The organism is Alphaproteobacteria bacterium (assembly GCA_030739735.1).
In the GTDB taxonomy this organism is placed as follows: Bacteria; Pseudomonadota; Alphaproteobacteria; order UBA7887; family UBA7887; genus UBA7887.
The window spans coordinates 1-100,705 of sequence record JASLYQ010000008.1 but is presented as its reverse complement, the minus strand read 5'-3'; the positions used below and the strand labels follow the sequence as shown (position 1 = coordinate 100,705).

The 100,705-nt window shown below is 62.0% G+C and carries 94 protein-coding genes, 1 tRNA gene, 1 other RNA gene and 2 pseudogenes; 32 read left to right on the top strand and 66 right to left on the bottom strand.

Annotated features, from left to right (window positions below; translation table 11 throughout):
• Positions 1-127: 127 nt before the first annotated feature.
• The 3 genes from QF629_06075 to QF629_06065 form a co-directional block, all read right to left on the bottom strand.
• Positions 128-823, bottom strand: coding sequence for an IS6 family transposase (locus QF629_06075; GenBank protein ID MDP6013097.1), 696 nt, complete (start codon positions 821-823; stop codon positions 128-130).
• A gap of 116 nt (positions 824-939) precedes the next feature.
• The gene (locus QF629_06070) at positions 940-1,227 is read right to left on the bottom strand and encodes a hypothetical protein (protein ID MDP6013096.1); all 288 of its coding nucleotides are present in this window, start codon (positions 1,225-1,227) and stop codon (positions 940-942) included.
• A 293-nt stretch (positions 1,228-1,520) separates the two neighbouring features.
• The gene (locus QF629_06065) at positions 1,521-1,865 is read right to left on the bottom strand and encodes a GcrA family cell cycle regulator (protein ID MDP6013095.1); all 345 of its coding nucleotides are present in this window, start codon (positions 1,863-1,865) and stop codon (positions 1,521-1,523) included.
• A 234-nt stretch (positions 1,866-2,099) separates the two neighbouring features.
• Here QF629_06065 and QF629_06060 point away from each other — a divergent pair, with 234 nt between their 5' ends.
• The 5 genes from QF629_06060 to aspS all read left to right on the top strand — a co-directional run bounded on the left by QF629_06060 (position 2,100) and on the right by aspS (position 9,206).
• Entirely contained in the window at positions 2,100-3,233 is a 1,134-nt protein-coding gene (locus tag QF629_06060) for a DSD1 family PLP-dependent enzyme (protein MDP6013094.1), read from the top strand.
• A complete protein-coding gene (locus QF629_06055) occupies positions 3,230-5,548 on the top strand; it encodes a xanthine dehydrogenase family protein molybdopterin-binding subunit (GenBank protein ID MDP6013093.1) in 2,319 nt (772 codons plus the stop codon). Before QF629_06060 ends, QF629_06055 begins: the two co-directional genes overlap by 4 nt.
• Complete coding sequence (locus QF629_06050; protein MDP6013092.1) at positions 5,545-6,258, top strand: haloacid dehalogenase type II; 714 nt, start codon at positions 5,545-5,547, stop codon at positions 6,256-6,258. The genes QF629_06055 and QF629_06050 overlap by 4 nt, the downstream gene beginning before the upstream one ends.
• Positions 6,259-6,261: 3 nt before the next feature.
• Positions 6,262-7,149 (top strand): MBL fold metallo-hydrolase, encoded by an 888-nt coding sequence (locus tag QF629_06045; protein ID MDP6013091.1) that lies wholly within the window; start codon positions 6,262-6,264, stop codon positions 7,147-7,149.
• 263 nt (positions 7,150-7,412) lie between these two features.
• Positions 7,413-9,206, top strand: coding sequence for an aspartate--tRNA ligase (gene aspS, locus QF629_06040; protein MDP6013090.1), 1,794 nt, complete (start codon positions 7,413-7,415; stop codon positions 9,204-9,206).
• On the opposite strand, the gene QF629_06035 is transcribed toward aspS, so the two are convergent.
• Together QF629_06035 and QF629_06030 are read right to left on the bottom strand one after the other, a co-directional pair.
• Positions 9,203-9,769, bottom strand: a complete 567-nt coding sequence (locus tag QF629_06035; GenBank protein MDP6013089.1) for a gamma-glutamylcyclotransferase family protein — start codon at positions 9,767-9,769, stop codon at positions 9,203-9,205. The two genes, aspS and QF629_06035, sit on opposite strands and share 4 nt — an antisense overlap.
• Positions 9,766-11,094, bottom strand: coding sequence for an amidase (locus tag QF629_06030; GenBank protein MDP6013088.1), 1,329 nt, complete (start codon positions 11,092-11,094; stop codon positions 9,766-9,768). Before QF629_06030 ends, QF629_06035 begins: the two co-directional genes overlap by 4 nt.
• A 39-nt stretch (positions 11,095-11,133) precedes the next feature.
• Here QF629_06030 and QF629_06025 point away from each other — a divergent pair, with 39 nt between their 5' ends.
• The gene (locus QF629_06025) at positions 11,134-12,315 is read left to right on the top strand and encodes an amidohydrolase family protein (protein ID MDP6013087.1); all 1,182 of its coding nucleotides are present in this window, start codon (positions 11,134-11,136) and stop codon (positions 12,313-12,315) included.
• Here QF629_06025 and QF629_06020 read toward each other — a convergent pair.
• Together QF629_06020 and QF629_06015 are read right to left on the bottom strand one after the other, a co-directional pair.
• Entirely contained in the window at positions 12,309-12,671 is a 363-nt protein-coding gene (locus QF629_06020; GenBank protein MDP6013086.1) for a hypothetical protein, read from the bottom strand. The genes QF629_06025 and QF629_06020 overlap by 7 nt on opposite strands.
• A gap of 81 nt (positions 12,672-12,752) precedes the next feature.
• Entirely contained in the window at positions 12,753-13,340 is a 588-nt protein-coding gene (locus QF629_06015) for an SCO family protein (GenBank protein ID MDP6013085.1), read from the bottom strand.
• A gap of 216 nt (positions 13,341-13,556) precedes the next feature.
• Here QF629_06015 and QF629_06010 point away from each other — a divergent pair, with 216 nt between their 5' ends.
• The 3 genes from QF629_06010 to QF629_06000 all read left to right on the top strand — a co-directional run bounded on the left by QF629_06010 (position 13,557) and on the right by QF629_06000 (position 18,760).
• A complete protein-coding gene (locus QF629_06010) occupies positions 13,557-15,581 on the top strand; it encodes a 4Fe-4S binding protein (GenBank protein MDP6013084.1) in 2,025 nt (674 codons plus the stop codon).
• Between the two features lie 59 nt (positions 15,582-15,640).
• Positions 15,641-17,581 (top strand): 4Fe-4S binding protein, encoded by a 1,941-nt coding sequence (locus tag QF629_06005; protein MDP6013083.1) that lies wholly within the window; start codon positions 15,641-15,643, stop codon positions 17,579-17,581.
• A 384-nt stretch (positions 17,582-17,965) separates the two neighbouring features.
• Positions 17,966-18,760 carry an enoyl-CoA hydratase-related protein gene (locus QF629_06000; GenBank protein MDP6013082.1) on the top strand — a complete coding sequence of 265 codons (795 nt, stop codon included), beginning with the start codon at positions 17,966-17,968 and terminating at the stop codon, positions 18,758-18,760.
• 188 nt (positions 18,761-18,948) lie between these two features.
• Here the strand turns inward: QF629_06000 and QF629_05995 are convergent, their stop codons facing one another.
• The 7 genes from QF629_05995 to QF629_05965 form a co-directional block, all read right to left on the bottom strand.
• On the bottom strand, positions 18,949-19,467 hold the full coding sequence (locus tag QF629_05995; GenBank protein MDP6013081.1) for a DUF4167 domain-containing protein: 519 nt from the start codon (positions 19,465-19,467) through the stop codon (positions 18,949-18,951).
• Positions 19,468-19,689: 222 nt separating this feature from the next.
• Entirely contained in the window at positions 19,690-20,529 is an 840-nt protein-coding gene (gene prmC, locus QF629_05990) for a peptide chain release factor N(5)-glutamine methyltransferase (protein MDP6013080.1), read from the bottom strand.
• Positions 20,526-21,599 carry a peptide chain release factor 1 gene (prfA, locus tag QF629_05985; GenBank protein ID MDP6013079.1) on the bottom strand — a complete coding sequence of 358 codons (1,074 nt, stop codon included), beginning with the start codon at positions 21,597-21,599 and terminating at the stop codon, positions 20,526-20,528. Before prfA ends, prmC begins: the two co-directional genes overlap by 4 nt.
• A gap of 6 nt (positions 21,600-21,605) precedes the next feature.
• Positions 21,606-22,733, bottom strand: a complete 1,128-nt coding sequence (ispG, locus tag QF629_05980) for a flavodoxin-dependent (E)-4-hydroxy-3-methylbut-2-enyl-diphosphate synthase (GenBank protein MDP6013078.1) — start codon at positions 22,731-22,733, stop codon at positions 21,606-21,608.
• A gap of 65 nt (positions 22,734-22,798) precedes the next feature.
• The gene (locus QF629_05975) at positions 22,799-23,941 is read right to left on the bottom strand and encodes a DUF4115 domain-containing protein (GenBank protein MDP6013077.1); all 1,143 of its coding nucleotides are present in this window, start codon (positions 23,939-23,941) and stop codon (positions 22,799-22,801) included.
• 1,006 nt (positions 23,942-24,947) lie between these two features.
• Entirely contained in the window at positions 24,948-25,997 is a 1,050-nt protein-coding gene (locus QF629_05970) for a nitronate monooxygenase (GenBank protein MDP6013076.1), read from the bottom strand.
• Entirely contained in the window at positions 25,969-27,189 is a 1,221-nt protein-coding gene (locus tag QF629_05965) for an aspartate kinase (protein ID MDP6013075.1), read from the bottom strand. Before QF629_05965 ends, QF629_05970 begins: the two co-directional genes overlap by 29 nt.
• Positions 27,190-27,296: 107 nt before the next feature.
• Here QF629_05965 and ubiG point away from each other — a divergent pair, with 107 nt between their 5' ends.
• On the top strand, positions 27,297-28,034 hold the full coding sequence (ubiG, locus tag QF629_05960) for a bifunctional 2-polyprenyl-6-hydroxyphenol methylase/3-demethylubiquinol 3-O-methyltransferase UbiG (GenBank protein ID MDP6013074.1): 738 nt from the start codon (positions 27,297-27,299) through the stop codon (positions 28,032-28,034).
• A gap of 146 nt (positions 28,035-28,180) precedes the next feature.
• Here ubiG and QF629_05955 read toward each other — a convergent pair whose 3' ends face one another.
• Positions 28,181-28,597 carry a DUF1178 family protein gene (locus QF629_05955; protein ID MDP6013073.1) on the bottom strand — a complete coding sequence of 139 codons (417 nt, stop codon included), beginning with the start codon at positions 28,595-28,597 and terminating at the stop codon, positions 28,181-28,183.
• A 52-nt stretch (positions 28,598-28,649) separates the two neighbouring features.
• Here QF629_05955 and QF629_05950 point away from each other — a divergent pair, with 52 nt between their 5' ends.
• Both QF629_05950 and QF629_05945 read left to right on the top strand, forming a co-directional pair.
• Positions 28,650-29,168, top strand: coding sequence for a class I SAM-dependent methyltransferase (locus QF629_05950; GenBank protein MDP6013072.1), 519 nt, complete (start codon positions 28,650-28,652; stop codon positions 29,166-29,168).
• A gap of 30 nt (positions 29,169-29,198) precedes the next feature.
• Complete coding sequence (locus QF629_05945) at positions 29,199-30,794, top strand: NAD(P)/FAD-dependent oxidoreductase (GenBank protein ID MDP6013071.1); 1,596 nt, start codon at positions 29,199-29,201, stop codon at positions 30,792-30,794.
• 4 nt (positions 30,795-30,798) lie between these two features.
• On the opposite strand, the gene QF629_05940 is transcribed toward QF629_05945, so the two are convergent.
• Both QF629_05940 and QF629_05935 read right to left on the bottom strand, forming a co-directional pair.
• Positions 30,799-31,629: a methyltransferase gene (locus tag QF629_05940; protein ID MDP6013070.1), complete on the bottom strand. Its 831-nt coding sequence runs from the start codon at positions 31,627-31,629 to the stop codon at positions 30,799-30,801.
• Entirely contained in the window at positions 31,614-32,003 is a 390-nt protein-coding gene (locus tag QF629_05935; GenBank protein MDP6013069.1) for a hypothetical protein, read from the bottom strand. Before QF629_05935 ends, QF629_05940 begins: the two co-directional genes overlap by 16 nt.
• A gap of 70 nt (positions 32,004-32,073) precedes the next feature.
• On the opposite strand from QF629_05935, the gene QF629_05930 reads away from it, so the two are divergent.
• Together QF629_05930 and QF629_05925 are read left to right on the top strand one after the other, a co-directional pair.
• Positions 32,074-32,379 (top strand): hypothetical protein, encoded by a 306-nt coding sequence (locus tag QF629_05930; GenBank protein MDP6013068.1) that lies wholly within the window; start codon positions 32,074-32,076, stop codon positions 32,377-32,379.
• Positions 32,376-32,570: a hypothetical protein gene (locus tag QF629_05925; GenBank protein ID MDP6013067.1), complete on the top strand. Its 195-nt coding sequence runs from the start codon at positions 32,376-32,378 to the stop codon at positions 32,568-32,570. The genes QF629_05930 and QF629_05925 overlap by 4 nt, the downstream gene beginning before the upstream one ends.
• A gap of 10 nt (positions 32,571-32,580) precedes the next feature.
• Here the strand turns inward: QF629_05925 and QF629_05920 are convergent, their stop codons facing one another.
• Genes QF629_05920 through QF629_05900 form a run of 5 tightly spaced genes read right to left on the bottom strand, consistent with a single transcriptional unit; the run spans position 32,581 to position 36,598 of the window.
• Positions 32,581-32,733, bottom strand: a complete 153-nt coding sequence (locus QF629_05920) for a hypothetical protein (GenBank protein ID MDP6013066.1) — start codon at positions 32,731-32,733, stop codon at positions 32,581-32,583.
• Positions 32,730-33,491 (bottom strand): glutaredoxin domain-containing protein, encoded by a 762-nt coding sequence (locus QF629_05915; GenBank protein ID MDP6013065.1) that lies wholly within the window; start codon positions 33,489-33,491, stop codon positions 32,730-32,732. The genes QF629_05920 and QF629_05915 overlap by 4 nt, the downstream gene beginning before the upstream one ends.
• 3 nt (positions 33,492-33,494) lie before the next feature.
• Entirely contained in the window at positions 33,495-34,280 is a 786-nt protein-coding gene (locus QF629_05910) for an SDR family oxidoreductase (protein MDP6013064.1), read from the bottom strand.
• 14 nt (positions 34,281-34,294) lie between these two features.
• A complete protein-coding gene (locus QF629_05905) occupies positions 34,295-35,392 on the bottom strand; it encodes an acyl-CoA dehydrogenase family protein (GenBank protein ID MDP6013063.1) in 1,098 nt (365 codons plus the stop codon).
• A gap of 9 nt (positions 35,393-35,401) precedes the next feature.
• Positions 35,402-36,598, bottom strand: coding sequence for an acyl-CoA dehydrogenase family protein (locus tag QF629_05900; protein ID MDP6013062.1), 1,197 nt, complete (start codon positions 36,596-36,598; stop codon positions 35,402-35,404).
• 129 nt (positions 36,599-36,727) lie between these two features.
• On the opposite strand from QF629_05900, the gene QF629_05895 reads away from it, so the two are divergent.
• Both QF629_05895 and QF629_05890 read left to right on the top strand, forming a co-directional pair.
• The gene (locus tag QF629_05895; protein MDP6013061.1) at positions 36,728-37,894 is read left to right on the top strand and encodes a methionine synthase; all 1,167 of its coding nucleotides are present in this window, start codon (positions 36,728-36,730) and stop codon (positions 37,892-37,894) included.
• Positions 37,891-38,574, top strand: coding sequence for a methyltransferase domain-containing protein (locus QF629_05890; GenBank protein MDP6013060.1), 684 nt, complete (start codon positions 37,891-37,893; stop codon positions 38,572-38,574). The genes QF629_05895 and QF629_05890 overlap by 4 nt, the downstream gene beginning before the upstream one ends.
• Before the next feature lie 5 nt (positions 38,575-38,579).
• Here the strand turns inward: QF629_05890 and QF629_05885 are convergent, their stop codons facing one another.
• Positions 38,580-39,041 carry a hypothetical protein gene (locus tag QF629_05885; protein ID MDP6013059.1) on the bottom strand — a complete coding sequence of 154 codons (462 nt, stop codon included), beginning with the start codon at positions 39,039-39,041 and terminating at the stop codon, positions 38,580-38,582.
• Between the two features lie 81 nt (positions 39,042-39,122).
• Between QF629_05885 and QF629_05880 the strand changes: the two genes are divergently transcribed.
• Both QF629_05880 and QF629_05875 read left to right on the top strand, forming a co-directional pair.
• Positions 39,123-40,301, top strand: coding sequence for an aldo/keto reductase (locus tag QF629_05880; protein ID MDP6013058.1), 1,179 nt, complete (start codon positions 39,123-39,125; stop codon positions 40,299-40,301).
• The gene (locus QF629_05875; protein MDP6013057.1) at positions 40,298-40,675 is read left to right on the top strand and encodes a hypothetical protein; all 378 of its coding nucleotides are present in this window, start codon (positions 40,298-40,300) and stop codon (positions 40,673-40,675) included. Before QF629_05880 ends, QF629_05875 begins: the two co-directional genes overlap by 4 nt.
• 296 nt (positions 40,676-40,971) lie before the next feature.
• Here QF629_05875 and cysC read toward each other — a convergent pair whose 3' ends face one another.
• From cysC to QF629_05840, 7 genes are all read right to left on the bottom strand, one after another.
• Positions 40,972-42,816: an adenylyl-sulfate kinase gene (cysC, locus tag QF629_05870; protein ID MDP6013056.1), complete on the bottom strand. Its 1,845-nt coding sequence runs from the start codon at positions 42,814-42,816 to the stop codon at positions 40,972-40,974.
• 1 nt (position 42,817) lies between these two features.
• Positions 42,818-43,615, bottom strand: a complete 798-nt coding sequence (cysD, locus tag QF629_05865; protein MDP6013055.1) for a sulfate adenylyltransferase subunit CysD — start codon at positions 43,613-43,615, stop codon at positions 42,818-42,820.
• A complete protein-coding gene (locus tag QF629_05860) occupies positions 43,612-44,775 on the bottom strand; it encodes a phosphoadenylyl-sulfate reductase (GenBank protein ID MDP6013054.1) in 1,164 nt (387 codons plus the stop codon). The genes cysD and QF629_05860 overlap by 4 nt, the downstream gene beginning before the upstream one ends.
• Positions 44,762-46,399, bottom strand: a complete 1,638-nt coding sequence (locus QF629_05855; GenBank protein ID MDP6013053.1) for a nitrite/sulfite reductase — start codon at positions 46,397-46,399, stop codon at positions 44,762-44,764. Before QF629_05855 ends, QF629_05860 begins: the two co-directional genes overlap by 14 nt.
• A gap of 4 nt (positions 46,400-46,403) precedes the next feature.
• On the bottom strand, positions 46,404-46,709 hold the full coding sequence (locus QF629_05850; GenBank protein ID MDP6013052.1) for a DUF2849 domain-containing protein: 306 nt from the start codon (positions 46,707-46,709) through the stop codon (positions 46,404-46,406).
• A 212-nt stretch (positions 46,710-46,921) separates the two neighbouring features.
• On the bottom strand, positions 46,922-47,878 hold the full coding sequence (gene cysK, locus QF629_05845; protein ID MDP6013051.1) for a cysteine synthase A: 957 nt from the start codon (positions 47,876-47,878) through the stop codon (positions 46,922-46,924).
• Positions 47,875-48,297: an Rrf2 family transcriptional regulator gene (locus QF629_05840; GenBank protein MDP6013050.1), complete on the bottom strand. Its 423-nt coding sequence runs from the start codon at positions 48,295-48,297 to the stop codon at positions 47,875-47,877. Before QF629_05840 ends, cysK begins: the two co-directional genes overlap by 4 nt.
• Positions 48,298-48,463: 166 nt before the next feature.
• Between QF629_05840 and QF629_05835 the strand changes: the two genes are divergently transcribed.
• Entirely contained in the window at positions 48,464-48,622 is a 159-nt protein-coding gene (locus QF629_05835) for a hypothetical protein (protein MDP6013049.1), read from the top strand.
• Position 48,623: 1 nt separating this feature from the next.
• Here the strand turns inward: QF629_05835 and QF629_05830 are convergent.
• A tRNA-Ala gene (locus tag QF629_05830) sits at positions 48,624-48,699 on the bottom strand.
• 102 nt (positions 48,700-48,801) lie between these two features.
• Here QF629_05830 and QF629_05825 point away from each other — a divergent pair.
• Both QF629_05825 and QF629_05820 read left to right on the top strand, forming a co-directional pair.
• Positions 48,802-49,089: a YggT family protein gene (locus QF629_05825; GenBank protein MDP6013048.1), complete on the top strand. Its 288-nt coding sequence runs from the start codon at positions 48,802-48,804 to the stop codon at positions 49,087-49,089.
• Positions 49,055-49,405 carry a DUF167 family protein gene (locus tag QF629_05820; GenBank protein ID MDP6013047.1) on the top strand — a complete coding sequence of 117 codons (351 nt, stop codon included), beginning with the start codon at positions 49,055-49,057 and terminating at the stop codon, positions 49,403-49,405. The genes QF629_05825 and QF629_05820 overlap by 35 nt, the downstream gene beginning before the upstream one ends.
• Here QF629_05820 and QF629_05815 read toward each other — a convergent pair.
• The 5 genes from QF629_05815 to QF629_05795 form a co-directional block, all read right to left on the bottom strand.
• Positions 49,370-50,578 carry an argininosuccinate synthase gene (locus tag QF629_05815; protein MDP6013046.1) on the bottom strand — a complete coding sequence of 403 codons (1,209 nt, stop codon included), beginning with the start codon at positions 50,576-50,578 and terminating at the stop codon, positions 49,370-49,372. The genes QF629_05820 and QF629_05815 overlap by 36 nt on opposite strands.
• 97 nt (positions 50,579-50,675) lie before the next feature.
• Complete coding sequence (locus tag QF629_05810) at positions 50,676-51,020, bottom strand: hypothetical protein (GenBank protein MDP6013045.1); 345 nt, start codon at positions 51,018-51,020, stop codon at positions 50,676-50,678.
• Positions 51,017-52,099: a 23S rRNA (adenine(2503)-C(2))-methyltransferase RlmN gene (rlmN, locus tag QF629_05805; GenBank protein MDP6013044.1), complete on the bottom strand. Its 1,083-nt coding sequence runs from the start codon at positions 52,097-52,099 to the stop codon at positions 51,017-51,019. The genes QF629_05810 and rlmN overlap by 4 nt, the downstream gene beginning before the upstream one ends.
• A complete protein-coding gene (locus QF629_05800) occupies positions 52,096-52,608 on the bottom strand; it encodes an invasion associated locus B family protein (GenBank protein ID MDP6013043.1) in 513 nt (170 codons plus the stop codon). Before QF629_05800 ends, rlmN begins: the two co-directional genes overlap by 4 nt.
• Positions 52,601-53,152, bottom strand: a complete 552-nt coding sequence (locus tag QF629_05795; protein MDP6013042.1) for an RNA methyltransferase — start codon at positions 53,150-53,152, stop codon at positions 52,601-52,603. Before QF629_05795 ends, QF629_05800 begins: the two co-directional genes overlap by 8 nt.
• Before the next feature lie 61 nt (positions 53,153-53,213).
• On the opposite strand from QF629_05795, the gene QF629_05790 reads away from it, so the two are divergent.
• The 4 genes from QF629_05790 (at position 53,214) to QF629_05775 (ending at position 56,767) form a co-directional block, all read left to right on the top strand.
• A complete protein-coding gene (locus QF629_05790) occupies positions 53,214-54,188 on the top strand; it encodes an NADPH:quinone oxidoreductase family protein (protein MDP6013041.1) in 975 nt (324 codons plus the stop codon).
• 3 nt (positions 54,189-54,191) lie between these two features.
• On the top strand, positions 54,192-55,421 hold the full coding sequence (locus QF629_05785) for a class I SAM-dependent methyltransferase (protein MDP6013040.1): 1,230 nt from the start codon (positions 54,192-54,194) through the stop codon (positions 55,419-55,421).
• Positions 55,422-55,700: 279 nt separating this feature from the next.
• Positions 55,701-56,600, top strand: a complete 900-nt coding sequence (locus QF629_05780; GenBank protein MDP6013039.1) for a DMT family transporter — start codon at positions 55,701-55,703, stop codon at positions 56,598-56,600.
• Positions 56,597-56,767: a hypothetical protein gene (locus QF629_05775; GenBank protein ID MDP6013038.1), complete on the top strand. Its 171-nt coding sequence runs from the start codon at positions 56,597-56,599 to the stop codon at positions 56,765-56,767. Before QF629_05780 ends, QF629_05775 begins: the two co-directional genes overlap by 4 nt.
• 101 nt (positions 56,768-56,868) lie before the next feature.
• On the opposite strand, the gene QF629_05770 is transcribed toward QF629_05775, so the two are convergent.
• The gene (locus tag QF629_05770) at positions 56,869-58,074 is read right to left on the bottom strand and encodes a pyridoxal phosphate-dependent aminotransferase (protein ID MDP6013037.1); all 1,206 of its coding nucleotides are present in this window, start codon (positions 58,072-58,074) and stop codon (positions 56,869-56,871) included.
• 131 nt (positions 58,075-58,205) lie between these two features.
• On the opposite strand from QF629_05770, the gene QF629_05765 reads away from it, so the two are divergent.
• The 3 genes from QF629_05765 to msrP all read left to right on the top strand — a co-directional run bounded on the left by QF629_05765 (position 58,206) and on the right by msrP (position 62,526).
• Positions 58,206-59,408: a pyridoxal phosphate-dependent aminotransferase gene (locus QF629_05765; GenBank protein ID MDP6013036.1), complete on the top strand. Its 1,203-nt coding sequence runs from the start codon at positions 58,206-58,208 to the stop codon at positions 59,406-59,408.
• A gap of 12 nt (positions 59,409-59,420) precedes the next feature.
• Positions 59,421-61,478 carry a molybdopterin oxidoreductase family protein gene (locus tag QF629_05760; protein ID MDP6013035.1) on the top strand — a complete coding sequence of 686 codons (2,058 nt, stop codon included), beginning with the start codon at positions 59,421-59,423 and terminating at the stop codon, positions 61,476-61,478.
• 85 nt (positions 61,479-61,563) lie between these two features.
• Positions 61,564-62,526 (top strand): protein-methionine-sulfoxide reductase catalytic subunit MsrP, encoded by a 963-nt coding sequence (msrP, locus tag QF629_05755; GenBank protein ID MDP6013034.1) that lies wholly within the window; start codon positions 61,564-61,566, stop codon positions 62,524-62,526.
• A gap of 323 nt (positions 62,527-62,849) precedes the next feature.
• On the opposite strand, the gene QF629_05750 is transcribed toward msrP, so the two are convergent.
• From QF629_05750 to QF629_05630, 25 genes and pseudogenes are all read right to left on the bottom strand, one after another.
• Positions 62,850-63,740, bottom strand: a complete 891-nt coding sequence (locus tag QF629_05750) for a LysR family transcriptional regulator (protein ID MDP6013033.1) — start codon at positions 63,738-63,740, stop codon at positions 62,850-62,852.
• A 15-nt stretch (positions 63,741-63,755) separates the two neighbouring features.
• On the bottom strand, positions 63,756-64,718 hold the full coding sequence (gene trxB, locus QF629_05745) for a thioredoxin-disulfide reductase (protein MDP6013032.1): 963 nt from the start codon (positions 64,716-64,718) through the stop codon (positions 63,756-63,758).
• A 32-nt stretch (positions 64,719-64,750) separates the two neighbouring features.
• A complete protein-coding gene (locus QF629_05740) occupies positions 64,751-65,713 on the bottom strand; it encodes a mitochondrial fission ELM1 family protein (GenBank protein MDP6013031.1) in 963 nt (320 codons plus the stop codon).
• Positions 65,710-66,183, bottom strand: a complete 474-nt coding sequence (gene greA, locus QF629_05735) for a transcription elongation factor GreA (GenBank protein ID MDP6013030.1) — start codon at positions 66,181-66,183, stop codon at positions 65,710-65,712. The genes QF629_05740 and greA overlap by 4 nt, the downstream gene beginning before the upstream one ends.
• A 57-nt stretch (positions 66,184-66,240) precedes the next feature.
• On the bottom strand, positions 66,241-69,486 hold the full coding sequence (carB, locus tag QF629_05730; GenBank protein ID MDP6013029.1) for a carbamoyl-phosphate synthase large subunit: 3,246 nt from the start codon (positions 69,484-69,486) through the stop codon (positions 66,241-66,243).
• Between the two features lie 12 nt (positions 69,487-69,498).
• A complete protein-coding gene (locus QF629_05725; GenBank protein ID MDP6013028.1) occupies positions 69,499-70,479 on the bottom strand; it encodes an NAD-dependent epimerase/dehydratase family protein in 981 nt (326 codons plus the stop codon).
• The gene (locus QF629_05720) at positions 70,476-71,645 is read right to left on the bottom strand and encodes a hypothetical protein (protein MDP6013027.1); all 1,170 of its coding nucleotides are present in this window, start codon (positions 71,643-71,645) and stop codon (positions 70,476-70,478) included. The genes QF629_05725 and QF629_05720 overlap by 4 nt, the downstream gene beginning before the upstream one ends.
• Before the next feature lie 204 nt (positions 71,646-71,849).
• On the bottom strand, positions 71,850-72,782 hold the full coding sequence (lpxC, locus tag QF629_05715) for a UDP-3-O-acyl-N-acetylglucosamine deacetylase (protein ID MDP6013026.1): 933 nt from the start codon (positions 72,780-72,782) through the stop codon (positions 71,850-71,852).
• A gap of 110 nt (positions 72,783-72,892) precedes the next feature.
• Positions 72,893-73,509, bottom strand: a pseudogene (locus QF629_05710) (IS1595 family transposase).
• A 105-nt stretch (positions 73,510-73,614) separates the two neighbouring features.
• On the bottom strand, positions 73,615-75,132 hold the full coding sequence (gene ftsZ / locus QF629_05705; protein MDP6013025.1) for a cell division protein FtsZ: 1,518 nt from the start codon (positions 75,130-75,132) through the stop codon (positions 73,615-73,617).
• A gap of 57 nt (positions 75,133-75,189) precedes the next feature.
• Complete coding sequence (ftsA, locus tag QF629_05700) at positions 75,190-76,467, bottom strand: cell division protein FtsA (GenBank protein ID MDP6013024.1); 1,278 nt, start codon at positions 76,465-76,467, stop codon at positions 75,190-75,192.
• A complete protein-coding gene (locus QF629_05695) occupies positions 76,464-77,342 on the bottom strand; it encodes an FtsQ-type POTRA domain-containing protein (protein ID MDP6013023.1) in 879 nt (292 codons plus the stop codon). The genes ftsA and QF629_05695 overlap by 4 nt, the downstream gene beginning before the upstream one ends.
• 20 nt (positions 77,343-77,362) lie before the next feature.
• Positions 77,363-78,280 carry a D-alanine--D-alanine ligase gene (locus QF629_05690; protein ID MDP6013022.1) on the bottom strand — a complete coding sequence of 306 codons (918 nt, stop codon included), beginning with the start codon at positions 78,278-78,280 and terminating at the stop codon, positions 77,363-77,365.
• Positions 78,277-79,206 (bottom strand): UDP-N-acetylmuramate dehydrogenase, encoded by a 930-nt coding sequence (murB, locus tag QF629_05685; protein ID MDP6013021.1) that lies wholly within the window; start codon positions 79,204-79,206, stop codon positions 78,277-78,279. The genes QF629_05690 and murB overlap by 4 nt, the downstream gene beginning before the upstream one ends.
• Positions 79,203-80,639: a UDP-N-acetylmuramate--L-alanine ligase gene (gene murC / locus QF629_05680; protein ID MDP6013020.1), complete on the bottom strand. Its 1,437-nt coding sequence runs from the start codon at positions 80,637-80,639 to the stop codon at positions 79,203-79,205. Before murC ends, murB begins: the two co-directional genes overlap by 4 nt.
• Complete coding sequence (murG, locus tag QF629_05675) at positions 80,636-81,730, bottom strand: undecaprenyldiphospho-muramoylpentapeptide beta-N-acetylglucosaminyltransferase (protein ID MDP6013019.1); 1,095 nt, start codon at positions 81,728-81,730, stop codon at positions 80,636-80,638. Before murG ends, murC begins: the two co-directional genes overlap by 4 nt.
• Positions 81,727-82,851, bottom strand: coding sequence for a putative lipid II flippase FtsW (gene ftsW / locus QF629_05670; GenBank protein MDP6013018.1), 1,125 nt, complete (start codon positions 82,849-82,851; stop codon positions 81,727-81,729). The genes murG and ftsW overlap by 4 nt, the downstream gene beginning before the upstream one ends.
• Positions 82,848-84,209, bottom strand: a complete 1,362-nt coding sequence (murD, locus tag QF629_05665; protein MDP6013017.1) for a UDP-N-acetylmuramoyl-L-alanine--D-glutamate ligase — start codon at positions 84,207-84,209, stop codon at positions 82,848-82,850. The genes ftsW and murD overlap by 4 nt, the downstream gene beginning before the upstream one ends.
• A 4-nt stretch (positions 84,210-84,213) precedes the next feature.
• Positions 84,214-85,302, bottom strand: a complete 1,089-nt coding sequence (mraY, locus tag QF629_05660) for a phospho-N-acetylmuramoyl-pentapeptide-transferase (GenBank protein MDP6013016.1) — start codon at positions 85,300-85,302, stop codon at positions 84,214-84,216.
• A 17-nt stretch (positions 85,303-85,319) separates the two neighbouring features.
• Complete coding sequence (gene murF, locus QF629_05655) at positions 85,320-86,747, bottom strand: UDP-N-acetylmuramoyl-tripeptide--D-alanyl-D-alanine ligase (GenBank protein ID MDP6013015.1); 1,428 nt, start codon at positions 86,745-86,747, stop codon at positions 85,320-85,322.
• Entirely contained in the window at positions 86,744-88,183 is a 1,440-nt protein-coding gene (locus QF629_05650; GenBank protein MDP6013014.1) for a UDP-N-acetylmuramoyl-L-alanyl-D-glutamate--2,6-diaminopimelate ligase, read from the bottom strand. The genes murF and QF629_05650 overlap by 4 nt, the downstream gene beginning before the upstream one ends.
• A gap of 19 nt (positions 88,184-88,202) precedes the next feature.
• On the bottom strand, positions 88,203-89,891 hold the full coding sequence (locus tag QF629_05645) for a penicillin-binding protein 2 (protein MDP6013013.1): 1,689 nt from the start codon (positions 89,889-89,891) through the stop codon (positions 88,203-88,205).
• A complete protein-coding gene (locus tag QF629_05640; protein ID MDP6013012.1) occupies positions 89,891-90,202 on the bottom strand; it encodes a hypothetical protein in 312 nt (103 codons plus the stop codon). The genes QF629_05645 and QF629_05640 overlap by 1 nt, the downstream gene beginning before the upstream one ends.
• Positions 90,199-91,173 (bottom strand): 16S rRNA (cytosine(1402)-N(4))-methyltransferase RsmH, encoded by a 975-nt coding sequence (gene rsmH / locus QF629_05635; GenBank protein MDP6013011.1) that lies wholly within the window; start codon positions 91,171-91,173, stop codon positions 90,199-90,201. Before rsmH ends, QF629_05640 begins: the two co-directional genes overlap by 4 nt.
• A gap of 5 nt (positions 91,174-91,178) precedes the next feature.
• Positions 91,179-91,655, bottom strand: a complete 477-nt coding sequence (locus QF629_05630) for a hypothetical protein (protein MDP6013010.1) — start codon at positions 91,653-91,655, stop codon at positions 91,179-91,181.
• Between the two features lie 471 nt (positions 91,656-92,126).
• Here QF629_05630 and QF629_05625 point away from each other — a divergent pair, with 471 nt between their 5' ends.
• Positions 92,127-93,206, top strand: coding sequence for a TRAP transporter substrate-binding protein (locus QF629_05625; GenBank protein MDP6013009.1), 1,080 nt, complete (start codon positions 92,127-92,129; stop codon positions 93,204-93,206).
• An 82-nt stretch (positions 93,207-93,288) separates the two neighbouring features.
• On the top strand, positions 93,289-94,386 hold the full coding sequence (locus QF629_05620; protein ID MDP6013008.1) for a TRAP transporter substrate-binding protein: 1,098 nt from the start codon (positions 93,289-93,291) through the stop codon (positions 94,384-94,386).
• A 239-nt stretch (positions 94,387-94,625) separates the two neighbouring features.
• On the opposite strand, the gene rnpB is transcribed toward QF629_05620, so the two are convergent.
• The 4 genes from rnpB to QF629_05600 all read right to left on the bottom strand — a co-directional run bounded on the left by rnpB (position 94,626) and on the right by QF629_05600 (position 98,906).
• Positions 94,626-95,011, bottom strand: an RNA gene (gene rnpB / locus QF629_05615) — RNase P RNA component class A.
• Between the two features lie 34 nt (positions 95,012-95,045).
• Entirely contained in the window at positions 95,046-96,833 is a 1,788-nt protein-coding gene (locus QF629_05610) for an ATP-binding cassette domain-containing protein (GenBank protein MDP6013007.1), read from the bottom strand.
• A gap of 79 nt (positions 96,834-96,912) precedes the next feature.
• Positions 96,913-98,556 carry a chaperonin GroEL gene (gene groL / locus QF629_05605; GenBank protein ID MDP6013006.1) on the bottom strand — a complete coding sequence of 548 codons (1,644 nt, stop codon included), beginning with the start codon at positions 98,554-98,556 and terminating at the stop codon, positions 96,913-96,915.
• Between the two features lie 23 nt (positions 98,557-98,579).
• Positions 98,580-98,906, bottom strand: coding sequence for a co-chaperone GroES (locus tag QF629_05600; protein MDP6013005.1), 327 nt, complete (start codon positions 98,904-98,906; stop codon positions 98,580-98,582).
• Between the two features lie 236 nt (positions 98,907-99,142).
• Between QF629_05600 and QF629_05595 the strand changes: the two are divergent.
• Together QF629_05595 and QF629_05590 are read left to right on the top strand one after the other, a co-directional pair.
• Positions 99,143-99,373, top strand: a pseudogene (locus QF629_05595) (hypothetical protein).
• A gap of 38 nt (positions 99,374-99,411) precedes the next feature.
• Positions 99,412-100,239 carry a mechanosensitive ion channel gene (locus QF629_05590; protein MDP6013004.1) on the top strand — a complete coding sequence of 276 codons (828 nt, stop codon included), beginning with the start codon at positions 99,412-99,414 and terminating at the stop codon, positions 100,237-100,239.
• The last annotated feature ends 466 nt before the right edge of the window (positions 100,240-100,705 follow it).

Genomic DNA, 100,705 nt, shown 5'->3' with positions numbered 1-100,705 from the left:
CTGTCTCAGGCAGAAAATATCTACCAACAAATACTGCAGAACGACCCAAACCAATCCGTCGCTTTGCACCTGCTAGGGCATTGACACGTTAACTGCCACGGTCTCCAGAATTCGATCGTGATCCAAATCAGACCGCAAGCCAACTTTGATTCCAGACAGAGAACGTCTCGGCTCGAAACTGTTTAAAGAATCGGCGGTGCAGAAGATGGCGTTGGACGTAAAAGGCGTTGTAGACGGCGGCGTGGATCGACAGGAACCGTTGGGCGGATCCCGGCGACTTAAACCGCTGCTGTTTTCGTTCGCGTCGTCGAACCGGCTGGTGCGAGTTTTCAGCGCGATTGTTTGCCCGCAATCCCTGATCATGGACCACGGACAGCCGCTCTTTACGGATGGCGACGACATAGGATTTGAGCTTGTCCGTGATGATCCGCTTCGGCGCAAAGCCCTGCTTCTTCAACAGCTTTCGCAACAGTCTCTGGGCCGATCGAGCGCAGCGCCGTGGCTGGACTAGGAAGTCAAGCACCTCGCCCTCGTCATCGACCGCCCGCCACAGCCAATGTTTCCGGCCACGGATCTTGATAACCATCTCGTCGAGGTGCCAGCGCGCACTGGCGCGCGGACGGCCGCGGCGAAGATTGACGGCGACCAATCGGCCGAATTTCAGGAACCAGCGTCTTACGGTCTCGTTAGATACATCAATGCCACGTTCGGCCAGCAGGTCCTCGACATCACGAAACGACAGGGTGAACCGAGCGTAAAGCCAGACCGCGTGCTGGATAATCTCCGGCGAAAACCGATGTCGCTTGAAGGATATTTGGATCATCCAGAGACCGTAGCGGCCCCTGACCGCTTCGGCCACCGACTTAACGTGTCAATGCCGTCCTGAGCGGCTGACCGATGGCGATGCCCGGACAGGTTCGTGACACGTGTCATCATGCATTATGCCTCGACGAAACCAGCGACGTGTGCCCTTTGCTCGGCCCGCGGCTTGAGGATCAAGCTGAGGCCGACGAAGACAACGAGATTGGCCAGGAAGGCGAGCATGCCGGGATTGATGTCGAGAGGGCGTGCATCGGTGCCGAATTGAAGGAAAGCGTTGATCGCTGCACCGGTGAGTAGCCCGGCAATGGCGCCTTCGCGCGAGGCGCGACGCCAATAGAGCGCGCCATAGACCGGCGGCGCCAACTGGATGATGTAGCCATAGGCGCCGAGCAGGAGTTGGATCAACCCCTCGCCACCGAAGATGGCGAGGTAGTAAGCGGCACCGCCGACCGGTGCTAGGTGCTGGTCGTTCGGTGCGGCGGCAAGAACGTGCGCCGTGTGTCCTGACGGCCGTGGCTATCATGGCGCTGGCCGTGCGTCAGCTGGGACCGTTGTGATGCTGTCGAGTTGGTGTGGTGCCCAGCATTGCCGAGTAGGCAGGCGTCTTAGCCAATGGCGAGACCGCCGGGGCGCTCGTCGCCAACCTGTTCTCCGCCCTAGTGGTTGCCGCTGTGGTGCTTAAGGCTGACGTTGAGACGTTAGGCCGCTGCGACGACCTTGCCGCGATAGGCGAGAGCGCAGTGGTCAAGGCAATAGGGCCGGCCGGGAATATGCTGGGCGCCGCAGAAACGGAAGTCGTTGTCACCCGGGTGACCGATCGGCCAACGGCACATTTTCTCGTTTAGGTCGAGCGTGCCCATCGTCCGCGGCTTCGCTTCAGGCTTGAGCTTGGTGGTCTTGGCACGATGGGCCAGGCCGAGACGATTGGCCTTGCCGATGACGGCGTTACGGGTGGCTCCGATGCGTTCGCCGATCTCGCGTGCACTGGCTCCTGCGACCCACATGGTGCGTAACGTCTCGACCGTCTGGTCTGTCCAAGCCATGCTTCCTCGGTTCCCTTATTATGATTACTTTGAGCCACAGATTTAGTCGAAATTCCGGCAGTGATCCACTACATTTCGTGGTTATCCACAGAATTTACAAGTTTTACACAGTTTATCCACCGCGCCATCAACATTGGCGCCGGCTGCGCGGTCCCGCGGTCGCCTTGCAGCACCGTCCGCAGACTGCTAACCACATAGGCTCTGTTATCCCGGATCGCAAGAGTGAGGCCTGTGGTGTCGCCCAATACCCCTTTGCTCGGAGTTTCCGGTAGCCGCTGGCGGCTCAGCACGCCGTCGTTAGTGCTCGACCTTGATGCCATGGAATCCAATCTGGAGTTGATGGCGACCCATTGCCGCGCTACCGGTCAGGCGCTCCGGCCTCATGCCAAAAGCCATAAATGCACATCCATTGCCAGGGCGCAGATTGCTGCGGGCGCTGTCGGCGTTTGCTGTGCCACGATCCGCGAAGCCGAGGTGATGGTAGCCGCCGGCGTGCCAGTGCTAATTACCTCGCCGCCGACGGGCGAGGCCAAGGTGGCGCGGCTGATGGTGCTGCACGGCACGACAGAGACTCTCAAGGTCGCCACCGATACGCTCGCCCACGTTGCGGCGCTGTCGGCGGCGACCGCGGCCGCCGGCATTGATCGGCCGCTCGCCGTGGTGATAGATTTCGACGTCGGTACGCACCGCACAGGTGCGGCCACGGCGACCGATGTGGTGGTGCTCGCACAAGCTATCGAAGGCGCGCCCGGGCTTAAATTTGCTGGTGTCCAGGCCTATTACGGCCACCTGCAGCACATTAAGGACTATGTCGAGCGCACTGTGGCCGTGGCGGCTGAGAACATGCGTCTCGGTGAGACAATAGACGCGCTCAGGGCGGCAGGCTTCGCCGTGCCCTTGGTCACGGGCGGTGGCACCGGGAGCTACGACATGGACTATCGCCACGGCTTGTTCAACGAGCTGCAGGCGGGCTCCTACATTTTTACCGACGTGCAATACAACGCTGTGGCCTTGCGCGAGGACGAGGCGCGGCCTTTTGCTCCATCGCTTTTTGTGCAGGCCAGCGTGGTCAACGATGTGCACGACAGCCACGCTATCATCGACGCCGGCCTGAAGAGCTTTGCCACCGACGGTCCCGAGCCCGAGTTCGCCGTGCGCACACCGCTCGGCGCGAGCTATAAGTTCTTCGGCGACGAGCACGGTGCGGTGGTCTATGGCGAGGCCAACGAGCGCCTGGAGGTTGGCGCCCAGCTGGCTTGCCTGGTGCCGCATTGCGATCCCACCGTGAACCTCTACGATACCTATCATTGTGTACGCGGCGATACCCTCGTCGATATCTGGCCGATCGAGGCGCGCGGCAACCCATGAAACAGGCCGGCGCCACGGTGAAGTTCGGCATTGGCCAACCGCTCAGGCGCAAGGAGGATCCGCGGCTTCTGACTGGTCGCGGTCGCTTTATCGCGGACTGTCATGAGACTGGTGAGGCGCATGCCTGGTTTGTCCGCTCGGTGCACGGCCACGGGCATATTCGCGCCATCAAGGCGGCGGCAGCGGCTGCTATGCCAGGGGTACTCGCGGTGGTCACAGCGGCCGACGTCGCGGAGGCGCTTGGGCCCATGACGATCGCGTTTACCCCGCCGTCCCGCCCCGGCGCTGAGACGCGCCTGCCTGATGCGCCTGTGCTGGCCAGCGACAAGGTTCGTTTCGTCGGCGACAACTTGGCCATGGTGGTCGCGGAGACGGCCGCGGCGGCGCGCGACGCGGCGGAAGCCGTCACTGTCGAAATCGAGCCCCTGCCCGCGGTGATCACACCTGCCGCCGCCTTGGCTGCGGGAGCGCCACAGCTGTGGCCGGAGATTCCCGGTAATCTAGCCTTCGACTGGGAGTTGGGCGATGCCGTTGGGGTCGAGGCGGCCTTTGCCGGTGCCCACCATCGCGTCAGCATCGAGGCAGTCAATAATCGCGTGGTCATCGGTGCCATGGAGACGCGCGGCGCGTTTGCGCGCTACGACGCCGCGAGCGGGCGCTTCGAGATCACCATGCCGTCGCAGATGCCGCATTCCCTACGCGACGAACTGGCTCAGATGTTCGCCCTGCCCGAAAACCGCTTCCGCGTGCTGATCAATGATGTTGGCGGCGGCTTCGGTGTCAAGAACTCGCTCTACCCCGAATATCCGTTGCTGCTGTGGGCGGCGCGCGAGCTCGGCCGTTCCATCTCCTGGGTCGGCGAGCGGGAGGATGCCTTCCTTACTGACTTCCAGGGCCGTGGCCGCGTCACGCGGGCCGAGCTCGCGCTCGGCGAGGATCTCGACTTTCTTGCCCTGCGCGTCGACGTGTTGGCCGATCTCGGCGCTCACGCCTCGGGGCGCGGCACCATGCCGCCAGTGGTCAATATGTCGGCGCTCAACGGCGTCTATCGTACCCCTGCCATTTGCGCCCGGGTGCGCGGTGCCTTTACCAATACCGTGCCGACAGAGGTCTATCGCGGCGCCGGCCGGCCGGAGGTCCTGCATCTGGTTGAGCGCCTAGTCGACGTTGCGGCTTTCGACCTTGGCGTCGACCGCATCGACCTCAGGCGTCGCAACACCCTGCGACCGGACGAGCTGCCCTTCGCGACCCCGCTCGGCCTCAACTATGATGCCGGGCGCTACGAAGAGACCCTCGATGCCTGTCTCGCGCGCGCCGACTGGGCGGGCTACGAGGCACGTTGCGCGGCATCAGCCGAGCGGGGGCTGCTGCGCGGCTTCGGCATCGCTAACTATGTTGAACGTTGTGGCCACGGCGTTTCGGAAAGCACGGAGTTGCGCATTGAGAGGGATGGTAGTGCCACGGTGCTCAGCGGCAGCCAGTCCAACGGCCAGGGGCACGAGACGGCCTTCGCCCAGTTCGCCGGCGACATGCTCGGCATTGATCCGATGCGCGTGCGCGTCATCCAGGGCGATACCGACCAGGTCAGGGAAGGTAAGGGCACGGGCGGCTCATGGTCTATTCCGCTCGGGGCTGCCTGCCTGACCTTTGCCAGTCGCGACATGGTGAACCTGGCCATGCCGCTCGCAGCGGACGCGCTGGAGGTGGTGGCGAGCGATCTCGAGTTTGCCGGCGGCCGCTTCGTCATTGCCGGTACCGACAGGGCACTCGACTGGGAGGGCGTGGCCGAGGTTGCCGCGGCACGATCTGTCACACTCATGACCATCGGTCGTTTCACGCCGGAAAATCACACCTATCCTAACGGCTGTCATTGTTGTGAGGTCGAGGTAGATCCGGAAACGGGACTGCTCGAGATCGTCGCCTATACCGTCGCTCATGATTTCGGACGCACGCTGAACCCGCTCATGCTGGCAGGCCAGGTGCATGGCGGCGTTGTCCAGGGGCTTGGCCAAGCCGGATTCGAGCATGTAGTCTACGATGAGACCGGCCAGTTTCTCTCTGGCTCTCTGCTCGATTATTGCCTGCCACGGGCAGACCAGCTGCCACTCATCGACTTCTTATCGCTGGAAACCCCGTCACCGTCGAATCCGGCCGGCTTCAAGGGCTGTGGCGAGGCCGGGGCTGCCGGTAGTCCGCCAGCGCTTGCCAATGCTGTGATGGATGCGTTCAGACCGCTCGGCGTGCGCCATATCGATATGCCCTACACCCCTCAGAGGGTCTGGCGGGCCATTCAGAATGCGAGGAATTCACAATGACCATCGAAGGAGTGGAAGCCCTGTGCTTCGATGTGTTTGGAACTGTCGTCGATTGGCGCTCGAGCGTTATCCGCGAAGGCCGCGCGCTCGGCGCGGAGAAGGGCATCGATATCGACTGGGTGGCTTTCGCTGACGCCTGGCGGGCGGGCTACCAGCCGGCCATGGAAGAAGTTAGGAGCGGCGGCCAGGGCTGGGTCATCCTCGACGAGTTGCATCGCAACATCCTCGACCGTCTGATAGATAAATTCGGGATAGAAGACCTTGGTGAGGACGAAAAAGTCCATCTCAATAAGGTGTGGCACCGACTCGATCCCTGGCCCGATTCTGTGGCCGGTCTGACGCGGCTGCGCACACACTATACGTTGGCGACGCTGTCGAACGGCAATGTGGCGCTGCTGGTGAATATGGCAAAGCGTGCCGGCTTGCCTTGGGACGCAGTGCTCGGCGCTGAGGTGGCGCGGGCCTACAAGCCCGTGCCCGACTCCTATAAGACCACCGTTGCCATGCTCGGCCTCGCGCCCGAACAGGCGATGATGGTGGCGGCGCATAATGATGATCTTGAGTTTGCTGCGAAGACCGGTATGCGCACGGCTTTCGTGAGCCGACCTACGGAGTACGGGTCCAATCAGATGATCGATTTTGAAGCGGAAGGCGACTGGGATGTCGTGGCGGTGAACTTCATCGATCTTGCCACGAAGCTGGGAGTTTGATCGATGCCGCCGCGTTTCAACAAGGAACTCGATTTCGAGTATGGCGCCGTTGCCGAGGTCAGCCCGCTGCTTCGCCGTGTTGTCGCGCCTAACCCGAGCGCCTTCACCTTCCACGGTACAGGCACGTATATTGTCGGGCGCGGCAGCGTTGCGGTGATCGACCCTGGCCCGGCCGATGAGAGCCATGTCGAGGCGTTGAAGACGGCGTTGGCAGACGAGGTGGTGAGCCATATCGTCGTCACCCACACCCATATCGACCACTCGCCGGCGGCTGCCGCGCTGAAGGTCCATACGGGTGCTGCCACATGGGGGTACGGCCCGCATGGTTCCGGCAGCAACATCGTGGTTGAAGCTGGCGGTGACATAGATTTTGTGCCCGACAACGGAGTGGTAGACGGCCAGGTCATTGCCGGCGAGGGTTGGACGCTGGAGGCGGTGTACACGCCGGGCCACACCTCCAACCATCTTTGCTTCGCCTTGAATGAGGAGGAAGCGCTGTTCTCAGGCGACCACGTGATGGGTTGGTCGACGACGGTGGTCTCGCCGCCGGACGGTGATATGGCCGCCTATATCGCTTCGCTGCGCAAGGTTGCCGCCCGGCCCGAGCAGCGCTACTACCCGACCCACGGTGCGCCGGTCGAAAATGCTTCGTCTTTCGTCGGCAAGCTCGTCGCTCACCGCCAGCAGCGCGAGCGCCAGATTGCAACCTGTCTGGAAGAGGGTGTGACGCGTATTCCCCATATGGTCTCGCGCCTCTATGCCAATATCGATTCGCGCCTGCACGGCGCTGCTGGTCGCTCGGTGCTCGCTCACCTAGTACATATGGTGGCGACGGGTCGCGCCGCCTGCGATGGTGCGCCGGACATCGATACGGAGTACCGGAGCGCCTGACGAAGGGTGCATTGCCCGAGGCCACCCTCGTTGCGATAGTCTGGGTGTTGTTGCCGGTTGCGGTGCTAGCTACGGCGCTCACAGTCCGGTCGGGGAGGTCCGTCATTGCCTGCACGCTGTGGCTGACAGGCTTCGACAACATGCCCACCTTTTTGTAGAGGCAAACCTTCGCGATTTGCCTCTGGCCGCATGTGCTCTATGATCCGCGCCCGCCGCCGCTTACCCGTGGCGACACTTGTTTTTCCCCAGATTTCGGCCCGGCTATGCATGCCTATCGTACCCATACCTGCGGCGAGTTGACACTTGTTGACGTCAGCACCCAAGTTCGTGTTTCCGGCTGGGTGCACAGCAAGCGCGACCACGGCAATCTGCTGTTCCTCGATTTGCGTGACCATTACGGCATCACCCAATGCGTGGTTGACCAGAGCAGCGAGCACTTTCCGGTCGTCGAAGCGACCCGCCCAGAAAGCGTGATCACGGTCAGTGGCTCGGTGCTGGCGCGGAGCACCGAAACGGTGAACCCCAAGCTCGCTACCGGTGAGGTCGAGGTACGCATCGAGAGCTTCGAGGTCCAGTCCCACGCTGAGGTGCTGCCCATGCAGGTGGCGGGCGAGCAGGAGTTTTCCGAGGAGATGCGCTTGCGTTACCGCTTCCTCGACCTGCGCCGTGAAGCGATGCAGCGAAATATTGCCTTGCGCGGTGCTATCGTTGCCAGCATCCGCAAGCGCATGATCGCCTCGGGTTTCAGCGAATACCAGACGCCGATCCTGACCTCCTCGTCGCCCGAGGGCGCGCGTGACTTCCTGGTGCCGAGCCGTCTGCATCCGGGCAAGTTTTACGCACTGCCCCAGGCGCCGCAGCAGTTCAAGCAGTTGCTCATGGTCGCCGGCTTCGACCGCTATTTCCAGATCGCACCGTGCTTTCGCGATGAGGACGCTCGCGCCGACCGCAGCCCTGGCGAGTTCTACCAGCTTGATATGGAGATGGCCTTCGTCACCCAAGAGGACGTCTTCAATGCCATCGAGCCGGTTCTCCACGGCGTCTTCGAGCAGTTCACCGACCGGGAGGTGACACCCTTGCCCTTTCCACGCATCTCTTTCGCACAAGCAATGTTGGAATACGGCACCGACAAGCCTGACCTGCGCAATCCCTTGCGCATCGCAGACGTGACCGACGCCTTCGCCATGGAGGGTGTGACCTTCAAGGCCTTCCAGGGCGCCATCGAAAAGGGCGCTGTAGTGCGCGCCATTCCGGCGCCCCGTGCCGCGGCGCGTCCGCGCAGCTTCTTCGATAAGCTCAACGACTGGGCCCGTGGTGAAGGTACTCCGGGCCTCGGTTACATCACCTTCGGTGAGGAGGGCGAGGGCAAGGGCCCGATTGCCAAGTTTGTGCCCGAAAATGCCCAGGCGGCGATCTGCGAGACGGCGGGCGTCGGTGCTGGCGATGCGGTCTTCTTTGTCTGCATGAAGCCGAATGAGGCGGCGCTCTTCGCCGGGCGCGTGCGCATGCGGCTCGGCGAGCAGCTCGACCTCGTCGAGAAGGATGTCTTTCGTTTCTGCTGGACCGTCGACTTTCCGATGTTCGAGCGCGATGAGGCGAGCGGCAGGATCGAGTTCAGCCACAATCCGTTCTCCATGCCCCAGGGTGGCATGGAAGCGCTGGAGAACGAGGACCCGCTCGATATTCTCGCTTGGCAGTATGACATTGTATGTAACGGTGTTGAGCTAAGCTCCGGCGCCATCCGCAACCATCGCCCCGATGTCATGATCAAGGCCTTCGGCATGGCTGGCTATCCGCCCGAGGAAGTCGAAGCACGCTTCGGTGGGATGCTGCGCGCCTTCCGCTTCGGCGCCCCACCCCATGGCGGTATCGCGCCTGGCATCGACCGCATCGTTATGCTGCTGGCTGACGAGCCCAATATCCGCGAGGTCATCGTCTTTCCCATGAACGGCCAGGCCGAAGATCTGCTGATGGGCGCGCCGGGTGAGGTTGACGACAAGCACCTCAAGGAGTTGCACATCCGACTGCAGCTACCGCCTAAGCCGGAGAAAGGCTAGGCTGTCTGCAAAGGCCGGATGGGGACAGTGGGCGCTTCCGTGGTAGCATGATACTCGGTCAGAAATTCTTTGCCGTGGCTGGCGAATGCGTCGGTGACGATGGTGTGGTAATGGGCATTGACCACGGCTTTGCCGGTGGCCGCGCCTTGTGCGAACCATGCCTCCGCTAACGCCTTGCCGCGATAGGTCCAGATGCGCCCTGGCAGTCCCGGCGCGACGGCACCATCGACCCGGATGCGGTCGTAATTTGCCTCACGGATGTCCAATAGCGCGAGCTGCGCCCCGGTCACGGGAAAAACCACGCCATTGACAGTGCTGCCCTGTGCCGGGCGGATGTTCACTGCAGTAACGAAGATGTCGAGGCGCTCGCCATCGTCGTCCACGAAATATGGTCGTCCAGGTAGGTCGTGGCTGTTGTCGCGGGCGATGTTCCAGAGCCTGCGATGGTCATGCAGGTGGCAGGGATAGGCTTCGCTCGCCGCGAAAGGTGGCCGCGAGAGAAATTGTGCAAGCGCCCCAAGGCCGACCAGCGAGCCGAAGCCGAACACATGTTCGTTGCTCACCCGCGCAGGATCTCCTCGATCCAGCGCGCCCAGGCGATCAGCCGGCCGTCGTCGCCGCCGCGTGCGACGAGCTGCACGCCGAGTGGCATTCCTGTGGGGCCGTTGCCAGCGGGCAAAGTCAGGCAGGGCACGTGCAGGGCCGTCCAGGCGCGGTTGAACATGGGATCACCGGTGGAGTCCTGCGAGGGTGCCTCGCCAGGCGCCGCAGGTGTCAGCAGCAAGTCGTAATCGCCGAACAGATGGTGCGCTTCGATGTGACAGCGGGTGAAGATGCCCATCGCGGCATCAAGACTTTCGAGGGGCATGTTGGCACCCTCGTCAAGCATCTTCGCCAATCCCGGGCTCAGCTGGTCGCGATCACTGCTGTGCTCGCGCCTGAGCATCACGGCGGCCTGCGCCTTCATGATGATATTCTGCGCTTCCGCGAGCTCCGCGAATGCGCCTTCCATGACCACCTCGCCTGCCGGTGCGCCAGCCGCGCTAAGGCGGGCCACGAGTTCCTCCAGCAGCGCTGTGGTCGAAGACTCCACTTTGTCCCAGTCAGGGGTCCGACAAAGCGCCACCGTGGGCGGTGGCAGGAAGCCTGTTGGCGTTTGACCGAGGGCCCCATGTGCATCGGCGATGGTCCGCGCCACAAGGGCCGCATCGGCAACGCTGCGCGCGAACGTGCCGAGCGTATCGAGATCCCGCGACAGGGGCTTAACGCCGTCCAAATTGATGGCACCGAAGCTTGGCTTGAAGCCAACCGTGCCACAGAATGCGGCCGGGCGGATCACTGAGCCCGCGGTCTGGCTGCCGAGCGTGGCGCCGACCATGCTCAAGGCGACGGCAACGGCGGAGCCCGATGACGAGCCGCCCGGCGTTCTCTCCACATTGTGCGGGTTGCGCGTCACCGGTGGCTTGAAAGTAGCAAACTCCGTGGTCACGGTCTTGCCGAGAATGACCGCGCCCGCGGCGCGTAGGCGCGCGACACAAGTTGCGTCCGCGTTCGGCCTGTTGCCGTCATAGATCGGTGAGCCGTAGCCGGTTGGCATGTCAGCAGTGTCGATAAGATCCTTGATGCCGATAGGCACCCCGTGCAGTGAGCCTGCCGGCCTCTCTGCCCCATCGCAGGCCTCTGCCTGCGCCAGTGCCGCCTCCACATCGAGATGGCGCCAAGCGTGCACCCTGGGCTCGTGCTCGGCGATGTGCGCCAAACACGAATCCACCAATGCCCGCGATGTCAGCTCGCCAGTGGCGATGCGTCGCGCCGCATCTTCAACACCTAGCTGCCACAACGCCTCGTTTATGCCACACCTCAAGCGTTTAGTTGTAATCAGCTTCACATGTCACCGACCCGCTTGCGGGTGTCAAGGGCGGGCTTTATGACGTGGGTCTATCGGGTCGCCGAAGGGAGGGTGACCATGCGCTACGAGGTGATATCGGCAGATTGCCACATCGACCTGATCTGGCTGCCGCCAGATCTGTTCACGGCCAATGCCAGTGCTGCCCTGCGCGATCGCATGCCCTACGTTACCGATGGGCTCGGTGGCCCGAAATGGGTGAGCCGTGGCGGCGCTGAATTCGGCTTGCAGAACGGCATGGGCTCGGCCGGGCGCAAATATGTCCCAGGACAGATCCATCGCTCCGACCGTATGGCTGAGACCGGCCTTTATGATGACGGGGTCAAGGGTATCCGGCGCCTGACGGATCCCGATCTCCGCCTTGCGGACCAGGACCGCGATGGCGTGCAGGGCGAGGTACTCTACGGTATTCTCGGTGCTGCACAGCGCCTCGGCGACGCCGAGGCGGCACGTGAGATGATGCGCATCTACAACGAATGGCTGGCCGGGTTCTGCCGCAGCCATCCTGACCGCTATGCGGGCGTTGCCACAATTCCCGGCGATGATATGGCGGCGGCACTGGCCGAGATCGCACGCGTAGTTGAGCGCGGTGGTGTGCGCGGGTTGGAAGTGGCGCTCACTTTCGACATGATCCCCCTGTTCGACCCCCATTGGGTGCCCTTATGGAAGGCGGCCAGCGAATCGGATCTGCCCATGCATTTCCACACTATCGGCAGTCAACCGCCGGATTTCACCGCCATGCCACCGCTACAGGCACGCCAAGCCTTCGCCGTGTTTATCACCGGTTTCCAGATGGGTATGTCGAAGGTGCTCATGGAGCTCGTCTTCGGCGGTGTGCTCGAGGACAATCCAAATCTCAAGGTGGTGATCGCTGAAAGCGGTATCGGCTGGATTCCCTATGTACTCGATCATATGGACCTTGAGTGGGAGGACCAGTTCAAGGATCTTACCCTGACCATGAAACCGTCGAACTATTGGCGGCGACAATGCTTTGCTACCTATCAGACCGATAGGGTCGGCGTGCTATTGCTCGACGAGTTGGGCGAGGACAACATTATGTGGGGCTCGGATTTCCCCCACCCAGACGGTGTCTGGCCAGATTCCCGGGATTTTATTCAACGGGAACTCGGCCAACTGTCGCAGGCCGCCCGCCACAAGGTGATCTGCGACAACGCTGCCCGGCTGTATGGTTTCGGTTACTGAACCGCAGAATCGTCCTCCGGCTCCTCGACTACGATGACACCGACCATCAGCGGGTGCACGCCGCAGACGTAGGGGATCGCTATCTCCTCATTGAAGCGATGCACTGCGCTGTTGTTGGGCATTAGAACGCCGGTATTGAACTCGCGCTCCATGCCTATGGCGGAATGCTCGATATGATGGATATTGGTAAAACGGACGCAGTCGCCGGGTGCGAGGTAGATATCGCCGGGCACGAACTCAAAGGTGATATTGACTTGGTGAATCGCGTTGCAGTCCACGGCTTGGGCCGCGGAGGCGCTAACAAAGATGGCCATCAGAGCCAATAACGGCAAGCGGGCAGCGTATTTTAGGGTCATCGCAATAGTGCCTTTCGTGGGGTGGGGACGCAAATCTGTATCGGTTGAGTTACAGCCGGCAACTACCTTCCTTAAAACGGATTAGCGTGCCGTAGGCAACACTTCGGCAATAACTGTGATCATTTCGGCGACTGTGGCACCATGGTGAAACAGCCGCAAGGCACCGCCATTGGGGCCAACCAGATAAGTGGCGGCAGTGTGATCGACGAAATAGGTCTCATCATCTTCGGGGGGCTCGCCGTCCTCGTCGAACGGCGGCGGGTAGTAGCGCCTGTGCCGCACGCTGTAGCTTTCTGACATCGCGGCGATCTGTTCGGACGTGCCGGTCAAGCCGATGAAGCGGGAATGGAAGGCAGGCAGATAAGCCGCCAGCACTTCGGGCGTGTCACGTTCGGGATCGAGTGTCACGAAGAGGGGTTGCACCACTGCGGCTCGGTCACCGAGTGCGTCCAGCGCACCGGCCATTATTGCGAGATCGGTCGGACAGACGTCGGGACAATGGCTGTAGCCGAAGAAGACCAGCAAGAAGGAGCCCAGAAAATCCTCGTCTGTCACCGCCTTTCCGGTGTGGTCGGTCAGCGCGAACGGCGCCCGGTCCACGGCGTGCGCCGCCGGCAATGACAGCAGAAGAGCGAGGCAAAGCGATGATAACGCTATGGTAAGGCGCATTCGCGCGCTCCCGGTCGGGAAATGACAAAGTCGGACGAACGTCGTTCTGGCGCCCGGTTGAGTCAAGTCCTGACGCATGCGTTTGGGGCTTTCGCGACACCTCGCAGCTGAAGTAGGGTGACATTTTCCTCCGGCGGATGATCGCCCGTGCCCATGCGCTTTTCTGCCCTCCTTGTCTCGCTTTCTCTGTTTTGGCTACCGGCGGCGTTTGCTGATATGAACGAGCCTCTGGCGACGCGGCTCGTGCCCGAGGTCGTTGAGATATTGTTTCCGACGGCGGACGTTCTCGGCCCGGTCGAGGGCACGCCGCCCCTGGCGACCGTTTTTCGTGGCGGCGAGACGCTGGGCTACCTGTTCTCGACCCACGAAATGGTCAATCCCGCTGGTTATGCGGGTCTCTCCTTCGACATCATCGTCGCGCTTGACGTTGATGGCATCATCCGTGGCCATCTGGTGCTGGAGGAACATGAGCCGCTGATTGACGAAGGTATGGTCAGCATCGAGGAACTCAACGGCTTTCTCACGGGCAATCACGGCATCGACATTCGTACCCGCCATCGCTTGGTGCCGACCGGTGCCGACGGTGTTTCGGGCGCCACCATCAGTGCTGCCGCCATGTCGAATGCAATCATGGATTCGGCCATCTTTGCCGGCTACCGTGCTGCGATCCTGGACGATAGCGGCACCGGCCTCTCACTCGACCGCTTTGCCTATGAGCCGCATAACTGGGCAGAGTTGATCGCAGACGGCTCGATCACCCGCCTCACCTTGAGCCGCCGTGAGGTGCGCTCCATCCTGGGCGAGGTTGTGCCGCCGGGCGGCGATGACGAGATATTTCTCACGCTTTATGTGGCGCTCGCCACCGCACCCGGGATCGGCCGAAATTTGTTCGGGTTGCGCATCTTTCGCTCGGTGGTGAAGACGAGCCAGGCAGGCGATCATCAGCTGCTGGTAGCCTCGGTCGGTCCCTACCGCTGGATTCCGCGCAACCCCTACATGGTTGCTATATTCGACCGCATACGCGTGCGTCAGGGCGAGACCGTGGTACCGCTGTTGCCGGAGAACTTTTACCGCACGCGCGGGCTCAAGATCGAGGGGCATCCTCAGTTCGATTATGCCGCGCGCTTTCATCTGCCCGCAGCCCTCGGATTTGATGCCACCGCGCCCTGGACGTTAGAACTCGACGTTCGGGGCGAGGGCGACGACGCGGCAAGCGCCAACTTCCCGCTGCCGTATCGCATTCCCTTGCGCCACGTGGTTGGCGCAAAGGCAGCCTTGGAGGATGCCGGCTTTCTGATTCCCCGCTATGTTGCTTTCGGCCTCTGGCGGGAAAGCACCTTGCGGCCCTGGCAACGCGCCTGGCTCGACAAGGACGATATACTCGTCGGCATTCTGACGCTGTTGCTGATCGTGACAGGCGTGATGCTCTTCCAGCATCGACTGGTGCGCTCACGCCGTGCGCATCGCTGGCTGCGAACCACCATTCTCCTGGCGGCCTTGGTTTGGCTGGGCTGGATGACGGGCACCCAACTCACTGTCATCACGGTGCTGACTTGGCTGCGCATGGCCTTTGAGAGGCTCGATTTGAGCCCCGTCCTGATGGATCCGCCGATGCTGCTGCTCAGCGTATTTGTGCTGTTGACGCTGGTTCTATGGGGGCGCGGGGTGTTCTGCGGCTGGCTTTGTCCCTTCGGCGCTTTGCAGGAACTGTCCAACAAGGCCGCCCGCGCCATCGGCCTGCGCCAGATTACATTGCCCGAGCGACTGCATGCGCAGCTTTGGCGCGTCAAATATGTTTTCGCCCTGGGACTCCTCGCAGCCGCGGCGATCTCGCTGCAAGCGGCCGACACGGCGGCAGAAGTGGAACCGTTCAAGACCGCGATAAGCCTGCATTTCCAACGTTCCTGGCCGTTCCTGGCCTATGCCTTGGCGATACTGGCTGTGGGTTTGGTGATCGAGCGCGCCTTCTGCCGCTACCTCTGCCCCCTCGGCGGGTTGCTGGTTCTGGCTGGCCGTCTGCATGTCTTCACCTGGCTCAAGCGCCGTCCCGAATGCGGCTCACCCTGTCAGCTCTGTACCGTTAGCTGTCCAATCGACGCCATCGACAAGACCGGCAACATCAAAATGAGCGAGTGCCTGCAATGCCTGGACTGTCAGGTCGAATATTACGACGAGTATCGCTGCCCCCCGTTGGTCGCCCAGCGAAAGCAGCGCGAAGATCTCGCCATCGCTGCCGAGTAGGCGCGCTTCTCGTCTTTGCGCTGGCATCGACGACGGCGCTTGCCGAGGGTGAGGCACCTTTGCAGGAGCGCCTGACTTCGGCACTGGTGGCCGAACTCTTCCCCGCTGCCGACGGCATAGGCATGGTGGCTGGCGACCCGCCCGTGGCGACTGTTCTGGCAAAGGGTGAGGTGGCAGGCTATCTGTTTTCTACCCTGGAGACCGTCCGGCCGGCCGGCTACGCCGGCAATCCCTTCGATATTGTTGTGGCACTCGGTGCCGGCGGTATCATCCGCGGTCACCATGTGCTGGCCCAAAAGGAGCCGCTGCTGCAACGCGGCGTCATCGAGCCGCCCGGTTTTCGCGCCTTCCTCAGCGAGCTGCACGGCAGCGACGTGCGTACGGCCCGCCGCTTCGTGCCGAGTTCGATAGACTCGGTTTCCGGCGCAACGATCAGCGGTATTGCCATGGCCAATGCCATGCTCGATTCAGCGCTGCGTGTGGGTATGATTGTGGGTCTGCGCGAGGTTGGCGGCGACGGGTTGTCGCTCAATCGTTTTGATTTTGAGCCCATGACCTGGCCGGATCTGGTCAGGAACGCATCGGTTCAAGAACTCCACGTTGACACCGGCGGCGGCAGCTCTGCCACGCTCTATGCTGCGCTGGCCACGCCGCCTGCGGTGGGCCGCAACCTGTTCGGCGAGCGCGCCTACCGGTCCATGCGCGACGCCGCGGGTCCGGACGATAATCAGATCCTTGTGGCCTCGGTCGGCGCCATCGGCTGGATCCCGGAAAACCCCTGGCTCGTGCCACTATTCGAGCGTTTGCGTCTGGTCCAAGAAGGCAAGGCATTCGTCTTGCGGCCCGAGAGATTCTATCGCGCCTGGCGCCTTGCAATGACCGATCATCCGGCTTTCGATGAGGCTGGGCGGTTCCACATCACTGCCGACAGCGGCTTCGATCCACTGGCGCCGTGGAGCTTGGAATTGACCATGCCCGATGCGATCGTCGCCCTGCCCTATCGAATTCCGGTGCAGCATGTGCTGGGTGATGACGCGGCGCTGGAGGATGCCGGTTTTAAGACACCCACTTACGTTGCTTTTGGGCTTTGGCGTGAAAGCACCCTGGCACCCTGGCAACGCGCCTGGCTCGATAAGGATCGGGTTCTTGCCGGTGTTGTCGTGCTGCTGCTGGTCGTGACCGGGGTGATGCTTCTCCAGCACCGCCTGACACACTCGCGGCGCCACCACCAGCTGCTGCGGCTTGGCGTTCTCGGCGTGACTTTGGTGGGACTGGGCTGGTTCGCCGGGGCTCAGCTTACTATTCTAACGGTGCTGAGTTGGCTACAGGTTGCCTTCGGCGGACTCGACTGGCGCGGCATGTTGATGGATGCACCACTAGTGTTGCTGAGCGTCTATGTATTAGTCACGCTGGTGCTTTGGGGGCGCGGTGTCTTCTGCGGCTGGCTCTGCCCTTTCGGTGCCCTGCAGGAGCTGTCCAACCGCATCGCACGATTTCTGCACGTACCGCAACTCGCTTTGCCAGAGCACTTGCAGGCGCGCCTTTGGCGAGTCAAATATGGGGTGTTGTTCGTAGTATTGGCGACCGCCCTGGTTTCGCGTGAAGCGGCCAATACGGCGGCCGAGGTGGAGCCTTTCAAAACCGCTATCAGCCTCCAGTTCCAACGCACCTGGCCCTATGTGGCCTATGCCGTGGGATTGCTCGCTGTGGGCTTGGTCTATGAGCGCGCTTTCTGCCGCTTTTTCTGTCCGCTCGGTGCGCTGCTGGCCCTGGCCGGGCGCTGGCACGTTTTTAACTGGCTCAAGCGCCGGCCCGAATGTGGCTCGCCCTGCCAGATCTGCAGCAGTTCCTGTCCCGTTGCCGCCATCCCCGACAGCGGCAAAATCAATATGAGCGAATGCCTGCAATATCTCGACTGTCAGGTCGAATATTATGACGATCGCCGCTGCCCGCCGCTGGTGGCCGAACGCAAGCGAAAGGATGCCTTTGAGGTGTCATGACCGATCACAAGGCCTTGCAAGATGACCTAGTTGCCTGCGCCTCCTCCGCGCCATTCCCAGCGACCGAGAGAACATCGGCGGGCGCGCCGAGGACGGTGGTCCGGGCCGTGGCATCCAGTACCCCTTCGGACCGCGTTGCGCGAGGGTGAATATCACGCGCCCTGGGACAAAGCGGCACTGGATCAGTGGAAGATGATGATCTGCACCCTGATGCGCTATCATGCCGCTGATCCTGGGGCCAGGCTCTGGCAGATCCCGACCGAGTTTATTCGAAACCTCGACTATGGCGAAGGCTGCCAATACTCTGCTCTTCGAGCAAGGTGTTGCCTGCGTCAAGTGGATGCGGGCGACCTGGGATGAAATTGGCGACGACGCAGGTGTATGATGAGCTTTTCCGGATACAAGACACTTAAATTCGCCCGCGACGGCCGCGTGCTGCGTGTGACCATCGATGGTAACGGTCCCCTGAACCCGGTCGACGACGCCCTGCACAGTGAGTTGGCGCGGGTCTTCACCGAGATACAGGGTGATGCCGAGAGCGACGTGGTGGTGCTAACTGGCGCCGGGCGCGCCTTTTGCGCTGGTGGTGACATGGACTGGTTCCAGGCGATGATCGATGAGCCGGCAAAGTTTTGCGGTATCGTGCCCGACGCAAAGCGCATCATCTTCGGCATGCTAGAGCTGGAAAAACCTATCGTTTGCCGCCTCAATGGTGCGGCGGCGGGGCTAGGCGCTAGCGTCGCGCTGCTCTGCGATATCATCGTCGCCGATGAGACGGCAAAGATCGGTGATCCGCACGTTGCCATGGGGTTGGTTGCGGGCGATGGCGGCGCCATCATCTGGCCGCAGCTCGTCGGCTATGCACGCGCCAAGGAAATGCTTCTAACCGGCGAGATGATGAGCGCGCGCGATGCCGCTGCCTGGGGTCTGATTAACTACGCCGTGCCTGCGGCCGAGCTCGATGCCAAGACCGACAATATCATTGCTAAGCTCGTCAATGGCGCGACCTGGGCAGTGCGCTGGACTAAGACAGCGATCAATATTCCCCTGCGCACGCTTGCAGCCAACATCACCGATGCGGCGGTAGCCTACGAGATTCTGTCACAGGCGCATCCCGACCACCAGGAGGCTGTCGCCGCGTTCCGCGATAAGCGGCGCCCCAATTTTGCCGAGGGTTGAGTCGTAAAAATCACCGATGTCAGCGCTGACAGCGCGCCACCGGGATGTCGCCATCAATCTCGCGCAAGCGCCTAATCCGTCCCATCAGCACTGTGCCCAGGAACAGCTGCCGGGAGCGCGAGGTTCTCCAGCCATCAAATGGGGTTTTTCTCTAAGCCTTTGTATTGAGTCTGCGGGCGCCGTATTGCTCAGACGGCGGCCGACTCGGGCGGGCTTGAATCCCCGTCGTCGCGGGGCTGTGCACTAGCGGTACCGCGGCTACGACCGCGACGACGGCCGCTACGCTCGGGCTTAGCTTCGCTGGTGGCGTTACTTTTGTCATCTCCTGCTGACGCACCCACAACAGCCTCGTCAGACGCCGTCTCTGCGAGCGGCGTTTCGGCAGGCGCTTCCGTCTCCGTCCGATTGCCGTCACGATGATTGTCGCGCCCGCGGGCCTTGGCAGCATTGGCTTCGGCCTGCGCCGCCACCTGAGCATTGCTTATGCGTTGGTAGTGCTCGGCATGCTGAAGATAGCCTTCCGCCGCCACACGGTCACCGCTGACCACGGCTTCGCGAGCCAGGCCTTCGTACCGTTCCTGCACATGGGCAGCACTGCCCTTGATTTTCACATCCGGACCGTTGCTTTCATAGTTAGAGGCGAGGCCATGGGATCGCCGTCCGTTCGAACGGCCACGATGGCGTTTGGAATGGGAACCTTGTCTCATGCGCTCCAAATTTCACGTGATGTTAGAAGACCTTGACCAGCACACGGTTGCGTACATCAGCTACAGACGGTCAAATCCATTAAGACTTGATCGACGTTTTCACCATACAGGCTACTGAGTTCATTTTCTCGTTGACGGCCCATCAGCCATGTCAACGCTTACCGTTGCTTGAAGTGACACTAGCGCGACAGATCGAACTTTCCAAGTTTTTTCGAGAATACTCTAGCCTTTCTCAAACCGCAGGCAACGCTCAATTCCGGTAAGGTCGTAGTGCCGCTCCCGACAATACAGGCCAGCCTGCGCCGCAATCGCCACCACGGGCTCCGCCTGATCGGCTCCGATCTCGAGAAGTGCCTGGCCGCCAGCGTTTAGCAGCCGCGGCAGGCGGGGGATCAGCGCCCGATACGCCGCCAGCCCGTCGATACCGCCGTCTAGTGCCGTCCTCGGCTCGAACTTAGCAACCTCGGGCTCCAGTCTGTCGATAGCGCCGCGCGCTACATAGGGCGGATTGCTGACCACCAGATCGAAGCGGTCTGCCACCCCGTCTCCCCAGTTGCTGGCGACAAATTGCGCGCGTTCGACAAGACCCGCGCGCGCCGCGTTGCGGGTGGCGACCCGCAACGCGGCAGAGCTGGCATCAACGCCGAGTCCCGTAGCACCCACAAAACAGTCGAGTAGCGCCAGCAGCAAACAACCGCTGCCCGTGCCGAGGTCGAGCAGGACCCGCGGAGGCGGTACACCGGCGAGTGCGGCCTCGATAAGCGTTTCGCTGTCGGGTCGCGGAATCAGCGTGTCTCCTGTCACCTCCAGGTCAAGGTTCCAGAACTCACGCCGGCCGAGTATGCGCGCTATTGGCTCGCGGCCGGCGCGGCGGTGCACCAGAGCAGCATAACAAATGTGCTCCGGCCGGCCGACTTCGTATGAAGGGTTGGCGAACAAGTGCTCGGCCGTAAGCCCGGTAGCATGCCCCAACAAGAGTCGTGCCTCGCGTCTGGCATCGCTCTGTGGCACGTGCGACAGCGCTGCAGCGCCCCAGGCGAGTGCCGTGTTTACATTGCTCATGCTAATTCCGCCAGCTGCGCCGCCTGGTGATCGGCAATCAGGGCGTCGATGAATTCGTCGAGCGAGGCGCCATCCATCATCACCTCGATATCGAACACGCTCTTATTGATGCGGTGGTCGGTGACGCGGCCTTGCGGAAAATTGTAGGTGCGGATGCGCTCGGAGCGATCGCCGCTGCCGACTTGGGCGCGGCGGTCGGCGGCGCGGTCGGCCTCGCGCACCGCTCGCTCCTGCTCATATAGTCGGGCGCGCAGGATGCGCAGTGCTTTGGCCTTGTTCTTGTGCTGAGACTTCTCGTCCTGTTGCGAAACGACGATTCCGCTCGGCATATGGGTAATGCGCACGGCGCTGTCGGTCGTGTTGACCGACTGTCCACCTGGACCGGAGGCACGGAAGACGTCGATACGTAGATCCTTCTCGTCGATGGCGATATCGACCTCTTCGGCTTCCGGGAGCACGGCGACGGTCGCGGCCGAGGTGTGAATGCGCCCCGAGGTCTCCGTCTTTGGCACGCGCTGTACTCGGTGGACACCCGATTCGTATTTTAGCCGAGCAAAAGCGCCGCGTCCTTTGATGACCGCTACCGCCTCCTTGACGCCTCCGATTCCGGTTTCGGACAGCGCCATCATCTCCAGCTTCCAGCCGGCCCGCTCACCATAGCGCTGGTACATACGCACCAGATCGGCGGCGAACAGCGCCGCCTCTTCGCCGCCGGTGCCTGCGCGCACCTCGAGAATGGCACCCTTAGCATCGGCTTCGTCGCGCGGCAGCAACGCGAGCTTGAGACGGTTCTCCAGGGCCGGTATGCGCTCCAGATAGGTCTCGCGCTCGCTGCGGGCAAGCTCACGCATCTCCGCATCCGTCTCCGCGTCGGCCAACATCTCGTTGAGTTCGTCGACCTCCTCGCGCAGCTTACGCAGCGCCACCGCCTGCTCGACCACGCGAGAGAGTTCGGCATATTCCTTAGCCAATGCCACGCGTTCGGCGTTGGAGAGACTGGGCGTGGACATCAACTCGCCAATCTCCGTATGGCGAGCTTCGATGCTTTCGAGCTTGTTGGCAAAGGACATGGTGCGTCAGCTGACGAGAGCCCTCTCGGGCCGCGTCTCTTGCACCTCGATCTCGGCGGCCTTGGCCTCGATCAGTTCCACCAGATGGTCGAGCATTCCGTCAGTGGCGATGCGATGGTCGGTGACGCCACTGATGTAGACCTGGTGTATATCGCGACCGCCGCCGGTAAAGCCGATATCGGTCTCACGCGCTTCGCCGGGGCCGTTCACTACACAGCCGATGATCGACACCGTTATCGGCGCGGTGATATGCGCCAACCGCTCCTCCAGCATAGCCACGGTCTCGATCACCGGGAACTGCTGGCGAGCGCAGGAGGGGCAGGAGACGATGGCGACGCCGCGGTGGCGCAGGCCGAGTGATTTGAGCAGTTCGAAGCCGACCTTGATCTCTTCCACCGGATCGGCTGACAGTGAGACGCGCAAGGTGTCGCCGATACCAGCCCAGAGCAGCATGCCGAGGCCGATTGACGACTTGACCGTACCACCGACCGTGCCGCCGGCTTCGGTAACGCCGATATGCAGGGGGTAGTCGCAGGCATCAGCCAGGCCCTGATAGGCGGCGACGGCGAGAAAGACATCGGATGCTTTGACGCTGATCTTGAACTCGCGGAAGTCGTTGTCCTCGAGAATGGCGGCGTGGGCAAGGGCGCTTTCTACCATCGCCTCGGGGCAGGGCTCGCCGTATTTCTCCAGAAGATTGCGCTCCAATGAGCCGGCGTTGACGCCGATGCGCATTGAACAGCCATGGTCACGCGCCGCTTTCACCACCTCGCGCACCCTTTGCGCCGAGCCGATATTGCCGGGATTGATGCGCAGGCACGCAGCACCTGCCTTGGCCGCCTCAATGGCGCGGCGATAGTGGAAATGGATATCGGCGACGACCGGAACCTCACTCTGGCGCACGATCTCCGCCAGGGCCGCGGTCGACTCTTCGTCAGGACAGGAGACGCGCACGATATCGGCACCCGCCGCCGTCAAGGCGTGCACCTGAGCCACCGTTGCCGCCACATCAGTGGTGGGCGTGTTGGTCATCGACTGCACGCTGATCGGCGCGTTGCCGCCGACGAGCATATCGCCGACGTGGATCTGGCGGCTAGCGCGCCGCATAATATCACGATAGGGACGGACGCTCATGGACCGACTCTCATAGGAACTTAGCTTTTGCGTGGACTATAGCCGAGACGAGGTTGCAAAACAGGTCAGTCGGCTGAGGTGAGCAAGGCTTCGACACTGATCGGCACATTACGCCGTACCGCACCCGAGTCACCAAGCGACGGCATCAGCTCACCATCGAGTAGGATTTGCAGACCACCGGCATTGCCCGTGGTCAGTCGGGCTTGGGCACCGTTCGGAACCAGATAGGTGTCGCCCGCTTTGAGAATGCGCGAGAGCAGAAGGTCGTTGCCGTCGCCTTGTACCTGCACCCAAGTATCTGCAGCGGCGCGCAGCACGACCCGCGCACCAGCGTTACCCTGGCCATAAACCTTTGCCGTAGTCTCAGTGACGGGCGCCGCAGGAGGAGGCGGTGTCAAGATCAGGGTCGGCGCATCCGGTACATCGGCCAGAGCACCGGTGATGGGCTGGGCAGTGCCCGGCTCCTCAATCGCATCGGCTGCATCCCGGCCATCGTTGACGGCCTCCGATGCTGGCGTGACCTCAGTCTCCGTGCCTACGGTCGCGGCGGTGATGGCTTCCGTCTCGATCAACGCGGCGTCTTCTTCTGCCAAGGGACCGGAGGGCACTTCCTCGGCCGGCGCTGATGCGAGATCAGCAATGGCTGTGGCCGTGGTTGCCTGCTCGGTGGCCACCGAATCGCTCGGTAGCGCGACACTGGGGTCGACCATTTCCGGCTCTTCTGCACCTTCCACGGTAGCGAATTTGTCGGGCACTTCCGGAACAGTCTTGAGGGACAAGTCATCCAGCGATTGCCAGTAGTACCAACCTCCATAAACCACCACTGCCAATAGCAACGCCACACTGAACAGCCCCAGTTGTGGGCGCCAGCTTTGCGGCGGGACCGCAGGAAATCTCAGTTCCGTGCTAGGGCTGATATCTGTGGTCTCGTCGCGAAAACGATCAACTACAGGTTCTGAGTCAAGCCCCAAATACTCGCTATATGCGCGTAGAAAGCCAACAGCATAGACCCGCCCAGGTAATTGGTTGAACTCGCCGGTCTCAATCGCCTCCAGATAAGGGCGGCGGATCCGCAAGGCCGTCGCAACATCCGCCAGCTCCGTTCCACGGTCCAAGCGTGCATCCCGCAGTTCGGAGCCAATGCCCGCATACGCACCCCCGTCCGGATCGCGGTACCGTGCCAGTTCGATCGGCTCATTTTGCGTCAACGGCTCGCCCTTTCGAACGCTGCTCTTGCAGCCACACCATGCGCAAGTCGTCGGTCAACTTGCCTAGCTCCCCGCATCACCCTTTCTAAAACAAATTTGATCTACCTTCAATTAGGCAAGTGTGATTTGCACGATTTTTTGAACGTTGAGCAGTGAAAACTAGTCATACAATATCGTTAACACTAATGAATTAACCGATCCTGGTATCATGATTCTTGGCAAAGGCCGAGAGGTTGTCGCATAGGTTTACCTTGGCACGCTCGCAGAGCGTGCCAAGACGGTCGGCCGAGGGCGCCACGGCGCCATCGACAAATTGCGGTTTTCAGAGCCGATTAGCGCCATGGCGTCAAGCGGCTGTCCGGCATCCTCGCCGCAAACTGTAAGGGGTACTTCGGCCTCGTGCCAGGCTTGCCATAGATTTCCTATCGAATTAAGTGCCGGTCACGTTAAAATTTCGTAACCCCTTAAGGGTCTAGTGTTTTCATGGCTGTTGGCAAAAAGAAATTACACTAAATTACTAGTTTTAGCAGAAAGTATATCAACTTTAGATTGTAGATTTGGCAGTTGCCAGAGCAAAGCGAATACCTCCAACATAGCGCCTATATGCAAGTCCCGAGGCCGTATCTCGCCCACTCTCAGGGCTATCTCGCGCCCGTGCCGTAGCATGTCGCGAGCGTGGCAAAACTGTCCACGGGTCAAGACCATGAGGTGCCTGGGTATCGTTGAGGCTCAAACAAAGAGCGGCCGCTGGCGGCAACGTGGCCGACTAGGCCTTCGTTGACCTGCAGGCGTGTGTTGTGCACCGCGTTCGGGTTGAGGCCTTGGTTGGCGAACAGCTCCAGGACCTATCCAGTGCGCAAGAGGTAGCAGGAGCAGACTTCAGCCACCATGTTCGCGGTGGATCAGCCGCATCACCGCGTCGAGCTGTGCCTGGACGCCGCCACGGCCGGCCATTACGTGGCGTAGCTGCCGCCGCCGGGGACCGCTGAGCGACGCGCGTATCGGCTCAGGTCGCCGGGTTGCGCCGGGCCAAGGCGCGAGCCGCCTGAGCCACGAGCTCCGCGATGACCTTGGCCAGGGGTTGCTCGCTGCGTACCATGCCGACACTCTGGCCAACCATCACCGAGCCGTTATCCACGTCCCCGTCGATTATCGCCCGGCGCAACGCCCCAACCCAGAAATGCTCAATTTCGAGCTGTGCCGCTTTCTGATCCAACTCACCTGCCTCGACCTTGGCGATGACCGTGCGCTGGACGTCAAGAAAGCGGTCACTTGCCGCGTTGGCCAGGGCGCGCACCGGAACGACCGGAAAGCGTGGGTCGAGCTGGCTCGAGACCTGAGCGTCGCGCGCCTGCGCCCGTAGAAGGCGTTTCTTGAAATCAGGATGGGCAATCGATTCCTCAGCACAAACGAAGCGCGTGCCGAGTTGACAGCCGCTGGCGCCCATCTCGAGATAGGCGGCAACCGCTTCACCATGGCCGATACCGCCGGCCACGAAGACCGGCACGTCGTCGATCTCGGGCAGAATCTCCTGGGCTAGGACGCTGGTCGAGACCGGGCCTATATGGCCGCCCGCCTCCATGCCTTCTATGATCAGGGCATCGGCGCCGGAGCGCATCAGCTTGTGCGCAAACGTAAGGGTCGGCGCGAAACACAGCACCTTTGCACCACCAGCCTTGATGCGGGCGATCTGGGTGGTGCGCGGTAGGCCGCCGGCAAGCACCACATGACCCACGGTTTTGGCCAGACAGACATCGATCAGCGCGTCGAGATCGGGATGCATGGTGATCAGATTGACGCCGAAAGGCTTGTCGGTTAGCGCCGCCGTTGCGGCGATTTCAGTGCACAGCATGTCAGGATCCATGGAGCCGCAGGCGATGATTCCGAAACCGCCCGCATTGGAAATGGCCGACACCAGATTGCGTTCCGAGACCCACGACATAGCGCCACCGAGAATGGCGGTCGGCGTGCCGAGAAAGTCGCAACCGCGTGCCCAAAGACGCTGCAGCGTTTCTTCCCCGGCGGGATCAGTCGGCGTCGAGTCCATAGGCGGCATGCAGAGATCTGAGAGCCAATTCGGTATATTCCTCGGCGATCAGCACGCTGATTTTGATCTCCGAGGTGGAAATCACCTGGATGTTGATGCCTTTTTCCGACAGCGTCTCGAACATGGTCCGTGCGACGCCGGCATGGGTGCGCATGCCGACCCCGATCACCGATACCTTGACTACGTCTGAGTCTGACAGCAGCTCGTTGAAGCCCAGGGCCCCGCGCTCCTCGCCGAGAATTGCCAGCGCCCGTTCCAGGTCGGCTGTGCCGACCGTGAATGTGATATCGGCGCTCTCGCCGTCGTGCGATGCGCTTTGTACGATCATATCGACATTGACACCAGCGCCTGCAAGCGGGCCGAAAACCATGGCCGCCAGACCGGGTCGGTCGGCAATTTCGGTCAGGGTCACCTTAGACTCGTTGCGACTGTATGCGATGCCGCTGATGATGTCCTTTTCCACTATCTGATCCTCGTCCACCAGCAGGGTGCCCGGCAGGTCCTCGGAGCTCGACAGCACCTGCAGCGTAACGCGGTGGCGCATAGCGAGCTCGACGGCTCTCGTCTGCAGCACCTTGGCGCCCAGCGAGGCCATCTCGAGCATCTCCTCATAGGCGATATTATCAAGTTTACGGGCCTTCGTAACGATGCGCGGGTCGCTAGTATACACCCCGTCGACATCGGTGAAGATGTCGCAACGCTCAGCTCCGAGTGCCGCCGCAAGGGCGACGGCAGAGGCGTCCGAGCCGCCGCGACCAAGCGTTGTCAGGCGGTTGCTCGGACCCAGGCCCTGGAAGCCCGCCACCACAGCCACCTCGCCAGAATCGATGTGCGCGCCGATCTCTTCGGTATCGATCTCCTCGATGCGCGCCTTGCCGTGCACGTCGTCAGTGCGGATCGGAATCTGCCAGGCAAGCCAGGAGCGCGCAGGTACGCCGAGCTCCTGCAAGGCCAGCGCCATGAGACCGCAGGTCACCTGCTCGCCGCTGGAAACCACGACATCGTATTCGCGAGCGTCGTGCAACGGTGCCACGTTGGCGCACAGCTCGACTAGCCGATTGGTCTTTCCGGCCATGGCCGAGACGATCACGGCGATACGCTCGCCGCGTTCATAGGCGGTTTTGATACGCGTCGCGGCGTTGCGGATGCGCTCGACATTGCCGACCGACGTGCCGCCGAATTTTTGTACGACTCGTGTCATGATAGCTATTGTCATCTGTGGAATTGCGCCACACTTTGCCTGCGTAGTCGTGTGCAAGCGGCTCTTCATACGTTCCCCCAAGGAACCTAGCAAGCTGGGAAATACGGATGCCGGAGACGACTACCACGCTTGATGCCGACGAGGTCAGCCGCTTTGCCGCCTTGGCCGATAGCTGGTGGGAAGAAGGCGGGCCGATGGCGCTTCTGCACGTGCTCAATCCGCTGCGCATTGCCTTCGTCCGTGATGCCCTGGCAAGCGAGGCTGGGAGACGCCCGCTTGACGGCCTGCGCGTGCTCGATGTGGGCTGTGGCGGAGGGCTGCTCTGCGAGCCCCTGACGCGCCTTGGGGCGGAGGTCACGGGCCTTGATGCAGCTGAGCAAAGCATTGTGGTGGCACGCGCGCATGCCGCCGATGTTGGTCTCGACATTACTTACCGCCATGGAGACGTGACGGATCTTGCGTGCGAGACCTACGACGCTGTGCTAGCCATGGAAGTCATTGAGCATGTCGCCGATCTGCCCGCTTTCGTGGCGGCCGCGGCCGGCTGCGTAGCGCCAGGTGGAGTGCTTGTCCTGGCGACCCTGAATCGCACTCTCAAGGCGCTAGCGCTGGCTGTGGTGGGGGCGGAATATGTGCTCGGGTGGGTGCCCCGCGGCACCCACGACTGGCGCAAGTTCGTCCGCCCATCAGAACTGATCAGCCTGGCCTTGAGCGCCGGTCTGCAGATAGACCGGGTTACCGGGGTCGCCTATAATCCGCTCAGTGGCTCCTGGCGGCTGTCGGGCGACCTCAGCGTCAATTACATGCTAGCGGCTAGGCGCCCGACATCCGCCGCGGCGGCGTAGATCGAGAAGCTCGCCCGCACGGCGGCCATGGCACCCGCCATTTAAGCGTGCGCCGTGGTCAAGATGGGTCAACACAGAATCGAGAGTCCAATTGCCAGGCACGGTGGGGCCGAAGCGCTCGGCAACGAGTGTGTAGGGGATGGCGCTCAGCTATCCTGCCGCGGCAGCCACGGGATCATTGCCACGGAAACGCCTTCTTCCTTAAGCGCTTTGGCCTCGTCGAGCGTGGCATTGCCGTGGATATTGCGTGCTTCGGTCTCGCCGTAATGAATCTTGCGCGCTTCCTCAGGAAAGGCCGAGCCGACATGCTCGCTGTTCTTCTCAACCGCATCGCGGATCTCGCGCAGCTTCGACATGACCTCGGGCTGCGTGTAGGGCGTAGCGCACTCACCCTCCCGGGCGCGGCCGATAGCGGGCGCCATGGGTGCCTTGCTGACCTCGCTTTCGCCGCAGACCGGGCAGACGACTTCGCCCGCCGCCGCCTGCTCGTCGAATGCGGTGCTGTCGCGGAACCAGCCCTCAAAAACGTGCGACTTGGCGCATTTTACGTCATAGACGATCATGCTTCGCCCATAGCTCCATGCCGCAATCACGGCTTTCCTAGCGTTAGATGACATGCCTATGCCCAAAGAACAAGCCGCGCCATCGTTCTGGGTGGTCCGATTCGCGTCTTTGATTGTGCCCGGCGGGCCGGTCTTGGACCTCGCTTGCGGCAGCGGCCGGCACGCGGACGTGTTCCTTGAACGCGGTCATCCGGTCACCGCTGTCGACCGGGATATCTCGCGCCTGATGGCCCCGGCAACGGCCGTTACGGCTGACCTTGAGGCTGATCCCTGGCCTTTCGCCGGGGCGGCGTTTGCCGGTGTTGTCGTGACTAATTATCTGCATAGGCCGTTATTCCCCGAGATCATCGCTGCGCTGGCGCCCGGCGGCGTGCTGATCTACGAGACTTTCGCGGAAGGCAACGAACGCCATGGACGTCCGAGCAATCCGGATTTTCTGTTGCGCCATGGTGAGCTTCTGGAGATCGCTACGATGGGTGGCTTGCGCGTGTTTGCCTATGAAGACCTAGAAGTTAGTGGCCCCCAGCCAGCTTGCGTTCAGCGGCTTTGCGCCTGCCAGATTTCGCGCTAGGGCCGCGCGTGAGTTAGCGAGGGAAGCTCAATGACCCAGCCTGATTTCGATGCCATCGTCGTCGGCGCCGGCTTTGCCGGTCTTTACATGCTGCATCGCCTGCGCAGCCAGGGCTTGCGCGTGCGCGTGATCGAGGCCGCGAGCGACGTCGGTGGTACTTGGTATTGGAACCGTTATCCCGGCGCCCGCTGTGACGTCGAGAGCATGCAGTACTCCTATCAGTTCTCGGACGAATTGCAGCAAGAATGGGACTGGACGGAGCGTTATGCCACCCAGCCCGAAATTTTGCGCTATGCACAGTACGTGGCCGTCCGCTTCGACCTGTGCCTGGATATCACCTTCAAGACGCGGGTCGTGGCGGCGACGTTCGACGAGGCGGCGACGATTTGGCGCCTCGAGACTGATATGGGCGAGACGCTTTCGGCGCGCTTCTGCATCATGGCGACGGGCTGCCTGTCGGTGCCCAGCATTCCCGATATCGAGGGCGTAGACAGCTTTGTTGGGAATACCTACCACACTGGTTTGTGGCCGCACGAAGAGGTAGATTTTTCAGGCCAGCAGGTCGGTGTGATCGGCACTGGCTCGTCAGGGATTCAGGCAATTCCGATCATTGCCGAGGAAGCCGAGCATTTGTTCGTCTTTCAACGGTCCGCGCACTATACGGTCCCGGCACATAATGCGCCGCTGGCTCCCGAAGCCCAGCGCGAAGTCAAAGCCAGATACGGCGAAATTCGGGAGTGTGCACGAAGCCTACCGAGCGGCGTGCTGTTCCCGCTAAACAACACCTCTGCCATGGTGACCAGTGCTGAGGATCGGCAGCAGGAATACGAGAAACGCTGGCGCACCGGCGGTGTCGGTTTCCTCGGTGCCTTCAACGATTTGATGTTTGATGCCGAGGCCAACGAGACAGCGGCTTCGTTCGTGCGCGAAAAGGTGCGCGAGACGCTGCATGATCCTGACGTGGCGGAATTGTTGATGCCGCACGGCGTTATTGGCTGCCGACGGCTTTGTGTTGATACCGGGTTCCACGCCACTTTCAATCGGGACAATGTCACGCTGGTGAATGTTCGTGAGACGCCTATTGAGCGCATCTACACCGATGGTATGGTGGTTGGCACTAAGATCTACGCGCTTGATGCCATCGTCTTTGCAACCGGCTTCGATGCGATGACTGGCGCCTTGCTAAAAATCGATATTCGCGGAAGTGGTGGCTGCAGCTTGCGCGACAAATGGGCCGAGGGACCCCGCGCCTATCTCGGCCTGACGTTGGCGGGTTTTCCCAACCTTTTCACCATCACGGGGCCGGGCAGCCCGTCCGTCTTCACCAACATGATCCCGTCGATAGAGCAGCATGTGGTGTGGATTGCCGATTGCATCGCGCATTTGCGTGAGAACGGTTTTTCCCGTATCGAGGCGACAGAGGATGCTGAGGATGCCTGGATTGCCCATGTAGCCGATGTCGCCAGCCATCATCTGCGCGCCTCTTGCGGCTCCTGGTACCTAGGTGCCAACATCCCCGGCAAGCCGCGCGTCTTCATGCCCTATATCGGCGGCTTTCCCACATACGTGCAGAAATGCGATGAGATCGTCGCCAAGGGCTATGTAGGCTTTGCGTTGAGCGCTTGAGGCGCTATTCGGGCTTGCGGAAGCGCAGCGTCATGCGGTCGGATTCGCCTATTGCCAGGTAGGTCTCGCGGCTTTCGCGGCCTTTGCCGTTGCTTGGTGGCAGACGCCAGACGCGATCTTCCTCGGTTGGCCGATCGAGCGGGTTGGTATTCAGCTCCGAACTCTCCTCCAGGATCAGTCCGGCGGCTTCGAAAGCTGCGACGACACGCGAGGTCTTGAGGTAGCCATTATCGCCGTTCGCCCATTCATCCGACGCGCTTTCCGGCGCTCGATGCTGCACAATGCCGACCACACCGTCCGGCTTGAGCAGGTCCCGCGCTTCTGCCGCTGCGCGATCGAGGGTTGCTGGATCGTAGCGGTTGAGGTGGTGTAGCGAGCGGATGAAGAGCACGTGGTCAAACGTGCCGTAGAGCGTCTCCGGTGCCTCTGTGACGGTGAGCGTGCCGATTGTGGGCGGCGCCTCGGCATAGCCTGCGGACTGGGCCGGGAAAGTCTCGGGCCAAGCCTCCATTTTTTCACGCAGGTCTTCCCAGCGGTCGCCGAAGATGCGCTGGAAAAGCGCGTGGGTGTAGTTGGCGCCGTAGAGCACGCCGTTCTGCCCGAGATAGGGCACCAGGATGCGTGTATACCAGGCGCGCCGGCCGGGCAGTGTCTCGACCACTCTCATGCCCGGCTCCAGCCCAAAAAAAGCCAAGGTCTCAGCCGGGTGGCGGTATTGATCCCGCGCCATGTCCTCGGCCGGACGCGAGTCGAGAATGGATTGCAGGCTTTCACCCGCTTGCGCTGTCCCCAAGGCGATTATGAGCGGTACGGCAAGGATTACGAGTGAGCGCATGTTTTCATCTCCGCGGCAAAGGCGTTGACCGTGGGCTGCAGCTCTCTGACATAGGTCAGTGCCTCGGCAAAGCGACCGGAAAGCCCCCTCATGCGGCCGCTCCCGATTCGGCATCGACTCTCACCAGTATCTTGAGTTTGGCCGATGCAGCCCTCCTGGATCAGGTCGCCACGGGCCAAGCCCGGTGCGCGATAGCGCTCGGCGATTTTGATCGCCAGCCTGAGATGGCTGGCGACGAGTCGCTGTGTCGCTTCCCGATCGCCGCGCGCGGCACGTCTGGCCAGCACGTGCCCTTCCTCTCGCGATAGCATGGGATGGCGGCGCGCGGTACGAATCAAAGCGCCGGCGGCATCGCGGGCAAATCTCTTACTCATAAAAACAAGCATTGCAGGCGTCGGCACCAAGTCAATATCCTATTCGCCTCAAAGGACAGGAAAGGTTGTTATGGCCTGTAAGATCAATATCTCCGGACGGGTGGCGGAAGCGGCCCTAGCGCTGGTGGCGAGGCGGAAGTGGCGCGATGTCACGCTCGCCAATATCGCCGGCGGGGGCGACCTGACATTGGCGCAAGTGCTTGGCACGGCCGGGAGCAAGACCGAGACCCTATCAGGATTTGCCCGGCATATCGTTGTCGAGGTTGCCAAAGGCACCGATCTTGCTGACCTCGCGCAGTCGGCGCGCGAGTGTCTGGCCGGCGCCGAGAGGCTGATGCAACGCTGTTGCCTGGTACCCAAGGAAAAGGCCGCATGAGTGACGTGCAGGACTGGGCGCGCGCTCTCAGCGAGCAGGCTTTGTGTGGCGGCGAGGCGCCGCAGCCGGTGCGTGAGGCCATCGACGCCATCCTCGCCACCACGCCAGATGCGGCCGCCATCCAGCTCGAGACAGCGCGCGCCGCATTCGCGGTCGCGCTAGCCACTCTCAAAGCGGAAATGACGGGCTAGCGCGCGGCGCTCACTTGGCGCAGGCAGGAGTATCGAGAAACTGCTGGCAGCTCTCACACCACTGCTGGAGATGGAGTTGACCCCAAATGATCTGCTCGCGATAAATGAAGGTCTCTCGCTCAACGTCTCGAAGAAACGACTCGCCGAACAGGCGGTTGCTCAAGCCGCCTCCCAGACTTTTGCGGGTAAAGGCAGGCCGACGAGGGCGGCGGCATCGAGTGGGCGGTTCGGGGCGATGCCGAGGCTTTCCAGCATCATCGCAAGCTGGCGCGTATGTTGGGCCGAATGCCAGGTGGTGCGTTCCAGCACCACGTGCAAGCTATGCTCGCCAAAATAGGTGGCGAGCGTTCGCGCTGCATCGCAGTCTGCCTCGCCCTCCCACCATGCCGCGAGACGTGCTCCGATGTCTGCACCATAAACTGCGATATCGGCTATCGATGCCAGGTGCTTCGGCGCCGATGCGTCGAGCGCCTCATAAGTCAGCGTGGTACCGGTCTGGCAGGCGAGAAAGACCTCGGGGATCTGAAAGATGTGGTAGGCGAGACCGTGTAGGCTGCGGTCGCGCCCGGGCAGGCCGTCGTCGCGTCTGTTCTCCGGCACTTGACCTGCAAGCCGGCAGGCAGTCTCCAGGATCAGGCTGAGACGCGTTACCAGCGCCGCCGGTGCGAGCCTGGGTCCGTCTGCCGCACCGAGGCCGAGGAATTCGCTGACCGTACCGAGAACTTGAGCGAAGACGTAGTGTTCACCTTGCGCCACCACCGGTACGCTGCGCAGGCCGAGCCGCGCCAACTCGTCCCAGCCGGCCTCTTCAGCGGCGACGTTCACAGAGATGAAATCAATGCCGTTCGCGTCAAGAAATTCCTTCACCCGCAGGCAGCTGGTGCAGCCCGGTTGCCAGTAGACCTTGACGGGTTCTGCCATCTCTCAGACGTCGCCAGCAGAGATCGTCGCCCCGCCGTCGATGATGATGGTCTGGCCGGTAACGAAGCTGCCTGCCTTCGAGGCCAAGAATACCGCGGCGCCGGCTACTTCCTCGGGCTCGCCGATGCGCTTGAGGGGATAGTTCGAGGTGGCCCGGGCATAGGTCTTGGGATTCTCCCACAGCGCGCGAGCAAAATCGGTGCGAATGATCGCCGGGTTTAGGCAGTTGGTGCGAATATTCTGCGGCCCCCACTCGACCGCTAGGTTGCGCGCCAGCGAGGCATCGGCGGCCTTCGAAAGACCATAGGCGCCGAGAACGGCGGAGCCTATGAAGGCTGCCACAGAAGAAACGATGATGACGGTGCCGCCAGCGCGCTCTGCCATTTGTGGAATTACCATGTTGCATAGCCAAACATTGCTGCGCACATTGGAATTCATGATCTTGTCGTAAGCCTCGTCACTGATACCGCTGATAGGTCCGTAATAGGGATTGACAGCGGCATTGCAGACGAGGCTGTCGATCTTGCCCCATTTCTCTATGGTGCCGTCAACTAGCGCCTGTAATTGGTCCTTATAGGAGATGTTGCAGGGAATAGCGATGGCCTCACCGCCATCCTTGTTGACCTCTGCCGCCACCGCGTCACAGGCATCTATCTTGCGACTGGAGATGACCACCTTAGCACCGGCACTGGCCATGGCTTCGGCGATCGCCTTGCCGATGCCGCGGGTTGAGCCGGTGATGACGGCAACCTGGCCAGAGAGATCGAATAGTTTGCTGCTGTTTATCATGCCTTTTCCCTTGTCTAGCTCAGGGACGCCGCCGCGAAGCGGTCGAGATGGTGGTCGGTGTTGCCAAACATGGCGTCGATCATGCTCACGCGCTTGAAATAGTGGCCGACCTTGAGCTCGTCTGTCATGCCCATGCCGCCATGCATCTGGATTGCCTCCTGGCCGACATGGCGGCCGCGCGTGCCGATGCCGACCTTGGCGGCGGAGACGGCGCGTGCGCGTGCTTGCACATCCTGGTCGAGCGAGAGCGTTGCCATCAGGGTCAGCGAGCGCGCTTCTTCGCAGTTTCCCATCATTTCGACCGAGCGGTGCTGCAGGACCTGAAACGTGCCGATCGGCACGCCGAACTGCTTGCGCATCTGCAAGTATTCGAGAGTAGTTTCGCGCAGCACATCCATGGCACCAACGGCCTCGGCACAGACGGCTGCGGTGGCGCGGTCGATCACGGATTCGATGACGGGTAGGGCGCTACCATCTTCGCCCAACAACTCACCTGCAACGTTATCCAGCATCACTTCCGCGGCGCGCAGCCCGTCGATGGTGCGATAGGGGCGCAAAGTAAGGCCGTCGGCTTCGGCCACCACGACGTAGAGCGAGATACCCGCTTCGCTGCGGGCCGAGACGACGAGCTTATCGGCTGTCACGGCGCCGTGCACCACGGCCTTGTGACCGCTGAGACGACCACCCTCAGCGCGGGTCTCAACATGGGCGAGGTCGTAGCGTGCGCCCGGCTCGGCATGGGCGAAAGCCCACAGAGCCTCGCCGGCGATGATCTCGCCGAGCAACTGTTCCTTCTGCGCCGCCGAGCCGGCCTCGACAATGGCGCGTCCAGCTAGGACCACGGTGGGCAGATAGGGCTCGAGAGCCAGCGCGCGGCCTAGCTGCTCCATCACGATCATCACTTCGATCGGCCCGCCGCTGATGCCGCCGTCCTCTTCCGCGAAGGGGATGCCGAGTAAGCCCAGGCTAGCATAACTCTGCCAGATATCGCGGCTGAAGCCGTCCTCGGAATCGGTCAGCTTTCGACGAGTGTCGAAGTTGTACTCGTTGCGCGTGAAGCGCTCCAGCGTGTCCTTGAGGAGTTGCTGGTCGTCGCTCAGTCTCAGGTCCATGACACGTTCCTAGAGACCGAGAACCATCTTGGCGATGATCCCCTTTTGAATTTCGTTAGAGCCGCCATAGATCGAGGCCTTGCGCCAGTTGAAATAGCGCGGCGCCACGGCGGCGGCATAGTCAGGGCCCACAGGCTCTTCGTTCCAGCCGCTGGTGAGCGCCTCCGGAACGAAAGGTTGGGCATAGGTGCCAACCGCCTCAAGGGTGAGTTCGGTGAGGCGCTGCTGCACTTCGGTGCCCTGGATCTTGAGCAGATTTGCCTCCGGTCCCGGTTGCGCGCCCGCTTCCTCGCTGGACAGCGTGCGCAGCTCAGTAAACTCAAGCGCCATTAGGCGGATCTCCAGATCCGCGATCTTGTCGCGGAAGCGCACGTTCTCGATCAGCGGCGCGCCGTTCACTTTTTCGGCGCGCGCGATCGCCTTGAGCCTGGCGAGGCGGTTCTTCGATCGCCCGACATCGGCGATGCCGGCGCGCTCGTGGCTGAGCAGGAACTTGGCGTAGGTCCAGCCTTTGTTCTCCTCGCCGATCAGGTTCTCGGCAGGTACCCGCACGTCGTCGAAGAAGACGTCGTTGACTTCGTGACCGCCGTCCATGGTGATGATCGGGCGCACGGTGATGCCGGGGTCGTCCATGTCGACGAGCAGAAACGAGATGCCCTCCTGCGGCTTGCATTCTGTGTCCGTGCGCACCAGGCAGAAGATGTGGTCAGCCCAATGCGCGGTCGTCGTCCAAGTCTTCTGGCCGTTGACCACGTAATGATCGCCGTCGCTCACGGCGCGGGTGCGCAGGCTTGCGAGGTCGGAGCCAGCGCCGGGCTCGGAATAGCCCTGACACCAGAAATGCTCGCCGCTTAAAATGCGCGGCAGGTAGTAGTCCTTTTGCGTCGGGTTGCCGAATGTGTAGATCACCGGTCCTACCATGCTGACGCCGAAGGGCATCACCCGCGGTGCCGAGACGGCGGCACATTCCTCGCCGAAGATGTAACGCTGGATCGGTGTCCACCCGGTGCCGCCATATTCCTTGGGCCAAGCTGGCGCCACCCAGCCCTTGTCATAGAGGATGGAATGCCAGCGCACGAAGTCCTCGCGCGACGGGCCAATATCGTTCTCGCCTTTCTCGCGGATGTCGGCGGGCAGGTTATTTTTGACGAAATCCCTGACCTCGTTGCGAAACGCCAATTCGGCGCCGGTGAATTCGATCTCCATGGCGGCTGGCCCCTCGGGCATAATTTCTGTCGCGGCGCGCATTATAGGGGGAAACGCGAGCGGGGAAACCGGCTCCACGCGGGACGCGACGATGTTCTAAAGTAGCGGCAAACAAGGAAGGGGCGTGCGATGAAGCGAAGCGATGAGAGATTCCTGGTCACGCATATGGGTAGTCTGCCGCGCGGGCCTGTGCTGACCGAGATGCTGTTGGAGCAAGATAAGGGCGGCTGGCCTGATCCCACCGCTTTCCAGGCTGCGGTTGACGAGGCCACGCACGCCGTGGTTACAGCGCAAGCCAAAGTAGGCATCGATGTTGCCAATGACGGCGAGATGCCGCGTATCTCGTTTTCGACCTATGTGGCGCGGCGCATGCACGGCTATGGTGGCGCCTCTGATCGCCCCATCACCCTGGATATGAAAAACTTCCCCATCTGGCGGCAATGGGTGGCGGATCACAACCTGCGCCGGGCGAGGCTGTGGGACGCGCCCCAGGCGCAAGGAGAGATCGCCTATGACGGCGAGGCGCAGCTGGCTCAGGAATGCAATGCCTTCGAGCGCGCGTTGGGCGTGCACGAGGGCGCGTTCGCGGAGACTTTCATGACCGCGGCCTCGCCCGGCATCGTCGCGACCACCATGCTCAACGCTCATTACGACAGCCACGACGCCTATCTCACAGCGCTTAGCTGTGAACTGAAGAAGGAATACGACGCCATCGTCGCGCGCGGCTATTTGCTGCAGATTGATGCGCCCGACCTCGCCATGGAGCGCGCCACTTTCTTCCAGGGGCACACCCTGGCCGAGTTCCAGGGCTTCGTCGCGCGCCACATCGCCGCCATTAACGAAGCCACGGGCGATATCCCGCGCGAAAAAATCCGTTTGCACGCCTGCTGGGGCAACCGCAACAGCCCACATGTGCACGATGTCGCCTGTGCCGACGTGCTGCCGCTAATGGCGGAAGCGCGTGTCGGTGCGATATGCCTGCCTTTCGCCAATCCGCGCCATGCGCACGAGGTCGAGGTGCTGTCCACATCTGGCCTGCCGCCGGACATGCTCGTCATTCCTGGGTTGATCGACACCACCACCAACTATGTCGAGCATCCCGAATGGGTCGCGGAGCGGCTCGAGCGCGTTGTCGCGGCTGTGGGCGATCGTGAGCGTGTGTTGGCTGGCACCGATTGCGGCTTCAGCACGCTCGCTGGTGATGCCTTCGTAGCCGAGGATGTGGTATGGGCAAAGCTTGCTGCACTGAGCGAAGGCGCCGCGATAGCCAGCAAACGGATGTGGGGACGGGTATGAAGGACCAACAGGCGAGCGAGTTTTTCGGTGACCGGGCCGAGGCGTACGAGGATTTCATCCCGCGTCTGGTGCCGTTCTATCACGAGATAAACCAGCTCATGCTCGACCTCATCCCATACCCTAAGGACGCGGCGTTGAGCGCGCTCGACGTCGGCACGGGCACGGGTGTGGTTGCTGGCTGCGTGCTCGACGCCTTCCCGAATTCCACCGTGCTGGCTATCGACCTCTCACCCGAGATGCTGGAGGAATGTAGCGCCAACCTGGCGCAGTTCGGCGAGCGTGTGACAGTGTGCGAGGGCCGCTTCCCTGCAGCCGAGATCGACCCGGGTTACGACGTGGTGGTCTCGAGCCTGGCGCTGCACCACCTCAGCCACGAGGACAAGCGCAAGAGCTTCGCCAAGATCTTCGTTGCACTCAACCCCGGCGGCATCTTCCTGTTGCGCGACGTCATCCTGGGGCCGACGTTAACGCTCGACAAGCGCTACCAGGATATCTGGCAGAACACTGCCGCCTCATACGGCTACGACGACATGAGTTGGTTCAAAGAGCACCTGGAGCAGGACAACCCCGCGCCCGTGCCGGATCAACTCGACTGGCTGCGCACGATCGGCTTCGAAGAAGTCTCGTGCCACTGGCAATACCTGACCATGGCGTTGTTCGGGGGGCAGAAGCCGGAGTAAGGGGGCTATTCGCAGGCTGGCTGCGGATTCTCGGCGGCGAGGTCGCTCTCGCGCTCGATGTACCAGTGCTCACGGCCGGGTGCGCCGGTGGATTCACCAACCTTCCATTCGCCGCTGAGCAGGGCGTAGTTATCGGGGTCGCCGTCTATGAGAAACATACCAAGGATGATCTGCGAGCCCATACGGTAGCGGATCTCGAGCACCGGAATCTCGTCGGCCGTGATGCTGCCGAGGCGAGCGGTACCGTTGATGCGCTCGCCGTTGACGCAGCGCGCGAAGACTAGGCGACAGCCGGCGGCCCTGAGCGTCGCGGCTCCGGCGTACGGCGCGCCAAAATGGGGTTCGCGGCCGATCAGCGAATACGAGCCGGCAAGAAAGTCCGCGAGGTCTTCTTCGGCTTTGTCGCAAGCCATGGCTTCACCGGTCAGCGCAAACAGGACGATGAACGTGGCGAGAAGGTAGTGCATAGTCCGAGACTAGCCTGTGCCGGGTGCATTGAACAAGCATGCGCTGGCACATAGACTCATCGCAAAATCGTGGAGGCGGCGATGCTCGACCGGCGACAGTTTCTCGGTGTTGGGGCGTTGGCCCTCGGGGCCCCCGCGCCGCGGCCGGCTGCAGCCGCTGCGCGCACGGTTACTCTGGGTGCGACTGGGCTCGAGGTTTCGAACATCGGCTTCGGCTCCAGCCTCTCGGCGGATCCCGAGCTGATCAGCTACGCTCTCCATCGTGGCGTCACATATTTCGACACTGCCGAAAGCTATCGCTTCGGCGCGGCCGAGTCCGCTATGGGCAAGGGTCTGTGGGGCATGCGTGACCGCGTTGTGCTGGCGTCCAAGACCAAGGCCGGCGCGCGCGCTGTCCAAGCCGATATGATGACAGCTCTCGAACGCAGTCTGCGCCGTCTCGGCACCGATTACCTCGACATTTATTTTCTGCATTCTGTCAACGACGTCGAGCGACTGCGTAACCCGGAATGGCACGCTTTCACCGAGCGCGCTAAGAAACAGGGAAAGATCCGCTTTTGTGGGATGTCGGGACACGGCTCGTCACTGACCGAGTGTCTGAACTATGCCATCGACAACGATCTCGCCGATGTTGTGCTCGCCGCCTATACCTTTGCACAAGATCCGGACTTCGTCGCCCAGGTGCGCCACGCCCTGCACTACGTCTCGATCCAGCCCGAGCTGCCGCGCGTGTTGGAGAAGGCGAAGGCGAAGGGCGTCGGCGTGGTCGCCATGAAGGTCCTGATGGGCGCGCGGCTCAATGATATGCGGCCTTTCGAGCGCACCGGTGGTACCTATGCCCAGGCTGCGTTTCGCTGGGTGCTGTCGAGCCCGCGCGTCGATTCCTTGATCGTGTCGATGACTAGCCGGGCGCTAATCGACGAATATATGGCGGCGTCCGGCGAACAGGCGCTGCGCCCCGGTGACTTTGGTTTGCTGGCACACTATGCGGCATTACAGGAAGACCGCTACTGTCGCCCCGGCTGCGGCGCTTGCTCGCAAGCCTGTCCGGCGGGCGTCCCTATCACCGAGGTGCTGCGTACGCGCATGTACGCTACCGATTACGGTGACGAGGTCCGGGCACGCACGGACTATGCGGCGCTCGGCGAAGGCGCTGGACCTTGCGCGACATGTACCCACAAGGTCTGCCATGGCGCCTGCCCGCACGGTCTCGACATCGCTGCGCTTACGCTCGATGCCTACTACCGCTTGGCCACGTGATCCGCTTCATCGCGCATTTTCTGATCCTGCTGGCGGCCTGGACCGTGACAGTCAAGTTCGCCTTTCCAGTGGCTTATGCGCTGGCCGAAGGCGTTGGCGTGGCGACCTATGTCTGGTGGGATTTCTGGTGGGTCGCCCACTTGTGGCTGGCCTGGGCACTGTTCGCGCAGCCGCGCTACACGATCGCCTTGGCGCTCGGCATGTCGATTGCCGAGATCGTCATCGTGGTGGTCAAGCTGGCGTTATTTCTCGATGCGCCCGAGTGGACGATCTGGACCACCAACTGGTTCATCAACAAGCTCTTCGTGCTTGCCTGCTTCGTCCTGCTGTTGGGCTATCTCGGCCTGCGTCGGTTCCGTCCAAGGCAAGCCTAGGGCCTGCCAACCGGTAGCGCCCTCCGAGATCACAGCGACACCGGCATAGCCGTCCGCCAGCCACGCTGCCGCGATTTTTCTTGCGTGCGTGCCGGTCTGACTGAGCAGAAAGATGGGCGTACTGTGGTTGACAGGTCTGGCATCGCTGTGTGAGGGCACCTTGTTGAGCTCGCGCAGGTCCGGGGAGCCTATCGAGCCCAGATCAACCAAGATGGAGTCGGGGTCGTCGGCGAGCATGTCCCAGGCCTGCCAGCCGCTGACCACCGTGGGTTGGACGGGCAGATGCAGTAGCCGTCTCATAGTGTCACTGCGCTTTCGACATAGGCGGCAAGCGCTTCCTGGCAGGCTGTGACCGACATGGCTTCGGTATCAATCACCAACTCTGGCGCGTGCGGCGGCTCATAGGGCGAATCGATACCGGTGAAGTTGGCGATACGGCCGGAGCGGACGCGAGCGTAGAGCCCTTTCGGGTCGCGCGCCTCGCAGGTCTCCAGATCGGCGCGCACATGCACTTCGTGAAACTCCTTGCCGACAATTGTGCGGGCTCGGTCACGGTCGTCGCGCAATGGCGAGATCAGGGCGACGACGGCGACCATTCCGGCTTCGGCAAACAGGCGTGCCGCCTCGGCGGTACGACGGATGTTTTCGGTGCGGTCTTCGGGCGCGAAGCCGAGATCGCTGCTGAGGTGCTTGCGCAGATTGTCGCCATCGAGCACGAAGGCGTGGATGTTACGGCTGAAAAGCCGCACCTCGAGGTCTATGGCGAGTGTGGATTTGCCGGCACCCGATAACCCGGTAAGCCAGATCACGCCGCCGCGATGGCCGAGCGCTATGGCGCGCGCATCGACATCGACCTGATGCGCGACCGCGTATAGCTCGGCCGCAGGCTCGACCTCGCCGAGGATTACGCAGCCGCCGACCACGTCGTAGTCCGCGACCAGCACGCCGCGGCCGGTGGCAGGATTGTCGTTGTGAGCGTCGATAAACAAGGGCCGTTCACTTTCCAGTATCACTTCGGCGATCTCGTTGTGTGCGGCGCGTGGCGAGGGTCGGGATTCGAGGTTTTCGAAATCGAGCACGCTGCGAATCGTCGTGACGGTCACGGGATGCTGTCCGGTACCGATCTTTAGCGTTAGCTTGCGTGTCTCCTCCAAGGGCTCTCGGGCGAGCCAGAACAGGCGTGCGCGTATCCGCCGCGCTACGAGAGGCGGTGAATCGGGTGCATAAGCAATGGCACCGCGCTCGACGAAGATCTGCTGATCTAGGGTCAGCGCGATCGACTCGCCGGCCTTGGCCGTGACCTGCGGTAGCGGCACGTTCCAGCTCTCGATGCTGGCAATACGCGCGCGCTTATCGTCGGGTGCGAAAACCAACTCGTCGCCTATGCTGAGATGTCCGCTCTCGATGCGCCCGGCAATCAGCCGGCGCTCGTCGAACTTGTAGACGTCTTGTATTGGCAGACGCAGCGACTGCTCGTCCGCCTGGGGCCGCGCGGTGAAGCTGTCGAGCGCCTCGAGCACCGTGGGCCCCTCATACCAGGGCGTGTTTTCGCTGGCGCTACTGACATTATCGCCGCCGCGGGCGGAGGCGGGAATGACAGCGCTCGGCGCAAGGCCGAGCTCGCCGAGATAGCCACGTACGTCGTCGGCAACCTGAGCGAAGCGTAAACGATCGAAAGCGATGCGGTCGAGCTTGTTGACCACGACCGCGAGCTGGCACACGCCCAAAAGTCCGAGCAGCGTGGCGTGGCGCCGGGTCTGCTCCCGCACGCCTTCCTCGGCGTCGATGACCAGCAGTGCCGCGGTGGCATTGGTGGCGCCGGTGATCATGTTCTTGAGGAACTCCTGATGCCCCGGCGCGTCGATGATGAGATAGGGACGCTTGGGCGTTCGAAACTGGATTTGCGTGGTGTCTATGGTGATGCCCTGGTCCCGCTCGGCCTGGAAGGCGTCCATCAGGAACGCCCACTCGAACGGCATGCTGCGGCGTTGGCACATCTCCCGCACCGCTTCGATTCTGCCCTCGGGCAGGCTATCGGAATCGTGCAGCAGGCGGCCGATCAGGGTGGACTTGCCATGATCAACATGGCCGACGATGACGACCGGCAGCTGTGCGGCCTCCCCAATTTTAAAATATGACATGCTACATATAGCCTTCGCTGCGCAGGCGTTCGAAGGAATCTTCCGCCTCATGGTCCATGGCGCGGCCTGCGCGCTCGGAAATGTGCGTGGTCTCCAGCTCGTTGATAATCTCGTCGATGCTGGAGGCCTCACTCACCATCGGGAAGGTGATGTCGCGATCGCCGAGCGAGCGATAGCGTTTGCCATCGCGGGCGAAATAGAGATCGACCACGGGAATGTTCTCGCGCGCCACGTAACGCCAGATGTCGACTTCGCTCCAGTGCAGCAGCGGGTGGATGCGCACATGGGTGCCGGGGGGAAACTCAGTCTTGTACTGGTCCCACAGCTCAGCCGGCTGGTCGCGGAAGTCCCAGCGGGAGTCGGTGCCGCGCGGGCTGAAGACGCGTTCTTTCGCGCGCACCACTTCCTCGTCGCGGCGGATGCCGGCGATGACCCCATTGTAGCCGTTCTCGGCGATTAGTGCTTTGAGCCCTGCCGTCTTGCGCGCGGCCGAGCGTGCGGCCGGCGGCAGCGAGGCATCGATCTCCTCGACCGGCGGGCAATTGCGCACCACCAGGTCGAGATTCCATTCGCTGGCATAGTGGTCGCGGAAGGCATACATCTCGGGGAACTTCATGCCGGTATCGACATGCGCCACCTCAAAGGGCACATGCCCACAAAAGGCCTTGCGCGCCAGCCACAGCATGACGTTGGAGTCCTTGCCCAGAGACCACAGCAACATAGTCGGCGAGATGCGGCCATAGGCCTCGCGCAGGATGTAGACGCTTTGGCTTTCAAGAGCGTCGAGGGAACCGGTCACGTCTTCCGCCGTTGATGGATGCCGCATTCGGTCTTGTCGCTGCCGGACCAGCGGCCACCTCTCGCATCGGCCGGTGCCGTGCAGGGGGCACAGCCGATCGAGGCAAAATCCTCGGCAAGCAGGGGGTGGGTGCTAAGGCCGCGCGTGGCGATCCAGGCCGCGACCTTGTTTGCCGACCAGTCGGCAAGCGGGTTGATCTTGATGCGCTTGCCGTCGTTTTCGAAAAGCGGCAGGTCAGAGCGCACGTCGCCATGGAAGCGCTTACGCCCCGTTACCCAAGCGTCGAAGCCTTCGAGCGCACGGGCGAGCGGCGCCACTTTGCGCAGATGACAGCAGCGGTCGGCGTCACGGCGCCAGAGATCGCCGGCCGCATCCTCGTGCGCCAACGCCACCGCATCGGGGGTGATATCGCGTACGTCCTCAAGCCCAAGCTCGGCGACCAGAGATTCATGATAGGCTAAGGTCTCCGGGAAGTGCTTGTCGGTGTCGAGGAAGATAACCGGTGTGGCGGGATCGATGCGCGCCACCATGTCCAGCATGACCACGGCCTCAGTCCCGAAGGACGAGACCACGGCAATGCGGCTTGGGAATGACTCTGTGATCACGGCACGCAACAATGCCTCGCCGGCGGTGTCACCGTGCACTGCCTGCAATCCGGCAACCTGCGCATCACGACGACGGCGCTCACGACGCAGCGACAGAGCGGTCTGGCCGTCGGCGCCGGTGGGTTGATACGACACGGGTATTTCGGCGAGTGCCGTTTCGATATCTGCATGCTCCACCACGTCGAAGGAATCGAAACCGACCCGTTGCATGGGTAATAACTGGTCATACAGAACTTCACCCTCGGCACGCAGCTCGCCGCGGTAGCCAAAGCGCTCGCGCAGCAGGCGAGCCTGAGAATAGGCGCGGCCGTCGGCGATGTCGGGAAAATCTAAGACGATCAGCGCAAGCTGCTTGACGTCGTCCGCCAGAAGATCCGGGCTCTGGTCGTTGGCGAGGCGGACACCGAAGGTCCGATTGTTGCCATGTAAGGTCTCGCGCTCTGCGCACCAGCGCGCCATCGACAGCAGCATGGGCCCGGTCTCGGGCAGAGGCTCACCGTCTGCGACTGGGAGCCAGGGATCGGCGACGCTGCGGCCATCCTTAAGCAGGGGCATACAACACCTCCTTGAAGGGTGTGAGGCCAACGCGGCGATAAGCGTCGAGGAAGCTCTCGCCATCATGGCGTAGGGCCACATAGGTGGTGACGATGGCCTCGACCGCATCGACGATCTTATCTGCGGCAAAACCGGGGCCGACCAGGATGCCGAGCGAGGCATCTTTCTCGGCGCTGCCGCCGAGGGTGATCTGGTAGACTTCCGTGCCCCGTTTATCGACCCCGAGAATGCCAATATGGCCCATATGGTGATGGCCGCAGGCGTTGATACAGCCGGAAATCTTGATCTTGAGGTCACCGATATCGTGCTGACGCTCAAGGTCGGCGAAGCGCTTACTGATCTCTTGCGCGACCGGAATCGAGCGCGCCGTCGCCAGTGCGCAATAGTCGAGGCCCGGGCAGGAGATGATATCGGTGATAAGTCCCGCATTGGGAGTTGCCAACTCCATTGCGTTGAGCGCCCGCCATAGCGTCGGTAAATCGCTCTCGCGCACATCTGGCAGAATTAGGTTCTGCTCGTGGCTGACGCGGATCTCGCCAGAGCCCCAGCGCTCGGCAAGATCGGCGACCACTTCCATCTGCGCTTCTGTGGCATCGCCAGGTGCGCCGCCGATAGGCTTGAGCGAGACGGTAACGTTCGCATAGTCTGGTATCTTATGCGGCTGCACATTGCGCTCGCACCAGGCGATGATGGCGGGATCATCCGAGGTTGCTGCGGGGTCGGCTTTCGCATAGGCGGGGGGCGCAAAATCAGTGATGATCTTCGCCATATCGTCAGCTTTCAGGGTTAGTTCGCCGTTATACAGGTGCGTCCATTCCGCTTCGACCATCTCGGCGAAGCGATGGACGCCGACGGCATCGACAAGAATCTTAATACGCGCCTTGTACTTGTTGTCGCGCCGACCGAGTTGATTATAGATGCGCAGGATCGCTTCTAGATAGGACAGCAGATGCTGTTTGGGCAAGAAAGCTCGGATGGTCTTGGCGAGCTTCGGCGTGCGCCCCTGGCCGCCCCCAACCATGACCACAAAGCCGATCTCTCCGGCCTCGTTGCGGCGCAGTTCGAGTGCGATGTCGTGCACCTTGAGGGCTGCCCGGTCGCGCGGTCCGCCGCCGACGGCGATCTTGAACTTGCGCGGCAGATAGGTGAACTCCGGGTGTAGCGACGACCACTGGCGGATGATCTCACACCAGGGGCGGGGGTCCTCAATTTCGTCAGGCGCGACGCCGGCCAGGTGGTCGGCGGTGACGTTGCGGATACAGTTGCCGCTAGTTTGCACTGCATGCATCTGTATCTCGGCGAGAGCGGCGAGGATGTCCGGCATGTTGTCGAGGCGCGTCCAGTTGAACTGCACGTTCTGGCGCGTGGTGAAATGGCCATAGCCGCGGTCGAACTTCCGGGCGACGGTAGCGAGCCCGCGCAGCTGCGCGGAGGTCAGCGTGCCGTAGGGAATCGCCACCCGCAGCATGTAGGCGTGGAGCTGTAGATAGAGTCCGTTCATCAGCCTGAGGGGCCTGAAGTGGTCCTCGCTAAGCTTGCCGTCGAGGCGACGTGCGACCTGATCGGCGAACTGCTCGGTGCGGTTGTCGATGAAGGCCTGATCAAGGTCGTCGTATTGATACATCGCGCTACTTGGCCGCCATTGCCGTTGGGGCCCGATTGAGCACGAGTTGAACCGTTGGACCGGCGGCGCGGATACGTTCGCGCAACCGGCTCGGGCGCAGGGGCTGATCCTCGACTTCAATCAAATAGGTGCCAATAACCAGGTTGGCGACCTCACCGAGCTTGGCATCCGCGTCGAGAGTTTCAGCGGTTGCCTCATCATCGGCGACGCGCGCCCCTTCCATTGACTCGTGCCAAGCACCGCGGTTATCCAGAAAGACGACCCGCCCATCCGTGACCCGATTCGCTGTGGCGATTTTTTTTGCCCTCATCTCGTCCTCACCAGTGGGCCGGCTCGACTGTTAGGCCTCGACAGTCTCCTGATGCTCCGATTACACAGTATTTAAAATGTGATTATGATTAAAAACCATATATGATCTGTGGTGACATACTAATAATAGAATAAGAATGTGAAAAATATATCAAGACATTTTCATTATGTTATTTATATCCACGTAAATCCAAACCGCGTTTGGCCCCGTTCTTATAGACCTTCGAACAGGGGCGAGGAGAGGTAGCGCTCGGCGAAGGAGGGCAGGATGGCGACAATCAGTTTGCCAGCCATAGCCGGCCGGCAACCGATCTCCAGTGCCGCGGCAAGCGCTGAGCCGGAAGAGATGCCGACCGGTAGGCCTTCGAGTCTGGCGGCACGCCGTGCGGTCGAAAAGGCGGTATGATTGCCGATACGCACCACCTCGTCGATGATGTCGGTATCTAGCACCTTGGGCACGAAACCGGCGCCGATGCCCTGGATCTGGTGCTGGCCGGCCGGGCCACCGGAAAGCACCGGGCTGTCTTCGGGTTCAATCGCAATGGCTCGCAAGGATGGCTTGCGCGATTTCAGCACTGTGGCAATACCAGTGATGGTACCGCCGGTGCCGACGGCGCTGACCAGCACGTCGATGGCGCCCGCGCTGTCCTGCCATAGCTCTTCGGCCGTGGTATGGGCGTGGATGTCCGGATTTGAGGGGTTGCGAAACTGCTGCGGCATGTAGGCGTCGGGCAGCTCTGCGAGCAGCTCCTCCGCTCGCGCGATGGCGCCCTGCATACCCTTGCCCGAGGGTGTCAATTCGATCTCAGCGCCGAACAGGCGCACCATGCGCCCACGCTCGGCCGACATGCTCTCGGGCATGGTCAGGATCAGACGGTAGCCCTTGGTGGCACAGACGAAAGCGAGCGCGATGCCTGTATTGCCGGAGGTAGGCTCCACGATAACGGTGCCGGGCCCAATTTCGCCGGCTGCCTCGGCTTGCTCGATCATGGCCAGGCCGATACGGTCCTTGACCGACGACAAGGGGTTAAAGAACTCACACTTTCCGGCAATGTCTGCCAAGCAACCCTCATCCGCCGCCAGCCGCGACAGGCTTACGAGCGGGGTTGCCCCGATGGTCTCCAATAGGCTGCCATAGATATGGCCGCGCACGCTCACCGGTTCCGTCATATGATGAAGTCGCGGTTGGGAGCATGCTTGGGCGGCGCCTTTCCCCAACACAGCGCTTCTATGGTTATCGCATCGAGGCGGGTGCGGACATCGGCTTCGATAATGGCCAGCGTGTCAGCCAGAGCATCGGAATTGGGTGTTGTCTGAACATCGGTTTCAGGGCGCATCGCGTCGACCAGTTGCCACAGCGTAATGCGTCGGCGCTCGCGCGCTAGGCGGTAGCCGCCCCCCGGCCCGCGCACCCCGACCAACACCTCTGCGCGGCCAAGCTTTTGCAGGATCGGTTCGAGATAGCGTGGCGGAATCCCCTGGCGGGCGGTGATATCGGCTGACTGCACGAGCTCGCCGCCACCGTTCAAGGCGATGTCGAGAACCGCCTCGACCGCCGCGATCTCCTTTTTTGAGAGTTTGAGCAGCACCCGTTTAATCTCTCTTCGCAATGGCAGTGGGGAATACCCATCATTCACAGATTAGGTATGTGGTTAGTCGCGCTGGTGCAAGTCCCGTGGACTCTCAACACCTGCGTGCTCTGACTGCGCCTCTAAGCCGCGCTATAATGACGGAGGACTCGTTCGGGGGAGCGTAATGGATGGATGGCTGAAAGCGGCGGCGGCGTATGTTCCGCAGTGGCTCGGTTACCAGATGCGGCAGACTGAGCAGCTGGGTTGTGCGATCGCGATCGCCCACAAGGGACGTGTCGTGCTCGACCAAACCTTTGGCTCCGCCGAATATTATGAGAGATAGGTGGTGGAGCCGAGGGGAATCGAACCCCTGACCTCGACATTGCGAACGTCGCGCTCTCCCAACTGAGCTACGGCCCCACAGGCGCCAGAAACGGCCGAAGATTCAGCCCTGGCCCCAGCGGGCGCATGTTATATACTGCGTCCCGCCCACCGTAAATCCCTTCGAGGCCCGCCACATCCATGCTCGATTTGTTGAGTTTTGTCGATAAGCTCATCGGCCTTTACATTGGCATTATCGTTGCTCAGGCGATTCTAAGTTGGTTGATGGCCTTCAACGTGGTCAACACACGCAACAAGTTCGTCTATGCAGTCGGAAATGCGCTCTATGTGCTTACCGAACCCCTGTTGCGACGTATCCGCCGTTTTCTACCAGCCACTGGGGGCATCGACTTTTCGCCGCTGATTGCCATCGTAGGCTTGTGGTTTCTCCAAGATGTTATCATTAGTGGTTGGCTGGCAGGGCTCTAGCACCACACCTTATTTTCCCTATCGCGGCGCCGCGAACGGCGGCGTAGAGATCGCCGTGCGGTTCACCCCCCGCGGCGGCAGCGATCGGATAGAGGGCTCCGTGGAGACGTCCGACGGGTGCGCCTGGCTCGGCGTGCGCGTCTCGGCGGCACCCGAAAGCGGCAAGGCCAATCGGGCGCTGGTCAAGCTGCTGGCCAAGACTCTCGGTGTGGCGGTGGGGGATATCACGATCGTCTCGGGCGCGAGCAGCCGCCATAAGCGCCTGCGCGTCGCCGGCATGTCACCCATGGCGGCGGCGAAGCGTCTTCAGCCGTAGCGCGTTGAGGCGGATGAACCCCTCAGCCTCGGCCTGGTTGTAGACCTGGTCAGCCTCAAAGGTCGCCACGTCCGCGTCGTAGAGGGTGTAGGGTGACTTGCGGCCTTCGATGATGACGTTGCCCTTATAGAGCCTGAGGCGGACCATGCCGGTTACCCGCGCTTGTGTCGCATCGATCGCTGCCTGTAACATCTCGCGCTCGGGTGCGAACCAGTAGCCGTTGTAGATCAGTTCTGCATAGTACGGCATCAGCTCGTCTTTGAGGTGGATCTGGCCGCGGTCGAGAGTGACACTTTCCATGGCCCTGTGGGCGTGGAGCAGGATGGTGCCGCCGGGGGTCTCGTAGACGCCGCGCGACTTCATCCCGACATAGCGGCTCTCGACGATATCGATGCGCCCAACGCCATTGGCGCCAGCAAGTTCGTTGAGCCGGGTCAGTAGCGCCGCAGGACCAAGCTTTTCGCCATTCACAGCTACCGGATCACCTTTCCTGAATTCGATCTCGACGGTGGTCGGCACATCGGGCGCCGCCTCGGGCGAGACGGAGCGCGTAAACATCTCCTCGTCAGGGCCGACCCAGGGGTCCTCCAGTGCCTTGCCCTCATACGAGATGTGCAGCAGGTTGGCGTCGGTCGAATAGGGGGCCTCGCCGCGCTTGTCGGTGGGCACGGTGATCCGGTGCGCCTTGGCGTATTCGAGCAGCTTGGAGCGTGAATCGAGATCCCACTCGCGCCACGGGGCGATGACATGGATGTCTGGGTTCAGCGCGTAGTAGCCGAGCTCGAAGCGCACCTGGTCGTTGCCCTTGCCCGTGGCGCCGTGGGCTACCGCATCGGCGCCCACCGCCGCCGCGATCTCAATCTGGCGCTTGGCGATCAGGGGCCTGGCGATCGAGGTGCCGAGCAGATAGGTGCCCTCGTAAACAGCGTTGGCGCGGAACATCGGGAACACGTAGTCGCGGACGAACTCCTCGCGCAGATCCTCGACGAAGATCTCCTCGATACCCATACGTGCCGCATTCAGCCGGGCTGGCTCGAGCTCCTCGCTCTGGCCGAGATCGGCGGTGAAGGTCACCACCTCGCAAGCGTAGGTCTCCTGCAGCCAGCGCAGGATGACGGAGGTATCGAGCCCACCGGAATAGGCAAGCACGACCTTCTTGACGTCGGAAGCCATGGCGATTCCTCGAAAGTGTGGGTGCGCGCTGCGAATAGCCCGCGTGGCCTAGCCTGTCAATGCCGCCATATCGCGGCAGAGGATGACGGCATCGATGTCAGTTGTTGCGCAGGTCGTTGATGCCAAGCCCTTTCACATAGGCCTCAACCTCTTTGCGTAACAGGACGACGTCGACCGCAGGCTCGACTAGAACGTCGTCGATCACGGCGATCTCCCCGCATGCACGGTTGGACCAATGTCGCACCAGCACCACGAAGCCGGTCTCTCTTTCGCCATCCCCGACGATTAGCAGGACGCCACGTGCGGGAGATTGTTCGAACTCGGCCAAGGTTACGGCGATGAAAGGCGGGCGCTCGTCGGGGCGGAGCGTGGCGCACCAGGCCTCTAGCTGTGGCAGGTCTGCCGGCACCGCCGGGCGCAGCCACAGCGGGCTGTTGCTCACGCCGGGGCCAGTCCGGTCTTTTCGCGCCGGACCCGCTCGCTGGCGCTCTTCAGTTGGCCGCAGGCGGCCATGATGTCGCGGCCGCGGGGGACACGTACCGGCGAGGAGTAGCCGGCGTCGTTGACGATGCGGGTGAAAGCGTGGATGCGGTTGTTGCTGGCACATTCGTACGGTGCGCCGGGCCAAGTGTTGAACGGGATCAGGTTGATCTTAGCCGGGATGCCTCGCAGTAAGCGTACCAGTTCGTGTGCATCGCCGTTCGAGTCGTTGATGCCCTTGAGCATGACATACTCGAAGGTGATGCGTCGCGCATTGCTCGCCGCTGGATAATCGCGGCAGGCCTGCAGCAACTCGGCGATCTGGTACCTCCTGTTGATCGGCACTAACTCGTCGCGCAACTCGTCGCGTACGGCGTGGAGCGAGACGGCAAGGTTGACCGCCAGCTCCTCGCCCAGCCTGCGGATTAGCGGTACCACGCCGGCGGTCGACAGGGTGATGCGGCGGCGCGACAACGAAATTCCTTCAGCATCCATAAAAATGCGTAAGGCTGTTGCTACGCTATCGTAATTAAACAACGGCTCACCCATGCCCATCATGACGACGTTTGAGACCATGCGCCCTTCCGGCGGGCTCGGCCATTCGCCTATTGTGTCGCGGGCGACCAGCATCTGGCCGACGATCTCTTCGGCATCGAGATTGCGCACCAGTTTCTGGGTGCCGGTGCGGCAGAAGGCGCACGAGAGAGTGCAGCCGACCTGGGAGGAGACGCACAGCGCACCGCGATTCTCTTCGGGAATATGCACGCATTCTGCCTCGCCACCATCGTCGAAACTGAGCAGCCATTTGCGTGTGCCGTCATCGGACAGCTGTAAGGTGCTGATATTGGGTCGCGCTAGGCTATAGTGGTCGGCAAGCGATGCGCGCAGGCTCTTTGGGATATTGCTCATATCCTCGAAGTGATGCACACCGCGCCAATAGATCCAGTGCCAAAGCTGCTTGGCGCGAAACGGCCTCTCGCCGATTGCGCCCATCTCGGCGACAAGTGCCTCCTGATCGAGCCCGATCAGGGATCTGCTCATTCTCCGCAGGCCTCGGCCATGGCGTTGCGGGCGGCGCTGAAGCCCATCAGGGAATAGGTGTCTGTGGTCTCGGTTCCGCGCGCTGAGGTGCCCCTAACGATCATTCTGGCGCCGCTCGCCATGGCCTTGGATAGCTCCCGATCGCCGGCGCTGTCGTAAGCCCAGGCGGTCTCACCCTGGGTAAACAGAGAGAATGTTGTGCCGTCGATGGCAACCTCAATCTCGGCGCCCTCGGCAAAGGGGTAGCCGGCTTCGAGACTAACAACGTCCGGTCCGTTATCGCCCTTGGGTCGGGTTACCTGCACATAGGCAGGGCCGCGCCGAGTGTAATCACCCACCTCGACCTTTGGCCGGCTAACCATATAACAGATGGTGCGCCCACCATCCGTGTAGGCCGCGGCGTACCAGTCTCGAAAGCGCCCCAGGGCGTCGTCGTTCTCGGCCGCAAAAAGTGGTGAAGTAAGGGTTGAGATAAAAGTAAATAGAAGAATGAATATTCTGCTAAACATTTTGTCTCCGGCCGGAATGTTTTATTTTATCACCATGAACCGGCGGGGCCAATGGCACGGCTTGAGCATGTTCGCTGACCGGGCGCTCGGCGAAGCGACCGAGACTGATCAGGCGGTCATACATCACCACCACACCGGCGGCGGCAAGGTTGATGCAAAACCGCGTCGGAATCTGCACTACCGAATCGGCGCGTGCCAAAACCTCGAGGCTCAGCGAGCCTATTTCCGGACCAAACACATAGGCGGCGCGGCGCGGATGACGGAAGCTCGGTAGCACCTGCGCATCATCGACTAGCTCGATCGCCACCAGGGTGCAATCCTCTGGCAGGCTCAAATCGCCCGGCGAATTGTAGTGCCAAGTGGGCAGGCTATCGGCTGAGGCGGAGGTATCCGAGCGTGGTCGTCCGATCTTGGTCGCTGCCTCGATGGTGAACAGAAATGACGCCCCGAAGGCGTGCGCCGAGCGGAACAGATTGCCGAGGTTCATCGGCTTTGATATCCGTTCCACACCGATACCGAAATAGCCTTTGGTTTGGTCGGCCATGACAGCGCCTCGTAAAGCCGGGGCACCGACCGGTCGATGCCAGGATGTGAGGGAGATAATAGTGCGCGCGGTTCTTTGCAAGACATTGGGTGAACCCGAGGGGCTGGTGGTGGAGGATGTCCCTTCGCCGACACCCGCGGCGGGTGAGGTCAAGATCGCTGTTCACGCGGCTGGCCTCAACTTTGGCGATATCCTGATCGTTCAAGGGAAATATCAGGAAAAGCCCGAGCTGCCCTTCACCCCGGGCATGGAACTCTCGGGCACCGTAACGGCGCTTGGCGAGGGTGTAGAGCATCTCGCCATGGGCGACACCGTAATTGCCATGACCGGCACAGGCGCCTTCGCCGAGGATGTGGTAACGGACGCCAACTGGGTGCTGAAGGTCCCCGCGAGCGTGGACCTGCGGGCGGCGGCAGCCTTTCCGGTAGCCTATGGCACCTCGCATCTGGCGCTCGAGCATCGTGCCGATTTGCACCAGGGTGAGGTGTTGCTTGTGCTTGGCGCTTCCGGCGGTGTCGGCCTGACCGCCGTGGAGATTGGTAAGGCCATGGGCGCAACCGTCATCGCTTGTGCCTCGAGCCCGGAAAAACTGCAAGTCGCCGCAAAATATGGCGCCGACCACGGCATCGACTACAGCTACGAGAATATTCGCGACCGGGTGAGAGAACTGACTGGCGGCGCTGACGTGGTCTATGATCCGGTCGGCGGTGATGTCTTCCAGCAGGCGCTCAGCAGCATCAACTGGGAAGGGCGACTTATAGTCATTGGCTTCGCCAGCGGTACCATTCAGAAGATCCCATCCAACTACGTTCTGCTCAAGAACTGCTCCGTCATGGGGGTGCTGTGGGGCGCCTATCGCCGCCGCGACCCCAAACCCATGCGTGCCTCTCTGGCAACCCTCATCGATTGGCTGACAGAGGGCAAGATCACGCCACATATCTCCCACGAACTGCCTTTAGAGAAGGCTGGCGAGGCTTTACGTCTGATGATGGACCGCAAGTCCACCGGCAAGGTCGTGCTGACCACCGGGCGCTGAGCTTTGGTCGGCGAGGATACCTTACGCGGCCAATACGAAGCCTACCCATATCCGGTGCGCGAACCGGCCGACGAAGCCAAGCGTCTGGTTATGGGCTCGCCCAGCCACCTGGCCGAGATCGAGCATTATCTGAGGGGTGGTGCACCAGTTGCCGGTCCGTTTCGTGTCCTGGTGGCTGGCGGTGGCACTGGCGACGGTGCCATCATGCTGGCCCAGCAGCTTGCTGACGCGGCGATCGAGGCTGAGGTGGTCCATCTTGACCTGTCGGAGGCCGCCGCGCGGGTCGCGGAAGCCCGGGCCGAGGCTCGCCAGCTAGCCAATTTGCGTTTTGTGCATGGCTCGCTGACCGAACTCGACGCCCTCGGGCTTGGCCGTTTTGACTACATCGACTGTTGCGGCGTGCTGCATCACCTCGAAGACCCGCCGGCCGCCCTGAGCACACTCGCCGCCGCTCTTGCGGACGATGGTGGCATCGGCCTGATGGTCTACGGCACGCTTGGGCGCACCGGCGTCTATCCGGCACAGCAGGCGCTGCGCCTGCTAGGCGGCGGTACGAACCCGGCGGCCAAGGTGGTACTGGCGCGGCGTCTGCTAGGTAGTCTACCCGAGAGCAACTGGCTAACCCGTAATGGCTTCGTCGCCGACCATTTGCATGGCGACGATGCTGGGCTCTACGACCTGTTGCTGCATAGCTGTGACCGTGCCTACCTGGTGCCGGAGGTCTTCGAACTGGCAAGCGCGGCGGGGCTCACGATCACTGCCTTTATCGAGCCGGCACGCTATGACCCGGTGACGTATCTGGGCGACGCTGAGTTATGCGCACGTGCCGCGGCTCTGGCCTGGCCCGAGCGCTGCGCTCTGGCCGAGTTACTGGCGGGATCCATGAAACGTCACGTGGCCTATCTAGCTAAAGGCAACGTAAGTAAGCGCCTGGCCCGTCCCGACGGTACCATGATCCCGGTTCTGCGCGAGGGCGACAGCCAAGAAATGGCGCGCGGCCTGGCATCGAGCTATCATTTTACCGCCGAGTTGGAATCCCTCAGTGTTCGCCATCACCTGGGAAACCTGGCGCCGGCGATTCTTTTGCGCATCGACGGTAGGCGCAGCGTGGATGAGATCTACACGGACCTTTCCAGCAGCCCGAGCCGCGAGGCCTTCGATGCCGCTTTTGAGGAACTCTATGCCGCGCTCAACGGTGTGAATATTCTCTTGCTGCGCCGCTGCGCCAACTAAACAGGTCTGGGCAGAGACAATTGGCTTGCGGGAACGACTCTGCGCACCCTGTCGTGAGTGACTCGTACCGGTGTTCCCGAAACGAAAGCCAAGCTTGACCCGGCTTCTGGGATAAGGCCACGGTGCGAGGGAAAGGGGAAGTAAGATCCCATGGCACCGGCGTCGGCGCCCGAAATTGCCGCTGCAGCCGTGCCAGAAGGAGGCATCGAAGGGTTGCGGCCGAGGCGGCTGGCGATGCTCACACCCACTCTATAGTCTCGCGCCATGGCCAAGGATGCAATGACGGGGGGGGATCGTCCGGCGGGCTTGCCGCCGGCGGTGACTGCGGCAGTATGGATGCTGCTCGGCTGCCTCTGCTTCTCTTCCATGAACGGCATCGTGCGCCATCTCTCGCAACAGGAGTTGCCCACACTGGTGATCGTCTTTTTCCGCAGCCTGTTCGGGCTGTTGGCGATGCTGCCGTGGCTGCTGCGACCGGGTCTAACCTCGCTCAGACCTGGGCGTATCGATCTGCACACGCTCCGTGTGGCGCTGGCGCTGGTGGCGATGGTGGCGTGGTTCTACGGGCTCGGCCTGATGCCGTTGGCCGAGGCGACGGCGCTTAGCTTTACGACGCCGCTGTTCGCGTCCATCGCTGCGGTGTTGATTCTCGGCGAGGTGATGCGGGCTAGGCGTTGGACCGCCATCCTGGTTGGCTTCGCCGGCGCCATGATCATCTTGCGCCCAGGCTTTGCCGAGTTTACCACGGCGACGGCTTGCGTCCTCGGTGCGGCGCTACTGATGGCGATCAGCCAGACCGTGGTCAAGCTGCTGGCACCGCTGGAGCATGCCAACGCGACTGTGTTCTGGTTGGTTTTGATGATGACGCCGCTATCGCTGCTGGCGGCGTTGTTCTATTGGCAGACACCGACCCTCTCCCAGCTTGCCTGGCTGTTGCTGCTGGGTGTCGTCGCCACACTCGGCCACCAGGCCCTAGCGCGGGCGCTGCGCGGGGCCGAGGCGACGGCGCTCTACCCGCTCGACTTCACGCGGCTAGTCTTTGCATCCGCTATCGGTTATCTGGCCTTCGCCGAAGTACCCGACAGCTGGACCTGGATTGGCGCCGCGGTGATCGTTTCGAGCTCGGTTTATATCGCACGGCGTGAGGCGGTGCTGCGGCGCCGGTTGGAACAGGCGTGACGGTGCTGGCGCTCTGGTCCGCGCTGCCCGGCAATGCCCGCGGCGCGGCCTGGATCATTCTTGCCGGCTTCTGTTTTGCCACTATGGGCGCGACAGTGAAGCTGCTTGGTGCGCTTGGTCGCTCGGATTCGGGCTACATCGGGTGTTTATTCCACTGGCGGTGCTAGTGCCGATAGAGCGCAGCCACTGGTGAGGTGTGGAGCGTCAGCAACCATACGGGATGAGTGCCGCTCGGCGACGGCATGCCGCTGATGGCGCGGGTGCTGCCTTAGGTCGATACCTTTTCCCAACCTTCACTTCCGGCGTAATCGCGGATGCGGTTCAGCGCCTTTTCGATGTTTTCGATCGAGTTGGCGTAGGAGAAGCGGATATAGCCTTCGCCGAACGCGCCAAAGCTGGTGCCGGCGATGGCAGCGATGTGCAGCGTCTCCAGCAAAAAGTTTTCCATGGCCTTGGCGCTTACGCCCGTGCCCGAGATGTTGGGCATAGTATAAAATGCGCCTGTCGGCAGGATAGAGCTCATGCCAGGAATCTGGTTGGTCCAGGCCACGATGGCTTTGCGGCGGGTGTCAAAGGCGGTGCGCATCTTCTCGACAGAATCCTGCGGGCCTTGCAGGGCGGCCATGGCGGCGAATTGTGTCGCGGTGTTTGTGCAGCTCACAGAGTTAATGTTGAGGCGCGTTACGAGATCGACCAGCGGCGCCGGCCAAATGCCGTAGCCGATGCGCCAGCCTGTCATCGCATAGGTTTTGCTCCAACCGTCTAGGATGATCAGGCGGTTGCGCAGAGACTGATAGCCGAGCAAGGAAACAAACTCGGTGTTGTCATAGAGCAACCGGGCGTAGATCTCATCTGACATCACCGTGACCTGGGGATGCGCCTCCAGGCCGGCGACGAGCTTGTCGAATTGCTCGCGCGGCACCACGCCGCCGGTCGGGTTGGCGGGGCTGTTGAGGATAATTAGCCGTGTTTCAGGTGTGATCTGTGCCAGTACCTCGTTGGCATCGAAGGCGAAACCGTTTTCCTCTCTCAGCGCGATTGGCACCGGCTTTGCGCCAGAATAACGGATCACCGACTCGTAGATTGGGAAGCCTGGATTGGGATACATAATCTCGGTGCCGGGGCCGCCGAAGATGAGGATAGCATACCACATTGTCACCTTCCCCCCGGGGACGATGACCACCGTATCAGGGTCAATTGTAACGCCGCGATAGGTCGCAATATCGGCTGCTACGGCCTCGCGCAGGGGTAAAATGCCGTTGCCCGGGGCGTAGCCGTGATGGCCGTCGTCGAGCGCCTTCTTGGCAGCTTCGACCACATGCTCCGGTGTGCGGAAATCTGGCTGGCCGATGCCGAGATTAATCACCTCATAGCCTTCGCGGGTGATTTCGTTAGCACGCGCCAGCACCTCGAAGGCACTTTCTGTGCCGAGCCGCCCCATACCGTCGTTGATCTCGAAGTCTGACAGTCGCATAGCATTCTCCCGTCGGGGCGGCGGAGTATGGGGCGCAATGTGGGTCGCCGCAAGGCGCGCTTGCGCGCCATGCTTGGCGGGCGTAGCTTGACGCCGTATTTTCCGAGATTGTTTGCCAAGGACCCTATCGCATGGGCTTTTTCGCCGAACGACTTAGCCGCATCAAGCCATCGCCGACCATGGCCGTCACGGGTCGTGCTCGGGAGCTCAAGGCAGCTGGCCACGATGTCATCGGACTGGGGGCGGGCGAGCCCGATTTTGACACTCCGGACCACGTCAAGGAGGCGGCAATCGCCGCTATCCAGGCGGGCCACACAAAATACACGGCGGTCGACGGTACGCCCGAGCTGAAAGAGGCAATTTGCGCCAAGTTCAAGCGCGACAACAGTCTGGATTATACGCCGGCGCAGATCAATGTCGGGGTCGGCGGCAAGCAGGTGCTGTTCAATGCCCTGCTGGCGACGGTCGAAGAGGACGACGAGGTCATCATCCCAGCGCCCTATTGGGTTTCCTATCCGGATATAGCCCTGCTCGCCGGCGGCACGCCCGTGATCGTGCCGTCGAGCGCTGAGACGGGATTTCGCATACGGCCCGAGGATCTCGAAGCGGCCATCACGCCGCGCAGCAAGTGGCTGATCCTAAACTCACCGTCGAACCCCTCTGGCGCCGCCTATAATCGTGACGAGCTCAGGGCCATGGCTGATGTGCTGCTGCGTTATCCTCATGTCTGGGTCATGGTGGACGATATCTACGAGAAGATCGTATATGACGATTTTGTCTTCAATACGCTGGCCGAGATTGAGCCGGCGCTTTACGAGCGTACGCTGACCGTTAACGGTGTCTCCAAGGCCTTTGCGATGACGGGCTGGCGCATCGGCTATGCTGGCGGGCCAGAGGCGCTGATCAAGGCTATGGGCAAGATCCAGTCGCAAAGCACCTCCAACCCAACCTCGATTAGCCAGGCGGCGGCGGTCGTGGCGCTCAACGGCGGTCAGGGTTTTCTGGTCGAGCGCAACGCGGCCTTTAAGGTGCGCCGCGATAACGTGGTTGCCGCGCTCAATGAGGTGCCGGGGCTTAGCTGCCTGACACCGGAAGGTGCCTTCTACGTTTATCCGAGTTGCGCCGGTGTGGTTGGCCGCAAGACGCCTGACGGTACGGTGATCGAAGACAGCGAGGGCTTCGCCACCTACCTGCTCGAAAGCGTCGGTGTTGCCGTGGTGCATGGCACAGCGTTCGGACTCGACCCGCATTTTCGCATATCCTACGCTACGTCGGACGTAGTCTTGGCTGAGGCCTGTGCGCGCATCCGCAAGGCGACGGAAGCGATAACCTGACGGAGCAGTAGCATGGATAGTGACATCTCCCACGATATTGCGTTTTCAGCCTGTCCGCACGATTGTCCGAGTACTTGTGCGCTGGAGGTCGAGCGTCTCGATGCTGCGACTATCGGCCGGATCCATGGCGCCCGGGACAACAGCTACACGGCGGGTGTTGTCTGTGCCAAGGTGGCGCGTTACGCTGAGCGCGTGCACAACCCCGGCCGTCTGCGTGAGCCTCTGCGTAAGATGGCCGACGGCAGCTTTCAGCCCATTGCCTGGGACGATGCCCTCGACGAACTTGCGGAGGCATTCACCGTTGCGACCCAGCGCTACGGCGCCGAGACGGTGTGGCCCTATTTCTATGCCGGCACCATGGGATTGTTGCAGCGCGATGGCATCAATCGGCTGCGGCATGTGATGGGCTATTCGGGTCAGCACAGCACCATCTGCAACGCTTTGGCAATTGCTGGCTGGACGGCGGGGGCCGGCCGGGTGCTCGGTCCCGATCCGCGCGAGATGGCGCAGTCCGATCTGATCGTCATGTGGGGTGGCAACCCGGCCTCAACCCAGGTCAACGCCATGACCCATATCCAGCGGGCGCGCAAGGCGCGCGGTGCTAAGCTTGTAGTGATCGATCCCTACCGCACGCGGACAGCTGCCGTTGCCGACACGCATCTGGCGTTGCGCCCGGGCACGGACGGCGCGCTGGCCTGTGCGGTCATGCATGTGCTGTTCCGCGACGGTTACGCCGATCATGACTACATGGCTCGCTATGCCGATTGTCCGGAGCGCCTGCATCAACACCTGAGCACGCGAAACCCCGTCTGGGCGGCGGAGATCACCGGTCTGGACGAAAACGCAATCGAGGAATTTGCCAGCCTCTACGGCAGTACGGAGCGCAGTTATATTCGCCTCGGCTACGGCTTCACACGCTCGCGCAACGGCGCTGCCAATATGCATGCGGCGATGTCGCTGGCTACTGTTACCGGCTCTTGGCGGCACGAAGGCGGCGGCGCCTTCTACAACAACGGCGATATCTATCACTGGGACAAGACGCTGATCGAGGGCCTGGATGCCTGTGATAAGGGTGTGCGCGTCTTGGATATGTCGCGCATCGGCCCGGTGCTCACCGGCGACAAGAAAGATCTCGGCGACGGTCCGCCTGTCACGGCGATGCTGGTGCAGAACACCAACCCAGCTGTGGTGGCGCCTGAATCGACACTGGTCAACGATGGCCTCGCACGCGATGACCTGTTTCTTTGCGTGCACGAACAGTTCATGACTGAGACCGCTGCTCACGCGGACCTGGTACTACCGGCCACCACCTTCCTCGAGCACGACGACATCTACCAGGGAGGCGGTCACCAACACATTATACTGGGGCCGAGGGTGATCGAGCCGCTGGCGGAGACGCGCTCTAACCACGAGTTGATTTGTGCGCTGGCTAAGCGTTTGGGTGCCGAGCATCCGGGCTTTGCTATGAGCACCAATGAGATTATCGACGCGACCTTGCAGTCATCGGGTTGGGGTACCTTGACTGAGTTGCAGGAGACCCACTGGATCGATTGCCAGCCGGACTTCGCCACCTCGCATTTTCTCGACGGCTTTCCGACGTCTGACGGCAAGTTTCATTTCTCACCAGATTGGTCGCGCATCGGCCCGAATCATGAGCGCATGCCCGACTTGCCAGATCATTTCAATATCATCGAGGCTGCGGACGAGCGCCATCCCTTCCGCCTGGTGGCGGCACCGGCGCACAACTATCTGAACTCGAGCTTCACCGAGACGCCAACGAGCCAGAAGAAGGAGGAGCGGCCGCGGGCGTTGCTGCACCCTGACGATGCGGCGCGACTTGGCGCCGGGGAGGGCCGGCGTCTACGCATGGGCAACGACCGTGGCGAGGTCGTCGTGCACGCCAAACTGTTTGACGGCTTGCAGCCCGGCGTCGTGGTGGTTGAGAGCATTTGGCCCAACGGCGCCTTCGAGGGTGGGGTAGGGCTCAACACTCTGATCGCGGCCGAGGCTGGGCCGCCCAATGGCGGAGCGGTCATTCACGACACGTCGGTGTGGTTGCGCACGGCCTGAACGTTGCTCAAGTTCCGGTGAGCGATTTTGCGAGGGCTGTCGCCATGCGCCGTGCAGCGCGGGGCTAAGAGGGTGGAGACCATCAATGTTGATCAAGACCCTACCCGGCTGGGGCTTGTCGGAGCGCGCTGTAACGCCCGAGTCGCAGTATGTTGATCGTCGTCAGCTAGCCAAGGGACTGGCCGCGGGAAGCCTGCTCGCGGCAACGCCGCTCGGCAATCTCGCCGCGGCCGAGGAGCCTCCCACGGCCGATCTCTATCCGGCACCCCGCAAAGAGGCGCTGTCTGTCGAGTTCTCGGTGACCAAGAAGAGCATCACCGGCACCCACAACAATTTCTATGAGTTTGGCTCCCATAAGAATATCTGGCAAGCGGCGCAAGATCTGTCCATCACGCCGTGGAATGTGACTATCGATGGCCTCGTGGAGAAGAAAATCCACATTGAGGCCGAGGATCTGATCCGGCGTATGCCACTGGAGGAGCGCATCACGCGCCACCGCTGCGTCGAGGCCTGGGCCATGACCATACCGTGGACCGGGTTTCCGCTGGCCAGGCTCGTCGAGTTTGCGCGTCCCCTGGCCTCGGCCAAGTTTCTGGTCATGCAAACCTTTTTTGATTCCGAGGTAGGTCGCAACCAGCGTCAGAGGTACTTTCCCTGGCCTTACACTGAAGCGCTGACGCTGGCCGAAGCGACTAATGAACTGGCTTTGATTGTCACTGGCGCCTATGGCGCGCCGATGGCGAAGCAATATGGCTCACCGCTGCGCCTTGCCGTGCCCTGGAAGTACGGCTTTAAGCATATCAAGTCGATCGTTCGCTTCATGTTTGCCGAGAACCGGCCAAAGACATTCTGGGAGGAAATCGGACCTACCGAGTACGGCTTCTGGGCTAACGTCAACCCCGAGTTTTCGCACCCACGCTGGAGCCAGGCGAGCGAGCGCGAGTTAGGCACGGGCGATCGTGTTGCGACCAAGCTTTACAACGGCTATGGCGAGTTCGTGGCCCACCTTTACGCAGATCTGCCCCAGGACCGCCGCTTGTTCATGTAGCCGCGGTGTAGAGGCACCAGCCGAGGCTGGGCTGATCTTGACTCTAGACGGAGCTATTGTGCGCGATGGGAGATTTGCCAGATCGCATTTCTGTTTTGTGAGTCGAGCCTCCACAACTGGCACAAAATTTTGGTAGATTTCTCCAGACATTATTTTAAACCCGCCGCGGGTTACCTATATAGCCAGTCAAGGTAAAATCAAGTTGATTAGTATGATACTGAACTGTCATCTTGTGCGGAGGGCCTGCCGCTTCTCGCGAGTCAACTGGCTGGGCATCTTCAATCAAAAATTTTACTGAGTCATTGAACCGAGACGGCTGCTCCTCAAAGCGGCTCCTCAGTCAATTTTCTGAGCAGAAAGTCGCGGAAGACCATGACCCGCTGCGACTGTTTGAGTTCTTCTGGGTAGACGAAGTAGCCGTCTGCCGCCGGTGGTTCAGCCTCCGGCAGGATGCGCACCAATTGCGGGTTCTGCCTACCCATGAACGCAGGCAGGAGGGCGATGCCGATGCCCGTCTCGACTGCGCGCAGGATGCCGTACAGGTTGTTGACGGTGAAGGCGGGTTGGAATTCGGCATCGATCTCACGTAGGGCATCTGCCAGCCAATTGATGTGCAGAAACGGAATCGAGACCCGGTCGCCATAGGTAACGACGCGGTGACCGGTCAAATCTTCCATACTGCGAGGTGTGCCGAAGCGATTGAGGTAGTCAGCGATAGCGAAAACTGCAAAGCGCCCCCGGAAAAGCCGGCGCTGGATCAGGTCAGGCTGGCGTGGTGGCGCCATACGGATGGCGACGTCGGCCTCGCGCATCGACAAATCAAGCTCGTCCTCACCGACCAGTAGCGCCACTGCGATATCCGGGTAATTGTCGAGAAACTCGCTGATAACGCCAGTCAACCACATGGAGCCGAAACCGACGGTAGTGTTGATACGCAACAGGCCCTGCGGCCGCTCCTTGCTTTCACTGAGCAACATTTCGGCTGCGGTCAGCTTAGCGAAGACCTCGCTCGTGGTTTGGTGCAACAACTCGCCTTGTTCGGTCAGAATAAGCCCGCGTGCGTGGCGGTGGAACAGAGGTACTTTCAGGGTTTCTTCGAGGCTACGAATTTGCCGGCTCACTGCCGATTGGCTGAGATCGAGAGAGTCGCCTGCATGCGTAAAGCTGCCGGCCCCGGCGACAACGTGGAATATGCGAAGCTTATCCCAGTCCATAGGTGATCTTAGCCCTTATTCGGCCGCTGCCGCTACCTCCGCGGAGGCCAGGAAGTGCTCTGCCTCCAAAGCGGCCATGCAACCACTGCCGGCGGCGGTGACTGCCTGGCGGAAACGCTTGTCCTGAACGTCGCCCGCGGCAAACACGCCGGCAATATTTGTCACTGTACTATTCGGTGCGGTGCGGATGTAGCCATCGTCGTCCACATCAACCTGGCCGGCGAAGAGATCCGTGACGGGGTTGTGGCCGATGGCGATGAACACGCCGTCTGTCGTAAGCTCGCGGGTCTCGTTGTTCTTTACGTTGCGCAGCCGCACGCCTGTTACTGTCGGCGGCATGCCTTGGGCGAGAATATCCTCGACGACGCTGTTCCAGGCTATCTCGACCTTATCGCGGCGCAGCAGGCGCTCTTGTAGAATTCGCTCGGCACGTAAAGCATCGCGCCGGTGTACCAGGGTCACTTTCGAGGCAAGGTTAGCGAGAAACAAGGCTTCCTCTACCGCCGTGTTGCCGCCACCAACGACCACCACTTCGCGACCGCGATAGAAAAATCCGTCGCAGGTGGCGCAGGCGGAGACGCCAAATCCCTGCAGCCGGGACTCGGACTCCAGGCCCAGCCAGCGCGCCTGGGCGCCAGTGGCGATGATCAGGGCATCACCAAGATAAGCATCGCCGCCGTCACCCGTCGCCTCGAAGGGTCGCCGGCTGAGGTCGACCGCAGTGACGATATCGTTGACGAAGTCGGTGCCTACCTTGCGTGCCTGCTCGGTCATTTGTTCCATTAGCCAAGGGCCCTGAACCACGTCGGCGAAGCCTGGATAGTTCTCTACATCGGTGGTGATGGTCATTTGCCCGCCCGGCTGAATGCCGTGCACAAGCCGCGGCTCGAGATCGGCGCGAGCGGCATAGATGGCGGCGGTCAAGCCGGCGGGGCCTGAGCCGAGAATGAGAACCTTGGAGTGGTGGCAGTCGGGCACGATGTTGGCTCCTGCTATGCTGCAGTCTTTACTTATAGCAAGTCGCGTTCGCGAATGGCGCGTGCGACGCTGGAGGCATCGTCGAGTGGTGTGGTGTCGGGCTGATAAAGGTCTTTTGTGGCGGTTTCCAGGGGGCGTGCGAGGCCGGCAGCGTAAAGCGCCTTGTGCAGGATGCGGTGCTTGCCGGCGATCATATCGGCTGCGGCGAAGATATAGACGGGCAGGCCGCTGGCACAGGCTTCGGTGCACATGCCGGTCGAATCGCCTGTCACGACAAGGGTATCGGCAAGGGCCAGGTAACCGAGATAGGGATTGTCCGTGCCGTCCTCGGACCAGTCGTAACGGTGCAGTGGCCTGAGTTGGCTGGCAAGGATGTCACGAACGGATACGGGCGTGCGCCGACTGCTTGTCATCATGATGGAACCCCCGATGACGCGGATTTGCGCGGCCAGTAACTCGGCATCGTCAGGCGCGAAATTGCGCCGCCCCGTCGTCCCCCCCAGCAAGAGCGCGATTCGCGGCCGCGGCATCCTATCCAGCCGCGGTGCCCACACCTCTCCTGCCTCCGCTAGGCGCTGCCGCGTGACACGGTGGGGAGCGCCAACCGTGCGCACGACAGTTGCGAACTCCTGTTGCCGGTCGTGGGCAGGCAGCGCAATCAGATCGAAATCCGCGGCACCCACGCCGGGCCACATGCATTGCACGCAGCGTAGCCCGGGCGCCTTACGACGCAGGGCTCTGGCAACGGGCACTGTGCGCCGGCCGGCGGCGATCACCAGCACTGGCCAGGGCGGCGCAAGCGTGCCACGGGTCTCGCTCGTCAGATGATCTAAACTTGCGCCGAGCAACGCATTGGGAAGCTGGGCTAGATCGTTGTAACGGAGCCGCTTGGTATCGAACGGAGCGTCCAGCGCTTCGGCCACGGCCACGGCCTGGTTGGCGTGCCCTACGCGATCATCGGCAAGAACCCAGATACGCTCGGCCGGGTCGCTCACCGAAAGTCCACGGAGACAATCTCGTAGCCTTTGGTGCCCGCGGGTGTTTCGACGATGACGCTATCGCCAACAGACTTGTTGATCACCGCGCGCGCGATCGGCGCCGTGATCGAGAGTCGTCCCTCCGCGACATCCGCTTCATCGACGCCGACCAGTTGATAGGTGACTTCCTCGCCGGTATCTTCATCTACCAATGTGATGGCAGCGCCGAACTTGACCGTCTCGCCCGACAGCTTGTCGACATCGATCACCTGGGCGCGACCGAGCTTGTCTTCAATCTCGCGCACTCGGCCCTCAATGAAGCTTTGGCGCTCACGGGCAGCGTGATACTCAGCATTCTCGGACAGATCGCCGTGTTCACGCGCCTCCGAGATCGCCCGGATCACGGCCGGTCGGTCTTCGCTCTTCAACTTCTTCAATTCCGCTTCGAGCCGTTGATAGCCCGTCGCGGTCATGGGCACACGTTCCATGATCCGTCCATCGTCATTGCGGAGAGGCGCCATGCGGGCACCAAGTATCCAGAAGGTCTAAGTGTAAGATTGTAACGATGCTACTTCAAGGGCGCCTCGGCGAAGGGCTGCGATCGCCTCGGTCACGGCGCGGCTGCCAGCCACGGTGGTATAGTAGGGGACCCGGTTCGCCAAAGCCGCCCGGCGCAGGCTGTAACTGTCCTTGATGGCCTGGGCGCCTTCGGTCGTGTTGAGGATCAGCGCGACCGCGCCGTCCGATATGGCGTCAACCAAATGCGGGCGCCCCTCTCGAACCTTGCGTATGCGCGTCACGACGAGGCCAGCATCCTCAAGATATTTTGCGGTGCCTGCCGTTGCAATCAGCAAAAAGCCCATTTCCGAAAGGCTGCGGCCGACCTCGGCCATCGCCGGCTTGTCACTGTCGCGTACCGAGATGAACACGTTCCCACCATCAGGCAGGCGCGTGCCGCTCGCAATTTGTGACTTTGCAAAAGCGCGCCCGAAGTCCGAATCTAGCCCCATCACCTCGCCCGTGGACTTCATCTCCGGGCCGAGCAGAACGTCGACCCCGGGAAAGCGGGCAAAGGGAAATACGGCTTCCTTAACTGCGACATGGCCGCCGCGCCCACGCGCGAGGTCGAAATCGCTCAGAGATTCACCGGTCATCAGTCGTGCGGCGATCTTGGCAATGGGTGTGCCTGTCGCTTTGGCAACGAACGGCACGGTGCGGCTGGCCCGGGGATTGACCTCAATGATGTAGACCTGATCTGTGCCATCATCGGCACGCTTAACCGCAAACTGTACGTTCATCAACCCGACCACGCCAAGAGCTCTGGCCAGCGCTTCTGTTTGCCGTTCTATCTCGGAAATTATCTCGCTAGATAATGAATGGGGCGGTAATGAACAGGCGGAGTCGCCCGAGTGAATGCCAGCCTCTTCAATATGCTCCATTACGCCCGCCACATGGACAGCCTCGCCGTCGGCGAGCGCGTCGACATCTACTTCGATAGCATCGGCTAGGAAGCGGTCGATGAGGATCGGCGCATCGCCAAATAGGCGTACAGCGCGGCCTACATAGTCGCTCAGCATGTGGCTGTTGCCGACGATCTCCATCGCCCGGCCGCCCAGAACGTACGAGGGGCGTACCAGAACTGGATAGCCGATGCGTTCGGCGATCGCCACGGCCTCCTCGACGGTGGTGCAAGTGCCGTTGTCGGGCTGCTTCAGATTGAGTTGCGCTAGTAATTGCTGGAACCGCTTGCGGTCTTCGGCGAGGTCGATGGCATCGGGCGAGGTGCCGATGATAGGTACACCCGCCGCCTCCAGGGCCCGGGCGAGCTTGAGCGGCGTTTGTCCACCATACTGGACCACGAGGCCGAGTAGGGTGCCTCGCGTGGCCTCGAGGCGCGCGATCTCGATGACATCCTCCGCGGTCAGCGGCTCGAAGTAGAGCCGATCCGAGGTGTCGTAGTCGGTCGAAACGGTCTCAGGGTTGCAGTTTACCATAATGGTCTCAATGCCAGCCTCGCGCAGCGCATACGCGGCGTGGACGCAGCAATAGTCAAATTCGATACCCTGGCCGATACGGTTAGGACCGCCGCCAAGGATCATCACCTTGCGGCGCTCGCTCGCCTGGGCCTCGCATTCTGGCTCGCCGCCATCCCAGGCCGGGGTTTCGTAGGTCGAATAGAAGTAAGGCGTCTGTGCGTCGAATTCGGCGGCACAGGTATCGACACGCTTGAAGACCGGGTGCACGTTGAGCGCGACACGCTTGGCCGACACCATCGCTTCATCACAGCCGGCGAGTGTCGCTAGACGCGCATCCGAAAAGCCCAATCCTTTTAATGCGGTAAGCGCCTGTGCATCGTCCGGGAGCCCTTGTGCCTCGACTCGGCGCTCGGCAGCGACGATGTGCTCTATCTCGCGCAGAAACCAAGGATCGTAGCTGCAGGCGTCATGCACTTCATCGACACTGAGACCCGCACGCAACGCCTGAGCGATGACCAGGAGTCGGTCCGGCGTCGGTTGGGCCAGGGAGGCAAGAATGCCATCGCGGTCGTTGGCAATCTCCACCGGATCAAGCCCGGTGAGGCCGGTCTCCATGGAGCGCAGGGCTTTTTGTAAGGATTCGGCAAAGCTGCGACCCATCGACATGGCCTCGCCGACAGACTTCATTGCCGTGGTCAGGAGCGGCTCGGTGCCGGGAAACTTCTCGAAGGTGAAGCGCGGCATCTTGGTGACTACGTAATCAATGGTCGGTTCGAAGGAGGCCGGCGTGCTCCCGGTAATGTCGTTCTGCACCTCGTCGAGGGTGTACCCCACCGCAAGCTTGGCGGCGACCTTGGCAATGGGAAAGCCCGTGGCTTTTGATGCCAGTGCCGAAGAGCGTGAGACGCGTGGGTTCATCTCGATCACCACTAGGCGCCCGGTCGCGGGATCGACGGCAAACTGGACGTTCGAGCCTCCCGTCTCCACCCCGATCTCGCGCAGCACTGCGATCGAGGCGTCGCGCATGATCTGGTATTCTTTGTCGGTCAGTGTTAACGCTGGCGCCACAGTGACGCTGTCGCCAGTGTGCACGCCCATGGGATCGACGTTCTCGATCGAGCAGACGATAATGCAGTTGTCCGCGCGGTCGCGGATCACCTCCATTTCGTATTCCTTCCAGCCGATGATCGATTCCTCGATCAGCACCTTGTCGATCGGCGAAGCGTCAAGGCCAGCGGTGACGATGCGCTCGAACTCTTCGCGATTGTAAGCAACGCCGCCGCCGGTTCCGCCCAACGTAAACGAAGGCCGGACGATCATTGGCAACCCGAGACTGTCAAGAATGACCTGCGCTTCATCCAACGAATGTGCCACCGCGCCGCGCGGCGTCTCCAGGCCGATACGCGCCATTGCCGCGGCGAACTGGTCGCGGTCCTCGGCCATGGCGATCGCCTTCTGATTGGCGCCGATCAGGGCAACGCCATAGCGCTCCAGGGTGCCGTCCTCGGCCAGGGAGAATGCAGTGTTTAGAGCGGTCTGCCCCCCCATGGTGGGCAGTACCGCATCGGGGCGCTCGACGGCGATGATTTTTGCCACCATCTCGGGCGTGATCGGCTCGATATAGGTGGCATCGGCCGTATCCGGGTCGGTCATGATGGTCGCCGGGTTGGAATTGACCAGCACCACACGATAGTTTTCGTCGCGCAGCGCCTTACAGGCCTGAGTGCCGGAATAGTCGAACTCGCAGGCTTGGCCGATCACGATCGGCCCAGCGCCGATTACCAGGATCGAATGTATGTCGTCACGTTTGGGCATACGCGTCCTGTTTTAGGTTCCGTGATACTCGCGATACCATTCGACGAAGCGGGGAATGCCTTCGTCGATGGCGGTGCGGGGCACGAAACCGGTATCGCGCCGCAGGTCGTCGATATCGGCATAGGTCTTGGGCACATCGCCAGGCTGTATCGGCAGCAAGATCTTTTCCGCAGTCTTTCCTAGGGCCTGCTCGATCAGCCCTATGAAACGCAAAAGCGCCTCCGGAGTGTTGTTGCCGATATTGTAGAGGCGGTGCGGCGCGTTGCTGCCGTCGTCCGCCGGTGGTCGAGCAAGCACCCGCAGCACACCGTCGACGATGTCATCGATATACGTGAAATCGCGGCGCATGTCGCCGTGATTGTAGACCGCGATCGGCCGGCCTTCAAAAATCGCCTTGGTAAAGATATAGGTGGCCATATCAGGCCGGCCCCAAGGGCCGTAGACAGTGAAGAAACGCAGGCCTGTCGATGGTATGCGGAAAAGATGGGCATAGGTATGGCCCATCAGCTCGCCGGCGCGTTTGGTCGCGGCATAGAGCGAGATCGGCGTGTCCACGCGGTCGGTTATGGCGAATGGCTGCTTTGTATTGCCGCCATAGACCGAGCTTGAGCTAGCATAGACCAAGTGCTCGAGTCCGTCCGCAGCGCGGCACATCTCGAGAACAACGAGTTGGCCGGCGATATTGCTGCGGACGTAGTCCATGGGGTGCTCAACGGAGTGGCGCACGCCGGCTTGGGCTGCGAAGTGCACCACAGCACGCAGGGGCTTGGCTGCTGCTGCCGCTGCGGCCATGGCCTCGGCGTCGGTGATGTCGGCGCGGTGGAAGGTGAAGCCTGCGCGTTTCTCGATCCGGGCTAGGCGAGCGCGCTTGAGCGCAGGGTCGTAATAGGCGTTGAGGTTGTCCACACCATGTACCTGCTCGCCCTGGGCCAGGAGGGCTTGACAGACATGAGAGCCGATGAAACCGGCAGCGCCGGTAACGAGGACGCTCACGGGACGGGGCGCGCCAGGGGCCCTTCGGGCATGCGCAGAACAGCCTTCTCATGACCCCGGTCGAAAGTGAAAATATGCGGCGGCATACCGGAGAAACCCACACCCTTCAAGGCGCGGTGGTAAATACTCGCCTCTTCATATGTCACCGGTCCTATGGTCTCAGGCAGGTCAAAACGGCTGGTTATCAGCGATGAATAGACGCAGCCGGTCATGCAGTCGGGCCAGGGGTTGATGATGCGGGTCATGCGCTGGACCAGCAGCGAGAAATCGGCCGGCTCTTCCATTGCCGTGGTCTCAGCCAGGGTGAATGGATTGGGACCGCGTAACCCGCCGGCAATGGTCAGCACGATGTCGGAGTCTCTGACCACCCGTGCTGCCGCCTTTTCGGAGTCGAAGCCGAACGGGAACGAATCGTCAATCATCAAGGTTCCAGACCGTAGCTTGTCCACGTCGACTACCAGCGGCGTCGAGGTTGCCGAGAGGATTAGCGTACAGCGGTCATACATCCATTCGGGTAGGGAAGATTTGCGGTCGATGGTCACTACCTTGACCTCGCCGGGCAACTCAGCCTTGAGGTCTGCCAGGCGCGCGCTCTTCTCGGGCACATCGACGAGATAGATTCGCCGTGGCGCAGCCACCCTATTGAGCAGCTTAACGATGCCTGTGCCGATTGAGCCCACGCCGACGAACGCCGCAATCTCGTCCTCATAGCGCCTGCCGGCGCCTTCGAGAACCGTGGCGACATTGAAGGCGAACGCGGCGACCACGGCCGCATGGCCGGTGGTCAGCGACAGCGTGGGCCCGCCCTTGGCGGCGACGGCGTCGGCAATGGCGCGGCCGAAGTCGGTGGCCGCTGGGATCATGCCGGTAAATGAGACGCAGCGTGCGCCCGCGCGGCGCGCCAGGTTGACGCCGGCTACCGCCGCTGCGACTGTTGTCGCGCGATCCTCGAATAGGGTCATGTCGACGACCGGGATTAAAATCGTGCCGACACGCCCGTAGGGACTGTCGAAGATGTGGGTCAGCAGTGGTTCGCCGGCCAAGGTCTCGGCGCACAGTTCCCGCGCGCTCTTGACCTCGCGAGAATGTTGCTGGAGGGAGGGCCGCTCGGCAGGAAATGCCACCAACGAGGCGGCATCGATCTGGGGCAGGGGCGCGGCAGTCATAATGGCTCCGGAGGCGAATTTGCGCGGCTCCCAATCAATAGCATAGTGCTGCGCCGGCTGCGAGCCCAGAGCCTCGATCCCATATTTTGGATTACAGGTCGGGTTGACGGACAAGGCGATCAGCCGGTGGGTAGAATCAGCAATCAATCGGTCAGTTAATTAAGGAAAATTCATCGAAGGTTATCTGGGAAATGTCGATAGATATCAGGCGGTAGCGGCCAAAGCCTCTTCGGTCCAGGGTTCCACTGGCGTTGATTCCAGGCACCAATTGGCCTCGTCGGCGAACAAGGCGCGCAATACCGCGTTGTTCAACGTGTGCCCGGTACAGCTCGCCTCGATCCGCGCCAGCAGGGGTGCGCCGGCCAGATAAAGGTCGCCAAGACAATCAAGCATCTTATGCCGCACGAACTCGTCTGCGAAACGCAGGCCGCCCTCGTTGAGCACTTGGCCGTCTCCCACAACGATGGCGTTGTCCAGGCTGCCGCCCTGGGCCAGGCCGGCGGCACGCAAGGCCGCGACTTCGTCCGCCATGGCAAAGGTGCGGGCCCCCGATAGCGCGCTCCTGAAAAGTGTGTCGTCGCAAACCGCATCCAAGCTTTGCCGCCCAATGACCGGATTATCGAAATCGATTTCCACAGCCATGGACAGGACCGGATCTGGAAGCAACATGATGTGCCCCGAGCCGTTCTCCGCCGTGACCGGCCGTAGCACCCGGATGCACTGGCGCAGCGCTGGCACGGTATTCCGGCCGGCGCAGTCCAGCAGGAACACAAAAGGCTCCGAACTGCCATCCATTGCCGGGACTTCGGGGCCATCGATCTCGACCTCTAGATTGTCGATGCCACAGCCCCAGGCGGCCGCCATCAGATGCTCGACTGTGGCAACGCTGGCGTCACTCTCTCCACCGAGGGTAGTACCGAGACGGGTATCGGTGACCGCATCGAAGCGCGCTGGCACGCGGGCCCCGGCGAGATCGGCACGCACGAACATGATCCCGCTTCCTGCAGGCGCTGGCCTCAATGTCATCCGCACGGTCTGACCACCATGCAGGCCGATGCCCGCACAGCAAATAGAATTGTGAATCGTCGTTTGGTAGCTTGTCGTCACCTGGTCCCCGCCTTGATCTTGTGACGGCATATCCGTCTCATCCAGCCCGCTTGAGAGCCTGAAAGTGCTTGTAACAAGCGCTTTACGAACCCTCAAATCAATCTTTGTTACCGAATGTTACGCCTAGGGGCTGTCCTAATTTAATGGCTTTTTAGTTTTGCATTCACCCACGCCTTCAATTGGCTAAACAGCTCTCGGTGATCACCTCCGTTGAACCCCTGGCAGCACTCCTTTAGAAGCAGGGGACAGCTCTGTTTCGGGACTCTATTGAAGCGTTGTAGATGCTGTTTTGCCTCGTTCCAGAAGTTCTCCGATTCCGTTGATGTGGTTCCGTTCTTCGATGAACCGGCCTGAGTGGTTGATCCACACATGGTGGAAATCTGAGCTGTCCAGGATCATAGCTCGCGAAGTTGTCTGTGTGGACAATAGGAATCAGGCAGAATCATGCGCTCTATGATCGGCATCAACGTGGCCGTCCGGGCATTGCAGATCATCACTGTGCAGACCTTTCTTTCGCGCTTTAAAAGCCAGAAAATCAGGACTTTTCGACAGCGTCTCGACCGCGCTTATCCTTCCTCACACCGCCGAAATAGCTCTCGTCCAATTCGATCTCTCCTGCAAATGGTGACGCCTTTTCCATATCCTCGGCAGTTACCTTGCGAAGGCGCGTGTAGAAACAGACCGCCGTGTTCCGGTGGATGTCGACAAGTTTTTCCACGGTACATGTTGTCGTAACCGCCACAAAGTTCTCGATCAGGCGATCTCGTTTCCGTTCACTGAGCCTGCTCTTGCGCTCCTACATTCTGCCATCCCAGCCTAAGCAAGTGGCTGAGATAGATAGCTCCGGCGCCCTCCTCCTCAGTCAAGTTGATTGCCGGCGGAGGAAGGCTGGGATGTCGAGCAGATCCTCCTCGGCGGTGGTCGGGGTGGGGGGCACGGCTGGGGCCGGAGTGGCGATGCTGGTGACGATAAGCGGTGCCGCCGGTGTCGGTGCGGCCCCCTCCAGAACCAACTCCCGCACTGCGGCCGGTGCGGGTTGGGCTTCCGGCGCCGGTGCTGCCTCAGCTGGGCGACTGCTGCGCTTCATCCATTCGAACAATCGCGGACGAGGCGCCTCGGGCGCGCTATCCGTGGCACCGCTGTCACTGCCGGCGACAGGCGCTATCGGCATCTGCGCTTCTGGCGCCGGGGCGACGGCGGTCCGGTCAGCATCGGAACGGCCTGTCGACATGAGCCGCTCTGGCTCGGGCTCCGCCTGCACTGTGAGTTTAGCCTCCGGCGCAAGCTCTGCCGCGAGGACCGGCTCGGGCGCTGGTGCCTCGGTGATCGGCGTTTCGATCGTCGGGCTGGTCTCGGCAACCGAAGTAGGCACGACTAGTCGCTCGGTGCCGGTCAGCGCGTTGGCATCTCCTTGGCGGTCGTCAATGCCGGTGGCGACCACCGACACGCGGATGTGGCCGGCAAGCTGGTCGTCGAAAGTCGAGCCGAAGATGATGTTGGCTTCCTGATCGACCTGATCGCGGATGTGATTGCAGGCCTCGTCGACTTCGAACAGGGTCATATCGGGTCCGCCGGTGATGTTGACGAGCACGCCATGGGCGCCCTTTAGTGAGACGTCGTCGAGTAGCGGATTGTTGATCGCCGCCTCAGCCGCATCGAGAGAGCGCTTTTCGCCCTCGGCCTCGCCGGTGCCCATCATGGCCTTGCCCATCTCCATCATAACTGCGCGCACGTCGGCAAAATCGAGATTGATTAGGCCTGGCATTACCATCAAGTCGGTGACACCGCGCACACCAGAATAGAGTACGTCGTCAGCCATCTTGAAGGCGTCGGTAAACGTCGTGCTCTCGGTGGCGATGCGGAATAGGTTCTGGTTGGGAATGACGATCAGCGTATCGAGATGGGCCTGCAGTTCATCGATTCCTGCCTCGGCGATGCGCATGCGGTGCTTGCCCTCGAAGAGGAACGGCTTGGTTACCACGCCGACGGTGAGGATGCCGTGCTCACGGGCGCGCTGGGCGATGATTGGCGCAGCACCGGTACCGGTACCACCACCCATGCCGCAAGTGATGAAGGCCATATTACTGCCCTGTAAATGGTCTTCGATAGCATCGAGGGCCTCTTCTGCTGCTTGTCGACCGACATCGGGACGGGCACCGGCGCCGAGGCCCTGGGTCAGCATGGTGCCGAGCTGGATGCGCCGCTCGGTCAGTCCCTGCGACAAGGCTTGTGCATCGGTGTTAGCGACCACAAACTCGACCCCTTCAAGGTGCGAAGTAATCATGTTGTTGACCGCATTACCGCCGGCGCCGCCGACACCGAAGACGGTGATTCTCGGTTTGAGCTCGTGCGTTGCTGGAACGCTGAGATTGATGGTCATTTTGGTCCCTCTCTAAGTAAGCGTTGTACGTTTGTTTGGAGGTAGGTGTATGTGGTTTCAAAAGTTCTCCCTAAGCCAATGGCCGATGCGGCCGAGCCCGCGGGGGGGATCACGAGTCAACTCGTGCCGACGCTCGGCGTTGGGGGAAGAGGTCTCGAAAGCGTGTTGCAACAGACCTGCGGCGACGGCGAAGGCCGGGCCGCTGGTCGATTCGGCAAGGCCGCGCAGGGCGCGCGGTTTACCAAGCCGTACCGGACTATCAAGAATCTGCCCGGCCAAGTTAGCGATGCCGTTCATCTGGCTGGCTCCACCCGTTAGCACCACCCGGTGTCCGGCCAACTCGGCCAAGCCGGAGGTGGCGAGACGGTCGCACACCATCTCGAACGTCTCCTCGAGGCGAGGCCGGATAATGTCAATCAGCTGCGCCCGCGGCACCTGGTCGATGTTGACGCCGATGCTCTCGCCCTCGCCGATGGTGGGGACATCCAGCAGGCGCCTATCGTCGGCTGCATCGGCGATGACGCTACCGTGCAAAGTCTTGATGCGCTCGGCGTTGGCAAGCGGCGTTGCCAGGCCACGCGCGATGTCGTTCGTGACATGGGCGCCGCCGATCGGTAGGCAATCCGTGTGCACCAAACGATCGCCATGGAAGGCTGCGATCGAGGTTGTTCCGGCGCCCAGGTCGACGCAGACTGCGCCAAGCTCGCGCTCATCCTTAACCAGCACAGCCTGGCCGGCGGCATAGGCCGAGAGCACTAGGTCGTCCACGTTGAGATGGCAGCGCGCCAGGCAAGTCGAGAGATTGCGCACAGCGCCGCGGCCCGCGGTCGCCACGTGCATGGTTACCGATAGCCTGTCGCCGAACAACCCGCGTGGGTCGCGGATGCCGGTGACGCCATCGATGCCGTAAGCCACGGGCAGCGCATGCACGACCGTACGGTCGGCAGGCGAGGGTTGGCGCTGGGCAACGTCATGAATGCGGCGCAGGTCGGCGTCGCCGACCTCGTGGCCGCCGATCTCCACTTCGACGGAGAAGCAGCGTGACTGGGGCTGGCCGGATGAAAGATTGATGACGCCGCTGCGCACCGTTTCGCCGGCCATGCTCTCTGCACCATGCACGGCCTCGCGCACGGCTTGTTCTGCCGCTTCGATGTCGATGACCGCGCCGTTGCGCAGGCCGCGGCTGACCTTGTGGCCGACACCGACCACATGCAGCAGGCCATCTCCCTCGTCCTCAGCGATGAGGCAAGCGATCTTGGCTGTGCCCACGTCGAGGGCGACGATCAGGCCGTCGGTGTTAGCACGCGCATAGGACCCTCCTTGCCAACCGCTCATACGTCCGACTCCGAGCCCGGGGCGGGAATGATCGCGTCGGCGGCCGGACGCACGACGAGCCGGTCCGCGTGCCTGAGATCGAGCATGACGAGGGCGCGGTCGAGAATTCTATCGCGCCGTTGCAGCTGCACCAGGCGTTGCCAGGCGTCGGCGACGCTGTGCTCGGGGAGCTTGACCTTGAGCCGGTCGTCGATATTGAGCGTCCAGCGGCGGCGGCCGACCCAGACAGCCGCAGTGACGCGCGCTGCTATTTCAGGCTCATCCGCCAGCACGCTCAGCAGAATCGGCAAGGCGCGCGGCGCGCCTTCGCCGACGACCAGTGGCAGGGTGACGAAGCGTTGCAGAGTCTCGTTGGTCAGCAGTGCACCTTTGTCATCGACTAGCGCCATGCGGCCCTGATGCTGCCAAAGGGCGAACGGCTTGCGCTCGACAATGCGCACATAGAGCGTATCCGGCAGCCGGCGTTCGATACTTGCTGCGGCAACCCAAGATAGCGCTTCGATGCGCGTTCGTGCCGCATCTAAATCAAGCACCAGAATTGCGTCGCCGCGCTCGATACTGAGCGCCTCGCGCAGGCGCTCGAGCGAGACATGGCTGCGGCCGACGACGAAGATCTCCTCTACGGCGAGACCGGCATCGACACTGGCAGTGACAGCCTGGCGCCCGGCCTTCGCGCTAATGGCCTGTATTAGTCCGCTTCGCCAGGTATGAGCGCTGCCGCCCAAGATCAGAAGGAGCACAATTCCCATGGTAAGTTGGCGCACACGCCGTCTATCGAGGCGCAGGCGCCGTTGCTGCGCAGGCTTGCGCGAGCGGGGTTTACGCGCGACCTTCGACTTGCTGCTGGCCGCCTTGCGCGCCCCCGCTCGGCTCACACGGTCCGCCCTCCTTGCCCTCAAGCCCGGCATATGGCGTCCTCCACTATCCAGTCGACCAGTTCGCTGAAGCTAAGGCCGGCATGGGCGGCGATTTCGGGAACCAGCGACTGTGGCGTCATGCCCGGTTGAGTGTTGATCTCGAGCAAGCGTAGGCCCATGCCCTGTTCGCTGTCGTCGTATCGGAAGTCGGCGCGGCTGACGCCTTCACAGCCAAGGGCGCGATGCGCTCGCTCGGCAATGTCAAGTGCGGCCGCATGGTCGGTCCCGGGTATTGGCGCTGGGATAAGGTGTTCGGCGCGGCCTTCAAGATATTTGGTATCGTAATCGTAGAAGCCCTCGTGTGGGCGGATCTCCAGCATTCCGAGCGGCTTATTTCCCATCACCGCAACGGTGATCTCGCGGCCGGGAATATAGGCCTCTGCCATCACTTCGTTGCCATAGGGCCAGGGCTCAGAGTCGAAAGGCGGTGGCGCATCGTCGTCGACAAACAGGCGGACGCCGACGCTGGAGCCCTCATCGATCGGCTTGAGTACATAGGGTCGTCGCATGGGATGGCCGGCGAGCACCTCGTCACGCGTCACCACTCGGCTGGCTGCGACCGGTATCCCGGCTTCCTGGAAAAGGCGCTTAGCTAAGGGCTTGTTCATCGCCAGGGCCGAAGCCAATACTCCAGAATGGCTGTAGGGGATGTCCATGAGCTCGCAGAGGCCTTGGACGCAGCCGTCTTCACCATGCTGGCCGTGCAGGGCGTTGAAGATCACATCCACACTGGAACGCATTGGGGCGAGCTTGGTGACAATATCGTGTCCGACATCGATTGCTATGACACTGTATCCTAGACTGGTTAGTGCTTTGATCACGGCGGCACCACTCACTAACGAGACTTCGCGTTCAGCGGAAAGGCCGCCCATCAGCACTGCCACCCGCCGTGTCATGGGCGCTCTCCGGCAGGCTTGCCCAGGCGCCGAATTTCCCACTCAAGGGTGACGCCGCTTGTCTCGCGCACGCGCTCGCGCACGGTCTCGCCGAGCGTTTCCAGGTCGGTGGCGCTGGCCTTGCCGCGATTTATAAGGAAATTACAGTGTTGCTCCGAGACCTGGGCGTCGCCGATGGCTAGCCCGCGGCAACCGGCTTGGTCGATCAGTTGCCATGCCTTGGCACCGCTAGCCGGATTCGCGAAAGTGCTACCGCCGGTGCGCGCGCGGATTGGTTGGCTTATCTCGCGAGCCTGCACAATCTCGTGCATACGGGCGTCGATCTCATCGTAGTCCCCAGACTCGCCAACCAATGTAGCGCCCGTGCAGATCCAACCCTCAGGCAGCGTGCTGTGCCGGTAAGCGAAGCCGAGATTGTTTCCCGATAACTCCTGCACGTTGCCGGCGGTATCCAACACCTCGATGCTGGTTATGACGTCGGCGAACTCGCGCTTATAGGCGCCTGCATTCATGCGTACACCTCCGCCGATGGTGCCTGGCACGCCGACGAGGAACTCGAGCCCCGCGACACTTGCCTCGCAGGCCATCCGCGCGACTATCTTGTCCGCTGCGCCGGCGCCAGCGTGGACCATGGTCCCAGCAATTTTTATGCTCGTGAAGCCGCGACCTAGGCGCACCACCACGCCATCGATACCGCCGTCGCGGATGATCACGTTCGAACATGTGCCGAGTACGGTCACGGGCACCTCGGCACTGTGGGTGGCGAGGAATGCCGCAAGGTCGTCGCGATCGGCAGGCTCGAATAGCACTTCCGCCGAGCCGCCGACACGGAACCAGCTGATGCGATGTAGTGGTACGTCCGCGCGCATCTCGCCACGTACAGCTGGCAGTCTATCGATCAGCCGCGGGATGGTTGCTGCTATCATTGGCCATCTCTGATGGCATGTGGTGGCGCTGATAGAGCGGCGAGGCGGGTCGGCAGATCATTGGCCCACTGTGTTATGCTGCCGGCGCCGAGGCAGATTACCAGATCGCCATCCTCGGCGATTCCGGCGATAGTTTCGGTCAGCAATGCCTCGTTCTTGAGTGCGGTTACGGCCCGGTGCCCGCGGGCGCGAAGACCCTCCGCCAGCGCGTCTCGATCGAAGCCGTCGATGGGGGCTTCGCCAGCCGCGAAAACATTGGTGACAACCACGGCGTCAGCGTCGTTGAAGCAGGAGCAGAATTCCTCGAAGAGATCGCGTAGGCGCGTGAAGCGATGCGGCTGAACGACGGCGATCACACGGCCCTCGGCCACCTGGCGTGCAGCGTCGAGCACGGCGGCGATCTCCACCGGGTGATGGGCGTAGTCATCGACAATGCTGATACCACCCACTGTGCCGATGCGCGTAAAGCGCCGGCGCACGCCTTTGAAGGTTGAGAGAGCGGCGCGTACGGTGTCCTCAGTGATGCCCATCTCAGTGGCGATGGCGATCATGGCGAGTGCGTTCTGCACGTTGTAGGCGCCTGGGATGTGTAGCACCAGATTGCGCCAAATCCGCTCGCCGTCACCGCCGCGCCGGTTGATGGCGACATCGAAGTGCATGCCCTCTGAAATCGGCTGTACGTCTATGGCGCGCACATCGGCCTGCGGACTGGTGCCGTAGGTGACGATGCGGCGGTCCGGCATGCGTCCGATCATCGCCTGCACTTCCGCGTGGTCTATGCAAAGCGCGGCGAAGCCGTAAAACGGAATATTCTCGACAAAACTCTGAAAGGCGGCGCGCAAGGAATCAAAATTACCATAGAACTCCATATGCTCTGGATCGATATTGGTGACCACGGCAATGGTTGCCGGTAGGCGGACGAAGGTGCCGTCGGATTCGTCGGCCTCGACCACCATCCATTCGCCGGCGCCGAGGCGCGAATTGGTGCCGTAGGCATTGATAATGCCGCCATTGATCACTGTCGGATCTAGGCGCGCGGCATCGAGCAGAGCGGCGACCATCGAAGTGGTGGTAGTCTTGCCGTGGGTGCCGCCGACGGCGATTGACCATTTCAAGCGCATCAGCTCGGCCAGCATCTCGGCGCGACGAACCACCGGCAACATGCGCGTACGCGCCACTACGACCTCGACATTATCGGCTTTGACGGCGCTGGAGATGACCACTACCGCGGCGTCGCCGAGCGCCTCCTCGCTATGGCCGATGGTGACGTGGATGCCGAGCGCGCACAGGCGCCGGACGCTGGCGCTCTCCGAGAGGTCGCTGCCCTGCACCGTGTAGCCGAGATTGTGCATGACTTCGGCAATGCCGCTCATGCCAATGCCGCCGATGCCGATGAAATGCAGGGTGCCGATGTCAAGAGGTAGCGCGCTCATCGCGCACCCTCCTGCATCAGATCTTTGGCCAACGTCGCCAGCCTTGCCGCTGCGTCGGGCGCGCCGAAGGCTCGCGCTTTCTCTGCCGTGGTGGCCAGGGCCGGATCAGTCATGCGCGCGGCAATCGTATTGCGCAGGGCCTCGCCGCGGATATCGGATTCGGCGATCATCCAGGCGCCGCCAGCCGCGACCAGGGCGGCCGCGTTGGCACTCTGGTGATCATCGGTCGCATGGGCGAAAGGGATCAAGATTGCCGGTCGGCCGATACAGGTGAGTTCGGCAACGGTTGAAGCTCCGGCGCGCGCGATCACAAGATGGGCGCTTGCCAAGCGGTCTGCGATGTCGTGATAGAAGGTGTAGACCTCGGCTTTGATGCCGGCGGCATCAAGGTTTGCGCGGGCGTCGCTCAGGTCCTCTTCGCGGCATTGCAAGGTCAGGGCTAGGCGCGACCGGGTGGCGTCTGGCAGAGTGGCGAGCGCTTGCGGCAACCGGCTGCCCATGATGCGCGCGCCCTGGCTGCCGCCAATGACCAACAGGCGGAACGGTCCGTCCGGCTTTGGCGCGGCGTAGGGGACAGCGCGTGCGGCGACGATCTCAGCGCGTACCGGGTTACCCGTGGGGGCGAGCCGCTGGCCTGGGCGCACGCGCGTGGTTTTGGGGAAGGCGGTGGCGATGACGCGGGCGCGGTGGGCGAGCAGCCGGTTAGCGCGGCCGAGAACTGCATTGGCTTCGTGGATGAGAGTCGGCACGCCGAGGCCAGCGGCCGCGAACAGAGGCGGCACCGAGGCATAGCCGCCAAACCCCACTGCCAGCGGCGGCTTGAGCCGACGCAGCAGGCCCCGCGCCTGCCAGGTGCCGATAAGCAGATTGGTTAGTGAGCGTAGGATGCCGAGAACATTGCGCTCAGCAACGGCGCCGGCGCGTACGGCATAGCACGCAACGCCAGCTATCTCGCCCTCAAAGGCGCTGCCCCGACGGTCGGTGATGAAGGCGGTCTCGATGCCGTCCGCGCGCAAGGCGGCCGCCAGTGCCAGCGCCGGAAAAACATGGCCACCGGTGCCGCCGGCCGCGATTACTACCGGCCCGCTCATGGCCAGCATCCCGGGCGTACGTGCCAGCGTGTAAGCGCCAGCACCATGCCCATGGCCACCGCCAGCGAGAGCATCGACGAGCCACCATAGGAGATAAAGGGCAGCGTCATACCCTTGGTCGGAAGCAGGTTGAGTGAGACCGCCATGTTGATTAGTGCCTGCATGCCGAACAGTGTCAGCAGCCCGGCCGCGGCGAGCAGGCGGAAGAGGTCCTCTTCTTTCTGCAAGCGCAAGAAGCCACGCAGAACGACGAAGGCGAAGAGCGCCACCAGCGCTAGGCAGGCGACGAGACCAAACTCCTCACCAACTACGGCGAAAATAAAATCCGAATGGGCGTCCGGCAAGTGAGCCTTGATCACTCCCTCACCTGGTCCGCGGCCGAGCAGCCCGCCACTCGAAAAGGCACTGAGAGCGGTATCGATCTGATAAGTATCGCCCGTGGCCGGATCGAGAAAGCGGTCGATACGACTTTGCACATGATCTAGAGTTCGATAGCCCGCTATTAATCCACTGATACCCACCGCCATGAGCACGCCGACCCAAAGCAGCGGTAGGCCGGCCAGGAACCACTGTGCCGACCAAACCACGGTGGCGGCAAAGGCCATGCCGAAGTCAGGTTGCATAACAAGTAGCAGAAGTACGATCGCGAACAGCCCCGCCGACATCGCATCCCCGGGTACGCCGCGACTTTGGCGCTGCAGGGTGAACAACCAGGCCGCGACTACGGCCAACGCTGGTTTGACGATCTCCGAGGGCTGGAAGGAAATTCCACCGACGGCCAGCCAGCGGCGGGAGCCGTTGGCTTCGAAACCGAAGATCAGCGTCGTCAGCATCAACAGCATGCCGACGCCAAGCATGATCATGGCCAAGCGGCGGACACCGACCGGCGAGAGCAGCGATACCGCCAGCATCAGGAACAACGATGGCACCAGGAAGGCGAGGTGCCGGTGCGCGAAGTGAAAGCTGTCGAGGCTGAGGCGCTCTGCAACTGCTGGGCTGGCCGCCAGCACCATCAGGGCGCCGAGCGCGAGCAAGACAAGCAGCGCCGCCAGCATCCAGCGGTCCACGGTGAGCCACCAGCGTCCGAGCAGGCTCGAATCGACGCGAGCCGGAGCGCTCATGAGAGGGCCTCGACAAGCTGGCGAAAACGCTCTCCACGCGCCTCGAAGTTGGCAAACTGGTCGAATGAGGCGCAAGCTGGCGAGAACAACACCACCTCACCTCGCGCCGCGGTTTCAGCTGCTTTGGCTACGGCACGGTCGAGGGTGCCACACTGAACTGTGGGCATATCGAGTTCTGTTGCCAAGTGTTCCGCTGTCTCGCCGATTAAATAGGCGCACACGACATGATCGAGCCAGGGTTTGAGCGCACCGAAATCTTTGTTTTTGCCATGGCCGCCGGCAATCCAGTGGATGCGCTCGAAGGCAGACAGTGCCTGGGCCGCTGCTATGGCATTGGTCGCTTTGCTGTCGTTGATAAAGCGCACGCCGCGCTGCGTCGTGATAGGCTCCATGCGGTGGGCAAGACCCGGATAGGAGGCAAGCCCGCTCGCCGCCTCGCCCGCCGTAAGGCCAAGGGCGCGAGCGATGGCGTAGGCTGTGGCAGCGTTTTGGCGATTGTGGCTGCCGGCCAAGCTGTCGATGCCGCTAAGCGATGTGATGCGTATTGCGTCGTTGTCAAGGGCGTCGTGTAGGGCGCTGTCGGCGACAAAGACGCCGCGTTCGACCGGTCCATGGGTCGATACCGGAATCAGCCGTTGGGCGCCATGCTCGGTAAGGTCGTCGAAGATGGCGGCGGTAAGCCGGTCGTCGATAGCGATGACCGCGCTGCAAGCCGCGTCCTGGCCGTCGAAGATGTGCCGTTTCGCCGCGACATAGCCGTCCATGCCGCCATGGCGGTCGAGGTGGTCCGGTGACAGATTGAGTAGCGCCGCCACATCGAAGGCCATACCACGGGCCAGATCGAGCTGGTAGGACGACATTTCGATTACGTAGGTACCGTCGTCCTCAAGCGGTTTTAGGTCGAGTGTCGGGGTGCCGATATTGCCGCCGATCTGCACCGCGCGGTCGGCATGGCGCAGCAAGTGTCCGAGCAGGGCTGTGGTGGTCGACTTGCCGTTGGTACCGGTAATACCGACAATCTGCGGACCCTTGGTGCGAACCGCGGCAGCCATCAACGGCACATCGCAAAGAATCTCGACGCCGGCGGCTACCGCCGCGTGTACCACCGGGTGTGGCTGCGGATGGGTAAGGGGCACGCCAGGGCTGAGCACAAGCGCTTTGATGCCCCGCCAATCGGTGTCTGGCAGGTCGGCTGTCTTTGCACCGAGCCGTGCAGCCTCGCCCAGGTTGCCCGCGCGATCGTCGCCGGCCAGCACCTCGGCGCCGCCCGCGATAAGCGCCCGAATAGCCGACAGGCCGCTCCGCCCCAGTCCGAAGACCGCGACCCGTTCGCCCTGGAATTCCGTAACCGTGATCATCGCCTCACCTCAACTTCAGGGTGGCGAGCCCGACCAGCGCTAGGATTAGGGCGATGATCCAGAAGCGGATGACGATGGTTGGCTCTTCCCAACCCTTCTGCTCGAAGTGGTGATGCAGGGGTGCCATACGGAAAACGCGGCGCCCGGTCAGCTTGAATGAAGTCACCTGTGCGATTACGGATACCGCCTCCAGCACGAACAGTCCGCCGACGATGGCGAGCACCAACTCGTGCTTGGTGATGACGCTGATGGTACCGAGCGCGCCGCCCGTGGCGAGGCTTCCGGTGTCACCCATGAAGACCATGGCGGGTGGTGCGTTGAACCAAAGAAAGCCTAGGCTGGCGCCGAGCAGGGCGCCGCATAGCACGGCCAGCTCGCCGGCGCCCGGCACCGCATGAATTTGTAAGTAATTGGCAAAGACTGCATTGCCGACGAGATAGGAGATTATGCCGAAGCACGCCGCGGCGATCATGATCGGCACGATGGCCAGGCCGTCGAGGCCGTCGGTCAGGTTGACCGCGTTGGAGGCGCCGACCACCACCAGCATGGCGAAAGGGATGGCGAACCAACCGAGTTGGATCAGTACGCTTTTCAGAAACGGTAGGGCTAGGGCCATGGAGAGGTCGTTGGGCACCAGCCACGTGATCCATACCGTCGCCGCAAGCGCGATGGCGAACTGGGCGAGCAGCTTGAGTGAGCCCGGCAGACCCCGATGGTGGCGCTGGGTAACCTTGAGATAATCGTCGGCGAAACCGATGATGCCGAAGCCGACCGTGACCAGCAACACGATCCAGACGAACTGGTTGCTCAGGTCTGCCCACAACAGCGTGCCGGTTATCAGGGCCAGCAAAATCAGGAAGCCGCCCATGGTCGGCGTGCCCTTCTTGGTTTCCAGATGCTTCTCCGGCCCATCGTCGCGGATCGGTTGGCCTTCCACCTGGCGCGTGCGCAGCAGACGGATCAGACCCGGCCCGACGATGAAGCTGATAATGAGAGCGGTAAGGACGGCGCCGCCGGTGCGAAAAGTGAGATAGCGGAACAGGTTCAGGACCGCGTAATCCTCGGCGAGCGGCGAAAGGAAGTTGTAGAGCATTTCCTTGCCCCTTCCGCTCAGCAGTTGCCATTGGCGGCGAGCAACATGGCGTCGCCCTTGTTGTCGGCCGTGATTAGCGCCGTGACCACGCGTTCCATGGCGCTGCCGCGCGAGCCCTTGACCAGGACTGCGTCGCCCTTGCGCAGCGTCGCTGAGATCTGCGGCGCGAGTTCAGTGGAATCCGCCGCGTGGAGGCCGCGGCGGTGATGCGGTAACGCATTATGTGTAGCTGCCGATAATGGTCCGGCCGTATGCACCAGATCAACCTCAGCCTGCTCCAGGTTGAGCGCCAGTGCAGCATGCAGGCTCTCTGCGTCGTCGCCAAGCTCCAGCATGTCGCCGAAGATGGCGACGCGCCGGCTTCCACCGCTTTCGGCGAGCATCGCGATAGCTGCGCGCATGGACGCGGGGCTAGCGTTGTAGCTGTCGTCGATGAGCAGCACCCGGCCGCAGGCGAGGTCGAGGGGGCGCATGGCACCGCGTCCGGCTGGGGCAATGGCCTCGGCAAAGGCTGTTACAGCGCGGTCGATATCTTCGCCAAGCGCGTGGACGGCAGCCAGTGCGGCAAGGCTGTTCATGGCCCAGTGGCGGCCGTCGATGCCGAGCACATAATCGAGTCGCCGACCGTCGATCGCGATCGATACGCGGTTGTTGCCGGGCGTTGGCCAGTAGTCGAGTAAGCGCGCTACACAGGCCTCGGATGTGCCGAAATCAATGATGCGCGTGATTCCTGCTTCACCCGCTGCCTTGGCCAGATAGGCAAAATGGGGGTTGTCCCGGTTGAGCACAGCAGTGCCACCCGGAATTACCCCGGAGAAGATCTCCGCCTTGGCTGCGGCGATCTCACCGACGTCGCGGAAATAGGCCAAGTGAACCGCCTCCACGGTTGTTATCAGCGCTACGTCGGGGCGGGCAACATCGCTCAGTACGGCAATCTCGCCAGCATGGTTCATGCCCATCTCGAGTACGCAGAAGTGTGTTTGTGACGGCAGGTTCGTTAGGCTCAGGGGCAGGCCGATCTGGTTGTTGAGATTGCCGCGGCTGGCGAAGGTGGTGCCGAGGGTTGAAAGTGCCCGCGCTGCCAAGTCCTTAGTGCCGGTCTTGCCGACGCTGCCGGTGATGCCGACTAGGCGCGCCGCACTGCGCGCGCGCCCGGCTCGGGCGAGGGAGATGAGGGCCGCCTCCGTGTCCTCGACTAGGAGCAGCGGAGCCCTCGCGAGCCCGGGTGGCACGCGAGAGACCATGGCGGCTGCGGCAGCTGCTTCCAGGGCCTGAGCGACGAAGTCGTGACCATCGAAGTTTGGTCCTGACAAGGCGACAAACAACTCGCCACCCGTCAGGCTGCGGCTGTCTATTGAGACGCCGGCGGCGGTCCAATTGCTGTGCGCCCTTCCACCGCACGCACTTGCCGCCGCTGTTGCCGTCCATGACGCCAGGGTGGTCACGGCATGGCCTCCCCGCCACGGCCAAGCACGGCTTGCCGCGCGGTCTCGGCGTCGTCGAAAGATATCTGTTGATCGCCAATGATTTGCGTTCGTTCGTGACCCTTACCGGCGACCAGCAAGCCATCGCCGGGTGCCATGTTCGCGACGGCGCTATCAATGGCATCGGCCCGGGCGCTGATCTCGCGGGCGCCGGGGCAGGCGGCAACGATTGTGGCGCGGATCGTGGCCGCATCCTCGCTACGCGGATTGTCGTCGGTCACTATGATGCTGTCGGCAAGCTCGGCCGCAATGGCACCCATCAGCGGCCGCTTGCCGGCGTCGCGGTCGCCGCCGCAACCAAAAACCAGGTGTAGGTGCCCCGTAACATGAGGGCGCAGGGCGACGAGCACTGCGCGCAAGGCATCGGGCGTGTGGGCATAATCCACGACCACGGGACCGCCGTCCGCATGCCGTGCTACCAATTGCAGACGACCCGGCGCGCCGGCCAGGTGGGGCAGGGTGGCGAATACCGCTGCCGCGTCCTCGCCGCAGGCTATGGCCAGCGCTGTGGCGCATAGCAGATTGCTGATCTGGAAGTCGCCCAGCAGTGGCGTCTGGAGGGGGTAGCTCTGCCCATCATAGGCCGCTTCGAAGCGCTGACCTGCGGCGAGCACGCACTGCGCTGACAGGGAGAGGTCGGCCGGCCCTGCGCCGATGGTAATGATCCGCTGGCCGCGCTTTCGACACTGCGCGGCAAGTGCCAGGCCGCGGGGGTCGTCCGTATTGATGACGGCGCAGCCGTTCGCCGGCAGGACCTCGAAAAACAGCCGCGCCTTGGCCGCCATGTAGGCGTCCTCGCCAGCGTGATAATCGAGATGGTCGCGGCTGAGATTGGTAAAGGCCGCGGCCGTTAGCGTCAAGCCGTCGCAGCGGTGTTGGGCGAGGCCGTGGCTCGAGGTCTCTAAGGCCACATGCTCGATGCCGGTACCGGACAATGCTTGGAGGGTTGCGTGCAAGGCGGCGGGCTCGGGAGTGGTCAGTGATGTGCCGGCATCGAAGCCCGGTGCCGAGACGCCGAGCGTGCCGAGGCTGGCCGCGGGCTTGCCTAGCCGCTCCCAAATCTGACGTAGGAAGCCGACGACGGAAGTCTTGCCGTTGGTACCGGTCACGGCGGCAATGGTGCGCGGTTGCGGGGCGAAGAAGCGCGCCGCTGCTAGGGCGTAGCGGCGGCGTGGGGTCTCGTCTGCGATCAGTGGCAGGCCGGCTGTGGCGCAGGCTTCCGTCGCCGCGGGAGAGGCAAGCACCGCTGCCGCCCCTTGCCTGGCGGCATCGGCGATGAATTGCGCGCCATCGGCCCGGCTGCCTGAGAAAGCGGCAAACAAATGGCCCGGCTTTACAAGACGACTGTTGCTGCTAAGCCCGGTGATTTCCAATTCGCTGTCACCTGCGCGCGTCATTCCCGTTTCGCCGACTACCTCAGAAAGACGCAAGACGGATCTCAGTACCGTCAGGCGTGATCAAGAGCGGCGGGGCTTCGGCTTCGCCGATCGGCTCGGGGCGTGGTGGCAGGCCGGCTAACGGCCCGATACGTGCGACAACGTGTCCCACCACAGGTGCCGCGGTCCAACCGCCGGTGGCGTAGCCGTAACTGTTCTCGGTGCCGTGGGGCTCGTCGATCACCGCCAGAATCACATATCGCGGGTTGTCTATGGGAAAGGTGCCGAGGAAGGACGACAGAAGGCGGTCGCGGTCGTAACCCTCGGGGCTATTTTTCTCGGCCGTACCGGTCTTCCCTCCCACCAGATAGCCTTCCACATCAGCCTTGCGGCCGGTGCCATGCTTGACCGCCAGACGCAGCAACTGGCGCATGCGCCGCGAGGTCTCGGGGTTGATCACGCGCACCCCGGGCGTCGGCGCGTTGCGCAGCAGCAGTGTAGGCGGGCGCATGGTGCCACCATTGACGAGCCCGGTGGCGGCGCTGGCCAATTGCAGTGGGCTAACCGCAATGCCGTGACCGAAGCCGATGGTCGCGGTATTGATGTCGCGCCAGCGTGCGGGTGTCATCGGTGCGCCGATTTCCGGTAGTGCTACTGGCGCCGGGCTCAACAAGCCGAAGCTGGCCAGAAAAGCCTGCTGTCGGTCGCCGCCTAGATCGAGCGCCATCTTGGCGGCGCCGATATTGGACGAATGCATGAAGATTTCTGGCACCGAGAGCCAGCGGTTCTCAGCGTGAAAATCCCGAATGGTAAAGCGGGCTAGGTGCAACGGCTCCGAGGCGTCGTAACCATCCTCAAGCTCGACGATGCCGGCATCGAGCGCAGCGGCGATGGTGAAGGTTTTGAAGGTCGAGCCCATCTCATAGATGCCGTGGCTGGCGCGGTTGAAGCGGGCATCGCCTGGACTGCGCCCGGGATCGCGGTTGGGATCGAAACTGGGTAGGCTGACCATGGCCATGACTTCGGCGGTGTCGACATCGATGATGATGCCGGCCGCACCCGAGGCTGAATAGGTCACCATGCCGGCGGCCAACTCCTGGTGCAGGATGTGCTGGAAGCGGACGTCGAGCGACAGCGCTAGCGGCGTATCGGGCGCTGTGGTCAGACGCCCTTCGTGGGCCTTCTCGATGCCGGCGAGGCCGGCATTGTCAACATTCGTGAAGCCGACCAGATGCGCCGTGGCTTCGCCTTGGGGATATACCCGGCGCTGCTCGCGCAGAAACTGCAGGCCGGGCTCGCCGAGGCGATTGATTTCGTATGCCTGGCGTGGCGTCAGGTGTCGGCGGATCCAGACGAACCCGCGGTCGCTGGCAAGGTGAAACTGGGTCTTGGCACGGTCGAGCCCGGGCACGATCTCGGCCAGATGTGCGGCGGTTGCTGCCGGGGTGCGGATCAGTCGGGAATCAGCATAGAGCGAGTGGGTTTCGAGGTTGGTCGCCAGCACGATGCCGTTGCGGTCGATGATATCGGCGCGCAGCAATGGCATGCCGATGGCGGCGCTGCTGCGCGAGCGCTCGGCCGCGCTTTCCAACAAGCTGATCTTGGCGAGTTGCGCAGACAAGATCGCAAAGCCAAGAGCGAACAGCGCTGCACCTACGACAAGGCGGGTGCGCGCGACTTCGAGGGTGCCCTTGCCGGCACCTTCCAGGCGTACTGCCGGCGGGGCCATCAGCGCTCTCCCTCGCCGACGCCGGCGAGGATCGTCGCGGCCCACGGCAGATCGGAGATTCGCATAACCTTGTCGGCCCCGAGCGGCACCAGGTCGAGATGCGCGCTGGCTAACTTGGCCAGGCGCTCGGGGCGGTCGAGGAAGGCCCATTCCGCCTCAAGCACGTGAATCGCCTCGCGCTCTGCCGCGAGCTCGTTGGTGAGGAGAGTATGCTCGGCCTCGAGTTCTGCAACTTCATATTTGAGTTGGTAGAGGGCGAGTGCCGCAGCACTCAGCAGGAACAGGGTGAGCGCGCCTGAGAGGCGGATCATGCGGCGTTCTTCCAGGCTGGCTCGGCCGTGCGCTCTACGGCGCGTAGGCGCGCCGACCGAGCACGCGGGTTAGCTGCAACTTCCGATGCCGATGGTTTCACCACCCGCTTGTGCAGCAGCACAAAGGATGGCGGAGGGGCTGCGGTTTGCTCGGCGGCGGCGGGGCTGTGGCGGGAGGGCCGCGTCGCGGGTCGCGCGCGCCGCGCCAGGAAGCGCTTGACCAGGCGGTCTTCGAGGGAATGAAATGACACCACCACCAGGCGGGCGCCGGCCGTGAGCAGTTTTTCGGCCGCTGCGAGCACGCGGCGTAACTCGCCGAGTTCGTCGTTGACGTGAATACGCAGGGCCTGGAAGCTCCGCGTCGCCGGGTCAGGGCCACCACGCTGAGGCGGCAGGGCGCGGTGGATAATTTCGGCGAGCTGTGTGGTGCGGGTCAGTAGCGCGGTCTCGCGTGCGGTTACGATGGCGGCAGCGATGCGGCGCGCCTGGCGCTCCTCACCATAACGATAGAGGATATCGGAAAGTTCAGATTCCTCGGCGTTGTTGACCACGTCCGCAGCGCTCTGGCCGTTGCATCCCATGCGCATGTCGAGCGGCCCGTCCGCCTGGAAACTGAAACCGCGTTCGGGTGTATTGAGCTGTGGTGAGGAAACCCCGAGGTCGAGCACCACCCCGCCATTGATACGGGCGGTATCATGGCTTTGTAGCAGGCTATTGAGATTGCCAAAGCAGCCTTCGATGACGCGCAACCTTTCGCCGCTCTCTGCGGCCAGCGCCTTGGCGCGGCACACCGCCTCTGGGTCGCGGTCTATGGCCAGCACCATGCACGGTGCAGCATCGAGAATGGCCTTGCTGTAACCGCCGGTGCCGAATGTGGCGTCGACGTAAAGCGCACCCTCTCGCGGCGCCAGGGCGCCGATGGCCTCGTCCAACAAGACGGGCACGTGGCCGGAACGTCGGGGGGGGGACATTCCGGTCACGTGCCACTCTCCACAGGGTCCGCTGGGCCCTGGGGGCGCCGACGCAGCGCCTGACGGTCGGCTAGGGCACGGTCGCGAACCTGTTTTTGGTAGGTTTGGAAGCGCACAGGTTCCCAAATCTGAAACGACCGGCCCTTGCCGACATACACCACCGCCTCGGCGATACCAGAATGGTCACGAAGCGCGTCAGGGAGGATGACGCGTCCGTCCTTGTCCGGCGTGAGGGGGAAGCTCATGCCGAATATCGCCGCCGACAGGTGATCCTGTTCGTCCGAAAATGGGTCGAGACTGTCGATGTCTTGACTCAAGTCTTCCATGAAGGCGCTCGTGTGGCACTCGATTGAGCTGTTGGAGAGGGCAGGGAAGGCGTAGAATGTCGCGCTCTTGCCGAGCACGTCGCGGAACCGGGCCGGGACGGAGACCCGCCCCTTGCGGTCGATGCGCTGTTCGTGACTGCCGACGAAAATCCCCACCGTGTCCCCCAATGCCCCGATCGTTCCGAAGCCCGGATTGGTCCGGCCTTTGCCCTACTGCCTCCGTAAGCCTCTTTAACCTTGGCCACCCTAGAGCCTTTATGGATCTATATGGGTTTACATGGAATTAAATGGGATATCATGGGAATTTCTGGTGGTCAATGGAAACAAGCATGTCAAACATGGGTTTACACCAGTGAAGCTCATCAAACTTCTCGGTCCAGCGCAGAGCATCTAAGAAATGACTCTAGGTTTCGTGGGTTCTCTTCTACCTACACCCTAGAGATCGATTTAGGTGAAAATTTGTTCTTGTAATGTTCTATTTGTGACAAATGAAAGAACCGCATTACACTTGGCCACAAAAGGTTACGGAAAGGTTTTGATTTGGGTTCATCAAGAATTAGGAAGAATCGTCTTGGCTCGGATCACCCTGGCGGCCATCATGGTGGGCGAGAAATTCAGGGGGAGGCCATGCGTAACATCGTGTTTTTGATCATTGGCTTGACGGCTGGGCTGTTGGTCGGCTTCGTTGCCGTAGATGGAGGGCCGGAGCAGGTTACGCTGACGGAGGCCGCGGTGCCCCAGGATGTGATCCGCTGGAAGGTTACGGGCGCCGTGCCGGCCTCGCTGGTTCAAGTCGGCACCCTATCTGAGCGCGCAACCAAGTTGATCACGGGGCTGTCCGGCGGCCGTCTGCACGCCCAGTTCTACGATCCGGGCGCGCTGGTTCCGGTGATGGAGATGTTCGACGCGGTCTCCGCCGGTGCCATCGATGCTGGCATCGCCACGGCCGGTTATTGGGTTGGCAAGGAGCCGGCCTTAGCTTTCTTTTCGGCCGTGCCCTTCGGGCCGAATGCTGGCGAATACATGGCCTGGTTCTATTATGGCGGCGGCAAGGAGATGTATGACGAACTCTATGCCCGTCATAACATGAAGGGCGTTATGTGCGGTATGCTCCCGCCTGAGGCCTCTGGCTGGTTCCGCGAGGAGATCATCAGTGTGGAGGATCTGCGTGGGCTGAAGATGCGTTTTTTCGGCCTCGGCGGCGAAGCGTTGGAGCGCCTTGGCGTCTCGACCCAGCTGATCGCCGGCTCAGACATCTATCCGGCGCTTGAGCTCGGCACCATTGATGCCACCGAGTTCTCCATGCCCGCCGTCGATCAGGCCCTGGGCTTTCACCAGATCGCCAAGCACTATTACTTCCCAGGTTGGCACCAGCAATCGACCTTCCTCGAGCTGATAGTAAACATGGAGCGCTGGCAGGCGCTTCCAGATGATCTCAAGCTGTTGGTGGAGACGGTCTGTGGCGAGAGCATCCGGCTCAGTATTGCTGAGGGTGATGCGCTACAATTCAAGGCCATCGCCGCGCTCAAGGAACAGGGCGTCAGCGTGCACAGATGGTCGCCGGAAATCCTCGCTGCTTTTGAGGCAGGCTGGCAGGAGGTGGTCGCAGAGCGCTCGGCCGAAAACGCCGATTTCGCTCGCGTCTGGCAGTCCCTTAAAGCCTTCCGTGAAGACTACGCGGTATGGTTGGGGTTGGGATACTTGTAATCCCTAACAGGCTTCGATAGGAGAGGTCCCATACCTCAGTTTTCTTGTGGTCGCAAATCTGCAACCGCGCAGGAGTTTTGACATGCGTAACGTATTGCTGTTGGTCGTCGGCGTGGCGGCTGGCCTTGGCGTTGGTTTTTTTGCCTGGAAGGATGGCCATGTGGCACCTGCGCCGCAGGGTGAGGCGCCAGCGCCGGCGAGTGCCGCGCTTGCGCCGAACGTGACGTGGAAAATGGCGAGTTCTTTTCCCTCCAGCATGGTGTTGATCGGCAGCATGGGGCTCCACCTTTCCGACTCGGTTGACAGGCTGTCGGGCGGCGACTTCAACCTCAAGTTCTTCGAACCTGGCGCTCTGGTGCCGCCGCTGGAGATATTCGATGCGGTTTCGACTGGTGCCATCGACGCTGGCTGGACGGCATCGGGTTATTGGGCAGGCAAAGTACCAGCGCTGCAGTTCTTTACTGCCGTGCCCTTTGGTCCTGCCACCGGCGAGTACATGGCCTGGGTCTATTACGGCGGTGGCATTGAGATCTATGACGAGCTTTATGCCAAGCACAACATCAAGGGCATTCCCTGCGGCTCGGTGGCGCCCGAAGCATCGGGCTGGTTCCGAACCGAGATCACATCGCCGGAGGATCTAAAGGGTCTCAAGATGCGCTTCTTCGGGCTTGGTGCGAAGGTCATGGAGAAGCTCGGTGTTTCGACCCAGCTAATCGCTGGCGGCGACATCTACCCAGCGCTCGAGCTCGGCACAATCGATGCCACCGAGTTCTCCATGCCCGCCATCGACAAGGAATTGGGTTTTCACGAGATCGCCGGCCACTACTACTTTCCGGGCTGGCACCAGCAGTCGACCTTTATTGAGCTGATGGTCAACATGGAGCGCTGGAACGCGCTCGACGATCGCCGCAAGGCACAACTTGAGATTGCCTGCGGCGAGAACTTCCGTCAGTCAATCGCCGAGGGCGAGGCTATCCAGTTCGGCGCTCTTGAAGAGCTATCGGCGGCGGGCGTCGAAGCGCACCGCTGGTCGGACGAGATGATGGCCGCGTACAGCGGTGCTTGGGACGAGGTAGTAGTCGAGGAAGCGGCGGCCGATCCGGGTTTTGCTGAGGTCTGGGAGTCGCTCAGCACCTTCCGCGAGAAATACGCCGTCTGGAAGAACCTCGGGTACCTATAGGTGACGGTGGGCGCCGACCGTGGTTGGCGCCCACATCTCCCCCCCCCGACGCAACCCGGTGATATCATCGCCGCCATGTCGCTGTGTCAGGTTTCCCACTCTGATAGGGCATGGCGGCGTGTAGTGGCTGATGTCGGGGCATATGCTGATTATGTTCGACTCGACTCACTTGAAGGCGCTCATCGATGGCACAACTGTGCCGGCGCTCTTCATCTCGGGCTGACTTTGCAAAGCTGGCAGACGTCAGACGGCCTGTAAGCCGGGTTCTGTACCCTTGCGGGTGATGGCTATTCCTCTAGGACGGCCGTTACCGGACGCCTCGTGCGACCTACCCGGACAGCGGCCCCGGAAACCGGGCCTCGGCCCTGCCGAGACAGGACCTGCGCCGTCCCTATTTGGTCTTGCTCCTGGTGGGGTTTACCGTGCCGCCGCCGTTGCCGGCGACGCGGTGCGCTCTTACCGCACCCTTTCACCCTTGCCCACGGACCGAAGCGCGCAGGCGGTCTACTTTCTGTTGCACTGTCCCTAGGGTCGCCCCCGCCGGGTATTACCCGGCACCGTGTTTCCGTGGAGCCCGGACTTTCCTCTCCGCGCTTGAGCGTGGAGCAGCCATCCGGCCATCTGACGCGCACCAAAGGTGGCAGGCGGCGACAGCGCGGTCAAGAGCCGGCGCGCAGCGCCTCATCCTTCTCTGAAAGCTCGAGCCAGCGGGCCTCGGCGGCCTCCAGCTCGGTGCGCCGCGCTGCCAGGCTGGTGCCTGCAGCCTTAAAGGCCGCGATATCGCGGCTGTAGAAGTCGGGATCAGCGAGCCTTACCTGAAGCGCGGCGATCTCTGCCTCGATCTCGCCGATACGATCAGGTAGGGCGTCGAGCTCACGCTGCTCCTGATAGCCGAGGCGGCGGCGTGTAGTGGCGCGCCTGGGCGCCGCTGTTCGCTTCACTTCTGGTTTTGCTGTGACTTGACCACGCTGGCGCAGCATGTCGGTATGGCCGCCGACGAAGGCCTCGACAAGACCATTGCCGGGCAGCCACAGGGTGTGGGTCGCCAGACGGTCGATGAAGGTGCGGTCATGGCTCACCATAAGTACGGTTCCGTCGTAAGCGCCGAGTAGGTCTTGCAACAGGTCGAGGGTTTCCATGTCGAGGTCGTTGGTGGGCTCGTCGAACACCAGCAACTGGCTGGGTCGCGTGAACAGAAGCGCCAGCAGCAGCCTTGCCTGTTCGCCGCCAGATAAGCTGGCAATGGGGCTGCGTGCCTGCCCGGGATCGAACAGAAAATCGCGCAGAAAACCCACGACGTGTTGCTGGCGGCCCTGCGACCAGACGTTGTCGCCGCCCTCCGGGCAGAGCGTGTGCCAAAGCGTCGCCTCAGGATCGAGGGCATCACGGTCTTGCGAGAAAACGACCGGGCTGATGTCGTCGCCGAGGCGCACGCTGCCGCTGTCAGTCGCCAGCTCACCGATCAGTAAGCGCAGCAATGTGGTTTTGCCGACTCCATTGCCGCCCGTGATTGCCACCCGATCACCGCGGGCGACGCGTAGCGAAGCGCCGTCGATCACCTGGCGGGAGCCGAAGCGCTTGGCAATCCCTTCGGCCTCAACCACGATCTTGGCGCCCGGCTCGGCGGTGGCAAGGCTCAGCGGTGCCGTGCCGTGCGGCAGGTGGGCGATGCGCCGGCGGCGCTCGTCTCGCAGTGCCTTGAGCTTGCGTAGCCGGCCCTGGTTACGCGTGCGCCGTGCTGTCACGCCCTTGCGCAGCCATTCGTTCTCGGCATCGAGCTTTTTGCCAAGCCGCTTCAGCGCCTGTTCTTCTTCCGCGAAAATCTTGTCGCGCCAATCCTCGAAGCGCGCGAAGTCGTGCTCGGCGATACGTAGCGTGCCGCGATCGAGCCAGGCCGTGCGCGTTCCGACATCGCTCAGCAGCGCCCGGTCATGGCTGATCAAGACGACCGCACCGGGATAGGCGGTCAGTCTCACTTCCAGCCACTCGATAGCCGGTAAATCGAGATGGTTGGTCGGCTCGTCGAGCAGTAATAGGTCCGGCTCGCCGACCAGCGCCCGCGCCAGCGCTGCTCGCCGCGCCTCGCCACCCGACAGCGACGCCATCAGACGCGCCGCGTCCAGCCCCATGGGCTCGAGCGCCTCCTCTGCGGCGTGGGCCGGTGCGTGGTTGCCGCCGGCAACGAAGGTTGCGACAGTCTCGCTCTTGCTCGCCTTGACTACCTGCGCTAGGGCGCCGACCGTGAGGCCTGGCTGGGCCCAGCGCTCGCCTGCATCCGCCTCGATCTCACCAGCGACAAGGTGCAGCAATGTCGACTTGCCACAGCCGTTGCGCCCCACGAGACACAGCCGTTCGCGTGCGCCAATCGACAGCGACACGCGATCGAGCAAAGGTGTGGCTCCGAAACGCAGTGAAACATCGCGCAAGGTGAGAACGGGTGGCGACATGGTGGGCCGGAGTTGGGAAAAGAAGACGGGCCGCGCTGGGCGCGACCCGCCTGGTCTTGGGTCTTCGTTCGCGGGCGCCTTAGAAGCCCATACCGCCCATGTCTGGCGGCATCGGCGGAGCGTCTCCACCGGCTCCCTTTTTCTCGGGTTTCTCGGCCACTAGCGCTTCGGTGGTGATAAGAAGACCGGCCACGGACGCCGCATCCTGCAGGGCCGCACGCACGACCTTCGCGGGATCGACGATGCCGGCGCTGAACATGTCGACGTAGGTCTCGTTTTGGGCATCGAAGCCATGATTGGCCTTTTTCGACTCCATCAGCTTGCCGACCACCACAGAGCCGTCGACGCCGGAATTCTCGGCGATCTGGCGCACCGGCTGCTGCAGGGACTTGCGCACGATGTCGACACCGACCTGCTGGTCGTGGTTCTCGGGCTTGACCTTATCGAGAGCCTTGGCGGCCACGAGCAGGGCCACACCGCCACCGATGACGATACCCTCCTCGACCGCAGCGCGGGTCGAATTGAGTGCATCCTCGACGCGGTCCTTCTTCTCCTTCACCGCGATCTCTGTGGCGCCACCGACATGGACGACGGCCACGCCGCCAGCCAGCTTGGCTAGGCGCTCCTGCAGCTTCTCACGATCGTAATCCGAGGAGGTCTCCTCGATCTGCGCTCGGATCTGCTCGCACCGGCCGCGAATGTCCGTCTTCTTTCCGCCGCCATCCACGATAGTCGTATTATCTTTGTCGATGGAGACGCGCTTGGCCTGACCCAGCATGTCGAGGGTGACGTTCTCGAGCTTGATGCCGAGGTCCTCGGAGATCACCTGGCCGCCGGTTAGGATGGCCATGTCCTCGAGCATCGCCTTGCGGCGGTCGCCGAAGCCGGGCGCCTTGACGGCGGCGACCTTGAGGCCACCACGCAGCTTGTTGACCACGAGCGTGGCCAGCGCCTCGCCCTCGACGTCCTCGGCGATGATCAGCAAAGGCTTGGACGACTGCACCACGGTCTCCAGCAGCGGCAGCATGGCCTGCAAGTTGGAGAGCTTCTTCTCGTGCAGTAGCAGATAGGCGTCCTCGACCTCGACCTCCATTTTTTCCGCATTGGTTACGAAGTACGGCGACAGGTAGCCACGGTCGAACTGCATGCCCTCGACCACGTCGAGCTCGGTCTCGAGGCCCTTGGCCTCCTCAACCGTGATCACGCCCTCGTTGCCGACGCGCTCCATGGCGGTGGCGATGATGTCGCCGATCTCGCGCTCGCCGTTGGCTGAGATGGTGCCGACCTGTGCTACTTCCTGGTTGGTGCGCACGGTCTTGGCCTGTTTGTGCAGGTTGGTGACCACGGCATCGACAGCGAGGTCGACGCCGCGCTTGAGGTCCATCGGGTTCATGCCGGCCGCGACCGACTTCATACCTTCGCGGAAAATCGACTGGGCGAGCACCGTTGCTGTGGTGGTGCCGTCGCCGGCGATGTCGTTAGTCTTTGAGGCAACCTCGCGGACCATCTGCGCGCCCATGTTCTCGAACTTGTCGGCAAGCTCGATCTCCTTGGCGACGGTAACGCCGTCCTTGGTGATACGTGGCGCGCCGAACGACTTGTCGAGGACCACATTGCGGCCCTTGGGCCCGAGGGTGACCTTGACCGCGTCGGCCAGAATATCGATGCCCCGCGCCAGGCGCTGGCGGGCATCCATGCTGAATTTGACGTCTTTAGCTGCCATTTCTCGTCTCTTTCCTTTTTCGCTCAGGCGGCTTTGCGCGACTTGCCCTTGGCCTTCTTCTTAGGCTCAAGCACCGCCATGATGTCGGACTCCTTCATGATCAACAGATCCTCGCCGTCGATCCTAGCTTCAGAGCCTGACCACTTGCCAAACAGAATGCGGTCGCCAACGCTGACATCGAGCGCCACGGTCTGGCCCGTTTCGTCACGGGCGCCGGGGCCCACGGCCACGACTTCGCCTTGGCTCGGCTTTTCCTTGGCGGTGTCCGGAATGAGGATGCCGCCGGCGGTGCGCTCATCTTCCTCGACGCGACGAACCACTACACGGTCGTGCAACGGACGGAACTTCATCTATGACTGTCCCCTTTATAAGCGGATTGTTCTGCAAATTGTCAGCACTCGACGGAAGAGAGTGCTGATAGCTTCGGCGCGGATTTGGGGTAAAGCCGAGGCGGAGTCAAGGGGTGGCCCGAAGATTTTTGGCAGAAGTCTCGCAACAATATCGTTAACCAATTGAATATATTAGAAATTTTTGTTATATCCAAATATCGATAACGCGAGATGAGACAACGGCTGAAACGAATGTTGTGGGGTGGTGCCTGACGACGGCGGAAATCCTCTATCACATGCTCGACCACCCCCGCCTGTTGCCGACCTATGTCTAACAGGGCTGGGACTTGGTGCAGCAATTCTCGACCTTGCAGGAATTTCTGTGCTTCTGGCAGTGCGAGTTCGATGGGCCGCAGCACTCGGTACACCTCGGCGGCGCCCAGCAGACCGGCCTGCGTCGCGCGGATTGGCAGGTGGCGCTGCACTGACCTAAAGTAGGCCGAGTTCTCTGGCAGAGGAGACGGCTATGGAAGCCGAGGCGAGCCAGGCGATCGATCTGGCGACGGAAATTCTCACGGCCTACGGGCTGCGCGTAATTGGTGCGGTGGTTATTCTTATCGTCGGTTGGGTCGCGTCAAGCTGGGCTGCCCACACGATCCGCAAGATTGCGGTGCGCAGCGAACATGTCGATGTCATGCTGGGCAGCTTCCTCGCCAGCCTAGCGCGCTACGGAATCATCGCCGTCACGGTGCTCGCCGTGCTCGCCAAGTTCGGCGTGCAGACGGCGAGTCTGGTGGCGGTGCTGGGCGCCACCGGCCTTGCCATTGCGCTCGCCCTGCAGGGTACCCTCGGCCATATCGCGGCGGGTGTGATGATCCTCTTCTTCCGCCCCTTCAAGGTCGGGCAGTATGTTGAGGTTGCGGGCCAAGCTGGCACTGTGAAGGCGGTGACACTGTTCACTACAGAGCTAGCGACGCCAGACAACATTCAGATTCTCATTCCCAACGGCCAGGTCTGGGATACGACGCTGCGCAATTTCAGCCATTATGAAACGCGGCGCATCGAGATCATTCTCGGCATAGATTACGGCGATGATATCGATAAGGCGGTGGCCAGCGTGCGCGCGGTCATTGATGCCGAGTCCCGCATCCTGCCGGCCCCTGAATCCCAGGTTGTGGTCGGCGCGCTGGGCACGAGCTCGGTAGATCTGAGCATACGCGTCTGGGCCAAGAGAGACGACTTCTTCGACACCAAGGTCGACCTTACCAAAGCGCTTAAGGAGCGTATGGATGCCGACGGCATCTCCATTCCCTATCCGCATCAAACTTTAATTATACAGCGAGATAATGATTAGTGATAGTCGCAGGAGGAAGACATGAGCATCACACAGCTATTTTTCGAGTTCTCCAGAGTCCGCATTCACAAATAAAAAACCGTTATTGAGCGTACTAAATACCTAGTTTACCGGCGTGCTGATTCCGCTTTGACCATATCACAAGAAGCAACCATACTTGGCTTGCTGAGGAATGACTGGTGTCCCATCTCAACGTAGGGCACCGCATAAAGCATGGGGATGCCCTATGTGTTCTAGGTGCCATCGGGGGAATGCTGTCCCCTCGGTGGACCATAAAGCAGGTACAGCTTCGTTGGTGGTGGGACGGTGGTATATTTCCCTTGAATTTCTGAATTATCTGGGAAATGTTGGCCGGAAGTGACTTGTTCAATGTATTGTTAAGTGCGCTGACGCTGAGCACAACGAAACGTGAGGCCCAAAAGACATGCTCCGAAAACTGCATTCAAGACAGCATTATTTAGTCAGC

What these genes read in the sequence shown, in the direction of transcription:
- QF629_05765 (MDP6013036.1), top strand. Translation starts at nt 58,206, where the DNA reads ATGGGCTTTTTCGCCGAACGACTTAGCCGCATCAAGCCATCGCCGACC.
- QF629_05815 (MDP6013046.1), bottom strand. Translation starts at nt 50,578, where the DNA reads ATGGCTTCCGACGTCAAGAAGGTCGTGCTTGCCTATTCCGGTGGGCTC.
- QF629_05950 (MDP6013072.1), top strand. Translation starts at nt 28,650, where the DNA reads ATGCCTATGCCCAAAGAACAAGCCGCGCCATCGTTCTGGGTGGTCCGA.
- QF629_05750 (MDP6013033.1), bottom strand. Translation starts at nt 63,740, where the DNA reads ATGGACTGGGATAAGCTTCGCATATTCCACGTTGTCGCCGGGGCCGGC.
- QF629_05620 (MDP6013008.1), top strand. Translation starts at nt 93,289, where the DNA reads ATGCGTAACGTATTGCTGTTGGTCGTCGGCGTGGCGGCTGGCCTTGGC.
- QF629_05940 (MDP6013070.1), bottom strand. Translation starts at nt 31,629, where the DNA reads ATGCGCTCACTCGTAATCCTTGCCGTACCGCTCATAATCGCCTTGGGG.
- QF629_06050 (MDP6013092.1), top strand. Translation starts at nt 5,545, where the DNA reads ATGACCATCGAAGGAGTGGAAGCCCTGTGCTTCGATGTGTTTGGAACT.
- QF629_05885 (MDP6013059.1), bottom strand. Translation starts at nt 39,041, where the DNA reads ATGCACTACCTTCTCGCCACGTTCATCGTCCTGTTTGCGCTGACCGGT.
- QF629_05880 (MDP6013058.1), top strand. Translation starts at nt 39,123, where the DNA reads ATGCTCGACCGGCGACAGTTTCTCGGTGTTGGGGCGTTGGCCCTCGGG.
- QF629_05855 (MDP6013053.1), bottom strand. Translation starts at nt 46,399, where the DNA reads ATGTATCAATACGACGACCTTGATCAGGCCTTCATCGACAACCGCACC.
- QF629_05645 (MDP6013013.1), bottom strand. Translation starts at nt 89,891, where the DNA reads ATGGCCCCGCCGGCAGTACGCCTGGAAGGTGCCGGCAAGGGCACCCTC.
- QF629_06055 (MDP6013093.1), top strand. Translation starts at nt 3,230, where the DNA reads ATGAAACAGGCCGGCGCCACGGTGAAGTTCGGCATTGGCCAACCGCTC.
- QF629_05600 (MDP6013005.1), bottom strand. Translation starts at nt 98,906, where the DNA reads ATGAAGTTCCGTCCGTTGCACGACCGTGTAGTGGTTCGTCGCGTCGAG.
- ftsW (MDP6013018.1), bottom strand. Translation starts at nt 82,851, where the DNA reads ATGAGCGCTCCGGCTCGCGTCGATTCGAGCCTGCTCGGACGCTGGTGG.
- QF629_05925 (MDP6013067.1), top strand. Translation starts at nt 32,376, where the DNA reads ATGAGTGACGTGCAGGACTGGGCGCGCGCTCTCAGCGAGCAGGCTTTG.
- QF629_06010 (MDP6013084.1), top strand. Translation starts at nt 13,557, where the DNA reads ATGAACGAGCCTCTGGCGACGCGGCTCGTGCCCGAGGTCGTTGAGATA.
- QF629_05690 (MDP6013022.1), bottom strand. Translation starts at nt 78,280, where the DNA reads ATGACACGGCGGGTGGCAGTGCTGATGGGCGGCCTTTCCGCTGAACGC.
- QF629_05935 (MDP6013069.1), bottom strand. Translation starts at nt 32,003, where the DNA reads ATGAGTAAGAGATTTGCCCGCGATGCCGCCGGCGCTTTGATTCGTACC.
- murD (MDP6013017.1), bottom strand. Translation starts at nt 84,209, where the DNA reads ATGATCACGGTTACGGAATTCCAGGGCGAACGGGTCGCGGTCTTCGGA.
- QF629_05820 (MDP6013047.1), top strand. Translation starts at nt 49,055, where the DNA reads ATGTTATCATTAGTGGTTGGCTGGCAGGGCTCTAGCACCACACCTTAT.
- QF629_05850 (MDP6013052.1), bottom strand. Translation starts at nt 46,709, where the DNA reads ATGAGGGCAAAAAAAATCGCCACAGCGAATCGGGTCACGGATGGGCGG.
- greA (MDP6013030.1), bottom strand. Translation starts at nt 66,183, where the DNA reads ATGGAACGTGTGCCCATGACCGCGACGGGCTATCAACGGCTCGAAGCG.
- ftsA (MDP6013024.1), bottom strand. Translation starts at nt 76,467, where the DNA reads ATGAGCGGTTGGCAAGGAGGGTCCTATGCGCGTGCTAACACCGACGGC.
- QF629_05915 (MDP6013065.1), bottom strand. Translation starts at nt 33,491, where the DNA reads ATGGCAGAACCCGTCAAGGTCTACTGGCAACCGGGCTGCACCAGCTGC.
- groL (MDP6013006.1), bottom strand. Translation starts at nt 98,556, where the DNA reads ATGGCAGCTAAAGACGTCAAATTCAGCATGGATGCCCGCCAGCGCCTG.
- aspS (MDP6013090.1), top strand. Translation starts at nt 7,413, where the DNA reads ATGCATGCCTATCGTACCCATACCTGCGGCGAGTTGACACTTGTTGAC.
- QF629_06065 (MDP6013095.1), bottom strand. Translation starts at nt 1,865, where the DNA reads ATGGCTTGGACAGACCAGACGGTCGAGACGTTACGCACCATGTGGGTC.
- QF629_06075 (MDP6013097.1), bottom strand. Translation starts at nt 823, where the DNA reads ATGATCCAAATATCCTTCAAGCGACATCGGTTTTCGCCGGAGATTATC.
- cysC (MDP6013056.1), bottom strand. Translation starts at nt 42,816, where the DNA reads ATGTCATATTTTAAAATTGGGGAGGCCGCACAGCTGCCGGTCGTCATC.
- QF629_05770 (MDP6013037.1), bottom strand. Translation starts at nt 58,074, where the DNA reads ATGCGACTGTCAGACTTCGAGATCAACGACGGTATGGGGCGGCTCGGC.
- QF629_05720 (MDP6013027.1), bottom strand. Translation starts at nt 71,645, where the DNA reads ATGACTGCCGCGCCCCTGCCCCAGATCGATGCCGCCTCGTTGGTGGCA.
- QF629_05650 (MDP6013014.1), bottom strand. Translation starts at nt 88,183, where the DNA reads ATGACGCGCGCAGGTGACAGCGAATTGGAAATCACCGGGCTTAGCAGC.
- ispG (MDP6013078.1), bottom strand. Translation starts at nt 22,733, where the DNA reads ATGAGCGTCCGTCCCTATCGTGATATTATGCGGCGCGCTAGCCGCCAG.
- QF629_05895 (MDP6013061.1), top strand. Translation starts at nt 36,728, where the DNA reads ATGAAGCGAAGCGATGAGAGATTCCTGGTCACGCATATGGGTAGTCTG.
- QF629_05625 (MDP6013009.1), top strand. Translation starts at nt 92,127, where the DNA reads ATGCGTAACATCGTGTTTTTGATCATTGGCTTGACGGCTGGGCTGTTG.
- QF629_05860 (MDP6013054.1), bottom strand. Translation starts at nt 44,775, where the DNA reads ATGCCCCTGCTTAAGGATGGCCGCAGCGTCGCCGATCCCTGGCTCCCA.
- QF629_06015 (MDP6013085.1), bottom strand. Translation starts at nt 13,340, where the DNA reads ATGCGCCTTACCATAGCGTTATCATCGCTTTGCCTCGCTCTTCTGCTG.
- QF629_05590 (MDP6013004.1), top strand. Translation starts at nt 99,412, where the DNA reads ATGGAAGCCGAGGCGAGCCAGGCGATCGATCTGGCGACGGAAATTCTC.
- QF629_05900 (MDP6013062.1), bottom strand. Translation starts at nt 36,598, where the DNA reads ATGGAGATCGAATTCACCGGCGCCGAATTGGCGTTTCGCAACGAGGTC.
- QF629_05610 (MDP6013007.1), bottom strand. Translation starts at nt 96,833, where the DNA reads ATGTCGCCACCCGTTCTCACCTTGCGCGATGTTTCACTGCGTTTCGGA.
- QF629_05945 (MDP6013071.1), top strand. Translation starts at nt 29,199, where the DNA reads ATGACCCAGCCTGATTTCGATGCCATCGTCGTCGGCGCCGGCTTTGCC.
- QF629_06020 (MDP6013086.1), bottom strand. Translation starts at nt 12,671, where the DNA reads ATGACCCTAAAATACGCTGCCCGCTTGCCGTTATTGGCTCTGATGGCC.
- QF629_05910 (MDP6013064.1), bottom strand. Translation starts at nt 34,280, where the DNA reads ATGATAAACAGCAGCAAACTATTCGATCTCTCTGGCCAGGTTGCCGTC.
- QF629_05795 (MDP6013042.1), bottom strand. Translation starts at nt 53,152, where the DNA reads ATGGCCGACCAAACCAAAGGCTATTTCGGTATCGGTGTGGAACGGATA.
- QF629_06045 (MDP6013091.1), top strand. Translation starts at nt 6,262, where the DNA reads ATGCCGCCGCGTTTCAACAAGGAACTCGATTTCGAGTATGGCGCCGTT.
- QF629_05905 (MDP6013063.1), bottom strand. Translation starts at nt 35,392, where the DNA reads ATGGACCTGAGACTGAGCGACGACCAGCAACTCCTCAAGGACACGCTG.
- murG (MDP6013019.1), bottom strand. Translation starts at nt 81,730, where the DNA reads ATGAGCGGGCCGGTAGTAATCGCGGCCGGCGGCACCGGTGGCCATGTT.
- prmC (MDP6013080.1), bottom strand. Translation starts at nt 20,529, where the DNA reads ATGAGCAATGTAAACACGGCACTCGCCTGGGGCGCTGCAGCGCTGTCG.
- QF629_05825 (MDP6013048.1), top strand. Translation starts at nt 48,802, where the DNA reads ATGCTCGATTTGTTGAGTTTTGTCGATAAGCTCATCGGCCTTTACATT.
- QF629_05890 (MDP6013060.1), top strand. Translation starts at nt 37,891, where the DNA reads ATGAAGGACCAACAGGCGAGCGAGTTTTTCGGTGACCGGGCCGAGGCG.
- mraY (MDP6013016.1), bottom strand. Translation starts at nt 85,302, where the DNA reads ATGCTCTACAACTTCCTTTCGCCGCTCGCCGAGGATTACGCGGTCCTG.
- QF629_05995 (MDP6013081.1), bottom strand. Translation starts at nt 19,467, where the DNA reads ATGAGACAAGGTTCCCATTCCAAACGCCATCGTGGCCGTTCGAACGGA.
- QF629_05970 (MDP6013076.1), bottom strand. Translation starts at nt 25,997, where the DNA reads ATGCCGCCTATGGACTCGACGCCGACTGATCCCGCCGGGGAAGAAACG.
- QF629_05760 (MDP6013035.1), top strand. Translation starts at nt 59,421, where the DNA reads ATGGATAGTGACATCTCCCACGATATTGCGTTTTCAGCCTGTCCGCAC.
- QF629_05800 (MDP6013043.1), bottom strand. Translation starts at nt 52,608, where the DNA reads ATGTTTAGCAGAATATTCATTCTTCTATTTACTTTTATCTCAACCCTT.
- msrP (MDP6013034.1), top strand. Translation starts at nt 61,564, where the DNA reads ATGTTGATCAAGACCCTACCCGGCTGGGGCTTGTCGGAGCGCGCTGTA.
- QF629_05955 (MDP6013073.1), bottom strand. Translation starts at nt 28,597, where the DNA reads ATGATCGTCTATGACGTAAAATGCGCCAAGTCGCACGTTTTTGAGGGC.
- murC (MDP6013020.1), bottom strand. Translation starts at nt 80,639, where the DNA reads ATGAGCGCGCTACCTCTTGACATCGGCACCCTGCATTTCATCGGCATC.
- carB (MDP6013029.1), bottom strand. Translation starts at nt 69,486, where the DNA reads ATGCCCAAACGTGACGACATACATTCGATCCTGGTAATCGGCGCTGGG.
- prfA (MDP6013079.1), bottom strand. Translation starts at nt 21,599, where the DNA reads ATGTCCTTTGCCAACAAGCTCGAAAGCATCGAAGCTCGCCATACGGAG.
- QF629_05640 (MDP6013012.1), bottom strand. Translation starts at nt 90,202, where the DNA reads ATGATCCGCCTCTCAGGCGCGCTCACCCTGTTCCTGCTGAGTGCTGCG.
- rlmN (MDP6013044.1), bottom strand. Translation starts at nt 52,099, where the DNA reads ATGAGCAGATCCCTGATCGGGCTCGATCAGGAGGCACTTGTCGCCGAG.
- cysK (MDP6013051.1), bottom strand. Translation starts at nt 47,878, where the DNA reads ATGACGGAACCGGTGAGCGTGCGCGGCCATATCTATGGCAGCCTATTG.
- QF629_06025 (MDP6013087.1), top strand. Translation starts at nt 11,134, where the DNA reads ATGACGTGGGTCTATCGGGTCGCCGAAGGGAGGGTGACCATGCGCTAC.
- rsmH (MDP6013011.1), bottom strand. Translation starts at nt 91,173, where the DNA reads ATGTCCCCCCCCCGACGTTCCGGCCACGTGCCCGTCTTGTTGGACGAG.
- lpxC (MDP6013026.1), bottom strand. Translation starts at nt 72,782, where the DNA reads ATGCCGTCACAAGATCAAGGCGGGGACCAGGTGACGACAAGCTACCAA.
- QF629_05965 (MDP6013075.1), bottom strand. Translation starts at nt 27,189, where the DNA reads ATGACACGAGTCGTACAAAAATTCGGCGGCACGTCGGTCGGCAATGTC.
- QF629_06000 (MDP6013082.1), top strand. Translation starts at nt 17,966, where the DNA reads ATGAGCTTTTCCGGATACAAGACACTTAAATTCGCCCGCGACGGCCGC.
- ftsZ (MDP6013025.1), bottom strand. Translation starts at nt 75,132, where the DNA reads ATGACCATCAATCTCAGCGTTCCAGCAACGCACGAGCTCAAACCGAGA.
- ubiG (MDP6013074.1), top strand. Translation starts at nt 27,297, where the DNA reads ATGCCGGAGACGACTACCACGCTTGATGCCGACGAGGTCAGCCGCTTT.
- QF629_05930 (MDP6013068.1), top strand. Translation starts at nt 32,074, where the DNA reads ATGGCCTGTAAGATCAATATCTCCGGACGGGTGGCGGAAGCGGCCCTA.
- QF629_05780 (MDP6013039.1), top strand. Translation starts at nt 55,701, where the DNA reads ATGACGGGGGGGGATCGTCCGGCGGGCTTGCCGCCGGCGGTGACTGCG.
- QF629_05835 (MDP6013049.1), top strand. Translation starts at nt 48,464, where the DNA reads ATGGATGGATGGCTGAAAGCGGCGGCGGCGTATGTTCCGCAGTGGCTC.
- murB (MDP6013021.1), bottom strand. Translation starts at nt 79,206, where the DNA reads ATGATAGCAGCAACCATCCCGCGGCTGATCGATAGACTGCCAGCTGTA.